The 115,343-nt window shown below is 35.4% G+C and carries 87 protein-coding genes (2 of these 87 only partly in view); 62 read left to right on the top strand and 25 right to left on the bottom strand.

Translation table 11 applies throughout. From position 1 onward, the window contains the following. Positions 1–1,237, top strand: partial view of a lipopolysaccharide biosynthesis protein gene (locus QWY91_RS06420; protein WP_290232771.1) — the 3' portion only. Its footprint begins 224 nt before the window's first position; only the last 1,237 of its 1,461 coding nucleotides appear in the window; the start codon falls outside the window, past its left edge; its stop codon occupies positions 1,235–1,237. A 99-nt stretch (positions 1,238–1,336) separates the two neighbouring features. Here QWY91_RS06420 and QWY91_RS06415 read toward each other — a convergent pair whose 3' ends face one another. After that, positions 1,337–2,572, bottom strand: a complete 1,236-nt coding sequence (locus tag QWY91_RS06415; protein WP_290232770.1) for a hypothetical protein — start codon at positions 2,570–2,572, stop codon at positions 1,337–1,339. Between the two features lie 170 nt (positions 2,573–2,742). Next, complete coding sequence (gene uvrA / locus QWY91_RS06410) at positions 2,743–5,532, bottom strand: excinuclease ABC subunit UvrA (protein WP_290232765.1); 2,790 nt, start codon at positions 5,530–5,532, stop codon at positions 2,743–2,745. A 227-nt stretch (positions 5,533–5,759) separates the two neighbouring features. Between uvrA and QWY91_RS06405 the strand changes: the two genes are divergently transcribed. The 3 genes from QWY91_RS06405 (at position 5,760) to wrbA (ending at position 7,280) form a co-directional block, all read left to right on the top strand. Beyond that, the gene (locus QWY91_RS06405) at positions 5,760–6,344 is read left to right on the top strand and encodes an RNA polymerase sigma factor (protein WP_270063993.1); all 585 of its coding nucleotides are present in this window, start codon (positions 5,760–5,762) and stop codon (positions 6,342–6,344) included. 62 nt (positions 6,345–6,406) lie between these two features. Continuing rightward, entirely contained in the window at positions 6,407–6,559 is a 153-nt protein-coding gene (locus tag QWY91_RS06400; RefSeq protein WP_290232763.1) for a hypothetical protein, read from the top strand. A 121-nt stretch (positions 6,560–6,680) separates the two neighbouring features. Further along, positions 6,681–7,280 carry an NAD(P)H:quinone oxidoreductase gene (gene wrbA / locus QWY91_RS06395; protein ID WP_290232762.1) on the top strand — a complete coding sequence of 200 codons (600 nt, stop codon included), beginning with the start codon at positions 6,681–6,683 and terminating at the stop codon, positions 7,278–7,280. A gap of 46 nt (positions 7,281–7,326) precedes the next feature. Here wrbA and QWY91_RS06390 read toward each other — a convergent pair whose 3' ends face one another. Next, on the bottom strand, positions 7,327–7,995 hold the full coding sequence (locus tag QWY91_RS06390; RefSeq protein WP_290232760.1) for an endonuclease III domain-containing protein: 669 nt from the start codon (positions 7,993–7,995) through the stop codon (positions 7,327–7,329). A gap of 31 nt (positions 7,996–8,026) precedes the next feature. Between QWY91_RS06390 and bcp the strand changes: the two genes are divergently transcribed. Next, positions 8,027–8,476: a thioredoxin-dependent thiol peroxidase gene (bcp, locus tag QWY91_RS06385; protein ID WP_290232757.1), complete on the top strand. Its 450-nt coding sequence runs from the start codon at positions 8,027–8,029 to the stop codon at positions 8,474–8,476. A gap of 58 nt (positions 8,477–8,534) precedes the next feature. Here bcp and QWY91_RS06380 read toward each other — a convergent pair whose 3' ends face one another. The 6 genes from QWY91_RS06380 to porX form a co-directional block, all read right to left on the bottom strand. Next, positions 8,535–8,915, bottom strand: a complete 381-nt coding sequence (locus tag QWY91_RS06380) for a hypothetical protein (RefSeq protein WP_290232755.1) — start codon at positions 8,913–8,915, stop codon at positions 8,535–8,537. Positions 8,916–8,943: 28 nt separating this feature from the next. Continuing rightward, entirely contained in the window at positions 8,944–10,143 is a 1,200-nt protein-coding gene (locus QWY91_RS06375) for an alanine dehydrogenase (RefSeq protein ID WP_290232753.1), read from the bottom strand. Between the two features lie 68 nt (positions 10,144–10,211). Then, a complete protein-coding gene (locus QWY91_RS06370; RefSeq protein WP_290232750.1) occupies positions 10,212–10,769 on the bottom strand; it encodes a hypothetical protein in 558 nt (185 codons plus the stop codon). Next, the gene (locus tag QWY91_RS06365; protein WP_270064001.1) at positions 10,732–10,878 is read right to left on the bottom strand and encodes a hypothetical protein; all 147 of its coding nucleotides are present in this window, start codon (positions 10,876–10,878) and stop codon (positions 10,732–10,734) included. The genes QWY91_RS06370 and QWY91_RS06365 overlap by 38 nt, the downstream gene beginning before the upstream one ends. 294 nt (positions 10,879–11,172) lie before the next feature. Then, entirely contained in the window at positions 11,173–11,577 is a 405-nt protein-coding gene (tsaE, locus tag QWY91_RS06360) for a tRNA (adenosine(37)-N6)-threonylcarbamoyltransferase complex ATPase subunit type 1 TsaE (protein ID WP_290232743.1), read from the bottom strand. Positions 11,578–11,684: 107 nt separating this feature from the next. Next, entirely contained in the window at positions 11,685–13,235 is a 1,551-nt protein-coding gene (porX, locus tag QWY91_RS06355; protein WP_290232741.1) for a T9SS response regulator signal transducer PorX, read from the bottom strand. A 124-nt stretch (positions 13,236–13,359) separates the two neighbouring features. On the opposite strand from porX, the gene QWY91_RS06350 reads away from it, so the two are divergent. From QWY91_RS06350 to QWY91_RS06235, 24 genes are all read left to right on the top strand, one after another. Next, positions 13,360–14,589 carry an HD domain-containing protein gene (locus QWY91_RS06350; protein WP_290232738.1) on the top strand — a complete coding sequence of 410 codons (1,230 nt, stop codon included), beginning with the start codon at positions 13,360–13,362 and terminating at the stop codon, positions 14,587–14,589. A gap of 24 nt (positions 14,590–14,613) precedes the next feature. Continuing rightward, complete coding sequence (gene lpxD, locus QWY91_RS06345; RefSeq protein WP_290232735.1) at positions 14,614–15,636, top strand: UDP-3-O-(3-hydroxymyristoyl)glucosamine N-acyltransferase; 1,023 nt, start codon at positions 14,614–14,616, stop codon at positions 15,634–15,636. Further along, positions 15,636–17,039, top strand: coding sequence for a bifunctional UDP-3-O-[3-hydroxymyristoyl] N-acetylglucosamine deacetylase/3-hydroxyacyl-ACP dehydratase (locus QWY91_RS06340; RefSeq protein WP_290232733.1), 1,404 nt, complete (start codon positions 15,636–15,638; stop codon positions 17,037–17,039). The genes lpxD and QWY91_RS06340 overlap by 1 nt, the downstream gene beginning before the upstream one ends. Before the next feature lie 3 nt (positions 17,040–17,042). Beyond that, positions 17,043–17,828 carry an acyl-ACP--UDP-N-acetylglucosamine O-acyltransferase gene (lpxA, locus tag QWY91_RS06335; RefSeq protein WP_290232731.1) on the top strand — a complete coding sequence of 262 codons (786 nt, stop codon included), beginning with the start codon at positions 17,043–17,045 and terminating at the stop codon, positions 17,826–17,828. A gap of 12 nt (positions 17,829–17,840) precedes the next feature. Then, positions 17,841–18,407, top strand: a complete 567-nt coding sequence (gene efp, locus QWY91_RS06330; protein ID WP_290232729.1) for an elongation factor P — start codon at positions 17,841–17,843, stop codon at positions 18,405–18,407. A 68-nt stretch (positions 18,408–18,475) separates the two neighbouring features. Next, positions 18,476–19,411, top strand: a complete 936-nt coding sequence (locus tag QWY91_RS06325) for a UDP-3-O-(3-hydroxymyristoyl)glucosamine N-acyltransferase (protein ID WP_290232727.1) — start codon at positions 18,476–18,478, stop codon at positions 19,409–19,411. Between the two features lie 4 nt (positions 19,412–19,415). After that, positions 19,416–19,787, top strand: coding sequence for a nuclear transport factor 2 family protein (locus tag QWY91_RS06320; protein WP_290232725.1), 372 nt, complete (start codon positions 19,416–19,418; stop codon positions 19,785–19,787). 110 nt (positions 19,788–19,897) lie between these two features. Next, positions 19,898–20,263 (top strand): BlaI/MecI/CopY family transcriptional regulator, encoded by a 366-nt coding sequence (locus tag QWY91_RS06315; protein ID WP_290232723.1) that lies wholly within the window; start codon positions 19,898–19,900, stop codon positions 20,261–20,263. Positions 20,264–20,266: 3 nt separating this feature from the next. Next, on the top strand, positions 20,267–22,387 hold the full coding sequence (locus tag QWY91_RS06310; protein WP_290232720.1) for a M56 family metallopeptidase: 2,121 nt from the start codon (positions 20,267–20,269) through the stop codon (positions 22,385–22,387). 184 nt (positions 22,388–22,571) lie between these two features. Continuing rightward, positions 22,572–23,447, top strand: coding sequence for a succinate--CoA ligase subunit alpha (gene sucD, locus QWY91_RS06305; protein ID WP_290232717.1), 876 nt, complete (start codon positions 22,572–22,574; stop codon positions 23,445–23,447). A 99-nt stretch (positions 23,448–23,546) separates the two neighbouring features. Next, positions 23,547–26,510: a M16 family metallopeptidase gene (locus QWY91_RS06300; RefSeq protein ID WP_290232713.1), complete on the top strand. Its 2,964-nt coding sequence runs from the start codon at positions 23,547–23,549 to the stop codon at positions 26,508–26,510. Between the two features lie 201 nt (positions 26,511–26,711). Then, entirely contained in the window at positions 26,712–27,458 is a 747-nt protein-coding gene (fabG, locus tag QWY91_RS06295; protein WP_290232711.1) for a 3-oxoacyl-[acyl-carrier-protein] reductase, read from the top strand. A gap of 88 nt (positions 27,459–27,546) precedes the next feature. Then, positions 27,547–29,580, top strand: coding sequence for a VWA domain-containing protein (locus QWY91_RS06290; protein WP_290232709.1), 2,034 nt, complete (start codon positions 27,547–27,549; stop codon positions 29,578–29,580). Positions 29,581–29,590: 10 nt separating this feature from the next. Further along, on the top strand, positions 29,591–30,406 hold the full coding sequence (locus tag QWY91_RS06285) for a prohibitin family protein (protein WP_290232707.1): 816 nt from the start codon (positions 29,591–29,593) through the stop codon (positions 30,404–30,406). Between the two features lie 235 nt (positions 30,407–30,641). Continuing rightward, the gene (hisG, locus tag QWY91_RS06280) at positions 30,642–31,505 is read left to right on the top strand and encodes an ATP phosphoribosyltransferase (RefSeq protein ID WP_290232704.1); all 864 of its coding nucleotides are present in this window, start codon (positions 30,642–30,644) and stop codon (positions 31,503–31,505) included. Between the two features lie 472 nt (positions 31,506–31,977). Then, complete coding sequence (hisD, locus tag QWY91_RS06275) at positions 31,978–33,261, top strand: histidinol dehydrogenase (RefSeq protein ID WP_290232701.1); 1,284 nt, start codon at positions 31,978–31,980, stop codon at positions 33,259–33,261. Positions 33,262–33,561: 300 nt separating this feature from the next. Next, on the top strand, positions 33,562–33,840 hold the full coding sequence (locus QWY91_RS06270; protein ID WP_290232699.1) for a GIY-YIG nuclease family protein: 279 nt from the start codon (positions 33,562–33,564) through the stop codon (positions 33,838–33,840). Positions 33,841–34,072: 232 nt separating this feature from the next. Then, complete coding sequence (gene hisC / locus QWY91_RS06265) at positions 34,073–35,122, top strand: histidinol-phosphate transaminase (protein WP_290232696.1); 1,050 nt, start codon at positions 34,073–34,075, stop codon at positions 35,120–35,122. A 5-nt stretch (positions 35,123–35,127) separates the two neighbouring features. Beyond that, entirely contained in the window at positions 35,128–36,267 is a 1,140-nt protein-coding gene (hisB, locus tag QWY91_RS06260) for a bifunctional histidinol-phosphatase/imidazoleglycerol-phosphate dehydratase HisB (RefSeq protein WP_290232693.1), read from the top strand. Positions 36,268–36,341: 74 nt separating this feature from the next. Then, positions 36,342–36,929: an imidazole glycerol phosphate synthase subunit HisH gene (gene hisH, locus QWY91_RS06255; RefSeq protein WP_290232690.1), complete on the top strand. Its 588-nt coding sequence runs from the start codon at positions 36,342–36,344 to the stop codon at positions 36,927–36,929. 150 nt (positions 36,930–37,079) lie between these two features. Continuing rightward, entirely contained in the window at positions 37,080–37,811 is a 732-nt protein-coding gene (gene hisA, locus QWY91_RS06250; RefSeq protein ID WP_290232689.1) for a 1-(5-phosphoribosyl)-5-[(5-phosphoribosylamino)methylideneamino]imidazole-4-carboxamide isomerase, read from the top strand. A gap of 380 nt (positions 37,812–38,191) precedes the next feature. After that, entirely contained in the window at positions 38,192–38,947 is a 756-nt protein-coding gene (gene hisF, locus QWY91_RS06245; RefSeq protein WP_290232686.1) for an imidazole glycerol phosphate synthase subunit HisF, read from the top strand. Between the two features lie 10 nt (positions 38,948–38,957). After that, positions 38,958–39,575, top strand: a complete 618-nt coding sequence (hisIE, locus tag QWY91_RS06240) for a bifunctional phosphoribosyl-AMP cyclohydrolase/phosphoribosyl-ATP diphosphatase HisIE (RefSeq protein WP_290232683.1) — start codon at positions 38,958–38,960, stop codon at positions 39,573–39,575. Beyond that, positions 39,576–40,220: a thiamine diphosphokinase gene (locus tag QWY91_RS06235; protein ID WP_290232680.1), complete on the top strand. Its 645-nt coding sequence runs from the start codon at positions 39,576–39,578 to the stop codon at positions 40,218–40,220. Between the two features lie 84 nt (positions 40,221–40,304). Here QWY91_RS06235 and QWY91_RS06230 read toward each other — a convergent pair whose 3' ends face one another. The 4 genes from QWY91_RS06230 to QWY91_RS06215 all read right to left on the bottom strand — a co-directional run bounded on the left by QWY91_RS06230 (position 40,305) and on the right by QWY91_RS06215 (position 43,927). Further along, positions 40,305–41,159 (bottom strand): pirin family protein, encoded by an 855-nt coding sequence (locus tag QWY91_RS06230; protein WP_290232678.1) that lies wholly within the window; start codon positions 41,157–41,159, stop codon positions 40,305–40,307. A gap of 204 nt (positions 41,160–41,363) precedes the next feature. Next, complete coding sequence (locus QWY91_RS06225; RefSeq protein WP_290232675.1) at positions 41,364–42,107, bottom strand: NYN domain-containing protein; 744 nt, start codon at positions 42,105–42,107, stop codon at positions 41,364–41,366. Between the two features lie 107 nt (positions 42,108–42,214). Then, a complete protein-coding gene (locus tag QWY91_RS06220) occupies positions 42,215–43,087 on the bottom strand; it encodes a cation diffusion facilitator family transporter (protein WP_290232673.1) in 873 nt (290 codons plus the stop codon). A gap of 63 nt (positions 43,088–43,150) precedes the next feature. Next, on the bottom strand, positions 43,151–43,927 hold the full coding sequence (locus tag QWY91_RS06215) for a DUF1853 family protein (RefSeq protein WP_386270305.1): 777 nt from the start codon (positions 43,925–43,927) through the stop codon (positions 43,151–43,153). Positions 43,928–44,372: 445 nt separating this feature from the next. Here QWY91_RS06215 and QWY91_RS06210 point away from each other — a divergent pair, with 445 nt between their 5' ends. Together QWY91_RS06210 and truA are read left to right on the top strand one after the other, a co-directional pair. After that, entirely contained in the window at positions 44,373–45,092 is a 720-nt protein-coding gene (locus QWY91_RS06210; protein WP_290232671.1) for a hypothetical protein, read from the top strand. Positions 45,093–45,168: 76 nt separating this feature from the next. After that, positions 45,169–45,954, top strand: coding sequence for a tRNA pseudouridine(38-40) synthase TruA (truA, locus tag QWY91_RS06205; protein WP_290232669.1), 786 nt, complete (start codon positions 45,169–45,171; stop codon positions 45,952–45,954). Positions 45,955–46,037: 83 nt separating this feature from the next. On the opposite strand, the gene QWY91_RS06200 is transcribed toward truA, so the two are convergent. Then, complete coding sequence (locus QWY91_RS06200; RefSeq protein WP_290232666.1) at positions 46,038–46,583, bottom strand: cysteine hydrolase family protein; 546 nt, start codon at positions 46,581–46,583, stop codon at positions 46,038–46,040. A gap of 88 nt (positions 46,584–46,671) precedes the next feature. After that, a complete protein-coding gene (recQ, locus tag QWY91_RS06195) occupies positions 46,672–48,780 on the bottom strand; it encodes a DNA helicase RecQ (protein WP_290232663.1) in 2,109 nt (702 codons plus the stop codon). A gap of 98 nt (positions 48,781–48,878) precedes the next feature. On the opposite strand from recQ, the gene corA reads away from it, so the two are divergent. From corA to QWY91_RS06180, 3 genes are read left to right on the top strand one after another with little or no spacing between them, the layout of a single operon-like run. Continuing rightward, on the top strand, positions 48,879–49,967 hold the full coding sequence (corA, locus tag QWY91_RS06190; RefSeq protein WP_290232661.1) for a magnesium/cobalt transporter CorA: 1,089 nt from the start codon (positions 48,879–48,881) through the stop codon (positions 49,965–49,967). Positions 49,968–50,007: 40 nt separating this feature from the next. After that, positions 50,008–51,180: a lactonase family protein gene (locus tag QWY91_RS06185; protein WP_290232658.1), complete on the top strand. Its 1,173-nt coding sequence runs from the start codon at positions 50,008–50,010 to the stop codon at positions 51,178–51,180. A 7-nt stretch (positions 51,181–51,187) separates the two neighbouring features. After that, positions 51,188–51,352 carry a hypothetical protein gene (locus tag QWY91_RS06180; RefSeq protein ID WP_290232655.1) on the top strand — a complete coding sequence of 55 codons (165 nt, stop codon included), beginning with the start codon at positions 51,188–51,190 and terminating at the stop codon, positions 51,350–51,352. 45 nt (positions 51,353–51,397) lie between these two features. On the opposite strand, the gene QWY91_RS06175 is transcribed toward QWY91_RS06180, so the two are convergent. Genes QWY91_RS06175 through QWY91_RS06165 form a run of 3 tightly spaced genes read right to left on the bottom strand, consistent with a single transcriptional unit; the run spans position 51,398 to position 55,215 of the window. Then, the gene (locus tag QWY91_RS06175; RefSeq protein WP_290232652.1) at positions 51,398–52,309 is read right to left on the bottom strand and encodes a M14 family metallopeptidase; all 912 of its coding nucleotides are present in this window, start codon (positions 52,307–52,309) and stop codon (positions 51,398–51,400) included. 12 nt (positions 52,310–52,321) lie between these two features. Continuing rightward, positions 52,322–53,371, bottom strand: a complete 1,050-nt coding sequence (locus QWY91_RS06170) for a glutathione synthetase (protein ID WP_290232649.1) — start codon at positions 53,369–53,371, stop codon at positions 52,322–52,324. Then, positions 53,368–55,215 carry a peptidase MATCAP family protein gene (locus QWY91_RS06165; RefSeq protein ID WP_290232647.1) on the bottom strand — a complete coding sequence of 616 codons (1,848 nt, stop codon included), beginning with the start codon at positions 55,213–55,215 and terminating at the stop codon, positions 53,368–53,370. The genes QWY91_RS06170 and QWY91_RS06165 overlap by 4 nt, the downstream gene beginning before the upstream one ends. Before the next feature lie 945 nt (positions 55,216–56,160). On the opposite strand from QWY91_RS06165, the gene QWY91_RS06160 reads away from it, so the two are divergent. The 3 genes from QWY91_RS06160 (at position 56,161) to QWY91_RS06150 (ending at position 59,762) form a co-directional block, all read left to right on the top strand. Beyond that, positions 56,161–56,598 carry a cold-shock protein gene (locus QWY91_RS06160; protein ID WP_290232644.1) on the top strand — a complete coding sequence of 146 codons (438 nt, stop codon included), beginning with the start codon at positions 56,161–56,163 and terminating at the stop codon, positions 56,596–56,598. Positions 56,599–56,712: 114 nt separating this feature from the next. Then, positions 56,713–57,576 (top strand): sigma-70 family RNA polymerase sigma factor, encoded by an 864-nt coding sequence (locus QWY91_RS06155; protein ID WP_290232643.1) that lies wholly within the window; start codon positions 56,713–56,715, stop codon positions 57,574–57,576. Positions 57,577–58,430: 854 nt separating this feature from the next. Then, entirely contained in the window at positions 58,431–59,762 is a 1,332-nt protein-coding gene (locus tag QWY91_RS06150) for a phage integrase SAM-like domain-containing protein (RefSeq protein ID WP_290232641.1), read from the top strand. A 90-nt stretch (positions 59,763–59,852) separates the two neighbouring features. Here the strand turns inward: QWY91_RS06150 and QWY91_RS06145 are convergent, their stop codons facing one another. Continuing rightward, positions 59,853–60,014, bottom strand: coding sequence for a hypothetical protein (locus tag QWY91_RS06145; RefSeq protein ID WP_290232639.1), 162 nt, complete (start codon positions 60,012–60,014; stop codon positions 59,853–59,855). Positions 60,015–61,179: 1,165 nt separating this feature from the next. Here QWY91_RS06145 and QWY91_RS06140 point away from each other — a divergent pair. Both QWY91_RS06140 and QWY91_RS06135 read left to right on the top strand, forming a co-directional pair. After that, positions 61,180–64,320, top strand: a complete 3,141-nt coding sequence (locus tag QWY91_RS06140) for a SusC/RagA family TonB-linked outer membrane protein (protein WP_290232637.1) — start codon at positions 61,180–61,182, stop codon at positions 64,318–64,320. Between the two features lie 9 nt (positions 64,321–64,329). Further along, positions 64,330–66,249 carry a RagB/SusD family nutrient uptake outer membrane protein gene (locus tag QWY91_RS06135; protein ID WP_290232634.1) on the top strand — a complete coding sequence of 640 codons (1,920 nt, stop codon included), beginning with the start codon at positions 64,330–64,332 and terminating at the stop codon, positions 66,247–66,249. A gap of 819 nt (positions 66,250–67,068) precedes the next feature. Here the strand turns inward: QWY91_RS06135 and QWY91_RS06130 are convergent. From QWY91_RS06130 to QWY91_RS06110, 5 genes are read right to left on the bottom strand one after another with little or no spacing between them, the layout of a single operon-like run. Continuing rightward, on the bottom strand, positions 67,069–69,858 hold the full coding sequence (locus tag QWY91_RS06130) for a glycosyl hydrolase 115 family protein (protein ID WP_290232632.1): 2,790 nt from the start codon (positions 69,856–69,858) through the stop codon (positions 67,069–67,071). Beyond that, positions 69,827–70,951 carry an endo-1,4-beta-xylanase gene (locus QWY91_RS06125; RefSeq protein ID WP_290232631.1) on the bottom strand — a complete coding sequence of 375 codons (1,125 nt, stop codon included), beginning with the start codon at positions 70,949–70,951 and terminating at the stop codon, positions 69,827–69,829. The genes QWY91_RS06130 and QWY91_RS06125 overlap by 32 nt, the downstream gene beginning before the upstream one ends. Position 70,952: 1 nt before the next feature. Further along, positions 70,953–72,119 (bottom strand): mannonate dehydratase, encoded by a 1,167-nt coding sequence (gene uxuA, locus QWY91_RS06120; protein WP_290232628.1) that lies wholly within the window; start codon positions 72,117–72,119, stop codon positions 70,953–70,955. A 2-nt stretch (positions 72,120–72,121) separates the two neighbouring features. Further along, positions 72,122–72,865: an SDR family NAD(P)-dependent oxidoreductase gene (locus tag QWY91_RS06115; RefSeq protein ID WP_290232625.1), complete on the bottom strand. Its 744-nt coding sequence runs from the start codon at positions 72,863–72,865 to the stop codon at positions 72,122–72,124. Positions 72,866–72,873: 8 nt separating this feature from the next. Beyond that, positions 72,874–75,027, bottom strand: coding sequence for an alpha-glucuronidase family glycosyl hydrolase (locus tag QWY91_RS06110; protein ID WP_290232622.1), 2,154 nt, complete (start codon positions 75,025–75,027; stop codon positions 72,874–72,876). A gap of 218 nt (positions 75,028–75,245) precedes the next feature. Here QWY91_RS06110 and QWY91_RS06105 point away from each other — a divergent pair, with 218 nt between their 5' ends. The 5 genes from QWY91_RS06105 to QWY91_RS06085 all read left to right on the top strand — a co-directional run bounded on the left by QWY91_RS06105 (position 75,246) and on the right by QWY91_RS06085 (position 81,596). After that, positions 75,246–77,408, top strand: a complete 2,163-nt coding sequence (locus QWY91_RS06105; protein ID WP_290232621.1) for a glycoside hydrolase family 3 N-terminal domain-containing protein — start codon at positions 75,246–75,248, stop codon at positions 77,406–77,408. 4 nt (positions 77,409–77,412) lie between these two features. Beyond that, complete coding sequence (gene uxaC, locus QWY91_RS06100) at positions 77,413–78,810, top strand: glucuronate isomerase (protein ID WP_290232619.1); 1,398 nt, start codon at positions 77,413–77,415, stop codon at positions 78,808–78,810. A 64-nt stretch (positions 78,811–78,874) separates the two neighbouring features. Then, complete coding sequence (locus QWY91_RS06095) at positions 78,875–79,852, top strand: TRAP transporter substrate-binding protein (protein ID WP_290232618.1); 978 nt, start codon at positions 78,875–78,877, stop codon at positions 79,850–79,852. Next, the gene (locus tag QWY91_RS06090; RefSeq protein ID WP_290232616.1) at positions 79,849–80,307 is read left to right on the top strand and encodes a TRAP transporter small permease; all 459 of its coding nucleotides are present in this window, start codon (positions 79,849–79,851) and stop codon (positions 80,305–80,307) included. The genes QWY91_RS06095 and QWY91_RS06090 overlap by 4 nt, the downstream gene beginning before the upstream one ends. 2 nt (positions 80,308–80,309) lie before the next feature. Beyond that, positions 80,310–81,596, top strand: coding sequence for a TRAP transporter large permease (locus QWY91_RS06085; protein ID WP_290232613.1), 1,287 nt, complete (start codon positions 80,310–80,312; stop codon positions 81,594–81,596). Positions 81,597–81,635: 39 nt separating this feature from the next. On the opposite strand, the gene QWY91_RS06080 is transcribed toward QWY91_RS06085, so the two are convergent. After that, positions 81,636–82,673 (bottom strand): LacI family DNA-binding transcriptional regulator, encoded by a 1,038-nt coding sequence (locus tag QWY91_RS06080; RefSeq protein ID WP_290232612.1) that lies wholly within the window; start codon positions 82,671–82,673, stop codon positions 81,636–81,638. Positions 82,674–82,968: 295 nt separating this feature from the next. Between QWY91_RS06080 and QWY91_RS06075 the strand changes: the two genes are divergently transcribed. The 18 genes from QWY91_RS06075 to QWY91_RS05990 form a co-directional block, all read left to right on the top strand. After that, complete coding sequence (locus tag QWY91_RS06075) at positions 82,969–84,084, top strand: glycoside hydrolase family 43 protein (protein ID WP_290232611.1); 1,116 nt, start codon at positions 82,969–82,971, stop codon at positions 84,082–84,084. A gap of 3 nt (positions 84,085–84,087) precedes the next feature. Continuing rightward, complete coding sequence (locus QWY91_RS06070) at positions 84,088–85,998, top strand: sialate O-acetylesterase (RefSeq protein WP_290232608.1); 1,911 nt, start codon at positions 84,088–84,090, stop codon at positions 85,996–85,998. Between the two features lie 85 nt (positions 85,999–86,083). Then, entirely contained in the window at positions 86,084–87,118 is a 1,035-nt protein-coding gene (locus tag QWY91_RS06065) for an aldose epimerase family protein (protein WP_290232606.1), read from the top strand. Between the two features lie 37 nt (positions 87,119–87,155). Continuing rightward, positions 87,156–88,421: an SGNH/GDSL hydrolase family protein gene (locus tag QWY91_RS06060; protein ID WP_290232605.1), complete on the top strand. Its 1,266-nt coding sequence runs from the start codon at positions 87,156–87,158 to the stop codon at positions 88,419–88,421. A gap of 480 nt (positions 88,422–88,901) precedes the next feature. Next, positions 88,902–91,934: a SusC/RagA family TonB-linked outer membrane protein gene (locus tag QWY91_RS06055; protein ID WP_290232603.1), complete on the top strand. Its 3,033-nt coding sequence runs from the start codon at positions 88,902–88,904 to the stop codon at positions 91,932–91,934. 10 nt (positions 91,935–91,944) lie between these two features. Then, positions 91,945–93,411, top strand: coding sequence for a RagB/SusD family nutrient uptake outer membrane protein (locus QWY91_RS06050; RefSeq protein ID WP_290232600.1), 1,467 nt, complete (start codon positions 91,945–91,947; stop codon positions 93,409–93,411). A 369-nt stretch (positions 93,412–93,780) separates the two neighbouring features. Then, positions 93,781–96,243: a glycoside hydrolase family 95 protein gene (locus tag QWY91_RS06045; RefSeq protein ID WP_290232598.1), complete on the top strand. Its 2,463-nt coding sequence runs from the start codon at positions 93,781–93,783 to the stop codon at positions 96,241–96,243. Beyond that, the gene (gene xyl3A / locus QWY91_RS06040) at positions 96,233–98,848 is read left to right on the top strand and encodes a xylan 1,4-beta-xylosidase (protein WP_290232596.1); all 2,616 of its coding nucleotides are present in this window, start codon (positions 96,233–96,235) and stop codon (positions 98,846–98,848) included. Before QWY91_RS06045 ends, xyl3A begins: the two co-directional genes overlap by 11 nt. A 1-nt stretch (position 98,849) precedes the next feature. Then, positions 98,850–101,540 carry an alpha/beta hydrolase-fold protein gene (locus QWY91_RS06035; RefSeq protein ID WP_290232594.1) on the top strand — a complete coding sequence of 897 codons (2,691 nt, stop codon included), beginning with the start codon at positions 98,850–98,852 and terminating at the stop codon, positions 101,538–101,540. Between the two features lie 7 nt (positions 101,541–101,547). Then, the gene (locus QWY91_RS06030) at positions 101,548–102,660 is read left to right on the top strand and encodes an alpha/beta hydrolase-fold protein (protein WP_290232592.1); all 1,113 of its coding nucleotides are present in this window, start codon (positions 101,548–101,550) and stop codon (positions 102,658–102,660) included. A 5-nt stretch (positions 102,661–102,665) separates the two neighbouring features. Continuing rightward, positions 102,666–103,832 (top strand): alpha/beta hydrolase-fold protein, encoded by a 1,167-nt coding sequence (locus QWY91_RS06025; protein WP_290232591.1) that lies wholly within the window; start codon positions 102,666–102,668, stop codon positions 103,830–103,832. A gap of 54 nt (positions 103,833–103,886) precedes the next feature. After that, a complete protein-coding gene (locus tag QWY91_RS06020) occupies positions 103,887–105,635 on the top strand; it encodes a glycoside hydrolase family 43 protein (RefSeq protein ID WP_290232589.1) in 1,749 nt (582 codons plus the stop codon). 20 nt (positions 105,636–105,655) lie between these two features. Continuing rightward, the gene (locus tag QWY91_RS06015) at positions 105,656–106,969 is read left to right on the top strand and encodes a glycoside hydrolase family 43 protein (protein WP_290232588.1); all 1,314 of its coding nucleotides are present in this window, start codon (positions 105,656–105,658) and stop codon (positions 106,967–106,969) included. A gap of 5 nt (positions 106,970–106,974) precedes the next feature. Then, positions 106,975–108,909 carry a glycoside hydrolase family 97 protein gene (locus QWY91_RS06010; RefSeq protein ID WP_290232586.1) on the top strand — a complete coding sequence of 645 codons (1,935 nt, stop codon included), beginning with the start codon at positions 106,975–106,977 and terminating at the stop codon, positions 108,907–108,909. Between the two features lie 7 nt (positions 108,910–108,916). Next, complete coding sequence (locus tag QWY91_RS06005; protein ID WP_290232585.1) at positions 108,917–110,278, top strand: glycoside hydrolase family 43 protein; 1,362 nt, start codon at positions 108,917–108,919, stop codon at positions 110,276–110,278. Positions 110,279–110,293: 15 nt separating this feature from the next. Continuing rightward, positions 110,294–112,228: a glycoside hydrolase family 97 protein gene (locus tag QWY91_RS06000; protein ID WP_290232583.1), complete on the top strand. Its 1,935-nt coding sequence runs from the start codon at positions 110,294–110,296 to the stop codon at positions 112,226–112,228. A gap of 167 nt (positions 112,229–112,395) precedes the next feature. Beyond that, on the top strand, positions 112,396–114,789 hold the full coding sequence (locus tag QWY91_RS05995; RefSeq protein ID WP_290232581.1) for a glycoside hydrolase family 127 protein: 2,394 nt from the start codon (positions 112,396–112,398) through the stop codon (positions 114,787–114,789). Between the two features lie 123 nt (positions 114,790–114,912). Continuing rightward, positions 114,913–115,343, top strand: the 5' end (the start) of a protein-coding gene (locus tag QWY91_RS05990) for a glycoside hydrolase family 43 protein (protein WP_290232579.1). The gene runs 1,126 nt beyond the window's last position; 431 of the gene's 1,557 nt are visible here — the first part of the coding sequence; the start codon lies at positions 114,913–114,915; its stop codon lies beyond the right edge, outside the window.

Raw genomic sequence — 115,343 nt, 5'->3', positions numbered from 1 at the left:
AGAGAAGGATAAATTGTTGAATTTGGCACTTTATCTTCCTTTAGGAATTTCTCTAATCTTAGGACTTATTGGGCATTTTACTTATGAATTTTTACTGAATTATTTTTCTGATGGTAATGAGTTGGTAAAACCTTACGTTTGGCTGATCTACCTTTTGGCGGTCGCAACGGCTTATTTTGAAGTATTTTTTGCCTGGGCTAAGATTTATTACAAGAGTGTTTTTGGTAATTTTATGAAAGAAGTGGTTCATAGACTGGGAACCACAATACTATTATTTTCAGTGTATTTTGATTTGCTGCAGGCCGATCATTTTATGTACGGAGTAGGAATAGTTTTCCTAATTCGGTTAATAATTATGGGAAGTTATGCTTTTAAACTGCATCGGCCTTCGTTGAAATTTAGTTTTCCGGCTAACCTATCACGAGTTTTAAAATATACCGCGTTAATTCTCATTGCAGCTTCTGTAGCGACTGCGTTGTTGGATTTAGATAAAGTAATGATCGAATCTTATTTGCCTATAGAAAACGTGGCAATTTATGGAATTGGTATTTATATCGCTACCGTGATTTCTGTACCGCAAAAAGCGATGCATCAAATCACAAATCCTATTACTGCGGAATACTTAAACACTAGAAATTTTAAAAAATTAGAAGATCTTTACAAACGAAGTTCGATAAGCTTGTCGATCGTAAGTGCGCTAATTTTTGTTTTGATTTTAACCAATGTGCACACGCTTTATCGCCTAATTCCTGAAGAATATTCGTTAAGTATTCTAATCGTGCTTTTAATCTCTTTGGTGAAACTGTACGACAATGTTTTGGCAATTAATAACAGTATTCTTTTCAATTCAGATTATTATCGTCTTGTATTAGGGATCGGGGTATTATTGGTCGTATTGGCCTTTGTTCTAAACTTATTTTTTATACCAAGATTTGGTATTGAGGGGGCTGCCGTAGCTTCTTTTATCGCTTTCTTTATTTATAATTCGTCAAAAATCTATTTAGTTTTTCAGAAATTTAAAATGCATCCTTTCACTAAAAAAAGTGTACTACTTTTTGGACTGACTTCAATTTTTACTTTAGCTTTTTATTTCTGGGAATTTCCGTTTCATCCTATTTTTAGCATTGCACTAAAGGGTGGCATTACTGTTCTGCTTTATATTTCAGTAATATATTCTTTAAGACTTTCAGAAGATATAAATGGGATGATTCAAGGTATTTTGTCGAAGCTTAAATAACTTGAGCCAATTCATCTAAAATAGAGTAAAAAGAAAACCCCCGGGCTTGCGCCACAGGGGGTTTTCCAACTAACCAACCAAAAAATTAAATTATGAACTCTAATCTCTAGTTCTCACATTTCGTGCCGAACTTTGAGAACGTGAGGTTTTTCTTGCGTTACTTCTATTGCTAGATCTTGAGCTTCTGGCACTTGTATTTCTACTTCTATTTGTAGCTGCTCTTCTTACTTCTTTTTGCTGCGTTGGACGTTGCGCTTTTACCGTTCTTTGCGATCTGGTATTCGCACTTCTGGTGCTTGCATTACGCTCTCTTTTCACTACAGCTGCTTTTCTTTGATTTGCAGAAGAATTTGAACTTCTGGGAGCGGTTCTTACCGATCGTGAATTTGTACTTCTTCTAGAATTATTATTATTTTCTGAAGCTCGCTTATTGGTGATTCTCGCATTATTTCTAGACCTGCTAGAACTATTATTTACCGTGCCTCTGGAAGTTGAACTTCTTTCATTTCTAGATCCAATAATCGTTTTGTTTCGATTTCTAGAAGAAGTGCTTCTAGTCGATCTATTATTATCCTTTCTTGAAATTTGAGACCTAGTTGCTACCCGATCACTTCTTCTAGAACTAGATCTATTAGATCGCACATCTCTACGCTCAGCAACTCTTCTTCCCCGGTTATAACTTCTTACCTTTTCTCCCGGTCTATGGAAATTTTTATAAGATCTCCTATTGTGATGAGTATTATAATAATTCACATGTTTTACATATGTGATTCTAGAAGGCTGATAATATGCTCTGTATGGGCGATTAAATACCACGCTAAAATTGGCTCTTGGTCTTCTATAGTATCGATGCCAAGGACGATACACATAACCTCTATTATAAGCATTAATATAACCTCTATATCCAGCGATTCTATGGTATGGATCGTATTGAACAAATAGATTTCCTACATTCATTACATATCCATAACGATCGTAATCAATTACAATATCTCCAGCCTGAACAATTCTACCATAATAGTCATAATACACAGGTACTTGCTCTATCTGAATTACCGCACCATAATCATCATATTGTATGTAAGGATCATAATTATAACCGGAGTTAAAACTGATGTTTACATGCGGAACTGATATATTTACAACGCTAGATCTTCTAAATGCAGGATTATAATAAAAGTCGAACTCACCATTCGGATAAATTGAAAATTCAACGCCTCCTTCAATAAAAATGAAGGAATCATTATAGCCATTTCTGAAGTTCGTTTCGTCAGCTTTGGCGATATTCACCAAACCTAGAAACAATATGGAAAATATTAAGGTAAATTTTTTCATGGCGTAAGTTTTTAATTAATACTGAAGTAGTAGCTGGCTACAGCTTAGTAATTACAAAGCGCATGCCAAAAACTAAGAAAGAGCCTTTTAAAGGCTCTTTAGAGAAATTATATATCTTTGGTGAAATGATTTAAAGTATTGAATTATAGATATTTGTGTGTTAATTTTATTTATTTCAGTTTTGATTTTAAATAACCTGCTGTGTAGGAATCTTTATGTTTTGCAACTTGCTCTGGAGTTCCTTGCGTTACAAGATAACCACCATTTTCGCCACCCTCAGCACCTAAATCGATAACAAAATCTGCGCATTTTACTAAATCCATATTATGTTCTATCACAATTACGGTATGGCCTTTATCAATCAGCGCATTAAATGATTTTAATAATTTCTGAATATCATGAAAATGAAGTCCGGTAGTCGGCTCATCAAAAATAAACAGTGCTTTATCTTTTGTGTTTCCCTTTATCAAGAAAGAAGCTAATTTAATACGCTGTGCTTCCCCTCCAGATAGCGTAGAAGAACTTTGTCCTAGTTGAACATATCCTAATCCTACATCTTGTAAAGGTTGCAATTTATTAGCTATTTTATTTTCGTTGTGCATGTCGAAAAAGTCAATAGCATCATCGATGGTCATATTTAAAATATCATCAATGTTTTTTTCATTGAATTTTACTTCAAGAATTTCCTTTTTAAAGCGTTTTCCATCGCAAGCTTCGCATTGCAAATGAACATCAGCCATAAACTGCATTTCGATAGTTACTTCACCTTCACCTTTACAGGTTTCACAGCGGCCGCCATCAACATTAAAAGAAAAATGCTTTGGTTTATAACCTCTAATTTTTGAGATTTTTTGAGATGAAAAAAGATTTCTTACATCATCGTAAGCTTTAATATAAGTTACCGGGTTTGATCTTGAAGATCTACCAATTGGGTTTTGATCTACAAATTCAACTGATTTTAGATTTTTAAAATCTCCTTTAATTCCGCTAAACTGGCCTACCTTTTCACCATAACCGCCAAGTTGTTTCTGTACTGCGGGATAAAGTAATTTTTTTACCAGCGTACTTTTACCACTTCCTGAAACTCCCGTAATCGCGGTAAATATTCCTAATGGAAAAGTAACATCAATATTTTTAAGATTGTTTTCTCTTGCGCCAAGAATATTGATTTCTCGAGTCCATTTTTTTCTTTCTTTAGGAACTTCGATACGTTTTTTATCTGTGAGATATTGCGCGGTAAGTGAATCTGATTTCAGAATTTCTTTCAAGGTTCCTGTTGCTACCACATGACCACCATGCGTACCAGCTTCAGGACCTATATCGATAATTTCGTCGGCTTCTTTCATGATTTCTTCATCATGCTCTACAACAATTACGGTATTCCCTAAATCGCGCAGGTTTTTAAGAACACCTATCAAGCGCTCGCTATCTCTCGGGTGCAAACCAATCGAAGGTTCATCCAAAATATACATGGAGCCTACAAGGCTACTACCTAAAGAAGTTGCCAGATTAATACGTTGAGATTCTCCACCAGAAAGGGTATTCGATTTCCGGTTTAGTGTAAGATAATCTAAGCCTACTTCAGATAAGAATTTAAGTCGGTTATTGATTTCAGTAAGCAGGCGTTTTGCAATTACCTCTTCATATTCGTCCAATTTCAACTCGGCAAAAAAGGCTCTTACTTTATCAAGAGGTTTTACAACCAGTTCAGTAATACTGGTTCCGTTGATCTTTACATATTCTGCTTCTTGTCGCAATCGCTTTCCGTTGCAGGTGGAACATTTTGTTTTTCCGCGGTAACGCGATAACATTACACGATTTTGAATCTTGTAAGCTTTTCGTTCTAAAAAGTCAAAAAACTGATTTAATCCTTCAAAATATTGATTACCGTTCCATACCAAATCTTGTTGCTCCTGAGTTAGTTCGAAATAAGGTTTATGTATCGGAAAATCGAACTTATGAGAATTATTAATCAATTGATCCCGATACCAACTCATACTATCACCACGCCATGGATAAATAGCATTTTCGTAAATAGATAAACCGGTGTTAGGGATTACTAAATCTGCATCAATACCGATTACATCGCCATAACCTTCACATTTTGGACATGCACCGTAAGGATTATTAAAACTGAATAAATGGACGTTGGGTTCCAAGAAATTCATTCCATCAAGCTCAAATTTATTACTGAAGTGATGTAATTTATTATCTGCAAGTGTTTCTACAAATAATTCCCCTTTACCTTCAAAAAACGCTGCTTCGATAGCATCGGCTAATCGATTATAGAAGTCTTCATCATCCTTTTTAATAACACGATCTACGACGAGAGAAGTATTTTCAGGCTTAGCTTTACTTAAATCGGCTTCATCAATTCTAAGAACTTCATCTGCAATTTTAATTCGGCTGTAACCTTGTTGTGCAAGAATTTTAATTTTTTCATCCAAATCTCTTCCTTCTTCCACAAAAATAGGAGCAAGGAGGAGGAGTTTCGTACGATCGGGAAATGCTTTGACGAACTTAATCACATCGGTAACCGAATCTTTTTTTACTTCTCTACCTGATACCGGAGAAAATGTTCTACCGATACGTGCGTAAAGTAATTTTAGATAGTCGTAAATTTCAGTAGAAGTTCCTACGGTAGATCGCGGGTTGGTAGAATTTACCTTCTGTTCGATAGCTATTGCAGGTGCAATTCCTTTAATATAATCGACTTTTGGCTTATTCAGTCTTCCCAGGAATTGGCGCGCATACGAAGATAAACTTTCAACATAACGCCGTTGTCCTTCGGCATATAAAGTATCGAATGCTAAACTGGATTTACCCGAGCCAGAAAGGCCGGTAATCACTACCAGTTTATTACGCGGTATAACAACGTTTATATTTTTAAGATTGTGCAGTTTTGCACCCTTAATAATAATATTTTCTTTGGGGTTTATTTTCTCTAAATCAATATTCATGGTCTCTTTCTAGCAATAAGTATGCAAAGGTACTTAATCTATACCAGTGCGAAAAGCCATTAAAATCCTATAGTATTGTTAAAATTTTAAGCTTTCGTTTGCATTTCTTAAATTTTGTTTATTATATTTGAAGCCAATCTAAAAAACAACGTTGCCTATTAAACACAGTTACTTTTTATCTAAATAACCTATTCTAAGACAGGGTAAATCCCTTTAAAAGTAACTGTATGGAAAAAACTAAGGTAACAGATGCCATTCTTGTTAAAGACTACATTAACGGAAACGAATTGGCCCTCTCAGAACTTATTCATCGTCATCAACAAAGAATTTACAGTTTCATTTATTCTAAGGTATTTGACAAAGATATATCTGAAGATATTTTTCAGGACACATTCATCAAAGTCATCAACACTTTAAAAAAAGGAAAATATAATGAAGAAGGTAAATTTTTACCTTGGGTGATGCGTATTGCACATAATTTAGTGATTGACCACTTTAGAAGAAATAAAAGAATGCCGAAATTTGATAATAGCGGTGATTTCAATATTTTTTCAGTTTTAAGTGATTCAGGATTAAATGCCGAAAAACAAATTATTAAAGATCAGATCGAAACCGATTTGCGCGAAGTAATTAGAGAACTTCCTGAAGACCAATTGGAGGTGCTTACCATGCGTATTTATAAAGAGATGAGTTTTAAAGAAATCTCTGAAAGAACCGGAGTAAGCATTAATACGGCTTTAGGTAGAATGCGATATGCTTTGATAAATCTTAGAAAAATTATAGAAAAGCATAATATGGTTTTAACAAATTAATGATGCAATATTACGTTATGAGTGTCGTTATATAATTGTATAACCATCTTAATAACGTTTTAATGGAGAACATTTACTTTGAAAAACCTTCGAGAGAAGAAAAATCACAACATTTGAAGCCTAAAGAAGAAACCATCAAGTTTCTATTAAACTATTCGAAAGCATTAAAAGTTTTGCCTGGTAAGACTGAAGATTATGAAATGCTTTTAAATTAAAACCTACAGCCTGCTAAGTGCAGGCTTTATTATTGATCAGATTCTAAGAGAATTATCAAAACTTTAAAACTTGTTTTTTCCTAAGCTAGCATATTCGTTTTAAATTAGAAAAAAATAAATTATGAAAGATATAAAACTTGCTATCATTTATTACAGCGCAACCGGTACCAATTATCAAATGTCTAAAGTAGCTGAAGAAGCTGCTAAAGATTTAGGAGTAAAAGAGATTAAATTTTTAAGAGTAGAAGAGACGGTTCCTGAAGAAATTATGAAAGGAAACGAAGATTGGGTGAAGCATTATAATGCGACTAAAGACATTCCAGTAGCTTCTGCCGATGATTTTGATTGGGCCGATGCAATTATATTTTCAGCGCCTACAAGATATGGTAACCTGCCATCACAGTTTAGTAGTTTGATGGATACAACAGGACCATTATGGCAAGAAGGAAAATTAGTCGATAAAGTAGTAAGTGGAATGACAAGTGCTGCAAATCCTCATGGAGGACAAGAAGCTACTCTAATTTCTTTATATAAAGCGATGATGCACTGGGGCGCGGTAATCGCAAATCCTGGATATACAGATCCTGTTATTTTTGAAACCGGTGGTAACCCTTATGGTTTTAGTATGGTAGGCGGAAGTGACCTATCAGAGAAAGATAAGAAAGCAATTGCAGCTCAGGTGAAAAGAGCCGTAAGCTTAGCGTCAAAAATAAAGGCATAGTTTTTAAACTAGATACAAAAAAAACTCCGGAATTTCCGGAGTTTTTTTATTTCTTTTTTTTAGCTAGTTTCTTTTCATAATCTGCCAGAACTGTTTTTCTACCGATAGTTTGAGTAATAATGTCTTTTTCTAGATCCCAACCTCTTGCCGGTGAATATTGGCGGCCATACCAGATTATTTGCAAATGAAGATCATTCCATAAATCTTTTGGAAATAATCGTTTAGCATCTTTTTCAGTTTGGGCAACACTCTTTCCGTTTGATAAATTCCATCGATACATTAGTCGCTGAATATGAGTATCGACGGGAAACGCAGGTACATTAAATGCCTGCGCCATTACTACACTAGCTGTTTTGTGACCAACAGCAGGAAGACTTTCCAAAGCTTCAATATCTGCCGGTACCTGCCCATTATATTTATCTAGTAATATTTCAGAAAGACCATGAATACCTTTTGACTTCCTAGGTGATAATCCACAAGGTTTTATGATCTCTCTAATTTCTTCAACGCTTAATTTCACCATTTTTTGCGGTGTATCGGCAACTTCAAATAAAAGCGGTGTAATTTGATTTACCTTCACATCTGTACTTTGTGCAGAAAGTAAAACAGCAATTAATAAGGTATAAGGATCTTTATGATCTAAAGGAATAGGAATTTCAGGATAAATATTTTGTAAAGTGTCAATTACAAATTGCACTTTTTGCTGTTTGTTCATAAAGCTTTAATTTTATGCAAAAATAAGAATTATGACGAGATTAAAAGCCGGAGATAAAGCACCAGATTTTGCAGTAGAAGATCAAGATGGAAACTTAGTTAAGCTTTCTGATTTTAAAGGAAAGAAACTAGTATTATTTTTCTATCCAAAAGCAAGTACACCAGGATGTACTGCAGAGGCATGCAACCTGAGGGACAATTGGGAAGTATTTGAAAAAGAAGGTTATTCAATCTTAGGGGTTAGTGCAGATTCTAAACGTAGACAAACCAATTTTAAAGCGAAAAATGAACTTCCGTTTCCGTTACTAGCAGACGAGGAGAAAGAAGTTATTAATGCCTACGGAGTTTGGGGACCTAAAAAGTTTATGGGGAAAGAATACGACGGTATTCATAGAACTACTTTCGTTATCGATGAAGAAGGTAATATAGAAGAAGTTATTGGAAAGGTGAAAACCAAAGATCACGCTGCCCAAATTCTATAATTTCTGAATAACATAAATAGCTAAGCCTGCTAATATTGTAAAATTTTAGCGGGCTTTTTTAATCTTCAGAATAGAAATCTACATCGTAAATTTTCGCAATACTATCGCAATTTTCCACTTTAAATTGAATCGGTTTTTTGGTCGTTTCTCCTGAAATTAGATAAATATTACACGAATCTTTATCTGTAATACTTTCTTTAAAGTGTACGTCACCATCTTCTAATATCGCTGAAACATTACTAGTGTCAATACTATTTTTAGAAAAGAAGCTTATTGCTTTTTTATCAAATTGGCGTTCTTTGGTTCTAATATTTTTAAGCGTTCGGGCATTCGGAAAGTAGGAACAACTGGTTTTTTTTCCGCTTAAAAAGAAAATGAGAATAACAATTCCCATAAAAAGTCCGACAGAAAAATATCCTAGACGCTGAAATAGATTCATATAAATTAACTAAAATAAACGTTGATTGCTAGAAAATCAGGAGGTTAATATCCCGATACGTAAGATCAAACCAATCTGCAATAGATTTATTGGTTAAAACTCCGTGGTAAAAGTACAAACCATTTCGCAATCCGCGGTCAAAACGTAGCGTGTTTTCTAATCCGCCTTCTTCTCCAATGTGCAATAGGTATGGTGTAAAAATGTTGCTTAAAGAAAGCGAACTTGATCTAGCATAGCGAGAAGGAATATTTGGTACGCAATAATGAATTACTTCATGCTTGGTGAAAATTGGTTTTTCGTGACTGGTAATCTCGCTAGTCTCAATACAACCACCAACATCGATACTTACATCGATAGCCACTGCACCTCGTTTCATAGAAGCGACCATTTCATCGGTTACTAACACCGGTGAGCGATTATTACCGCGTACAGCTCCAATAAGTACATCACAACGTTTTAGCGCTTTACTTAGATTTTTTGGCTGAATCGTACTTGTATAAAAAGTACATCCTAATGAAGATTGTAGATTTCTTAACTTGGTAATGGAACTATCGAACACTTTAATATTCGCACCTAGACCAATAGCCGATCTGGCTGCGAATTGTCCCACTGTACCAGCACCTAAAATAACCACTTCAACAGGAGGTACGCCACTTATATTCCCAAATAGAAGTCCGTTACCATCTCCGTTATTACTCATAATTTCTGAAGCGATAAGAACAGATGCTGTCCCAGTAATTTCACTTAAAGCTCTAACGATTGGATAGCTGCCATCACTATCTTTAATAAATTCGAAGCCAAGAGCTGTTATTCTTTTGGAAGCTAATTTTTGAAAGTATTCTTTACTCTGAGTTTTTATCTGAAGCGCAGAAATTAGAATAGTTTGCGGATTCATCATCTCCAGTTCTGAGATGGATGGTGGTTCTACTTTAAGAATAGTAGGACAAGAGAATACTTTTTGGGTGTCTTTTGTGATTTCGGCACCCGCGTCAGAGTAGTCTTTGTCGCTGAAGTTGGCATAGTTCCCAGCTCCAGATTCTATCATTACCCGGTGCCCATGAGCAGTAATTGCTTGAACGGCATCCGGACTCAGGCAAATTCGTTTTTCTTGATAAGAGGTTTCCTTAGGAATTCCTATAAATAGTTCTCCTTTATTTTTATAAATTTCAAGTTTTTCTTCTTGAGGTATAAGCTCTTCTTTGGTAAAAGGAGAAACCTGTTCATTCATAATTTTCTTTTCAGCTGGTTAGGAAAATTTAAATTACAATTATTTTTGAAATAGCAAGAATGGATTATCTAAAGTTTAGCGTAATAATCTTCATCGGTGTCTGAAGAATTTTTCACATCATCCATTTCTTCCAGATCCTTTTCAGACGTAGCAGAAAAAACTGAAATATTGGTTTCTTCAATTTCGCTCAAATCTATGCCATAAATCTTATCGAATATCTTTATTCGAATTAAGTAGACAATGCAGATAATTATAATAAAGAATGGTGCTAAATAGATTAATTGATTAGTATCCATTGGTTTTACGTCCATATACATATCTTGGTATAACGCTGTAATTAATTGATATCCGTACATGATTGTTGGAACTAATATTACATGATACCACCAATGTTTACAAGTGAAAAACCAAATTAGTAATAAAAATAGTGGAGTTATCTTTCCCAGATAAGTCCACATTGCAGTCATTACGTTTAAATAGTATTTACTTTCATAACTAAATAAAAAATTTTCCCAAACAGGACCGTCTGGGAAAATTTCATATAAATAAAATAAATAAGGTGAAAATGCTATTAATAAAGCAATAATACTACCCGTTAACAGGAATCCTGATCGTTGTCCTATCAACCGCTTGCTTTTTGATTGGGTCATTTGCTTGGTCGTTATCAGTTGTTGAAGTTACGAAAATTGATGCTCCAAAAATAGCTGCTCCGAATAATAATGCTTTTAATTTCATAATAGTTGGTTTTGTTCTTAATAATATTTTTAAATCGTATTTCGTTTTGTTTCTGATACAAACGTACTACGAGATAACCTTCTATTAGTAAATACATTAATCGTACTTTTGCCGCTTTTTATCGGATTTATGGCTTTTCGTTAAATTCTTATAGATTTATATATTTTTAACTGTTATGCTTAAAATAAAAAAGAATGCACAATTTTATATTTTATAGTTTTTGACAAAAATACAAAAATTGCTAATCCAGATTGCACAAAAAAACTAATGGATTTAAACTCTTTTCACATTTCATTAACTCAACTTTAACAATCTGTACTCTATATCTAATTTCTCCAAGATCAAATTTTGATGATTTTCGGGCAAAAGATTTTTAATTTTCTGCGGCCATTCAATAAATTTCCACCCTTGTTGTTCTAAATAATCATCAAAACCGATATCATAAGCTTCATTTTCATCTTCTATTCGATAGAAATCGAAATGAAAAATAGTTTCTTTTTCAGATTTGTATTCGTTCACTAAAGAAAATGTAGGACTGGATACCCGATCTTCAATATTTAGCTTTTCTACGAGCTTTTTAATGAGTGTGGTCTTTCCTGCGCCCATTTCTCCGTAGAAGAGAATCGTTTTACTAGTTGTGTTTTTCAGAATGAATTCAATAGCTTTATCGATCTCCGATAAACTGTATTTAAACTCCATTTTAACAATTATTTAATTGTGTAAATATACCAAAAAACCCGATAGAGACTATCAGGTTTAATTTGGTGTATAAATTAGCATTATTTCTTTTAGAATTCCTTCACATTTTATTTTGGCGAAAGCACCGCAAAAGGTATGATCATTTCCTCTAAAGAGACCCCACCATGTTGATAGGTGTTTCTAAAATAACTTACGTAATGGTTGTAATTATTTGGGTATGCAAAGAATAAATCTCCTTTCGCAAAAATAAAGGAACTACTCATATTTAGTGTTGGCAGGTGCAAAGCTTTGGGTTCTTTGGCCGCAAGCACATCTTTTTTCTCGTAGGTAAGACTCTTACCCGTCTTATATCTCAGGTTTAAACTAGTGTTCTTATCACCGATCACCTTACTTGGATTTTTAACGTTGATCGTACCGTGATCTGTTGTGATAATTAATTTAAATCCTAATTGTTGCGCCTGTTGAATAATTTCTAATAAAGGAGAATTTTTAAACCAGCTTTCAGTTAATGAACGGTACGATTTATCATTAGAAGCTAACTCTTTTATTACTTCCATTTCAGTTTTAGAATGAGAAAGCATATCTACAAAATTGTAAACAACGACGGTTAAATCGTTATTTTTTTGAGTTTTGAAGTTTTCAACTAGTTTTCTACCCGCCTTCAGATTACTGATTTTGTGATATTCGTGTTTGAAATCTTTTCCTAAACGTTTTAATTGTTCGGTTAGAAATTCATTTTCAAAATTATTTTTTCCGCCTTCATCAGTATCGTTCTTCCAGTATTGTGGATAGAGTTTTTCCATTTCACTAGGCATCAATCCAGAGAAAATAGCATTACGAGCGTATTGCGTTGCAGTAGGTAAAATACTACAAAATGGCTGTTCTTTCTCTTTTTTATAATAATTCGCTATTATTGGCTCAAATGCTTTCCACTGGTCGTAACGTAAATTATCGATCACTACCAGTAAAGTAGGTTGTTCCTTATTAATTTCAGGAAGTATGTTTCTTTTAAATAATGTATGAGACATTGTAGGCGCCTCTGCATTGTCTTTAAACCATTCAGGATAATTTTTATCGATGAATTTGCAAAACTGATTGTTAGCTTCCTGTTTTTGTGTTTCAAGAATTTCGAACATGCTGCTATCTTCAATATTTTCTAATTGAAGTTCCCAGTAAATTAGACGTTGGTACATATCTGTCCAATCTTCATAGGTATTCACATTCATTAAATCCATTGCAATTTTTCTGAATTCCTGCTGATAGTTCGAAGTAGTTTTTTCAGAAATAAGTCTCGAATGATCTAAATTCTTCTTTATGGAAAGTAGAATCTGATTTGGATTTACTGGCTTGATAAGATAGTCTGCTATCTTAGAGCCTATAGCTTCTTCCATTATATATTCTTCCTCACTTTTCGTGATCATTACTATAGGAAGGTTTCCTTGTTTTTCTTTAATTTCAGATAAGGTTTCTAAACCGGTTAAACCTGGCATATTTTCATCTAGAAAAACGATATCAAAGCGATCTTCGTCGATTTTATCGATTGCTTCAGTACCACTTTGGCAAGTGGACACTTCGTAATTTTTAGATTCCAGGAATAAAATATGTGGTTTTAAAAGGTCGATCTCATCGTCAACCCATAGTATTTTGATATTATTCATGCTTGATTAATTTATAAGCCGGTTAAAAATTTATATTTTTAATTTATATTGCTCTTTTTGGATATAAATTGATCCAAAAGAGCTTCAATGTCTATTTTTGTTCTACCATATAATTAAATAAAGCTTGGCTTCACAAAACAAACTCAAGATTCTAAACGATCCAATTTACGGATTTATTACCATACCAAGTCAGCGGATCTTTAATATTATAGAGCATCCTTACTTTCAAAGGTTACGAAGAATATCTCAGATGGGCTTATCCTACTTGGTATATCCGGGAGCACACCATACAAGATTTCATCATGCTTTAGGATGTGTTCATTTAATGCAAAAAGCGGTGCGAATACTTCGCTTTAAGGGAGTTGAGATAAGCGACGAGGAAGAAGAAGCTTTACAAATTGCCATATTATTACATGATATTGGGCACGGTCCATTCTCTCATACTATGGAACATAGTATTGTTGAAGGCGTAGATCACGAGTCTATTTCGCTTCTTTTTATGAAAGAATTGAATGAAGTTTTTAACCAAAATTTAACGCTGGCAATCGAGATTTTCACCGGCAAGTACCCTAGAAAATTCATGTATCAGTTAATCACAAGTCAGTTAGACATGGATCGACTGGATTATCTGAAAAGGGACAGTTTTTATACGGGTACTACTGAAGGAAACATCAATAGTGATCGGTTAATTACGATGCTGAATGTGGTGAATAACGAATTGGTACTAGAGGAAAAAGCAATTTATTCCGTAGAAAAATTTCTGGTAGCGAGAAGATTGATGTATTGGCAGGTTTATTTGCATAAAACAAGTTTAGTAGCAGAACAGTTATTAATTAGAGTGCTGAAGAGAGCAAAAGAATTAACGGCCGCCGGCAGTTCACTAAACGCAAGTAAAGCACTTAGCTATTTTCTAGAAAACAAGGTTACCGCAGAAAGTTTTGATACTGAAACCTTAAAGATTTTCGCTTGCCTTGATGATTATGATATTATCCTTGCAATGAAAGAATGGATGAATCACGATGACTTTATATTAAGCAGTTTATGCAAAATGGTCATTAATCGAGATCTTTTAAAAGTTAAATTGAAGAAGAAAAAAACATCTTCAGCTAAAATTGAAAAACATACTAATCAATTAAAAGAGAAGTACAACTTATCTGATAAAGAAGCTTCTTATTTCGTTTTTACAGGAGAAATAGCGAATCTGGCGTATACTAGAGAAAAGAATAATATTAATATTCTTCATAAAAATGGAAAGATTAATGATGTAATTAAAGTTTCTGACCAACTTAATTTGAAAGCATTATCAAAAACGGTGACTAAATTTTATATATGTTATCCTAAGTCGAAACATTAACTCATTTTTTTTACTTTTGCCAGAATGAAATTTAAAGCATCACAAATAGCCGAAATTCTCGAAGGGACGATAGAAGGTAATCCCGATGCAGAGGTTTCAGAATTGGCTAAGATCGAAGAAGGAAAAGAAGGATCACTTACTTTTTTAAGTAATCCTAAATATACATCATACATTTATAGCACCCAAGCTTCAGTTACAATCGTAAACGATAGTTTCGAAGCAGATCAACCTGTTAGTACAACGCTTATAAAAGTGAATGACGCCTATAAAGCGTTTTCTACGTTGTTAGAGTATTATAATCAGGTGAAATTACGCAAGAGTGGTATAGAAAAACCTAGTTATATTTCTGAATCAGCAGAATACGGTGAAGACATATATCTTGGAGCATTTACCTATTTAGGAGATAATGTGAAAATTGGGAATAATGTGAAAATTTACCCTTATGCCTATGTTGGTGACAATACTGTAATTGGAGATAATTCAACACTATTTGCAGGAGTGAAAGTATATTCAGAAACTGTTATTGGTGAAAATGTAACCTTGCATGGCGGCTGTATAATAGGCGCCGATGGTTTCGGATTTAGTCCTAACGAAAAAGGAGAGTATTCTAAAGTTCCACAAATAGGAAATGTTATTATTGAAGATAATGTTGATATAGGTGCAGGAACTACAATAGATAGAGCAACCTTAGGATCTACAATTATAAGAAAAGGGGTGAAATTGGATAATCATATCCAAATAGCGCATAATGTTGAAATTGGAGAGCACACGGTGATTGCGGCGCAAACTGGTGTGGCTGGTTCTACTAAGATTGGCAAAAACTGTATTATTGGTGGTCAGGTTGGTATCGTTGGGCATATCACTATAGGAGATCGTGCAAAAATTCAGGCGCAAAGTGGTATTGGCAGAAATGTAAAAGACGATGAAGTATTACAGGGATCGCCAGCTATAGGATATTCAGATTTCAATAAATCCTTTATTCATTTTAAAAACTTACCTAAAACTGTTGATTTATTACATCAGTTAGATAAAAAAGTAAATAAATAATGGCTGAAAAAGTATTGAAGCAGCAAACTATTCAGAATGAAGTTTCTCTAGAAGGAGTAGGACTTCATACCGGACAACAAGTAAAACTTACCTTTAAACCAGCACCTGAAAACAGTGGTTATGTATTTAAACGAGTAGATCTTGAAGGAGAACCTACTATCGAGGCCGATGTAACCTACGTTGTTGATACTAGAAGAGGAACTAATCTTGAGAAAAACGGAGTAAAAATTCAAACTTCAGAGCATGTGCTTGCTGCATGTGTAGGATTAGAAATCGATAATATTATTATTGAATTAAATACTTCAGAACCTCCAATTATGGATGGTTCTTCTAAATATTTTGTAGAAGCTTTAGAAGAAGCTGGTATAAAAGAGCAGGAAGCAGATAAAGATGAGTACGTTATCAATCAGGTTATTTGCTATCGTGACGAGGAAACTGGTAGCGAGATCGTAGTAATGCCTGCAGATACTTACAAAGTTACCACAATGGTGGATTTTGGAACCAAAGTTTTAGGAACGCAAAATGCTTCTATAGAACATGTTTCAGAATTTAAAGACAATATATCTAATGCTCGTACTTTCAGCTTTCTACACGAAATAGAAGAATTATTGAAACATGGCTTAATTAAAGGCGGTGATTTAAATAATGCAATCGTTTATGTGGATAAAGAAATAGGGGAGGATACTTTAAAGAAATTGCGTGTAGCATTTAATCGCGATGAAATTTCAGTAAAACCAAATGGTATTCTAGATAATCTTACGCTACATTATCCAAACGAAGCAGCAAGACACAAATTACTGGATGTTTTAGGAGACTTAGCACTTATTGGAACTAGAATTCGAGGTAAAGTTATTGCAACCAAACCTGGACATTATGTAAATACCGAATTTGCTAAAAAACTGGCTAAATTTATCAAAGAAGAAAAGCGTAATAAAGTACCAAAAGTCGACTTAAATGCTAAGCCGATTATGGATGTTACTGATATTATGGAAACGCTTCCGCATCGTTCACCATTTCTACTTGTAGATAAAATTTACGAATTAACAGATTCTACTGTTGTAGGTGTTAAAAACGTAACCATGAACGAGCCTTTCTTCGTTGGTCATTTTCCAGGAAAGCCAGTAATGCCTGGCGTTCTTCAGGTAGAAGCTATGGCGCAGACAGGTGGTATTTTAGCCCTGAAATCTGTTCCAGATCCAGAAAATTATCTTACTTATTTTATGAAAATTGATAATGTAAGATTCAAGCAACAAGTAGTACCAGGAGATACTTTAATTTTTAAATTAGAACTTTTAGCGCCAATTAGAAGAGGAATTTGCCAAATGCAGGCTTATGCTTATGCAAATGGGAAACTGGCAACAGAGGCCATACTAATGGCACAAATTGTAAAAAATAAACAATAAGGAATGAATCAACCATTAGCATATGTGCATCCGGGAGCGAAAATCGCAAAAAATGTGGTGATTGAGCCATTTGCAACGATTCATAATAACGTGGTAATCGGCGAAGGAAGCTGGATAGGCTCTAACGTGACCATTATGGAAGGCGCACGCATTGGGAAAAACTGTAGTATTTTTCCGGGTGCGGTAATATCTGCAATTCCGCAGGATAAAAAATTTGACGACGAAGATACCACAACTATTATTGGTGATAATACAACCATTAGGGAATGTGTTACCATAAATAGGGGAACAACAGATCGAATGAAAACAGTAATTGGGAAAAATTGCTGGATAATGGCGTACTGTCACATTGCTCACGATTGTATTGTTGGTGATAATTGTATCTTTTCAAATAATAGTACATTAGCAGGACATATTAATGTAGGCGATCATGTTGTGCTTGCTGGTATGGCTGCCATTCAGCAGTTTTGTAGTATTGGTAGACACGCTTTCGTAACAGGTGGATCTTTAGTTAGAAAAGATGTGCCTCCTTTTGTAAAAGCTGGTCGTGAGCCATTATCGTATGTAGGGATTAACTCTATAGGATTAAGAAGAAGAGGTTTTACTACAGATAAGATTAGAGAGATTCAGGATATTTATAGAATCCTTTATCAAAGAAATTATAACAACTCGCAGGCTGTTGCAATTATTGAAGCTGAAATGCAGGCTACTGCAGAGCGAGACGAAATATTAGAATTTATTAAAAACTCACAGCGAGGTATCATGAAGGGATACTTTAGCTCAAATTAAACATTTATAAGAATGGCAAGTACAAGTGATATTAGAAACGGACTTTGTATAAAATATAATCATGATATCTTTAAAATCATTGAATTTCTTCATGTAAAGCCCGGTAAAGGTCCTGCATTTGTAAGAACTAAGCTAAAAAGTGTTACCACAGGAAAGGTAATTGATAATACATTTTCTGCTGGACACAAAATTGACGATGTACGTGTAGAAACGCACAAATATCAGTTCTTATACCAGGATGGTGAATTTTATCACTTTATGCATGTAGAAGATTATACCCAAATTCGTCTTTTAGAAAGCGCATTAGATATGCCGCAATTGCTGAAAGAAGGGGAAGTGCTTACGGTAATAATTAATTCTGAAGATAATTTACCGCTCTCAACAGAGATGCCGGCAAGTGTAGTGCTAGAAGTTACCCATACCGAACCTGGAGTAAAAGGAAACACAGCTACCAATGCCACTAAACCTGCTACTTTAGAAACAGGAGCTGAGGTAAATGTGCCATTATTTATAAATGAAGGAGATAAGGTTCGCGTTGAAACCGAAAAAGGAACTTATAAAGAAAGAATAAAAGAATAAGTTTTATAACGAATAATTGAAAAAGGAAAGGTAGATTTATCTTTCCTTTTTTTATATTTAATAATTAGATGAAGTTTCCACAAACACATACCATAGAGCAAATTGCAACCATAATTTCATGCGAATTTGTGGGCGATAAAAATTTTCCGGTAGAGGGAATTAACGAGATTCACGTTGTAACTCCCGGTGATATCGTCTTTGTAGATCATCCAAAATATTATGATAAAGCGTTAAACTCTGCGGCTACCATTATTCTAATTAATAAAGAAGTTGAATGCCCAGCGGGAAAAGCTCTACTAATTTCAGATGATCCTTTCAGAGATTTTAATAAACTTGCCAAATACTTTAAACCGTTTGAGAAAGCGACAGCAAAAATAGCTTCTTCAGCAAAAATTGGGCAGGGCACGCATATTCAGCCAACAGCTTTTATAGGTAATAACGTTACTATTGGTAAGAATTGTAGAATTGATGCTAACGTTAGTATCAACGATCATACGATAATAGGTGATAATGTGATTATCCAGGCTGGTACTGTGATTGGTGGTGATGCTTTTTATTATAAAACTCGTCCAGAAGGTTTTGATCGCTTGCTTTCTAGCGGTCGTGTAGTTTTGGAAAATGATGTAGAAATAGGTTGTAATTGCACGATCGATAGAGGAGTTACCGGAGAAACTTTAATAAAAAAAGGAACAAAAATTGATAATTTGGTTCAGATAGGGCACGACACCGTTATTGGTGAAAAATGTCTTATAGCTTCACAAGTTGGGATTGCTGGTTGTGTAATTGTAGAAGATCAGGTGACACTGTGGGGACAGGTTGGTGTAAGAAGTGATATTGTAATTGCAAAAGGAGGAACTATGATGGGACAAACCGGCGTTACTAAAAGTTCTAAACCCGGCGTAACGTACTGGGGAACACCATTACAAGAAGTACGATCGTATTTAGTAGAACAGGCTTATCTTAAAAAGCTGCCTGAATTTATGAAGAATTCTAATAAAAAATAAGCGCATGAGTTTAAGAGGAAAGAAATTAGTGGAACAGTTTTATAAATTATTTTCGAATGATCCAGAGAAAGCGCTAGAATTAATGCATGCTGAAATGATTTTAGATTGGCATAGCAGCACCGGGTATCGCCAGTTAGACAAAACAGGGATGCGTGAGCTTTTGGCAGAAATGACTTCTACTTATGAGGCACTTCGATTAGAAATCAATGAAACAATTAAGGAAGACCAGAAGGTGGTGATCTATTATACCTACCATGTTAGAACTATAGAAAATCCTGAAGAAGAACTTCCACTTGCACATTTTATGACGATCTGGCATTTAAAAGATAATTTACTGTACAAAGGCTCGCAAATAAGCCAGTTGCCAAACGATTAATATGGAAACCATCTGAAAACCAGATGGTTTTTTGTTAAATATCAGCTCTATGTTTGTAGAATTAAATTAATATTCTACATTTGTAGAGTTAATTCTAATAAAGTAGAAGAATGAAACTTTCCAATGCAGAAGAGCAATTAATGCAGATATTATGGAAGCTGAAAAAAGCTTTTATGAAAGATTTGATCGATGAATATCCCGAACCAAAACCGGCAACAACTACAGTAGCTACTTTATTGAAGCGTATGCGAGATAAGAAGTTTATTGATTTTGTACAATACGGCCGATCTAGAGAGTATTTTCCATTAGTGAAGAAGGAAGATTATTTCTCTAAACAAATGAACGGACTCATTAAAAATTTCTTTAATAATTCGGCTGCACAGTTTGCTTCTTTCTTTACAGAAGAAACCGATTTATCTGAATCAGAATTAATAGAATTACGAAAAATCATCGACGAAAGAATTAAAAATCAGTAAACCATGATCATCTATATTCTTAAATTCTCGGGCTGTCTCTTGGTTTTGTATACGTTTTACAGATTCTTTTTGGAAAGCGAAAAAAATCACAAGTTTAAACGATTTTATTTACTATTTGCATTAGTAGCTTCAGTAATAATTCCGCTAATTACTCTAACCTATCAGGTTGAAGCACAACCAATACAGGAAACGGGAATCTTAGTACCTGAAACAATAGCCAATGTAGAAAACGTAAAACCAAGCTCATGGAAAGATCAGATTCCAGCGATTTTATGGACGGTTTATAGTATCGGTGTGGTTATTTTTCTATTACGATTTTTAGGCAATATTAGTCGTTTAAGACGTGTAATTCAAAAGCACGAAAAAGTAGAGGAGTTTTGGAATATTAAGGTTTTACTGCCCTTTCAGCAAATTCCATATTCTTACTTTAAATATATTTTTGTTGAAAAAGATGCTTTTGAACGGAATAACATTCCGAAGGAAATTTTAAAGCATGAAGAAGCTCATGTACTTCAAAAACATACGCTAGATTTATTGATTTTGGAGATTTTACAGGTCATTTTTTGGTTTAATCCGCTGTTTTTCTTCATTAAAAAATCAATTCGCTTAAATCATGAGTTTCTTGCCGATGAGGCCGTTCTAAAACAAAATATTAGCGCATTATCTTATTCTAATTTATTACTCAACAGCTCGTTTGGCGCCCATCAAGCCGCAATGACGAGTTCATTTAAACATTCATTAATCAAAAAACGAATCGTTATGATTTCAAATTCATTTTCTAAAAAAAGAGTCAGTCTAAAATTGGGAATTTTAGTACCAGTTTTATGTTGTTGCATTTATTTCTTTAATAATGCTATCGTTGCAGAAACCATGCAGCAAGAACCGCCAATAGTTACTGAAGTACTGGAAGCTTTTACGCTGAAAATTCATGGTAAAAAGATCGAACTAAACGGAGAGCAAGTAAGTCTTGAAAATTTCGCTTCAAAATTGGATAAAATTACCGATCAATTTTCAGATGAAGATTTGCTTAAAAACAACATTCGTTTAAACTTCAAAAATATTCCTGAGGATTTCAAAAAGAAAGTAGGGCAGGAGTATCTTAAAACTCACTATTACCAATTAATGAAGAAAAATGCTAGAAATTCCTCATTATTTAATTCCAATTTACCACCTCCACCTCCACCGCCAATGCAATTTACCGGAAAATCAGGAACCTCATTCATCACAACAGATCGACCTTCGGAAGAACAAATTTCGGAATGGAAAAGCAAGAATGTCGAGTTCTTCTATGACGATCAGCCTGTTTCAAAAGTAAAGCTAAAAGATATCGATCTCAATACGGTAGCGCTATATTCAAAGCAGATTAAAGCTTCAGGAACTAAAATTTATCTGAATACCGTGTATACTCAATATTCTAAAAATCCACCTTCAAAATCTATATTATCAGATCAAAATTTAAAAGATTACAGTCATTTTTTTATTGATGGGAAAGAAGTTTCCAAAGATAAATTAAAAGCATATTCTCCAAATAATTTTATATCGTATCAGATAGTAAAGGATGGAAAGCTTCCTGTCAAGGAACAATTAATTTTAAAATTTTATACGGAAGAAATAATTGAGGTTATTGAAGAACCAGAAGTGATTGAAGTTATTGAGAATCATCCAAAATCACCACCAAGTCCGCAATCTCCTGAAGTGATCGAGGTGATAGAAAATGAACCGACGCCACCAACGCCACCAAACCCAGAAATAATAGAGGTTGTGGAAGATGTTCCGAATCCGCCAGCTCCACCAAAAAAGCCTGAAGTGATCGAGAATGTTTCTTTTTCCAAAAATGAAGAGATTATTGAGGTTGTAGAAGAAAATCTTGAAGAAAATGATGCATCACAGGAAAAATCAGTTAAAGAACTAATCAAAGAGTATAATGTTCAACTAAAAAAAGTGAATTTGCTTTTACCAGAAGGTTATCCAATGGCTTATCGTGAATTGAAAAAAGAAAAGCAGGATAAAATAGCTAGTAACTTTTCTCATCTTTATAAGTTACATGTACTGCTATCTAAAAAAGGAGCTCAGAATAAAGTTGATTTATTGCCGCCACCGCCACCACCAACTAGAAAAGAATAAGAGAATCAAAAGGTTGTGAAAATCTTATAAAATTCTAGAGTTAAAAATTCCACATTAAAAATGATAATTAATACAAGTATCGCTTTTTCATAATAATCCTTTAAAACCCACAATATTCTTTGAAAAAGCTTTATGTTTTATCTTTAAAAACATATTTTTGTGTACGTAATTACAAAAAATACTTATGAGCGTTTTAGTAAATAAAGATTCAAAAATAATCGTGCAGGGATTTACCGGTAGCGAAGGTACTTTCCATGCAGAGCAAATGATAGAATATGGTTCCAACGTAGTTGGAGGTGTTACTCCGGGAAAAGGAGGACAAACTCATTTGGATAAACCGGTGTTTAATACAGTTTCAGATGCTGTTAAAGAAACAGGAGCAGATGTAACAATCATCTTCGTTCCGCCAGCATTTGCTGCAGATGCCATTATGGAAGCTGCCGATGCCGGGATTAAAGTAATCATTACTATTACAGAAGGTATTCCTGTTGCAGATATGGTTAAGGCTTCAGATTATATTAAAGACAAAGATTGTCGTTTAATTGGTCCTAACTGTCCTGGAGTTATTACTCCTGGGGAAGCTAAAGTTGGTATTATGCCAGGTTTTGTATTCAAAAAAGGAACTGTTGGTATTGTATCTAAATCTGGTACGTTAACTTACGAAGCTGCCGATCAAGTTGTAAAACAAGGATTAGGAATTACTACAGCGATAGGTATTGGTGGAGATCCAATTATTGGAACCACTACTAAAGAAGCTGTAGAGCTTTTAATGAACGACGATGAAACTAAAGCAATCGTTATGATTGGTGAAATTGGTGGACAGCTAGAAGCTGATGCTGCTAAATGGATCAAAGAAAACGGTAATAAAAAGCCAGTTATTGGTTTTATCGCTGGAGAAACTGCTCCTGCTGGTAGAACTATGGGACATGCTGGTGCAATTGTAGGTGGTAGTGAAGATACTGCACAAGCTAAAAAAGCAATCTTAAAAGAAAACGGAGTTCACGTTGTGGATTCTCCTGCTGAGATCGGTAAAACAGTTGCCGAGGTTCTAGGGAAATAGTTAAAATTTAAGATAATTTTAAATAATTTTAGTCCGTAAGCGTTATATGCTTACGGACTTTTTTATTTTTATAAATAATTATCAATCAAAATTTTAACGATGAAGAAATTTTATCTGCCCTTTATGGCAATTCTTTTTCTTGCTTTCTCATCTTGCAAGAAAGAAGAAGATGCAAAATCGAAAAATCAAACCGATGCCAATGGTTTTTCCTATGAAACTTTCGAAAACGATCCTACTGGTTTACGCTTATACACTTTAGAGAATGGACTAAAGGTGTATCTGAGTCAGAATTCAGAAGAACCAAAAATTCAAACCTTAATTGCGGTTCGCGCGGGTTCTACTTACGATCCTGCCGATAATACAGGACTCGCTCACTATCTGGAACATATGGTTTTTAAAGGAACCAGTAAAATCGGAACTCAGGATTGGGAAACCGAAAAGGTACTTTTAGATTCTATTTCAGATCTGTATGAAAAGCACAAAGCTAGTACCGATCCAGAAGAGAAAAAATCGCTATATCGCCAGATTGATTCCGTTTCTCAAGAAGCTTCTAAATATTCCATTGCCAACGAATATGATAAAATGGTAAGTTCTCTTGGAGCTGAAGGTACAAATGCTTTCACTTCAAATGAGCAAACAGTCTATGTAAATAAAATACCATCTAACGAACTGGATAAATGGCTAACGATAGAGAGCGAAAGGTTCAATGAGCTCGTACTGCGTTTATTTCATACCGAATTAGAGGCGGTTTACGAAGAGTTTAATCGCGGCCAGGATAGCGATCAAAGAAAACAGTATTTTGCCGTTTTAGAAGGTCTTTATCCTACGCATCCTTATGGTACGCAAACCACCATAGGAAAATCAGAACATTTAAAGAATCCTTCAATGGAAGCGATTCATAATTATTATGAAAAGTATTACGTGCCCAATAATATGGCTGTAATTCTTTCAGGAGATTTAGATTTTGATAGTACTATTCAAAAGGTAAGTGATGCGTTTGGTGATTACGAATCTAAAGAAGTAACTCATCCAAGTTTTCCAGAAGAGCAACCTATAACCGAACCAATAGAAAAAGAGGTTTTTGGACCAACATCAGAATCTGTTTACGTGGCTTTCCGTACCGATGGCGTAGGTAGTAAAGATCAAAAGATTGTTTATTTAATCGATTATCTTCTAGCCAATTCACAAGCCGGGTTAATTGATTTGGATCTCAATCAAAAGCAAAAAGTACAGAGAGCTTCTTCGTATACTAATTTTGACAATGATTATGGCTTTCATTTGTTATACGGAATGCCAAAAGCAGATCAATCCTTAGAAGAAGTGAAAGACCTGTTGCTTACAGAAGTTGAAAAAATTAAAAAGGGAGAATTTGAGGATTGGTTGATTGACGCTGTAATTAATGATTTAAAGTTATCTGAGATTCGCCAATTTGAGGATGCATCTTCAGTAGCTTATGCACATATGGATGCTTTTATTCATTTTCAGGATTGGCAGGAAGTAGTAGATTTTAATGAAGATTTAAAATCCATCACTAAAGAAGAACTTGTAAACTTCGCAAATGAACATTATAAAGACAACTACGTTGCAGTTTACAAGAGAGTAGGAGAAGATCCTAATATTGCCAAAGTAGAGAATCCTGGGATTACACCTGTACAGTTAAATCGTGATAAGCGATCTGCTTTTATTACTGAATTTAATAAAACAGAAGCTCCTGCTTTGACTCCACAATATGTAGATTACGAAAAAGCGATCAAAAAATCTGAAACCGAGAATGGATTGCCCGTTTCTTACATTGTAAACGAGACCAACGATCTATTTAATCTGTACTTTATTTTTGATATGGGGCAGGATAATGATAAAGAAATTTCTTTAGCTACCGGATATCTTGATTATTTAGGAACCGATAAATATACACCAGAAGAATTAAAACAGGAATTCTATAAACTAGGGATAAGTTCTTACGTAAGTTCTGGATCAGATCAGATTTATGTTGGACTTACCGGTCTAAAAGAGAATATGCCAAAAGGTTTAGAATTATTAGAACACCTGTGGGGAAATGCAGAACCAAATCAAGAAACTTACGAGAAGTATGTAGCTTCGATTATGAAAGGTCGCGAAGATGCTAAAACTCAGAAAAGCAATATTTTGTTTAACGGACTTTTAAACTACGGAAAGTTTGGCGAAGATTCTCGTTTACGAAATATTTATACTGAAGCCGAATTAAAAGCTATCGATCCGGCTGAATTGGTAGAAAAGGTAAAGGAGCTTCGTAATTACAAACAACGAATTCTTTACTACGGAAAAGATCCTGAAGCTGCAGTGGCAGCTGTAAGCGAAAAGCATAGCGTACCGTCTGAACTTAAGGATTATCCTGAAGCAAAAATTTATAAAGAACAGGATACTGGTGGTAATGTATACTTTGTAGATTACGATATGGTACAAAGCGAGATGGTTTTCCTTGCAAAAGGAGATAATTTTGATGCTGAAAAGATGGCGGCAACCCAATTATTCAATACTTATTTTGGGAGTGGATTATCCTCTATTGTGTTTCAGGAAATTAGAGAATCAAAATCTTTAGCGTATTCAGCATACTCTAGTTACCAAATGGCCTCTGAAGTTGATAAACCAAACTACACCATGGCTTATATTGGTACGCAGGCCAATAAAATGCCACAAGCAGTAGATGCGATGATGGATTTAATGACCAATATGCCTGAAGCGAAAGAGCAATTCGAAGCTGCTAAAGAAGCTACGTTGAAGAAAATAGCTGCAGATCGAATTACAAAAACAAATATTTTCTGGAGCTACGAGCGATTAAAAGACCGCGGTTTAGATCACGACACCAGACAAGAGATGTACGACGCTATTAAAGAGATGAGCTTTAAAGATTTGCAAACATTTTTTGATAGCAACATCAAAGATCAGGATTATAATGTCTTGGTAATTGGGAATAAAAAAGATGTAGATATGCAGGCACTTAACAAACTGGGTGAAGTGAAAGAACTGGATATCGATTATCTTTTTAATTACGAAAAGAAGGAAAGTAAAGAGCTGAAATTGTAATCCAATTCGAAGAGAAGTACCTTAGGTAAAGTCCTTAAAGTACCGGCGAAATTATTATTTAGTTTCGAGCCAGGCTTTGGAAAATTCAATATGCACTATTGAGAAAAATTGAAAACCTCCTTGAAAAAGGAGGTTTTTTTGTACCTAAACAATGCATATTCTTATCTTTGGAGCAGATAAATCTAACTTACTATAATACATATGAAATTACTAGAAGGTAAAAATGCTATCGTAACCGGTGGAAGCCGCGGTATCGGTAGCGGTATAGCAAAAGTATTTGCAGAGCAGGGTGCGAATGTAGCATTCACATATAATTCTTCTGAAGAAGCAGCAAAAGAACTAGAAAAGGAACTATCTGAAGCTGGTGTAAAAGCAAAAGGTTATAAATCTAATGCGGCAGATTTTGATCAGGCTCAAGAGTTAATTAAAAACGTAGCTGAAGATTTTGGCGCTATCGATATTCTGGTAAATAATGCAGGGATTACCAAAGATAACCTGCTTATGCGTATGAGTGAGGAAGATTTTGATCGTGTGATCGAAGTAAACCTTAAGTCAATTTTCAACATGACTAAAGCCGTGCAACGAACCATGCTTAAGCAACGCAAGGGAAGTATCATTAATATGAGTTCTGTAGTTGGAGTTAAAGGAAATGCAGGTCAGGCCAATTATGCGGCTTCTAAAGCTGGTATTATTGGTTTTAGTAAGTCAATGGCACTAGAGCTTGGTTCTCGTAATATTCGTACGAATGTGATCGCTCCTGGCTTTATCGAAACTGAAATGACAGAGAAATTAGATGAGAAAGTAGTACAGGGATGGAGAGATAATATTCCATTGAAACGTGGTGGATCTCCAGAGGATATAGCAAATGCTTGTGTTTTCTTAGGTAGTGACCTTAGTGCTTATATTACCGGACAGGTAATTAATGTAGATGGCGGTATGCTAACCTAATTTCCTAATTAAAATTATTGATTTTGTTTTTTGATTTTAGGTTGGTAGAAGCTTAATATTCTCTTAAATTACAACCCAAAATCAATTAATGACTTTACTAAACATTATATATATAACCCTGGCTGTGATATTCGCGCTGGGGTTTTCTTATTTTCAATATTTTGTAAAGTCTAAACGTAGCGGTAAAGAGCGTTTAATACTTTTTATTTTACGCGCTTTAGGAGTTTTTGCATTACTTCTATTACTGATTGATCCTAAAATAACCACTACAAAAATAGAAAGAGAAAAGCCAAATTTGGTATTGGCTTTGGATAATTCTGAATCTATTTCCCATCTAAATCAGGAAAAAAATATTGCTGAAATCACCTCATTTTTAACTGAAGATGACGAAATAAATCAACAATTTGATGTTCAAAATATCTATTTTGGAAACAACATTTTAAGCTCAGATTCGGCTAATTTTAGCGAAAAACAAACTGATATTTTTAAGGCTTTAAATAGTCTAAAATCGATCTATAAAAACAAGCAAACGGCGACCATTTTAGTTACCGATGGTAATCAAACTTTAGGGCGAGATTTTCAATATTTTGATGCTTCTTCAAATCAAAAAATCTTTCCGATAGTAGTGGGGGATACAACAAAATTTCCCGATCTAAGCATTTCAAAACTGAATGTAAACCGCTATGCATTTCTAGAAAATAAATTTCCGGTTGAAATATTCTTAAATTATTCAGGTTCGAAAAGTGTCGCTTCAAGGTTTCAAATTACAACTGAAGGGAAAACGGTTTCTTCTGAAAATGTAGATTTTTCAGCTGAAAAAAAGTCTTTGAAATTAGAGGTAAACTTGCCGGCTTCAAAATTAGGAACGCAAGCTTATTCCGCAGAAATTCTTCCGCTAGATAAAGAAAAGAATACGGTAAATAATCAAAATAGTTTTGCAGTTGAAGTGATTGATGAGCGTACTTCGGTGTTAATTCTCAGCAGTATTTCTCATCCAGATTTAGGAGCATTAAAAAAGGCTATAGAACAAAATAAACAGCGAATTTCTAGTATAAAATACGCTAGCGAAAATAATATAGAATTAAATGAATATCAGTTAGTTATAATTTATCAACCAAATGATAACTTTAATAATTATCTTAAGTTGATTGAAGGTAATAATCTTCCTTATTTATTAGTTACTGGAACTAAAACAAATTGGAATATAGTAAATAATAGTTTTCCAAATTTAGATAAATCTGTAACAGAAGATGTACAAGATTTTTATCCAATAATGAATTCAAATTTTAACCAATTTCAGTTTGAAGATATTGGATTTTCAAATCTATCACCATTACAAGACAAGTTTGGCGACATAAAAATTACGGATGATTTCAGTAATATACTCTATCAAAAAATAGAAAGTGTGGAGACCAATCAGCCATTATTGATTACGAGGAAAAACAACGGAATACGTTCAGGTTTTTTGTTTGGTGAAAATATCTGGCGATGGAGAAATAAGGTTTATGTAGAAAATCAAAGCTTCGAGAAATTCGATAATTTTATTGGAGCGATAGTTCAAAACTTAGCATCAAAAAATAAAAAAGAGCGGTTAAATATCGATTATGAATCTTTCTATTATTCTAATGAAATTGTAAAATTTGACGCTCAATTTTTCGACGAAAATTATCAATTTGATCCGAATGCAAATCTTCAAATCTTAGTCGAAAACGATAGCCTAGATTTGAGTTTTGATTCGAGGTTTTTGTTGCAAGAAAATTTTTATCAGGTGAGCTTTAATAACCTTCAACCGGGAGATTATCATTTTACCGTTACCGAGAAAAATTCAGGCTTAAATAAATCAGGAGAATTTTCAATAATAGCATTCAATGTAGAACAGCAATTTTCTTCAGCGAATTTGTCCAAATTAGAAAATCTGGCTTCAAGAAATAATACTCGCGTTTATTTTAAAGAAAATTTAGACGAGCTAAAACGCGAACTTTTAAATGATACTCGATTTTCTATAATTAGGAAAGCGAATAAAAAAAGCCGACCTTTGATAGACTGGTATTATTTACTCTTTATTATAGTTGCAATTCTAGCAGCCGAATGGTTTTACCGAAAATATAAAGGTCTAATTTAATTATATATTTATGAATAGATTACCCAAGCTTGCCATCCCTATTTTTATCGGACTGGTAATTTTAATAATTTTTGTCTCAAAATCTACTGTAACCATAGGTTCTGGTGAAGCAGGAGTGCTTTACAAAACTTTTGGAAATGGTGTCGTTACCGATGGACCTCCTTTAAATGAAGGTTTTCATTTGGTTGCCCCATGGAATAGAGTTTTTGTGTATGAAGTAAGACAGCAATCGCTAGATGAGAAAATGACAGTACTCTCTTCAAATGGTTTGGAGATTAAACTGGATGCTTCCGTATGGTTTCAGCCAGCTTATAATGATTTAGGGAAATTGCATCAGGAAAAGAGTGAAGCTTATATCGAGCGTTTATTAAAACCTGCATTACGATCTGCTACCAGAGCGGTTGTTGGTCGTTATAATCCAGAGCAACTATATTCTAGTAAGCGAGAAGCTATTCAGGAAGAAATTTTAGAAGAAACTCAGATATTACTAAGAGAACAGTATGTTCAGGTAAATGAAGTTTTAGTACGTGATGTAGCTTTACCATCAACAATTAAAGATGCTATCGAGCGTAAATTAAGACAAGAGCAAGAATCTTTAGAATATGAGTATCGATTAACTAAAGCTGAGCAGGAAGCAGAGCGTCAACGAATCGATGCTGAAGGTAAAGCACGTGCAAACCGCATTTTAAGTGAATCTTTAACCGATAAGATTTTACAGGAAAAAGGTATCCAGGCAACGTTAGAACTTTCAAAATCAGGTAATGCAAAAACTGTGATTATTGGATCTGGAGAAAATGGATTACCGCTAATATTAGGAAATAATTAAAATAAATCTCAAAAAGTTTAATTTTTGATTTTGAATTTTAAAATTAATACTTAGATTTGCTTTAACAATGAGAACAATACAATTACATCATCATCATTTTTACTACTGCGCTCACGCGAGGTAAATTTGATATGTGGTAATGTTAAGCATATTTAGAAACCCGTTTGAGCTATTCAAACGGGTTTTTTTTTGCCCAAAATTAAAAACTGAAAGTAAAAAATAAATACTTTTTCTGATGAAAGAAGAAAAATTAAGAATTGCGATTCAAAAATCTGGCCGACTAAACGAAGATTCTCTTAAGATCTTAAAAGATGCCGGAATTTCTATTGATAATGGGAAGGAACAATTAAAAGCTTCTGCTCGAAATTTCCCTGTAGAAGTACTTTATTTAAGAAATGGTGATATCCCTCAATATCTTCGAGACGGTGTGGTAGATGTCGCTATTTTGGGTGAAAATGTACTTATTGAGAAAGGTAAAGATATTATTCGAGGAGAAAAACTAGGCTTTTCTAAATGCCGTGTTTCTTTAGCTGTTCCAAAATCAGTAAAATATAATGGGATTCAGGATTTAGAGGGTAAAAAAATTGCGACCAGTTATCCAAATACGGTTAAAGACTATTTAGCTGAAAAAGGAATTTCAGCAGATTTACATATAATCAATGGTTCGGTAGAAATCGCTCCTAATATTGGTTTAGCCGATGCTATTTGTGATATTGTTTCCAGCGGAAGTACGCTTTTCAAAAACAATTTGAAAGAAGCTGAAGTAATGTTGAAAAGTGAAGCGATATTAGCCATTTCTCCAAACATTTCTGAGGCTCGCCAGGCAATATTAGATAAATTACAGTTTCGATTGAAGTCGGTTTTAAATGCACGAACTTCAAAATATATATTGCTAAATGCGCCGAATGATAAGTTAGATGAGATCATCAATTTATTACCAGGAATGCGCTCTCCAACGGTTTTACCTTTAGCTGAAAAAGGATGGAGTTCAATTCACACCGTAATAAACGAAGAACGTTTTTGGGAAGTAATCGACGAGTTAAAGCAATTAGGTGCCGAAGGATTACTTGTGGTGCCGATTGAGAAAATGGTGTTGTAAATTTAGATGTTAGATCGCTTCGCTTTTAGAGCTTAGAATATAGACTAGAGAAATAAGAATCAGGATTTACTTTGCATGCTAAATATTGAATTAAAAACTGAACATTAATAGTTGATAATTGTTATTTGAAATTTGAAAACTGGCCTATCGAAAGTTGATCGTTAAATTCGAAGTGAAGTAAGCGTTGAAATTTTAGGCTGTTTGAGCGTAGCGAGTTCCTAAAATTTAGCTTCGGAATGAAGAATTTAGATCAAGTTTCGTAAGCCTAGACTTTTTTGTTTCTTTTTTCGGCAATGGAAAAAAGAAAGAGTCAGATATTGAAACATAATAGTAGATTTTAAATTTGAAACAAAGAATTATTTATGATTAGATTTCTCGACTTCGTTTCACTACGCAAGTAATAATATCATGAATTTAAAGCTAAAAGTTAAAAATCGTAAACCGTAAACAGTTAACTGTAAACTGAAAAAAAATGAACAAAATATATAAACCTTCAAAATCGGAATGGGAAGTGGTTTTAAAGCGACCAACCAAAACGGTAGATGATATTGAAGATACGGTAAATCAAATATTTGCTGAAGTAAAAGCCAAAGGAGATGCAGCGGTGGCTAAATACACAGATATGTTTGATGGTATTAAACTGGAAAACACCTTAGCAACTTCAGAAGAAATTGCAACTGCTGAATCTGAGATTTCAGAAGAATTGAAGTCGGCTATTCTATTGGCGAAAAAAAATATTGAAAAATTTCATACCGCTCAAAAAACCGAAAAGATTGAGGTTGAAACTACAAGTGGTGTGAAATGCTGGCAGGAAAAAAGACCGATTCAAAAAGTCGGATTATATATTCCCGGTGGAAGTGCGCCATTATTTTCAACAATATTGATGTTGGCGGTACCGGCAGCAATTGCAGGGTGTAAAGAAATTGTGCTCTGTACGCCTCCTAATAAAGAAGGAAAAGTACATCCCGCGATTTTATACACTGCTAATTTATGCGGAGTAACAAAAATCAATAAGATTGGCGGAATCCAAGCGATAGCAGCCTTAACTTTTGGAACAGAAACGATTCCTAAAGTATATAAAATATTTGGTCCCGGAAATCAGTTTGTAACCGTTGCTAAGCAGTTAGCAACTCGGCATAATGTTTCGATCGATATGCCGGCAGGTCCATCAGAATTGTTAGTTGTCGCAGACGATTCGGCAAATCCAGCTTATGTGGCTTCAGATCTGTTAAGTCAGGCTGAACATGGCACCGATAGTCAGGTAATTTTGGTTTCAACTTCAAAAGCACTTTTAGATGAAGTAGAAAATGAAGTGGAAATTCAACTTGAAAAATTACCAAGAAAAGCTATTGCAGCAAAGGCGATAGAAAATTCAAAATTAATTCAGGTTGAAAATGATGAAATTGCACTCGAATTAATAAATGAATATGGTCCTGAACATTTTATAATTTCAACAGGAAATAACAATTTTTATATAGATGGAATCTTAAATGCAGGATCTGTTTTTATTGGAAATTATACTCCTGAAAGTGCCGGAGATTATGCTTCAGGAACTAATCATACCTTACCAACAAACGGATATGCAAAACAATATAGTGGCGTAAATCTGGATAGTTTTATGAAAAGTATGACGTTTCAGCAAATTTCAGAAGAAGGAATAAAAGGTATTGGTCCCGCTATCGAGTTAATGGCCGAAGCTGAAGGATTACAAGCTCATAAAAATGCGGTTACGCTACGTTTGAAAGATCTTGATTAATGCAATGATGAGTTTTTAGAGCGATACGTTTTGAGAAGAGAGATTAAAGACTAAAGAAATAAGATACAAGAAGAATTATTTTTGATTCTAAATGTTGAATTTATCTGAGATTATGAAAATGAGAATGAGATCCCGCATCAAGTCCGGGATGACGAAGATCGTTTGTTATACTGAACTTTTAATAAGATTGATTCAAGTCCGGAATTAAAAAATAGGTTGCGTCATGCTGAACTTGATTCAGCATCTCACTCAGCTTTTAAGGGTGAATTGAAGATATTATAGAGCGAAATTTAAATTAAAATGAAAAGTTCATTTGTATACATTCTGACAAATAGATATCGTACTGTTTTCTACACGGGTGTTACAAATGATTTGAAGAAAAGAATAGCAGAACATCACAGCGGAAATGGAAGTAATTTTACTTCTAAATATCAAATAAAAGATTTAATCTATTTTGAAGAATTTTCGGAAATTGAACAGGCAATTGCTAGAGAAAAACAAATTAAGAATTGGAAGAAGGAATGGAAATTAGAGCTTATTAAAGGTTTAAATCCAAAAATTGAAACATTAGACTATTAATTTTGAAAACGAGACGACATGCTGAAACCGTTTCAGCATCTCATTTGAGTGAGAAAAAGACGATGAGATCCCGGATCAAGTCCGGGATGACGAAAAAAGGTTCTAGTAATGCTGAACTTAATTCAGTATCTCATCTAGAGTGAGTATGACGATCAGATTTGATTAAGTTTTGGACGATGAAAAGAAGATTCAAAAAATAAAACCAACAGCTAATCGCAAAAGCTAAACATAAATGCCCACTAAAATAAACATACAAGACCTTGTTCGCGAAAACGTAAAGAAATTAAAGCCTTATTCTTCGGCTCGCGATGAATATAAAGCTACGGGAACCGAGATGGTTTTTCTGGATGCGAATGAAAATCCTTATCAAACCGATGTAAATCGTTATCCCGATCCACATCAACGAAATCTGAAAGACGAACTGGCAAAAATCAAAGAAGTTCAGCCAGAACAAATTTTGTTGGGTAATGGGAGCGACGAGGTTTTAGATTTATTATTTAGGGCGTTTTGTGAACCGGGAAAAGATAATGTAATCTCACTTCCGCCAACTTACGGAATGTATAAAGTACTTGCTGAAATCAATAATATCGAAAATAGAGAGGTGTTACTTTCTCAGGATTTCGAACCAAACATTTCAGAGATTTTATCGAAAATAGATGAAAATTCGAAGCTTTTATTTCTTTGTTCACCTAATAATCCAACGGGTAATACCTTTTCCGAAGAAAAAGTAATAGAATTACTTCAAAAATTCAAAGGATTAGTCATTATCGACGAGGCTTATATCGATTTTTCAGGAAAAGAAAGTTGGTTAAGTCGGCTTCAGCAATATCCCAATTTGGTCATTACACAAACACTTTCTAAAGCTTATGGAATGGCCGGAATCCGCTTGGGAATCTGCTGGGCTTCAGAAGAGATTATCGAGATTTTAAAGAAAATTAAGCCACCTTATAATGTAAACGAATTAACACAACAACGTGCTTTAAATCGTATTTTAGATGTAGATGTTGTAAGCAGTGAAGTCGCCGATATTTTAAAAGGTCGTAAAGAACTCGTAGAGGTATTGCAAGAAGTAACATTTGTAGAAAAAATATACCCTACAGACGCTAATTTTGTCTTAGTGAAGGTAGACGATGCAACTTCAAGATACCACCAGCTTATCGAAAAGGGAATTGTAATTAGAAATAGAACTACACAACCACTTTGTGAAAATACCCTGCGTTTAACCGTAGGAACCACAGAGGAAAATCAAAAATTAATAGCTGCTTTAAAGAGTTTAAACTAACCAAAATGCAAAAAGTATTATTTATAGACCGTGATGGTACGATTATTCTAGAACCTGAAGATTATCAGGTAGATAAATTAGAGAAATTGGAGTTTTATCCGGAAGCTTTATTTTATTTATCCAAAATCGCGAAAGAGTTAGATTACGAATTGGTAATGGTTACAAATCAAGATGGTTTGGGGACCGAGGTTTATCCCGAAGAGCAATTTTGGCCAATTCAGAATTTTGTGGTGAAGACTTTCGAAAATGAGGGTGTGAAATTCAGTGATATTTTAATCGATCGTACGTTTGCTAAAGATAATCAGGCTACCAGAAAACCGAACACTGGTTTGTTAGAAAGAAAATATTTGAATTCCGAAGCTTACGATATGGCAAACTCCATGATGATTGGCGATCGGATGACGGATATTGAATTTGCTAATAATTTCGGCGGAAAAGGAATTTTTATAGATACGCATGAAGATTTAGCAACAGATGAATTGAAAAACGATGTTTCTAAACTTGATGATACGATTGCATTAAAAACGTCTAGTTGGAAAGCTATTTACGAATTTTTAAAACTGAAAGATCGTACGGCTGAAATTGCGAGAAAAACTAACGAAACTGATATTAAAATTAAGCTGAATCTAGATGGAACCGGAAAATCTGAAATAGCTACCGGAATTGCATTTTTTGATCATATGCTCGATCAAATTGCACGCCACGGCCAAATGGATCTAGAAGTTAAAGTAAATGGCGATTTAGAGGTCGATGAACATCACACCATTGAAGATACCGCGATTGCTTTAGGAGAAGTTTATGCAAAAGCACTGGGTAATAAATTAGGTATCGAACGATACGGATTTTGTTTGCCCATGGACGATTGTTTAGCTCAGGTAGCTATCGATTTTGGTGGAAGAAACTGGTTAGTTTGGGAAGCCGATTTTAAACGAGAAATGGTTGGTAAAATGCCAACGGAAATGTTTTATCATTTCTTTAAATCTTTTACCGATGGAGCAAAAGCAAACCTAAATGTAAAAGCAGAGGGAACTAATGAGCATCACAAAATAGAAGCTATCTTTAAAGCTTTTGCAAAAGCGATTAAAATGGCCGTAAAAAGAGATACCGAAAAAATGATCCTTCCTTCAACCAAAGGAATGCTTTAGAAGAATTAAGCAATGTATTGAGTAATCAGTATGCAAAGCTCAATAGTTAATTCTAATTACTAACGACTATAGACATGAAAATAGCGATTATAGATTACGGCGCAGGCAATATTCAAAGTATCAAGTTTGCAGTGAAACGTTTGGGATTTGATGCTGTTTTAACCGATAAGGCTGAAGAAATTAAAGCCGCAGATAAGGTGATTTTCCCTGGAGTAGGCGAGGCGAGTAGCGCTATGAAAATGCTGAAGTCTACCGGACTTGATAAAGTGATTCCGCAACTTACTCAACCGGTCCTAGGAATTTGTCTGGGAATGCAGTTAATGTGCGAGTACTGCGAAGAAGGAGATACGACTGGATTATCGATTTTCGATGCTAAAGTGGTTAAATTTAATACTTCAGTTAAAGTACCGCAAATTGGCTGGAATCAGATCTACGATCTGAAATCTGAATTATTTAAAGGTATTCAGGAAAAAGAATATGTGTATTTAGTGCACAGTTTTTATGTGAAAGAATGCGAAGAAACAATTTGTTCTACGGAATATGGAGTCGAATATACATCAGCTATAAAGAAGAATAATTTTTACGGCGTTCAATTTCATCCGGAAAAAAGCAGTAAAGCCGGAGAGCGAATTTTGGAAAACTTTTTAAAATTAGAGAGTTAGTATATAGAAAATAGATCGCTTCGCTTTAGAAGTTAGAATAGAGATAAAAGATAAGTGAGTAATGATTCAAAATTCTGAATGCTGAATTTTGAATTAAAAGCTAAACGCTGATTACTAAAAGCTGACAGCTAAAAAACAGAAACTAAGAAAATGCGTTTAATCCCAGCTATAGATATTATTGACGGAAAGTGTGTACGACTTTCTAAAGGTGATTATAACACCAAAAAAATATATAATGAGAATCCGCTTGAGGTTGCAAAATCCTTCGAAGATCATGGGATTCAGCACCTGCATTTAGTAGATCTCGATGGTGCAAAATCTAAACATATTGTAAACCATAAAATATTAGAAGCTATTGCCAGTAAAACCAATCTTAGTGTTGATTTTGGTGGCGGACTAAAAACTGATAAGGATTTAGAAATTGCTTTTGAATGTGGCGCAAAGCAAATTACAGGCGGAAGTATCGCTGTAAAAGATCCTGAGATTTTTAATAGCTGGCTTCAGAAATTTGGCTCAACAAAAATTATTTTAGGAGCAGATGCTAATAACGAAAAAGTAGCGGTAAGCGGCTGGCAGGAAGAATCTGATCTAGAATTACTTCCTTTTATTAAAGAATATCATAAAAACGGCGTTTCTTATGTAATCTGTACCGATATTTCAAAAGATGGAATGTTACAAGGTCCAGCTTTCGAATTGTATGAACGAATTTTAGAAGAAAATCCAGACTTGAAATTAATCGCTTCCGGAGGAATTTCTAAGTTCGATGAATTATTAGAATTAGCCGAACTAGGATGCGAAGGAACAATAATAGGAAAAGCCATTTACGAAGGCCGAATTCAACTAAAACAATTAGAGACTTATATTTTAAATGACGGACGGTAGATTAGATTTTGGATCGTTGCGCTATTATAAGTTAGAAAAATTTGAAAATGTGTCGATTTGATGATATGATATTTTGAAGAAATTCGTATTTATTTTGAATTTTAAATGAAAATGCTGAGAAATGATCCCTAATTTTAGGTGTTGTCATCTCGACCGAGGCGGAGAGATCTCTTCAAAAATCTAAAAATTTTTAGTTTGAGAATGTGCCAATTTGGTGATGTGGAAATCTGAAGGTGTTAATCTAGATTTATGTTGAATTGTAAATAGTTGCTCTAAGATTTCTCGACTTCATTTCATTACGTTCGAAATGACAAATTATTGAAAAATAGCTGAAGGCTAAAAGCTGACTGCTGTAAGCTAAAAAACCGTAAACTAAAACAATGCTAACAAAAAGAATTATACCCTGTTTAGATATAAAGGCAGGAAGAACCGTAAAAGGAGTCAATTTTGTTGATCTAAGGGATGCTGGAGATCCTGTAGAATTGGCGGCAAAATATGCTGAAACTGGTGCAGATGAATTGGTTTTTCTTGATATTTCAGCAACAGAAGAACGCCGAAAAACTTTAGCTAATCTGGTATTAAGAGTTGCTGAAAAAGTAAATATTCCGTTCACCGTAGGTGGCGGTATTTCTTCTATTGAAGATGTAGATATTTTACTGAAGAATGGAGCCGATAAGGTTTCAATTAATTCTTCCGCAGTAAAAAATCCAGACTTAATTAACGAGCTTTCTAGAAAATTTGGCGCCCAGTGTATTACTGTAGCCATAGATGCAAAGCAGGTAAGCGGGAAATGGATTGTCCATTTAGTTGGAGGCAAAGTACCTACTGAACTCGATTTATTTGAATGGGCTAAAGAAGTTGAAGAGCGAGGAGCAGGAGAAATTTTATTTACGTCTATGAATAACGACGGTACAAAGAATGGTTTTGCTAATATTGCATTGGCAAAATTGTCTGAAGATTTAAATATACCCATTATTGCTTCCGGAGGAGCAGGGAATATTCAGCATTTTGTAGATGCATTTCAAGAAGGAAAAGCAGATGCAGCACTTGCTGCTAGTGTTTTTCATTTTAAAGAAATAGAAATTCCAGATCTTAAAAAAGAATTGGCAGATCAGGGAATTCCAGTAAGAATTTAAAATTAAAAAGATGAATATCGATTTTGATAAGAATAACGATGGATTAGTGCCAGCAATTATTCAAGATGCAACAACAAGAAAAGTGTTGATGTTGGGGTATATGAATGAGGAAGCTTATTTAAAAACCAACGAAACAAAGAAAGTTACTTTTTATAGCCGTAGTAAAAAACGTTTATGGACTAAGGGTGAAGAAAGCGGAAATTTTTTAAGCCTTGTTTCTATTAAAAATGACTGCGATAATGATTCGCTATTAATAATGGTGCATCCGCAGGGACCAACTTGCCACAAAGGTACAGATACGTGTTGGGCAGAAGAAAATGAAGCATCATTTGGATTTTTATCAGAATTAGAAGGAATTATTGCTCACCGTAAAAAGATGAGCGAAGTTGAGCCTGAATTACGAGAAGATAAAAACTCGTATGTAGTTTCTCTTTTTGATAAAGGAATGAATAAAATCGCTCAGAAAGTAGGAGAAGAAGCTGTTGAAGTGGTTATTGAAGCAAAGGATAATGATGAAGATCTTTTCCTAAATGAAAGTGCCGATCTACTATTTCATTATTTAATTCTTCTGAAAGCAAAAGGTTACGGACTAAAGGATATTTCTAAAGTTTTAGAAGAACGTCACTAGATGAAGCTAGATAGGGCTACATATAAAACTGAAGCTGAAGTTGTTTTGTTTATAAACGGGCAGTTTCCAAAGGAAATTCCTGTTTTAGATCGTTTTAAAAAGATTTATTGTACCGATGGTGCGTATGCTAAGCTTTCAGACTTAAATATTCAGCCAGATGTAGTTTCCGGCGATTTTGATTCTGTGAAAAGAAATAGAATAGCGGCATCGGTCGATGTGATAGAAACTCCAGACCAAAACGCTACAGATTTCGAAAAAGCGTTACGAATTATAATCAACGAAGGATTTAAAAGTGTTGCCGTTTATGGTTGCAGTGGGCTAGAACAAGATCATTTTTTAGGGAATCTTAATTCGATGATCCACCATTATAATGAAATTAATATTCGATGTTTTGATGATTTTGGCTGTTATTTTTTTGCTGAAAAATCAACTGAAATATGCGGATTTAAAGATGAAATAATTTCTCTTTTTCCTTTTTCTGAAGCTAAGAATATTTATTCTGAAGGTGTAAAATATCCTTTAACTAACGAAGATTTAGCCATTACAGATAGAATAGGAACTCGTAATACCATTACTGAAGATGTTGCCAAAGTTTCATTTGTATCTGGTAATTTATTGTTGTTTGTGCAGTCCATAAATACTTAACCTAAAATATCATCATAATTTGAAATAAATAAAAAAACCGCCAATACAGCGGTTTTTCTATTTTAGTGAGAATGGCTGAATTTTTTATTCAGTCCACCTTCCCATTTTTCCTTCCTGGAAGTCCTGATAAGCTTCGTCGATTTCTTGCATGCTATTCATTACAAAAGGACCACGAGCAACTACCGGTTCTTCAAAAGGAGTGGCAAAGCCAAATAACAAAATACTTTTTTCTGAAGCTGAGATTTGAAGTTTTTCATCATCATTATTAAACTCCGCTAAATGTCTTTCCTGTATTGCTTTTTCGTTTACTTCTAGACTTCCTTTAATCACGTAAAAGAATATATTCTGAGAAGTAGGAATATCAATATCTAATTTAGAATTTGCTTCAAAAAATACAGTAGAAAGGTTTATATCGGTATAAGTATCAAAAGCGCCTTTAATTCCTAGAAATTCACCCGATACGACCTGAGCTTTTACTTTTTTATCATCGGTAATTGCAACAGGAATATCATCTTTCTGTAAACCTATATATTTAGGTTCTTCCATTTTATGTTTTGCGGGTAGATTTACCCAAAGTTGCAAAATTTCAAGATCACCACCTTTTTTCTTAAACTCTTCCGAAGAAACTTCCGCATGTATAAGTCCGCTACCAGCCGTCATCCACTGTACGCCGCCGCTTTCGATAACACTCTTATGTCCGCCAGAATCTTTGTGTGCAATATCGCCATCTAATATAAAAGTCACGGTTTCCATCCCACGATGTGGATGTGGGCCAAATGGCAAGCCGTTATTATTTTCAGGATAAACCTGTGAACCATGATGATTCAGGAAAATAAAAGGATCGATCATCTGTAGGCTTGCCGTTGGAATGGGAGAATAAGTAACTAGATTTCCTATAGGACGCCATTCTGCCTGATGAATTTTCTTTATACTTCGCATAGTTTTTTTATTAAAATTAAAAAAAGGAAACCGTAAGGCCTCCTTTTTTACTGTATATTTTAACTAACATATGAGTTAGTAGGTTGATTCAGTTTTAAATATACAATCTCAGGGCAATGCGATGAGGCATTGGTCGGAAACGAATTTTCAATTTATTATAGGCAAGCCTTGAAGGATTAAACCCTTTAGCGAAGCCAATAAAAATTACTCTTTATTTCTAACGAATATGAGCTTGAATTTACTGTTGTTATTATTCTCGCGAGATTCAATTTCAAACTTATCAATAGAAGCAATCATTGGCGTAAGCTTTTGATAGCCATAGTTACGAGAATCGAAATTAGGTTGTTTTTTCTGTAGCAAACTTCCTACGTCGCCCATAAATGCCCAACCATCATCATCTGCAACATCAGATATAGTATTGGCGATATATTTAATTACACGTGGTGTTAGACGATCTACATTCGATTTTTTGTTCTGCTTTCCTTTTACTGCTTCCGGTTGTTCTTCTTCCTTATCCTTATTTTTAAGAATCTCCAGATATATGAACCGATCGCAGGCCACTATAAAAGGATCTGGCGTCTTTTTTTCTCCAATACCTATAACTCGCTTACCGGCTTCTCTTAATCGGGTTGCAAGGCGCGTAAAATCACTATCACTACTTACTAAGCAAAAACCATCGACTTTGTTGGAATATAAAATATCCATGGCATCGATAATCATGGCAGAATCGGTTGCATTTTTACCTTGCGTATAGCCATATTGTTGTATTGGGCTAACTGCGTTTTCAAGAAGAACAGATTTCCATTTAGAAAGGTGCGGATTTGTCCAATCGCCATAAATACGTTTTATAGTAGGATTCCCATGTTTCGCAATTTCTTCCATCATTTCTTTGACGTACGCCGAGGGAATATTGTCACCATCTATAAGTACCGCAAGATTATTGTCCATTCATTTGATTTTATGCAAAGGTAAAGTTTTATAAGAAAAATAATCCCGGTTAGATCAGCTTTGTTTATGATTAAAAGGGAATTCGATTTTGAATAAAAGATTAAAATTTAATGTGATGGCTCTACATGAATAAGAACATCAGCAATTTCGGGAAGTTCGGCTACCAGGGTATCTTTTACTTCATGTGCTATATCATGGCCTTCTTTTACGCTTATTTGCGCGTCAACATTAATGTGAAGATCCACATGAAACGTCATTCCCGTTTTGCGGACAAAACACTTTTCAGTATCCAACACTCCGGTTACAGTTGTAGCTAATTTTCTAATATCTTCGATAAGATCATCATACATATGCTCGTCCATAATTTCGCCCAGAGCAGGACGTAGAATAAGGTAAGCGTTAAATAAAATAAATCCTGAAGCCAGAAGTGCAGCCCAATCGTCTGCGCTTTCGTAACCATCCCCCATAATTAACGCAACGGTTATCCCGATAAATGCGGTTAGCGAAGTAATAGCGTCACTACGGTGATGCCAAGCATCTGCTTTTAGGGAAGTACTTTTAGTTTCATCACTTTTTTTAGAAACAATTCTATAAAAGGTTTCTTTAATGATGATTATAATGGCTAAAATAATTAGGGTGTAAGGTTCTGGGACTTCATGCGGCGTTCTTATGTTTTCTATACTTTCGTAAGCGATAACTGTTGCCGACACGATTAGAAATCCAACAACACCAAAAGTTACAAGTGGTTCTACACGCCCGTGGCCATAAGGATGATTATCATCGGCAGGTCTTGCGGCATATCTAAGACCTAAAAGGACTAAGAAAGAAGAGAAAACATCTGCAGTCGATTCTATAGCATCTGCAATAAGTGCGTAGGAGTTTCCAAAGAAGCCTGCTAAAAATTTGACAACGGCGAGTACTCCATTTCCTGCTATACTTAGATAGGATGTCTTAATCGCTTCTTTAAGCTTGTCACTCATTTCGGAAAATTAGGACGCAAAGGTACAAGCAAAAGCTGTACTGCGTAAGTAATTCCTGAAAATTTACCACCAGACCACAAAAAACTGCTCTATTCCTTTATTTGTCTTCATCCAGACTAAAGGAGCTTTTTTATTTTCTATAAATTTAATTATCTGCGAAAGAATTTCCTGATACGAAAACCATGTTTCATTTTTAATAGGATCTACCGGCCAAAACTGTTTTTGTGGGCTATAAAAATAATTTGTTTCGTATTCATTTGAAGCAAATTCATTAAACGTAATATAATATCCTTTGATGCAATCGTTGTTGATTTTAGTGAAAGTGCTGCCTAGTAGTTTCTTTGGAACAAATAAACTCGCTTTATAACACACTTTCTGAACGATATTTTTAGTAGCTATATTCTTCCCACTAAGTATATCCTGTGTTTTTTTCTTATAAAGCAGCGGAAGTTGCTTAGATTTCAGTTTATCGATTTTCTCGAGTAGAGAATCCTTGCGATTGGGGCCAATCCATCTGGAAAGTTCATTCTTAAAAGAAGGATCATACACATAGAATTTATATACTAGTTCTACATGGATATGTTGATTAGTATTTTTTTCCTTCAGAATAAAATCTAGTTCGCCTAAGGTTTTTTTATCTTCTATAATCTGAATATTGCTCAATAAAACTTCAAATTTTGCTGAGTTGGAAATCTGAAATTCGAAGAAACGCTCAACACGTTTGCCTAGAACAAATATCTTCTCAATCTCGTTTTTGAGCTTTACTGAATCTTTCCGCTGAAAAGTCCTTTTAGGCAGTTCGAAAGCTTCTAAATCATAGTCATGAGAATGTCTTTCCAACAGGTTTGGTGTAGCGCTAAATCCCTGTATTTCGTCGTTTAATTCGATAATTTCAGTTATGAGGGTTGGTCGAAGTTTTGTACTGAAAGAAACGAAAAATTATCATTTAATAATATTTAAAAGGTTTCTATTACTAGATATAGTCTAACTATTTGATTTTTAGATGACAAATTTCTCTGTTTCATTGATGGGTTAACATAATATTATAACAGTTTAACTTTATTTTATAACATATCTCGTAGAGACCGTGATTAGTATTAACTTAATAATGAAGCATTGCAAATTTATTCTAAAATCGGCTATTTTGATGCTATTTATTCTGTTTTATATCCCTTTTAAGGCTTTTCATTTTAAAAATACTAAAAAAATCGTTAAATTGTTATATCAGAAATTTGACCAAATCTTAAAAATGATGCAGGTATTTATTAATTTAATCTGAATCACTATGCGTCACTTTTATTTTATTATTTTGCTATTAGTAAATCTTCCCTTACTTGCTCAGGTAGGTATAGGAACTGAAGATCCAGTAGCTACACTCGACATTAATGGAAATTTAATTATTCGCTCGGTAGATACAATTTCTAGCGGTAAAAGCAATATATCAATACTTGTGATTGATAATTCTTTAAAAGGAAATTCTGAAGTTAAACAAATCCCAATTACAGAATTTCGCGAAGAATCTACATCATCGGCATATTCAGCCGTAAATGATGGTAATTGGTCGTTACTTCAGCTAAATATTTTAAATAGAAAATGGTCTAAGATCGATTTAACCGGCGAAGATGACACTAAATTAGGAAATCAATCACTTCTTAAGAATGGAGTTTATACCGCACCAAAATCTGGTATTTATAGAATTCACTTTGTAATTCACTTAGAATCTGGTATAGAGTTAAGCGTTTTAGGAGGAAAGAGGCTTGCGGTTTTAAAAAACAATAGTGTATGGGAAGAAAAATATTTCGATGCTATTAACGTTGGAATAGGATCTGATTTATTAGGTTTAAATTCCATAGCTCAAGTACCACTTACTTCAACCAGCATTGATACATTAATAGAACTGGAGAAGGGAGATAAAGTTCAGTTTGTAATGAGCTCTGCTCTATTAAATATTGGGTTATTATCAGATTCTAAAATTGCTTTGCAAGCTTATAAAATTGCTCATTAATTAAGAATTTCAAATAAGCTTGACTTCGGTTTAGGGAATTCAGCTTAACTCTGTTATTTTTGAGCAAAATTCAGAAATGCAGAGAGTCCGATTTTATTACCTAATCAAAGTTCAATACTTAGGCTATCGTTTACATGGTTGGCAAAAACAGCCCAATCTTAAAACAGTAGAGGGTTTAATCACTAAAACCCTGCGTTATGTAATGCCCGATGGGAAATATAAGATTTTGGGTTGTAGTCGTACCGACGCTATGGTTTCTTCAAACGGATCTGCTTTCGAACTTTTTTTGGATGAAGAACCTTTAGATGATCTAAAGGAGTTTTTGGATCTTTTTAATCTAAATCTTCCGCAGGATATACGAGTGACGGATATAGAACAAGTCGACTCAAAATTCAATATTATTCAGCATTCTAAAGTAAAGGAGTACGCGTATTTATTTTCCTTCGGAAGTAAAAATCATCCTTTTTGTGCGCCGTTTATGGCCAATTTTCAGTTTGATATGGATATTGAATTGATGAAAAAAGGTGCGCATCTTTTTAATGGCATGCACAACTTCAGAAATTATTGCGTGCGGGTTTCAGAGAAAAGCACATTTGAGCGTGAAATAATTAAAGCTGAAATTGTAGAAAATACCTTGTATACGGCAAATTTCTTTCCGGAGAAATCATATATTTTTCATGTACACGGTAAAGGCTTTTTACGCCATCAGGTTCGTTTAATGATGGGCGCTATGATTCAACTTGGTCGCGGCGAATTTACATTACAACATATTGAAGAAAGCCTAAAAGAGGGAAGTGCACTGCAAATGAATTACAGCGCACCCGCAAGCGGACTTATCCTTAACGATTTGCATTTCGAATAAATAGTTATTTTTAAAGCCTATTATAATTAGGCAGAAAAGATATTTGTCCTAATTAATTTTGTAGCCTGTTAGCAGAAAATTTTTCAAATTTTAAGAAATTTTTCAGTTGTTAAAACGTCTGAATAAAAGTAGTCTAATGCGGCAAGAAAAGATTTTTGAACTTCGTTAGCTTTTACATGTTCTCCATGTATTTCCAAATCTTTGGTAGCACAAGCATCCGCAATAACGGTGCAATCAAATCCGAAGTCTTTTGCAGCTCTGGTGGTTGCGTCTACGCACATATGCGTCATCATTCCGCAGATCACCAATTTATTTATTCCTTTATCTTTTAAGGTTTTTAGCAATTCAGTTTCTATAAAACTGTTAGGAAAATGTTTTATTATGATTTTTTCCCCGTCTATAGGTTTTACATTTTCGTGAATTTCTACTCCTTCAGTTTTTGGAACAAAGAAAGAAGCATCAGAACGCAAAGATTCGTGTTGAATATGAATAATAGGAAGTTTTTCTTTTCTAAATTCCTCTAAAATTTTCTTAACATTCAAACTCGCTTCTTCGGGCTGTGAAAGTTCCATTTTCCCATTCTCGAAGTAATCGTTCTGAATATCAATTAATATCAAGGCTGTATCCATATTTACATTTTTTGGTCTAGAAGCGTAAAAGTATAAACTTTAATAGTGCTAAAATAAGAATTCTTTTGTTTTGATTATTGCGAAAAAATTAATCTTCTTTATCGATAATTTTGAGTGCAATTTTAATACTGTTGTAAGGAATAGCTTCTTCAAAATGTTCGAAATAAGGTTTTAGCTTCTCGGGATTTTCTAGTTCTTTCTTGGCTTTTCGAACAGCTTCCATATCAGATTTTGATACAAATTGGTTTAGATCGATATCTTCGCCTTCATCATAGAGTTTTAGAAGATGCGACATGATGGTAATTTCAGAAAGTTCTCTTTCTTTGGCAATTTCTTCCGGCGTTTTTCCTTCAGCATATAATTCACCCGTAATTTTATAAGTTTTGCCTTTTTTCTGTTTTTTTCTAGTTCGTTTTTGTTTTGAAAAACCGATGATCTCTTTTATAAATCGGAAACCATATTCCTGCATTTTCTTACGTCCAACTCCATTAATCAGCATAAATTCCTCATCGGTCATTGGCCGGGAGCGCTCCATTTCTTTCAACGTTGCATCATTGAAAATAAGATAGGCCGGAATTTCTTCTTCTCTGGCAATCTCTAGACGAAGTTGTCTTAGTTTTTCGAAAAGTGAATTTTCCGAAGTAACCTGATCTGAAGTTTGTGAAGATGCTGAGGTTTGTACCTTGCGATCTGGTATTTTAGCTAAATGAACCTTTTTACCTTCAAAAAGCACCTCTTTAGCATGTTTGGTCAATTTGAGCGCATTTCCTTGGTGAAAAGCAATTTCAGCATAGCCTAAATTAATGAGCTGAAGAATATATTGCTGCCAGTTATTCCAAGAAATATCTTGCCCAACACCATAGGTCGTTAGCGTATTATAGTTTTTAGATAGCGTTTGTTCGTTTTGGCTACCACGTAAAACATCTACCACTGTAGTTAGCGGTTCTTTACCTTTCAATCTATAGATACAGGATAGTGCTTTTTGTGAAGCGACGGTTGCATCAAAAAATTGTGGCGGATTTTTACAAATATCACAATTACCACAATCTTCCTGCTTAATTTCGCCAAAATAGCTAAGCAATATTTTTCGGCGGCAGGTAAGCGCTTCCGCATATTGCTTCATTCGGTCTAACTTAGCAATCTGGATATCTTTATTCTTAGTGTTTTCAGCAAAACGTTGTAGTTGTACAACATCAGCATAACTATGAAACAATAAAGTAGCAGAAGGTAATCCATCACGACCGGCACGCCCTATCTCCTGATAGTAACCTTCCAGGTTTTTAGGCATGTTATAATGAATTACCCAGCGTATGTTCGATTTGTCGATTCCCATCCCAAAAGCGATGGTCGCACAGATAATTTCAGTTTTATCGTTAATAAAATCATCCTGAATGCTTTCGCGCTGTTCATGTTTTAATCCTGCGTGATACGCTTTAGCGTCTAATCCTTTCTTCTGAAGTTTTTCGGAAAGTTCTTCTGTGTTTTTTCGGCTAAGGCAATATATAATTCCGCTTTCATTCGGCCTGCTTTTAATGAACTTGGCGATTTGCTCAAAACGTTTTATTCCCTGCCGAACTTCGAGGCTTAAATTTTTACGGTCGAAAGAAGAAATATGCTTTTCAGCATTAGGAATATTAAGCTGTTGGCAAATGTCATGTCGCGTTGCTTTATCGGCGGTGGCGGTTAACGCTACAATTGGTGTTTTAGAAAATTTGTTCTTTAAATAACCAAGCTGAGTATAAGCAGGTCTAAAATCGTGCCCCCAGCTAGAAATACAATGCGCCTCGTCGATTGCGATTAAACTGATGGTTTCTTCAGTTAAAAATCGATCTAGAACTTGCAAACTTTCTGGAGCGATATAAAGTAATTTCAGCTCGTTTTTATCGATTTTCTGAAATATGACTTCTTGATCTGCTGCATCCTGGCTACTATTTAGAAATTCGGCTTCAATGCCATTTGCTTTTAGACCATCGACCTGATCTTTCATTAAAGCAATGAGGGGAGAAATAACAATGGTAAGTTTAGGTAAAAGAATTGCTGGTAACTGGTAACAAATAGATTTACCACCACCGGTAGGCATAATCACCAGATTGTCGTTACCCTCAAATATCGATTGGATAATATTTTCCTGTAATGGTCTAAATTTATCGTAACCAAAATATTCTTTAAGCGTGTTATGCAACTGCTGTTTCTCCATATTGCAAAGTTAAAAAAGAAAGCAGGCCGTAAAAGCCAAAAATAAAAATCAAGTTCAAATTAAGTAATATTATTACATTTAGCTTCTAAATTAGTCTTATGTCGAAAACGAAAAGGAAACGACTATCGCTTCGCAGGCCCAAGTCTAGCAAAGCCTTAAATCAAATTCCAGGAACGGTCACCTATGTTGGTAATAAAGAACATACAGAAACTTTATTAGACGTAATTGATTATAATCCTGAAGAATATGAGCGTTTTAGATCGAAAAATCCTCAGGATGCTTTAAAATTTGTCGATGAATCCAAGATCACATGGATAAATATCGATGGATTAAATAATACCGAGGAAATAGAAAAACTCGGGAAATACTACGAGCTGCATCCGCTAATTTTAGAAGATATTGCCAACACCAATCAGCGTCCCAAAATTGACGAATATCAGGACTATCTTTTTATAGTCGCTAAAATGCTCTATTATAATGCTGGCGGAACTTTGGAGATCGAACATATAAGTTTGGTTGTAGGTAAGGATTATGTACTCACCTTTCAGGAAGCCGGCGGAGACGTTTTTGATGGCGTTCGTGAACGTATTGAGCAGAAGAAAGGTCGAATTAGAAACCGAAAAGCAGATTATCTGCTTTTTGCTTTGCTGGATGCTATAATCGATAATTATTTTATAGTTATAGAAGATATTAGTGAAAAGATCGAAGGTTTTGAAGATCAGATTTTTCTTGACGATCAGGACGAAGATTTAGTAAGGGAAATTCAGGAATTAAAACGAGCAATTGTTAGGATTAGAAGAGCGGTTTTTCCTTTGCGTGAAGTCTTAGGGAGGTTAGAAAAGATCGATCATCCAATAATAGAAGAAAAGACCGGTAATTATTTGCGTGATCTTGTAGATCATATTGTGCAAATTTCAGAGAATATTGATATTTATCGAGAGATGATATGGAGTTTGATGGATATGTATATGACCACGATTAGTAACAAGATGAACGAGGTAATGAAGGTGCTTACCATCATGGCCTCGATTTTTATTCCGCTAACATTTATCGCGGGGATCTACGGAATGAATTTCGAATATATGCCCGAATTACAATGGAAATATAGTTACTTTGTGCTTTTGGGAGTAATGGTGATCGTGTTTTTATTGATGCTCTATTATTTTAAACGGAAAAAATGGCTCTAAGCCAGAATGCTAAAATTTTATTGAAAACAAATTGAAGATTATGATAAATCGTAAACTGGCTGTTGCAGTGGTAATAGCCGGCCTGTCACTTAGTAGTTGTAAAAACGAAAAAAAGGAAAGTGAAGAAAATATTTCTGAAATGAATGAAAAAAGCGCAAATTTAAATACGGCATTCATAGGAACGTATACCAAAAAAGAAGGTCATGTAGATGGCAAAGCTGATGGTATTTTAACAATAAAACAAGACCCCGAAACAGGCAATATTAGCTTAGACAAAACAATGGCTGAAGTTATAAACCCATCTTTTGTAAAGCTTACCAGCGATAATAAATATCTGTATGCTGTAAGTGAATTAGGAGATAAGGATGGCGCATCTGGATTTATACACAGTTTTCAGGTAAGAGAAAATGATAGTTTGTACGAGGTTGATAAAGTTTCTACGGAAGCTTACGCACCATGCCATATTGAGATAGATAAAACAAATAAGTTTGCTTTTGTTTCTAATTACATGGGTGGAGTAGTGGTAATGTATCGCATTCAGCAGGACGGAAGTCTAGAGAAGCATCAGCAACTAAATATGCCAAATTCAGAAAAATCACATACGCATTCCGTATCTATTTCCGAAGATAACAAGCACGTGTACATTTGCGATCTTGGTTTAGATAAAATATGGATTTACGATCTTGATGCTAAAGACAAAACGATTAAAAAGAATGAAATGGAATCGGTTAGTCTAACTAAAGGCGCTGGTCCAAGACATTTTACATTTAGTAAAGATCAAAAATTCGCTTATAGTATGAACGAATTAAATAGCACTATAAGCGTTTTTAAGGTTGAAAAAAATGGAGGCTTAAATTTAATAAATTCAGTTTCCAGTATTCCTGAAGATTTTACTGAAGATAATAGCGGAGCCGATATTCATATTTCTCCTTCTGGCGATTATTTATATGCATCAAATCGCGGTCATAACAGTATCGCTATTTTTAAGATCAATAAAGAAAATGGGAAAATAGAGCATATAGGTTTTGAAAGTACGAATGGAAAAACACCACGTAATTTTGCTATTTCTGAAGATGGAAGTTATTTGTATGCCGCCAATCAGGATTCTGGTGACATCCAATCTTATAAGATAGACGAAACAACGGGTAAATTAGATGCTCTTGGAGATCCAACGGCAGTTCCTACGCCTGTTTGTATTGAATTTTTAAATTAAGGTAAAAATGAACAAGGTTAGAATAGTAGGGATAATCTTTGTTATTTTGGGATTGTTATTAGCCTATTATTGGAGAAATACTGAAGTTTATTTTTTTGTTGGTATTCTATTGGGAATTGGTCTTTTATGGTCAATCACCGGCAGAACTAAACGTAAAAAGAAAACTGATTAAAATAAAAAACCGGCAATTTGCCGGTTTTTTTGATTTTAGATCTATTTAAACTTCTTCTACAACAAAGAAACCATCATTTCCCTGTGCCTGGTATAATGGCATAAAAATTCTAGCGTTCCACTCACTTTTAACTTCTTCGCCGTTCTTAATAGCAAGTAATTCACCTTTTTCAATTTTCTGAAAATTTTCATAGCCTGGTTGCATTTTAAAAACATCATCATCCTTCAATCCATATCTATGATTGATCTCGAAGGTTTTTTGTTCAGGTGCGTTTTTCTCTGAGAATCTTGTAACACATTCTGGATAAGAGGGTATCTTTTCTAAGTCGAGATCGCAAGCTTCTTTTAATGCCAACCAAATCATTCCTTCATGATTTTCTACAGATTCTTTTGCAGTATGTTGTCCTGCCTCAAAAACAAATCCGGTAACCCCAATTCTGGTTAAATAATGATCGACACAGCCATAAACTAAATCACTAAAACCGCGAATAATGTATGTAGGGAAACGATGCGCCCAGGCATCATTATCATTCTTTACCTGCACAGAAATATAAGGTACACTTGCAGCTGAGGTTGTATGGCAATCTAAAAAATATCGCTTCGTAAAATCTGATTCTGGGTACTGTTCTAACACCTCAATAATTTCCCACATTTCTTTTTGTTCGTGAGTTTCAGTATTGTGATTTTCGATATTCTCTTCAGTCCAGGCACGATTAAGATCTTCGTCGATATATCGCTTGTTCTCATTTAGTGCGACTTTATTACCGGAGACACCAACAATAGTTCCGTTGATTTCAGGTTTAGCTTTTTTTAGTTCTTCAAAAACTTTCAGTAAGGCTTTAACTCCGCTAGGCTCATTTCCATGAATTCCGGCAGAAACAAAAAGCAAAGCACCTTTATTTCCGCTGCTATATGTTCCCAATATTCGAGGGATTTCTTTATCTAAGGTATCATTCATAGTCAATCTTTTTTATACCATTGTCGCTAATACGCGATTAGAAAGCTTACCATCATACATTGTTTTGTATTCTAATTTTCGCTCGATGGCTTCGATAATTTCATCTGTAAAATCGGGCATTCCTATTTCGCTCATGTGATCTAATCCACCGGGACTTAAGACATTAATTTCGATCAATTTATCTTTTACCACATCCAGGCCTACGAAAAACAAGCCGTCTCTAATTAATTTTGGCGCAGTTAAACTAACAATTCTTTTCATGGCATCGGTAAGATCGCTACTATCGGCTGTGGCACCTTGTCTAAAATTACTACGGAATTCTCCCTCACCACTAACTCTTCTAATAATAGCCTTTTTACCATCACGATCGATCACTCGACCATTCATAAGTAAAATTCGCACATCGCCCTCTTTAACGGCAGGTAGAAATTCTTGTGCGATGATGTATCCACTTTTACTAAGATGTTCTATGATCTGATTGATGTTTTTCTCGTTCTCATCGATAAGATATACATCTTCACCACCAGAACCTTCTAAGGGTTTTAAAACCATTTTACGATCATGATCTTCCCAAAATTTTAGAATGTCTTCTTTATTTCTTGTAATTAGTGAATCGGGTTTTATATCTGCCGGTAATTCTTCAAAATAAAGCTTATCGATAAACGCATGAGAAAGAGCATAGGCATCATTTAAAACGAGTACGCCTTCTTGCTGAATCATTCGTCCAAAAGCAACACCTGCTTGCTCTGCCCAAGCGCGTGCAGCGTTTTCTTCGGTAGGATTGTTTCTAATAAAAAGCACATCAATATCTTTGGCGCTTATTTTCTTTGTTTTCGCTTTAGAGCTCTGGAGGATTTCCAGATATTTCTTAGGTGATTTGGTATTTGTAGATTTTGGCGCGTAAGTGGCCAATATCGTTATTGGTTTGTCGTGATGAAAATTAAAATCTCCTACACCCATTACAAAAACATCATGGCCTCTCTGATGCGCTTTTGTAATTAAAAACATAGACGTGCCACAAGTTTCTGTAGCAACATCGTTTAATACAAAACAAATTTTCATAGTGTTGTCATTTGTGAGATGGGTAAACCATCTCTGATTAGGTTGAGTCTATTGGTTAAATTTTCGTCACTTAAATAACTAGGCCGTAAAGCACCAGATTTCAAGACACGACGTTCAGTTAATTCTTCGATAATTTCGGTATGCTTCAGAGAGAATTTTCCCGCAAGTAGCGGTTCATATAATCCGCCGTTTTGCAGGTATTCCCTTAATTCGACTAATCCCTTCAGATAAATAATATCTTTTAAGAATCCGCCGCCCTGCATAATTCGAGAAACAATATTAAAGGCTCTTTCAGCAGAAAAACCATATTCTGAATTCAGTAATTTGAATATGCTGTGAAAATCACCGCCTTGTACAAGTGCATGCCCGGCAATTACGCGACCTGCAAGTGTGCGTAGTCGGTTACCCGTTAATCCACCTACTAAATATTCTGCCATCACTGCCAGTCCTTCTTGTAAAGGATCGTAATCTGCCAGTCCTATGCTTAGTTGTTCTAAAGGTTGTTGGCTCCCATTAAAATAGGTAAGTACATGTGTTCCTACTTCATGCTGAATAAGTGCTTTTGCCTCGGTTTCATTCATTTTATAATCATGCGGAATATAAAGCTCCCCATGGGAAACCATCATTACGTTTACATCTTTACGGATATGCACTTTACATTTAAAATGAGGATCCTGGCTCCTGAAGTAATCAAATTCTCGCCTTGCTAAACTACTAAAGCCTTTAGAGTCGATTATATTCCCTTCTTCTGAATGTTTTTCTTGAAGGTGATCTAAAATTTCCCTGGCAGCCTCGTATAAATCATTATCAACTCCTCTATGTAGACGTATGCTACTGAAGAAGAAGTTTCGGGAACCACGTTCAGTTAACATGGTAATTTGCTTATCCAGCTCTTCCCTTTTTTCGCGGAAGATAAATGACATAGCAGGATCGTCGATATCCTCGATCTTTAAATTATAAAGTTTACGTTTTAAAACGTCGGGATCGATAGGAAGTAAACGATAGTGATAATCTAAAACTTTGTCGAAATTAGATTCGAAAAAAGTATTTTTAATTTCCTGAATATTAGAAGGAGAAACAAGCCATAAAAATTGATAAGCTCGCTCTACACTGGCTAGCTTTTTATCGATTTCAAAAACTTTTTGTTTAAGATACTTTCTTCCTAGTGCATTATAACTGGCAACCCCACCAGAAGTCTGAATTCTTATATACTCAAAAATAGATTTATGTATTGCTTTTATAATAAAATCCTTAAAATTTCTGAAAAACACCGGATACAATTCTCCGTTATCATTGCGATAAATAGGAGGTACCTCTAAACCTGTAATTAACGCACCACATTTTTTTAATTCGGTAACACTTAAAAGGTCAGGTTCTCCCTCTGGTTGTCGATGAGGTGTATTTTGAATTTCAGCTTTTAGATAAATACCGCTATATTCTTTATTGATGGCATTAAGCTCATCGTTAAGTTTTTGCAGCGTATTAGGTAGCTTGTCCTCTGGTCCTTTGATATAGAATGTAGTACTGTCTACTTTTCCAGAGAAAACCTCAAAAAGCATATAAGATTTAAAGGTTGCAGAAAGTTTATCTGAAATTGCAAAAAGTAAATTTTGATAATTTTCAAATTCTCTATTGCCAATAATTAGGTAGGAGGATTCGCTAATTACTAATCTGGCAGTACCCGGATCGTTCTCCTTATGCCGATAGATAATAAGATATGGCAGCTCTTTTTCAATATGTAATAAGCCGCCACCAGGCAATGAGCAATTAATTTCCTGTTCTTTCTCAATATTTTCTAAAACAGTTTCAATAGAATCTTTATTTATTTCTGAGATTTCCAACATTTACCGTAGGATTTAAAGCTTTGAAGTTTATTGGTTGATTCGAAAATGTATCCAAATTATTACCAATATGATTTCAATTTTTAAATGAATTTAGGTATTTGTTGAAGTATGGAGATATTAATTTCAGTATTTGACTTTTATTTAAGAGCTTATATGCATAATGTGAAAAAATTTAAATATTGAGTTTGGAAATATTTTATTCTGCTAATTTTCTTTTATTCAGTAGAAGATAACAGGAATAATTTGCGGCAGCGATTAATCAAATTTTAAAGCTAGCTAGGAAAATTGAAAAAGAGAAAGCGCTAGTGAACGGCTAAAGGCTGTTTGATGTATTTGATCATTCAATATTAACAAATTAATAATTTAGAAATAAATAATTATTAATTTGTTAATATTGAATGATTTAGAATCATATTCTTTAAATTTATATTTGTCGTAAATAGTTGATATGAAAAAGAGGGGGCAATTCTGAAATGATGGTCACACCCCCTTTTTAATTTCAATTTTTAGAAAGAATTAGCCAGAGGATGAAGTTTAGCACTGCATCCTTTTCTTTTTTTAGGTAAATCTTCAAAATTTTTCAATAAAATGAATTGGCGGTAATCATCTGATTTAGATTAGGTTGGTAGAAACAGGAATTTTAAACGGCTATCCTCGATATTATATTGTATCTTTGTACAATATTTCAACTGTTTTCTGTTGGCTTTCTTTGAATATTTTAATTCACTAAAACCCTCAGTTTTCGCTTTTTAAGTAACATTTGATTCGTTACTTACGATAAATTTGACCTTCATTCTTTTCATTATTCTCTGAAGTCAATTTAATAAGAAGTACACAAATAGTCGTGCTTTTTGTAAAAGCTTTAATTCTAACGAAATATCGACTTTTTTCAGTAAATACATTACTGAAAACTAAAATAATAAATTATAAATCAAATTATATTGTATGGGAGACTCCTTTTCGAAAAAACAAAATGCCAAGAAAAAGTTATTAAAGAAAAAGCTGAAAGCACAGCGAAGAGAAGAACGCAAAACGGACAATGATAAGGGTAAAAGCTTTGAAGATATGATTGCGTATGTAGATGAAAATGGAAATTTAAGTGATACTCCGCCGGATGAGCGTAAAAAAACCAAAATCAATGCGGAAGATATCAATCTTGATCACGACCGAGAAGAACGTGTAGAAACACGTAAAACTGGAGTTGTAATCTCTTACTTTGATGATAAAGGCTTTGGTTTTATAAAGGAGGATGAATCTGGTGACAACGTTTTTGTGCATAATAAAGACGTTCTAAAACCATTATCTGAACGTGTAAAAGTAAGCTTCAAAAAAGAAATGTCTCCTAAAGGTTTTAAAGCAACCTCTGTAGACGTATTAGATTAAGCAATTTATAAGACGGAAATTGGATCTTCCAACTTCCGTCTTAATTATTTATAAAAATGCATGTTTCCTGTACGTTTTAAGTCTTGATCATGATATTAAATTTTAAAAATTATCATGAGGCAGCTAAAGATTATAAAACAGATTACCGATAGGAGTGATGCAAGTATTGATAAATATCTACAGGATATTAATAAGCTGGATCTCATTTCAGCAGAAGAAGAGGTTGAGCTTAGCCTAAAAATTAAGTCCGGAGATCAAATTGCTCTGGATAAGCTAGTAACTTCCAATTTACGTTTTGTTGTCTCTGTAGCAAAACAATATCAAAATCAGGGATTAAACCTTTCAGATCTTATTAATGAAGGCAACTTAGGATTGATTAAAGCAGCAAAACGCTTTGATGAAACTAGAGGTTTTAAATTCATTTCTTATGCAGTTTGGTGGATACGACAAGGAATTGTACAAGCGATTGCTGAAAATTCTAGAGTTGTTCGACTTCCGTTAAATAAAATTGGTTCTATAAATAAAATTAATAGAGCCCAAGCTGAATTAGAACAGGGTTTACAAAGACCCGCTACTTCCGCAGAAATTGCGAAGCATCTAGATACTTCTATTAAAGATGTAGAAACTGGTATTAAAAGTAAAGGTAGATATCTTTCTATGGATTCTCCTCTAAAAGATGGTGAAAACTTTAATATGTATAGCACCATGGCTTCTAATGATGAGCCAAATCCAGACCATGAACTTATAAAATCTTCACTCGAAAAGGATATAGATACAATTTTGAGTATTCTTACTCCCAGAGAAAAAAATGTGCTCGTTCTTACTTATGGTTTAGGAGGTATTCCATCAAAAAGTTTAAAAGAGCTGAGTGATTATCTTAAAATTACCCCAGAACGTGTGAGACAAATAAGAGAGTATGCTTTAAGGCGTTTAAGAGATTCTTGTAATTTGAGCGTTTTAAAAACGTATATGGGATAATTAATAACACTATCCGCATATTAATGGTGATCTTTCGACTTAAATAATTTCCGCTCTGTTTAATTATATATATTCGCGCCATCAAACTCTAATGTTTGGCTATTTATGTCTTTAATTACTATTAAGATTATCGTTTCTATTGTAGCTTTAATCTCTTTATTTTTAATATTACTACTATTCTTTGAGGGAGGCTTTCCTTTTATCAAAAAGAAGGATAGGAATTAGTTTGTTATTCTATCAAGTCGGCTCTTTTTGACTAAAATTTAAAATCACTTATTTTTTTTCGTTAGTATTTTTCATTGTGTCATTGCGAAACAATGTTGTTTTATACTTTGTTGATTTTCCCATTTGGGAAGTTTTCTTTTTAAGTATTTAAATATCCATAAAATCGCAAAGGTGTAGCCTGCGATCGTTTTAACGTGCTTAACTGAGATTGTTTAATAATTACATCATCAATCATTCAATAAGGACTTATATGTTCAGATATCACTTATAGATTGATCTGATAATAAATGGCAAGGATTTTATAGAAATGAAGAATTTAGAGTGGCAAAGCAAGGCGGGGCGAGCAGATATTAGACAAATTAAAAAAGGCTTTTCGAAAATTCGAAAAGCCTTTTTTTCTTGTAGCGAGACCGAGATTTGAACTCGGGACCTCCGGGTTATGAACCTATACATATAGCTATATAAAACCACCTAAAATATATTAAATACTATGATTATAAGTTGATTACATATTTTATAGTTTCATTCAAATAGTGTTAAAATCAAATTATTCTGTACCTATTCTGTACCCATTCTGTACCCTTTTTTAAACTAATTAATTATATTTATATAGTTCTAATTAATTGAGTATGTATAATATAAAAATTGTTTTACGGAAAAATAAGATAAGAAAAGATGGCAGAATTCCTCTTGCATTGAGAATTACTGAAAATTACAAAACTAATTATAAGTGGATTGGCCAATATGTTTTCGAAAAAGATTGGGATGAAAAAGCAGGAAAAGCGAAAAGAAGCCATCCAAATTCACAAAAGCTAAACAATTTCTTAATGAAGAAATTGAGCGAAGTGAATGACATATTTTTTGAATCTAAAGATCAGGTTAGCGCGAAACAGGTAAAGCAAAAACTAAAGGGAACCTACGGACTGAAATCTTTTTTTGAACTTGCTGCAGAGCGTATAATGGAAAAATATGAAAGAGGAACATTTTCCGTCGCTAAGGCTGAATTATCTATTCTTTATAACCTCGAGGAATTTTTAAATTTAAAAAGAAATAAAAATAAATCAGCCGTTATTAAGTCAATAAATGAGCGCCGCTTGCACCGAATTAGTGAGGCTAGACTTAACAAATATAACTGGTTAGATGGTGTAGCTTATTTTAGAAATAGTAAGGCTCTAGCGTTTCGGGATATTGATGAAGTTTTCATTAATAAATATAAAACATTTTGTCATTCTTATTTAGGACAAAAAACCAGAACTATTACCAATCAACTTATTTTAATTAGAACTCTTTTCAATTTAGCTATTAAGGAAGGAATTATTGAGCGAAAGTTTTATCCCTTTGCTGGTGATAAGGAGAAAATTAGAATTGGTTCTGGTAATAAGATAGGACTAAGCACAGAAGAGATTGAAAAAATAGAAAGATTGAAATTGGAGGAAAATAGTTCTATTTGGCACACTCATAATGTATGGCTGTTTTCTTTCTATTTTGCTGGGATTCGTATTTCTGATGTTGTAAAAATAAAATGGTCGGATTTTAAGGATAATCGACTTTATTATATAATGAATAAAAATGAAAAAGCACTCAGCCTTAAAATTCCCGCGAAGGCAAAAAAAATTTTAGAACATTATAAAAAAGAGAAAAAACTTAATAAAGGATATATCTTTCCGTTCCTTAGAGATACTGATAATAATGATGATGAACAAATCTATATAAGAACAAAAAGTGTTACCAAGGTCTTTAATAGATGCTTAAAACAAATTGCCAAGGAATGTGGAATTGAAAAAAACTTATCTAACCACATCGCTAGACATAGCTTCGGTAATATAGCGGGTGATCGTATTCATCCATTAATGTTACAAAAGCTCTATCGTCATAGTGATTTAAAAACTACTTTGAATTATCAAGCCAATTTTATTCACCGAGATGCGGATGATGCACTCGATGAAGTTATCAATTTTTAAATTTGGCGGATTCAATGATATTGAGAAGCTGAAGTTCACACCGCATTATACTTCTAGATATATAAAAGATTTACTAAATACCAGCGAGGACTATTTTGCTTTTCTTTTAAGTAATTCATAAAATGATTGAGGATGCGTATATCCTAGCTGATAAGCTATCTCACCTATCGTTTCTTGCGTGGTGGATAATCTCACTTTTGCTATTTCAATTAACTTTTCATGAATACCTTGTGGAGGGATTTGTCCTGGCATATTAAAAAACCTGAACAAATATTTTGATGTACTTTACCATTTACTTATATAGTTTGTTTTAAATATGCTACTATACAAATTGATGGCATTAAAAATTCATGAGCAGTACATAAAGAATGGCGGCTGTTATCGTCGATAATGTTCAATAGCCTTAACCTACGTCCTGAAGTTAAACTATCAGGCATAATCCATATTCCTCACGTCCTAGGCAGGAAAGATCTAATGGTGTTTTTATGCGAGTTGGAAGCCTCCGACGGCTCTTGCTTCATGCTCACCTCTAATAAACCACAAATTCTAAACACCCGTTTTCTGTTTCAAATCAAGCTCTTTATAAGTAAGCAGTGATAGTAATAGTCTAAAGGGATGATTCCGCTCATCTCTAGGAGCTTGTCAGTTACCACGTTACCATTCCTTTAGACTTGTATTGCCATTGACCGCCTCAAACTGAATAATACAGGCTTTTTGAATACATGTAGTCTTATGAATCACTTCAGCCTGAACTAGCTATTTTGCTATTAGTCCTTAAAGATTTTCTTAACAATATCTATTCCAGACTCCAGTCTGCATACAACTGCCTAAACTTGAGGTTCTCTTTCTGGAATAAATTAGCATTATTAAGATGATGTGCATCCATTTCACTATACCTTAAGTTTCCAATTGTAAAAGGTTACTGTGATAATGCCCTTTTCTCTAGATATCAGTGATTTTCATTCCTGAATCGTACTGTTCAACTATTGAAATTATCTGTGTCTAGGTAAATCTTCCATTTTTAAACTATATAAAAAATAGGGAAGCCTTCGTTGAACTTTTTATTAGCATCCGATTAATCAAAATATTAGGTTAATTAGTATTGAGGTAAAGTATTAAAAATTCTAATTTATTTTTCAAAAGTGATTTTTTTAGAAGAAAAGTAAAAAATACTTTCGTATTGTTTGATTATATATTCCCACCACTAAAAAGCACATCTTTTGATTTTAGTACATCAACATTAAATTTGAAAGCTTCAAAGCTATGAGCACAGAACTAATAGTTATTTTGACTACAAATTAACGCAACCGATTGCGTAGTTCAATTTTTTACAATATATTTATCATATAGAAAAATTAACCTATTAAATTTTATCATTCTAATATGATTTAAATCTTTTAATTTAAAATTTATTAATATGGAGGAAAAGATTACTAACTATGTAAGAAGTTTGGGTAGGAATCCCAGATTTTCACTTCTACTTTTCTTGATGATATTTTCTGGTGCCTATGCCCAAAATATTACAGTAAGTGGAGAAATTTCAGATGCAAATGGTGTGCCTTTACCAGGAGTGAATGTTTTTATTTTGGGGACCAGTCAGGGAACCACAACAGATTTTGATGGAAATTATACACTGAATGATGTTCCTCCAGAAGCAACTCTTAGTTACAGTTTTATGGGATATCAATCTCAGGATATTACAGTTAACGGGAGAACTCGAATTAATGTAACCATGCAGGACGATACCGAGGCTTTAAGCGAAGTGGTTGTAGTTGGATATGGAACGCAAAGTAGAGAGTCTGTTACTGGATCGGTGGTTTCATTGAAAAGCGAAGAATTGACTGAGGTAAAGACTGCAAACTTTCAAGAGGCACTTATAGGGCGTGCTGCTGGTGTTAATATATCTACCAACAGTACAAGGCCTGGAGCTTCACCACAGGTGCGTATTCGTGGTACACGTTCACTTTCAGGTAATAATGATCCTTTAATTGTGCTTAATGGTATTCCTTTTTCTGGAGGTTTAAGTGATATTAGCTCAAACGATATCGAAAGTCTTGATATACTTAAAGATGCTTCTGCAACAGCAATATACGGATCAAGAGGAGCAAATGGGGTTATTCTTATAACCACAAAATCAGGAAGACAGGGGCAAAAGGCAACTTTTTCATACAATACCTATTATGCGGTAAAAGATGTGTTTGCTAAGTATCCAATGATGAATGCAGCACAACTTACACAATTGCGCGCAGATGTTGCAGCGCATCCCAATAGAGATGGCAACCCTATTTATGGGTTGGGAGGGGATGAAGATTTAGCTAATGATACCGATTGGCAGGATCTTATATACGGAACAGGCCTTCAGACAACTCACGATATTAGTGTTAAGGGGGGATCTAAAAAAGGCTCCTATAGTGTCGGGATGGGTTATTTTAAAGAAACATCGGTTGTACCAGAAGATTCTTTCGAAAGATATTCATTAAGAGCGCAGGTTGATCAGGAAGTAGGTTCTTTATTTAAATTTGGTTTGAATTCAGTTATGAATTTCAATAAGAGTAGTAGTATAGTAGGGGTATTTGGTGCATTGGCTGCTTCACCTTTATTAAGTCCTTACGATGAAAATGGAAATTTCATGGAATCTATAAGACTTCAAACAGAAGCTGATAATCTTTGGATTCCTACGGAGAATGAAGTGAACCGAATAGGAGATAGAAGAAAAAACCAACAGTTAGATTATGGATCTTATAATAACCTCTATGCTGAAGTTAAAATACCTTGGATTGAAGGATTAAAGTATCGACTTAATCTTGGTCTAAATTTCAGAACTGACAGAGATGGTAACTTTACAGGACAGGGTGTTTTTAACTATAATGAACAAAACCCTTCATCTGCAAGTTATAATAGTTCGATTACAAGAGACTATGTTATTGAAAATCAAATAAGATATGATCGCACATTTGCCGAAAAGCACAAAGTAAATTTTGTAGGATTATTTTCTTCTCAAAATACAGAGTATGATAACATTGGGTTAACTGCAAGAAATATCCCTGATGAGTCTTCTTTATGGTATAATTTAGATTCAGCAGTTTCTGAAGATATAACAAATTATGGAACCGGATATTCTGCTACCGGATTATTATCTTATATGGGTAGAGTAATGTATCAATACGATAATCGCTATTTGATGACGGCGACTTTACGTGCAGATGGTTCCTCTAGGTTGGCACCAGGTAATAAATGGGTAACTTATCCGGCAGTGTCAGTTGGGTGGAATTTAGCTAATGAGAGCTTTATGTACGATGTAACTTGGTTAAATCAATTAAAATTACGTGCAGGTTATGGTGAGACATCAAACCAAGCAATAGCTCCTTATTCCGTTCAGGGTAGACTAGGTACTGTTAATTATAACTTTGGTAATTCATTTGCTACTGGTTACTATTTTGATCAAGTACCTAATGCCAATCTAGGATGGGAATTTTCTCAGACCTATAACTATGGTCTGGATTTCGGCCTGTTTAATAATCGCTTATCTGGTACTGTTGAATATTATGTAACTAAAACCAATGATATTTTATACGCACAAGGACTTCCTTCGTCAACAGGTGTAGGTAGTATAACTGGTAATATAGGTGAAACAGAGAACAGAGGATTTGAAATTTCATTAAACGGAACTATAATAGATAACCCGGATGGTTTTACATGGGACGCCGGAATTAACCTTTACAGCAATCAAAACGAAATTACTTCATTGGCCTCCGGACAACAGCGTGATGAAGGAAACCTTTGGTTTGTTGGCTCTCCTGTTAATGTAATTTATGATTATGAATATGCAGGACTTTGGAATGAGTCTGATCCAGATTTTCAGTACTTACAGCAATATGAGCCAGGGGATAGTGCTCCTGGAATGATTAAGGTAAGATATACCGGGGAATATAATGACGATGGATCTCCAGTAAGACCTATAGGAGCTGACGATAGGGTAATTATTGATCCTACGCCAGATTTTCAAGGTGGTTTTAACACACGCCTAGCTTTTAACAATATCGATCTAAGTGTGGTGGGGACTTTCCAGCACGGAGGTACTTTGGTTAGTACACTATATTCATCTAATAGTTATCTTAACTTACTTACTGGAAGGCAAAATAATGTTGATGTGGATTACTGGACACCAACAAATACTGACGCAAGATATCCTGCTCCGGGAGGTCTTCAAAGCGGTGATAATCAAAAATATGCTAGTACTTTAGGTTATTTTGATGGTTCTTATATGAAAGTTCGATCAATTACTTTGGGATATAATTTCGAACAAGATTTTATTACCAATATTGGACTACAAAGATTACGCGTCTATGCCTCTGCACAAAATCCATTTGTATTCTTTTCCCCTTTTCATGATGAGTCTGGTTTAGATCCAGAAATTACAAATTCGGGTGTAGATGGTAATGGTAATCGTCAAAATGCAGCTGTGAATACAAGTAATATTTCTAGGGGTATTCCTACAATCGGAACTAACACTCCTTCTACAAGGAATTATTTGATAGGTTTAAACATTTCATTTTAAATAGAAAATATGAGAAAATTTAGAATTATACCTATAGCCATATTTTCAATGGTGACGGTATTCGGTTTAAAATCTTGTACAGAAGATATACTGAAAGAAGAGACAAGAGGAGTTTTTACTCCAGATTTTTTTACTACAGAAACAGGTGTTCAGGGAGGGCTAACATACCTGTACCAGAATATGCGAAACGTTTTTGGATTTGCATATTATTTAAATCTTACAGAAACGGGTACAGATGAATATGTTCCCGCTCAAAGTGCTAATAATAACTTTTACGATTTAGATCTTGCAGGGCAGGGTAATCTAAGTTCAGAAAGTGGATTTTCCGTTGGTGTAGTATGGAACAATGCTTTTCCTGCAATAAATACAGCTAGTGGAATCATAGAAAATGCTGAAGCTGTTGGCCTTGATAATTCACTGATTGCAGAAGCAAGATTTTTTAGAGCATTTAATTATTTTTTATTGGTTCAAAATTATGGTGGTGTCCCATTAGATTTAGGTTCTGGTGAATTAGCATTTAATAACACTGCCATCAGGGTTTCTACGCGTAATACAGTACCAGAAGTTTATACCAAAGCTATTTTGGCAGATTTGCAAACAGCCGTAGACAATTTACCTGAGAATCCTCGTTTAACTGGAGCAGTAACCAAGAATGTTGCGCGTCTGTTTTTGTCAAAAGCATACTTAACTTATGCGTGGTGGTTGGAAAATCCTAATAATATTCCTACTTATCCTGAAACAGCGAGAACAGATCCTGATGGACAGGATGCCTCTTACTATTTTCAAAAAGCCTACGATTTAGCTGTAGAAGGAATTGAGAATCCAGGTCCTTACAAATTATTAGATTGTTTTTATCAGGTACACGTTGGGACAAATGACCGTAATGAAGAAATGATGCTATACGCAGATCGTACTGAAGATAGCCAATTGTACAATGGTGCAGATTTAGGATATAGTGGTACAGATGGAAGTGCGAATACTGCGGTTTGGATGGTAACTCCTAATTACACAAGTATAAGTGTAGATGGCGTTTCTGCAGTACAAAGAGAGGCTGCTCAAAGTTATGGAAGACCTTGGACACGAATGGCTCCACCTATTGGAGTATTAACAGAAACTTTCGAAGAAAAAGAATTGGATTCTCGTTACGATGCTACATTTGTAACTAGTTATAGAGGCAACTGGGATAAAGGTGGCGCAACTGAGCCAACTTTAACGGCAGCTAATGGTATTGAAATAGCCCCTGGAGATGCGGTGGTATCATTTTTAGATGAGCACAATTCTAGCGTTGTCTATGTGAATGGCGCTGAAATTGGAGGTGGAGAACTTTCCGGTAGATCAGATTATGTTATAAATCCTGATGAAATTAATAGAAGATTTTACCCTGGATTATGGAAATTAGGGACGTACCGTACTGATAACGGTGGCGGTTTAGGTTCCCCTAATGGTGCAATCACGCGTCCTTTTCCAATTGCTAAATATTCTGAATTTTATTTCTTGGCTGCAGAGGCGGCTGTAAAAGGTGCAAATGGAAGTTATAGTGCTTACGATCTAATTAATGTAATCCGTGAACGTGCTGGAAAATGGTGTTATGATAATGGCGAACAGGAAGAGCGCATAGAGGATAATAGCGAAGCTATGTTAGCGGCAACTCCTAATGTTATAGATATCGATTTTATCTTGGCAGAACGTTCCCGAGAATACTTTGGTGAAGGCTATCGTTGGTATGACCTTGTGCGTACACAAAAATGGAACGAAATTGCCGGATCTTACGAAATTGGAGGAGATGCTGCAACAGATCATACTCCAACTGTAACAACTAGAAATATTGAACCCTATCATTATTTGCGACCAATACCTCGTGGTCAATTGGATAATCTTGATTTTACACAAGCTGAAAAAGATGCTTATCAGAACCCTGGTTATCAATAGGACGGAGTTTAGTTGAATGAATATAAAAGAGAGCCAAAGCTCTCTTTTTTTTTATTTGATTATCCGTAATCTTTAATTCTTGTTTGTTTTCTTCATTCCTGACTTGATCCGGAATCTCACATGATATTTAAGACATTAACTTTTGAGTGAGGCCCTTAATCAAGTTAAGGGTAACCAAGGCTTTTATGAATTAGGCTGGATATTTAATTTTTATTATAAAGAGAATAATTATCTTAATGCTGGTATTGATCTCCCACCTTCATTTTAGGTTTAAGAGGTTATTTCTATAAGGTATGACGGATCTTTTTCTGAAGAAATAAATCATATATAAGCCGTGATGAATCCCTGTGTTCTGTAAATTTAAATCTTTCACGGAGTTCATAATTTCTTGCCGCGTACTCATCGAGATATTTCAGAGGTATAAAGAATATTTATCGATCATAACATGGAGATCTGCATCTGGAAAATCAATTTGATTATCTATGATAGTAGTGATTGAAATTTTTATCATTTCAAACATTTGATACTTGGGTTCTTAACTCTTTAATCGGTAACGAAGATTAAATGTTCGGAGGCTTATCTTGGGGAAGTTTATTATAATGTTTTTTCTATACGTTAAATTTGGAATCCTTATCAATAGTCATTTAATTATCAATTGTTGTTTTCACTTAAACAAGGACTAATTTAATTGCTTATCGCTGGATTTCCTTTTTGATATTCAATGGTTTTAAGCAGAATTATTTTAGATAGAAATAGGATTAACAAAAAGCCGGGCAATACCCCGGCCTTTTGCTCTAATCAAATTAAATAATTGTATAATTATTCTTTCGGCGCTAAATATGTTCCTAGCGGATTCGATGTATTGGTTTCAATAATAATTTGCTGTAAAACAACTCCTGGATCTACTGCATAAACCTTTAGTTGATGCACTCCTTTTTCTAAGCTCAGGTCCTGAATAACTTTAGTGATATTATTACTTACTGAAATTCCCCAATGATCTTTAGTATTCTTAACTAAATTCAGAGTTTTTATCGCACCACCATCTATGGAGTATGCAAATTTGAGTCCGCCATTATCAAGGAAATCTAAGCTTGGTGAGATTAAAAAACTCATTTTTGCTTTAGTGTTTTCTTTAATCGAAAATTGATAAGTTAGGCTTGCATTTTCAGAAGCTTCTTGAGTAAAACTGCTCTCTGGCCTTAATGCAATGTCTCTTCGCCCTAAATCAGGAATTATTTCCCAGCCCTTGTTTTGTACAAATTTATTTGCAGGAATGCTTATAATTCCGTTTTTAGCCACAAAACCTTCAGGAATAAATGTAAAGGGCTTATAGGAAACTTCTATTTCTACTTTTTCGTCATCAGATTTTATAATAAACCTATCTTTTGTACCTCTTTTCGGTAATTTTTCAGGAACTAATGCTAAAACGATACCCTCCTGTTCACCAATTTTAGCTTTAGTTTTAGAAGCCTTTAGCCATTTAGGCAATTTCTTTAGTTTGACTTCTAATTTTTCCTTTCCGCGGTTAAAAATTTCAACATAAGATTCAGTATTGTTTTTATCGAATATTGGTAAGCTAAGATTCATGTTTTTTGGATAATAATTTTTGCTATTCGGTATAGCAATACCTAAACTAGCAGCTTCGGGAATCTTTATTTTAATAGTTTCCGGTTTAATGTTTTGCTTGGGATCACTCCAGGATGAGTAACCAATATGAGGCTGAAAAATCATATTGTTCCATTTGCCATCTTCAATTTTATTATATTCCGAAGTTAATTCTTCATCTTTATCAAAATACGTTGAAACATTTTCTGCAAAGGTGTTGGTGGTGTTTCGCTCTTGTTCCGCATAAAGCTTGTTTTTAGCCAGTGCGATATACATCCTGTTTAGATTTGCTGAAGCTTTTACCGGATGTAACACCAGTTGAAAATAAGCTGATTGATATTTTGGAGCTAATTTTTCAGCAATTTCATCTGCTTTTTCTTCTAGCTCATTAAATTTATTTAGGATTTCTTCAGCTTCATTAAACTGCGTTAGACTATATGTTCTTTCAGATAGTAATTCGGGTTTTCTACGGCTGTTATACGTGGTATATTTTTGTAGCAATTCACCAATTTCAGATGCATATTTTTCTCCAAACTGAGCGGCTGCCCATTGTTTAGGATAAACCTTGAGCTCTTCAGTTTTAATAGCTTCCGGGTTCCAGGCATAATCTAAAAAGAAACTAATGGGATATTCCATAGGCTTCAAATCACCAACATTAACAATCCAAACCTTCCGTGCATGATAGGCGTAAGCAAGCGACATTTGCTCGTAAACTCTTGAAATTTGAGAGGTATTTATCCATTTATAACTTCTGGGACCGCCAACATAATCAAAGTGATAATAGATCCCATAACCACCGCTTCTGGTGCTATCTTTAAGCTTAGGTAGCTTTCTAATATTTCCCCAGTTATCATCGGCAAGTAACAAGGTTACATCATCTGGTACACGCATTCCCTGATCGTAATAATCCTGAACTTCTTTGTAAAGCGCCCATACTTGCGGTGTTTCTTCAGCAGGTTTTTGGGTAACATCGCTTATAATCTCTCGTTGATCTTTAACAATATGTTCTAGTAAGCTAATCGCAGTACCTTCAGTCATTGGTTCGTCGCCATCGCCACGCATGCCTATAGTAACGAGACTTTCACGATCGCCCATTCTTTCAATCCCTTTGCGCCAAAAGGTTTTTAAAGTATCGGCATTGGTTTCGTAATTCCAATCTCCGCTGCCATAGCGTCCCCATTCTGCTTGGGCGCGCATCAATGGTTCGTGGTGAGAGGTTCCCATTACGATGCCATATTTATGGGCTAAAACACCATTTTCAGGATCATCGTCATAAAAAGCTTTACCCCACATTGCAGGCCACATGTAATTTCCTTTTAAGCGGAGAATAAGTTCAAAAACTGGCTCATAGAACTCATGATTAAACTTGCCATAATTTTCGGTAACCCAACTGGATAGGGCAGGAGCTTCATCGTTAATAAAAATACCGCGATACTGAACTTTAGGGCCGGTGCTGGTCAACCCATTTTTGTCAATATATAATTCATCTGCTTTTTTTACCGGCACATCTGCCCACCAGTACCAAGGAGAAACACCAATTTGCTTTGATAGTTCGTAAATACCGAAAATAGTTCCGCGTTTATCACTACCAATAATCAATAAATTTTCGCCTATTTTTTTAATGGTATAAGCTTCCCATTTTCCTTGGATTTTAGAAACGTCTATGTTTTGATGCTGAATTAAACTATCGATTATTTTATTTTTACCAATAGTACCGATGATCACATTTCCGTTTCCTTTTACTTCGGAAAGGAATTCCGGTAGTTCTCCGGTAACCCGCTCAATATCTTTTTGAAGGTTTTTTGCGGCAATGCTTACTCCTTCAAAATCTGAAGTATCTAATACTAATTTTGAAGTCTTTTTGCTGGTTACTAAACCGAAACTACTCTCGCCAGATGTATGTGAGACAATGTTTTTTTGTCCATACATCAAGCCACTTAGCAGAATACAAAGCAATGAAAATAATTGCTTGCTACTTTTTACTGAATTTGATAACTGAATCATAAACTTGTTTTCTCTGGTAATTTTCATCAAATAATAATGGATAATTTTTTCGGCCTTCTACAGGATAGTGATCCAACCAGGAATAGCGATCTGCAATATTCCAAAATGTGATTCCGGTAAGCTTATTTCGATATTCTCTAAACACTTTAAAGAATTTTTGATAAGCTTCTATTTGTACAAGTTTACGTTCTTCGGTAAACTCATCAGATTCGTCCGGATGTCTTTCACGTTGTTCTTTTTCCCATTTATAAAGCGAAACATCGAGTTCGGTAATCTGCACATCTAAACCGGTTTCTGTATACATTTTTAAAGCCTGTTGTAATTCTTCTTCACTTGGGCTAAAAACAGACCAGTGCCCTTGTATACCAATTCCGTGTATTGGCGCTCCTTCAGCTTTTAACTTATTAATAAGTTTTAAAGTACGATCTCTTTTCTCTGGAATAATAATATTATAATCGTTATAAAATAACTTGGCATCTGGATCGGCTTCATGGGCAAATTCAAATGCTTTGGTTAGAAAATCATCTCCAATAATTTCAAGCCATTTTGAATTTCTTAGAAAGTTATCAGGATTATCGTCAATTGCTTCGTTTACTACATCCCAAGCATAAATTTTTCCTTTGTATCGGCCAACAACCGAATCAATATGAGCTTTCATTCGATCTAATAAAACCTCTCTACTAACATCATTACCATTATCGTCTTTAAAAATCCAGTTGCCGGTTTGTTGATGCCAAACTAGGGCGTGACCACGTACTTTAAGACCATTTTCCTGAGCAAATGCTACAATTTTATCTGCAGGTGCCCAGTTGAATTCATCTTTTTTTGGATGAATAACACCCATTTTCATCACATTTTCAGGTGTTAGACTGTTGTATTCAGCTAAAATTAATTCTTTTGATTCTCCTTGAAGTGAAGCCGGAGAAACGGCAACTCCCATAGGGAAATCTTCAGCAAAATAATCCTTAAGTCCTTTTTCCTGTTTGGGTTCTTCTTTAGAAGTAACATCCTTTGATTTTTGCTGATCTTTACAAGAAATAATGCCAAAAAGCAGCAATATTAAAAGATAGTGTAATTTTTTTATTTGTTTCATTCTATTCTTTGTTTAAACCAAGTTCGAGTCCGGTTAATTCTGCCAATCCCTTTAATCTTCCTATAAAAGAATAGCCAGCGTAGTATGGCTTTTCTTTTTCTAAAGAATGTAGGTAGCCATGATCTGGTCGCATCGGAATCGATCTTTTACAGCTATTAGTATGTTCTAAGATAAGTTGCATAATTTTTTTCATAGGAACATCCCCCGTTAGGTGGTCAGATTCCATAAAAACACCATCTTCTTTTTTACTCACATTTCTAAGATGAAGAAAATAAACTCGCTCTTTATGAGTTTTAAAAATTTCGATTAAATCGTTATCGGGTTGAGCACCAAGCGAGCCTGTACAATAGGATAAACCATTTGCTTTTGAAGCTACATTCTTAAAAATATACTCTAAATCACTAGCTTTACTTACCACTCTTGGAAGACCAAGAACCGAAAACGGAGGATCATCGGGATGAATAGCCATTTTAATTCCTAAATCTTCTACTGCTGGGCAAATTTCACTAAGAAAATAAATCAGGTTCTCTCGTAAATCATCATCGGTAATCTCACTATAGCCTTCAAGTTGATGTAGTAAATCCTGTTCGGTAAAATCTACAGTGCTGCCAGGAAGTCCCAGCATCACACTTTTAGATAATATTTTTAATTCTTCTTTAGAAGAGGAGTTATACTTTTCTTCAGCTTCTAAAAATTGAGCTTCAGAATAATCATTTTTAGCATTTGGTCTTTTCAGTAAAAATAAGTCAAAAACCCTGAATTTTATAGGGTCATATTTTAGCACTTCAGCACCTTCAGTATTTTTAAAGTGATGATCTGTTCTTACCCAATCTAAAATGGGCATAAAATTATAGGTGATTACCTTTATATAAAGGCTGGCAAGATTTTTAAGACTTTCAATGTAATTTGTGATGAGTTGTTTGTAATTTCCTGCTTTTTTTTTAATGTTTTCGTGAACAGGTAAACTCTCAACAACTTCCCACTTCATACCAAGATTCTCTATTTTTTGCTGTGTTTTTCGAATCTCTTCTATGCTCCAAACTTCACCGACGGGTATATGGTGCAAGGCGGTTACGATACCGCTTACGCCCGCTTGTTTAAGGTCTGTAAGGCTTAATACATCTGTATCGCCATACCAACGCATGGTTTTTATGATTTTACTTTCCATATCTAAAATCCAATTGAATTACCACCATCTATAGGTAGCACTGTTCCTGTGGTGAATTTTGAAAGATCTGTGGCATAGTAAAAAACAGCGTCGCCAATATCTGCCGGTTCGCCTAATGTACCCATAGGAGTTCTTCCTAGTACTTTATTTTTACGCTCTGGATCACTGTCTAAAGCTTTGCTAGACATATTTGTTTTAATAAATCCGGGAGCCACACAGTTTACTCGTATACCAAACTTAGCCAAATCTACGGCCATAGCTCTGGTCATTCCTTCAACAGCAGTTTTACTGGCAGAATAAGCAATTACATGTGGAATCCCATATTGCGCAGCCATTGAGCTGATGTTGATAATACTTCCTTTGCCATTTTCCTTCATCACTTTCGCAACTTCCCGACTTATGGCAAAAACACTGGTAACATTAGTATGCAGGATTTTCTGAAACTCTTCATTTTCGACTTCCAGAAATTCTTTTTTCATGTTAATTCCGGCATTATTAACCAGAATGTCGATTTTACCTGCTTCTTTAGCAATTTCAGTAATTGCTGCAGGGATTTTATCCAATTCGGTTAAATCTAAAATGAATGGTTTTGCATTTTTACCAATTTCTTCGCAGGCTTTTAAAGTTTTTTCTTTGTTTCGGCCAATCACATAAGTGGTAATCCCCTCATCACAAAGTTTTTTTGCCGTTGCAAATCCTAGTCCGGCATTCCCGCCGGTTACTATAGCTGTTAAATTCGAGTTCATATATTTTTTTAATTCCATGAAGGGCTTATACCTGGAGCATAAGGAAGCTTCAATGATTTATAATAGTTTAGGTCTTTTGTCATTTTAGGAATAAAATCCGGAAAATCCATTTTCGAGAATTGCTGAAAATAAAGCAGGCAAGCATTTCGCCATTTTTTAGCTTCTTTTAACTGGATATTTAAGAGCATATTTGTTTTTTCGAAAACCTGTGGATTTACATATTCCTGCATTTTTTGCCAGGTTTTCTGCATGCCCTCAACCTGTTCAACTCCTTTTTGATAATGCGCTGCAATTTCGTAACAAAGTGTTTTTCCACTTTTCATTTTATAGTCCCAAGGTAAATGATGAAACCAAAGCAGATATTTGTCTGGAGTTGTTGTGGGATCACTATATTTTTTCTGAATTTCTGGTGAGTATTGTTCTAAGGCATTGCTTCCGCTTGAAGTTCTGTCGAAACCAATTCCGTCTGCAGCTGCTTTATGATAATATACTGATGTCCAATCTGGTCTTGGCATATCTTTAACCCATGGTCCTGGACCCTGATGGTGATTTGCTGCCATTATATGATGTAATCCAAGCGGAGTCATATAATTAACCACAGCTTCTCTAGATTCGAGTAATAATTTGGTCATAGGATCTACAAAATCGCTTTTATCTGTAAAGGTCATTTTAAGCCAATCTTGTGCTATGGTTTTAGCACTGGTTTCTGGATTCCAAGCCAGTCTACCAAAGCCATACCAGTTTGCCTGACCAAAAGGGTGACCAGTCCAGTTTTTTGCCGTTCCTATATTAGCAACACCGGCCATTCCGGTAAGCTTTTTGTTGCTTAGCTGTCCATCAATTATTTTGGCTACTGTGCTTCCCTTGCCTTGTGTATAGGTGTCTTCTTCCAGAACTTCCTCGAAAAGTTTAGGTAGGAAAACTAAATGAGACATTCCGCCAAGATATTCTTGTGTGATCTGAAATTCCATCATTAAAGGAGTATTTGGCATGGCACCAAATAAAGGATGGAAAGGTTCTCGTGGCTGAAAATCGATAGCACCATTTTTTACCTGAACCAATACGTTATCTTTAAATTTCCCGTCAAAAGGTTTGAATTCTGAATAGGCCTGTTTTGCGCGGTCCTCAGGTTTTTCTTCAGAATATACAAAAGCACGCCACATGATAATTCCGTTGTGAGGAGCAACAGCTTCTGCAAGCATATTAGCACCATCTACGTGAGATCTTCCGTAGTTATTTGGACCTGGCTGTCCTTCAGAATTAGCCTTTACTAAAAAGCCTCCAAAATCGGGAATTTCAGCATAAATCTCGTCTGCTTTATTTTTCCACCATTGCTTAACTTCCGCATTAAGCGGATCTGCTGTTTCCAAATCACCGGTTTCTATAGGTGCAGAAAATCTTGCGGTTAGATAAACCTGAATTCCATAAGGTCTAAAAACTTCGGCCAGCGCCTTTAATTTTTGGATATACCTTGGGCTTAGTACTAAAGCATTAGAGTTTACGTTGGTGAGTACGGTACCATTGATCCCTATAGATGCATTAGCTCTGGCATAATCAATATATTCCTGCTTTATCAATTCAGGTAGTAAATACCAATCCCAAATAGAGAATCCAGAATATCCGCGTTCTACACTTCTATCGAGATTATCCCAATGGTTTAAAAGTCTTTTTTGAATTTTAGGCGAATCCGATATTGATAATTTTGATAAATCATTACGCAATTGCATTTGCTTAATGAAATTGAAAACACCGTATAATAAGCCTTTCTCGGTCTTAGATGAGATGATAAGTTTGTTCTCTTCTTTTTCTGAAATATATTGAAGAAAATAACCTTCATCGTTTATTTTAGAGCTGTCCGGTAGTTCTTCTCTAATTGAGGCGTCAAGTTTATCTAGTGTAGCAATAATAAGGTTTGGTGTTTTAGCATCAAATTTTGGTTCAATTTCTAGCAAACCTTTAAATGCTTTTTCGATTTCTTCTTTTATGACAATCCCGGTAGGAGAATTTGTACCTAAATAAATATTGGAAACCTGACTTTTATAGGTGTCTCCAATAGCTTGATCTTCAATTTTATCATATTGTAACCATAAATCATAAGGTTTTTGGCTGAAAGAAAAGCTGCTAATCATGATTAAAAATACGCTGAGTATATATTTTTTCATTTTGTATGTTGATTTATCTAAACAAACGATTGCGGATTGAAAATTATGTAAAAAAAGAGTGTAAACAAAATAATTTACGCAATCGGTTGCTTTTAATTCTATTTTATGTTTTATTTGTTAACTAACGCTAATAATCGGTTTATATTAAAATTAACCTGTTAATATTATTAATAATGAAAAAATATAGCCAGCTCTTTGCTTTCATCTTAATCCTGTTTTTGTCAACTATAATAAATGCCCAAAAGACTAAAATCGATAAATCTGGACTTGATTTTTATAATACAGATTTATCTATGGATGAGCGAATAGACGATTTAATAAGTCGGCTTAGTTTAGAGGAGAAAGCACAGCAAATGCTAAATGCCAGTCCCGCCATTGAAAGATTGGGAATTCCTGCTTATGATTGGTGGAATGAAGCTTTACACGGTTTGGGAAGATCTGGGGTAGCTACTGTATTTCCTCAGGCTATCGGTATGGGTGCTACTTTTGATGACGATTTAATTTTAAAAGTATCAACAGCAATTTCAGATGAAGCACGGGCAAATTATAATAATGCGGTGAAACATGGTTATCATAGAAAATATAGCGGATTAACATTTTGGACGCCTAACGTAAATATATTTAGGGATCCTCGTTGGGGTAGAGGTCAGGAAACCTATGGTGAAGATCCATATTTAACTTCGAAATTAGGAGAAGCCTTTGTAAAAGGATTACAAGGTAATAACGATAACTATCTAAAAACCGCTGCTGCTGCAAAACATTATGCAGTACACAGTGGTCCAGAAAAGTTACGACATGAATTTAATGCAGATGTAAGCGAAAAAGATCTTTGGGAAACATATTTGCCGGCTTTTAAAACTTTAGTTGATGCCAATGTAGAAACCATAATGTGTGCTTACAATAGCACTAATGGAGAACCTTGTTGTGCAAATAATCGTTTAATAGATGATATTTTAAGAGATAAATGGGGTTTTAATGGTCATGTAGTTAGTGATTGCTGGGCATTGCAGGATTTTGTAAATGGTCATGATACCGTAGAATCACCAGAAGCTGCTGCTGCTTTAGCCTTAGAGGTGGGCGTAGAATTAAATTGTGGAGATACTTATAATTTTTTAGCTAAAGCGGTAGAAGATGGTTTAGTTTCAGAAAAATTGGTTGATAAGCGTTTGCATAAACTATTAGAAACTCGATTTAAATTAGGTTTGTTTGATCCTGAAGAAAGCAACCCATATAATAAAATTGGTGTTGGGGTGATGAATAGTAAAGAACATAGAGCTTTAGCAAGAGAAACGGCCAGAAAGTCTATCGTTCTTCTTAAAAATGACGGAGTTCTTCCATTAAAGAATAATCTTTCAAAATACTTTATAACAGGACCAAACGCTACGAATATCGAAGTTTTATTGGGTAATTATCACGGAGTAAGTACAGATATGGTTACTGTTTTAGAAGGTATTGCAAAGGCTATAAAGCCTGAAAGTCAATTGCAATACAGAATGGGAACAAGGCTTAATATTCCTAATGAAAACCCGCAAGATTGGGCTTCTCCAAATGCTGGTAATAGCGATGCTACGTTTGTAGTGATGGGAATTTCCGGACTACTGGAAGGTGAAGAAGGAGAGTCTATTGCTTCTCCAACTTTTGGTGATCGCATGGATTATAACTTACCGCAAAATCAGATCGATTATTTGCAAAAAGTTAGTGAGGCGGCAGAGGATCATCCGGTAATTGCAATTGTAACCGGTGGTAGCCCGATGAACTTAGTTGAAGTACATAAACTTGCCGATGCGGTATTACTTGTTTGGTATCCCGGTGAAGAAGGTGGTAACGCTGTTGCCGATATCATATTCGGTAAAAATTCACCTTCAGGTAGATTACCGATCACTTTCCCAATGAATATTGAAGATATTCCTGCCTACGAAGATTATACCATGGAAGGTAGGACTTATAAATATATGGATAAAGCACCAATGTATCCCTTTGGATACGGATTAAGTTATACCGATTTTGAGTATTCTGAAATAAAATTATCTAAGGATAAAATAAAGAAAAAAGAATCAGTAGAAGCTCGTGTTAGTGTAACAAATACTGGTGATTTTGAAGCCGATGAAGCGGTGCAGGTGTACTTAAAGGATGTAAAAGCTTCTTCTCGTGTGCCTAATTTTGAACTGGTAGCTTTTAAAAATATTTATCTTAAAAAAGGAGAATCAAAAGAACTGACTTTTGAGATTACTCCTGAAATGTTGCATTTTATTGATGACAACGGAAAGGAAAAACTAGAAAAAGGAGCCTTTGAAATTTATATAGGTGGCAGCAGTCCGTTGAAAAGAAATGAAGAATTAGGAAAAAAAGCGCTAAAAAAGATCCAATTTCAGCTAAAATAAGACTATGAAAACTTTTATCACCGATAATTTTTTGTTGAGTAATACGTATGCTGAGGAGTTATATCATGAGTATGCCAAAAACCAACCTATAATAGATTACCATAACCATTTATCTCCTTCGCAAATAGCAGCCGATACACAATTCGAGAATATCTCTCAAGTATGGCTTAGCGGCGATCATTACAAATGGCGAGCGATGCGAGCATTGGGAGTAAATGAAAAATATATTACCGGCGATGCCAGCGATCAGCAAAGGTTTGAAGCTTGGGGGAAAACCGTTCCGTATACGCTTCGGAATCCACTATATCACTGGACACATTTAGAATTAAAACGTTATTTCGGGATTGATGAATTGCTGAACGAAAACAATGCTTGTGCTATTTACGAGAATGTAAATGCACAATTGCAGCAAAAAGAAAATTCGTGTAGAGGACTGTTAAAGCAAATGAATGTGGAAACGCTTTGCACCACAGAAGATCCTACCGACGATTTAAAACATCATCAAAGTATCAAGCAACAAAATATTGGAATTAAAGTAAGTACCGCTTTTCGTCCTGATAAATCGGTTTTAATTGATGCCGAAGGTTATACTGATTATCTAGAAGAACTCAGCAAAACCGCCAAAATCGATATTCAGAACTTTCAGGATTTAAAAGATGCTTTACTAAAACGTATCGAGTATTTTGATGAAAACGGCTGCAAATTATGTGATCATGGCTTAAGCTCTTTGAGTTATAGCGCATTTACCGAATCCGAAATCAATGCGATCTTTAAAAGCAAGCTTTCCAGAAAAGAAATTTCCGCCACGGAAGCTGAAAAATTCAAAACCGCAATTTTACTGTTTTTATGCGAGACTTACCATGAATTTGGTTGGGTGCAACAGTTCCATTTAGGAGCGCTTCGTAACAATAATAAGCGGATGTTAGCGCAATTAGGCCACGATACCGGTTGGGATTCTATAGGCGATTACAGTCAAGCTGAAAAACTATCTCAGTTTTTAAATACTTTAGACGGAAAAGATAAATTAACCAAAACCATTTTATATAACCTAAATCCTGCCGATAATGAAGTATTCGCCACAATGATTGGTAACTTTAACGATGGTAGTGTAAAAGGAAAAGTACAGTGGGGCTCGGGTTGGTGGTTCTTAGACCAGAAGGACGGAATGGAAAAGCAAATGAATGCCCTTTCTAATATGGGCTTAATTAGCTGTTTTATTGGAATGTTAACCGATTCTAGAAGTTTCCTTTCGTTCCCACGACACGAATATTTTAGAAGGGGGTTATGTAACCTCTTTGGCAAAGAAATGGCTTCAGGAGAATTACCACAAGACAAGGAACTCGTAGGAACAACCATTGCCAATATTTGCTACGGAAATGCCAATGACTATTTTAAATTTTAAAGATGAAAATTATAAAATCATTTGATAGTCCTTTATTCAGTTATAAAACGAAGTCATTACAGTTATGATTAAACGATTGTTTTTTGTTTTCGGATTGTTATTCCTATTGGGATGTAATGTAAATTCTTCAGTAAAAGAATTAAAGCTCGCACATAGTCTAAGTAATAATCATCCGGTGCATAAAGCAATGCAATATTTTGCTGAAAGAGTGGCTTTTCATTCCGAAGGCAAAATGAAAATAAAGATTTATTCCAGTAGTCAGTTAGGATCAGAGCGTGAATGTTTAGAATTACTGCAATTGGGAAGTCTAGCCATGACAAAAGTTTCTTCAGCAGTCATGGAAAATTTTTCCCCAAAATTGAAGGTTTTTGGCTATCCTTATTTGTTTGAATCAAAAGAACAACGTTATGCTTTATACGATAGTGATTTAGGAAAAGAGCTTTTGGCTGATGGGGAAAAATACTGGTTGCATGGATTAACTTATTTTGATGCTGGTAGCCGTAGCTTTTATACCAAGGATACTCCAATTACAGTACCTTCAGACTTAAAAGGATTAAAAGTGAGGGTAATGCAAAGTCCAACAGCCATTAAGCTGGTTAGTGCTCTTGGAGGATCACCAACGCCGGTTTCTTGGGGAGAACTGTATACTTCTTTACAGCAGGGAGTTGTTGACGCAGCTGAAAATAATTTACCTAGTTTTTACTCTTCCAAGCATTACGAAATTTGTAAGAATTTATGTCTGGACGAACATAGTTCGTTGCCTGATATTGTGGTCATGAGCTCGATCATTTATTCAGAATTGTCTGAAGAAGAAAAGCAGGTACTTAGCATAAGCGCCCAGGAAGCAGCGCTTGAACAGCGCAAATTATGGGAAATAGCCGAAAAAGAATCTCTTGAAGCTGTCACCGAGGCAGGAGTGAAAGTTACTCGACCGGATATTAAAGTATTCAAAAAAGAAAGTAAGCAGATTATTACCGATCTGCAATCTGAAGATCCCGATTTGTATGAATTAATCCAGGAAATAAAAGAGATACAACCATGAAGAAACTTGATTTTTATCTGGGCTGGATCATTGTTGTATTATTAAGCGCAATGCTTATTACTGTTTTATGGGGAGTAGGCGCGCGTTATATAATGGATAGCCCAAGTTCATGGACTGAAGAACTTGCTAGGTTTCTTCTCATTTGGGTAAGCATGTTAGGCGCGGCTTATGTTTCAGGAAGAAAGGGACATATTATTATTGATTTATGGCCTGAGAAGATGATTAAGAAATACTGTAAGCTTATGGATGTAACCGTTAGTTTGCTGATTGTTTTATTTGTGTTCGCTATTTTTATAGTAGGTGGTCTGCGATATATCTATGTTTCTTTTAAACTTTGGCAAACCTCAGCAGCTTTAGAAATTCCTATGGGATATATCTATCTTATCTTGCCAATCACAGGCTTTTGCATACTTTTTTACCGGATAGGTTTTCTAATTAAAGATTTAAAACGATAAGAATGGAAATATTTATACTTGCTCTTAGTTTTATTATTCTCGTAGGCATAAGAGTTCCTGTTGCCTGGAGTATAGGTATTGCCTCTTTAATAACTCTGCTTTTTAGTATTGATTCTTTGCCCGCAGTGGCTACTATAGCCCAGCGTATGGTTACTGGTTTGGATAGTTTTTCATTATTAGCTATTCCGTTTTTTATTTTGGCAGGTCACTTAATGAATAGCGGTGGGATTGCTAAGCGTCTCATTGTTTTTGCAAAGTCATTAGTTGGTAGTTTACCTGGCGGTTTGGCTCATGTTAATATTGTAGCGGCCATGCTGTTTGGCGCTATTGCTGGTTCAGCCGGTGCAGCTGCGGCAGCAATTGGAAGTTTTATGAGTTCTAAAATGGAAGAAGAAGGATATACCAAAGAATATGGTGTGGCCGTAAATGTAACCTCAGCCACCACGGGATTATTGATTCCACCCAGTAATATTTTTATAATCTATTCTTTAGCCAGTGGAGGAGTGAGCATAGGAGCATTATTTTTAGCAGGTTATATTCCTGGGATTTTAACGGGTTTGATCTTGATGATCATTGCTTTAATTTGGGCAAAACGAAAAGGTTTTCCTACCGCTAAACGCGCTTCGGTTAGTGAGGTATTAAAAAGTTTTTTGGATGCCTTGCCAAGTTTGATGTTATTGTTAGTGATTATAGGCGGAATAGTTGGTGGGATTTTTACGGCAACGGAAGCCTCTTCTGTAGCGGTGGTTTATTGTTTAATTCTTGGTTTGATCTATAAGGAATTAAGTTTAGATAAATTAAAAGGAATATTAATAAAATCAGCCGAAACCATTGCATTGGTCATGATCCTTATTGCTTTGAGTATAGCCATGTCTTGGGTAATGTCTTATGCAGATATTCCAGAGCAGGTAACTTCAGCATTATTAGGATATAGTGATAATCCCATTGTAGTGATGATTATGATTAATTTGATTCTACTGGTGATAGGGATTTTTATGGACATGACACCCGCTGTTTTAATTTTTACACCTATTTTTTTACCGGTAGTGGCAGCGTTAGGAATAGATCCGGTTCATTTTGGGGTAATTATGGTATTAAATTTATGTATTGGCTTATGTACGCCACCGGTAGGATCGGTTTTATTTATAGGGGTAGGAGTGGCCAATACCAGTATCAAAAAAGTGATTAAGCCTTTGATGCCCTTGTTTGTAGGGATGTTAATCTCTTTAGCGCTAGTGATTTTATTCCCGAAGTTAAGCTTGTGGTTACCCGAGTTATTTGGTCTTTAAAATGTAGATTATTGGACTGTTTTTTATTTAGAAATCTGGCTATTTTAATCGCTTGCTAGAAGCTCTTACTATAACTTCGGTATCCAGTATTGTAATTTCAGAAACACCTTTTTCCATTTTTTTATCGGAATGTTCTAAAATACGTTTTATAGATAACTCTCCCATTTTCATAGCAGGATGGGAAACTGTTGAAAGTGAAGGTTCTACAATAGAGGCTAAAGGATCGTCGTTAAATCCTATAACAGCTAATTCTTCAGGGATTTTAATGCCCTTTTCTTTGGCCTGCATTATAGCACTTACTGCTGCGGTATCATTAGAAGAAAAAATACCGTCTGGAGGATTTTTCATATTAAGGAGTTTAGAAGTCGCGTCTTTACCTTCTTCAAAACTCAATGTATTCATATAAATCAGTAAGTCTTTATCAGGAGTTATATCGTGAGCTTTTAATGCATCGATATAACCATTTTTTCGTAATTTATAAACATTAACATGTTGCGATCCTGCAAAATGTGCGATTCTTTTACATCCCTGTCGAATCAAATGTTCAGTAGCTTTATAAGCAGCGGAATAATTATCGATAATTACCCGATAACTATTAAGATCTGAAGGTACACGATCTACAAAAACAACGGGAATATCCTGTTCTAAAAACTGTTTAAAATGATCAACATTTTTAGTCTCCATACTAAGTGAGGCTACAATTCCACAAACACGACTATCATAAAGAGCTTTAGCATTAGCTACTTCATTTTTATAATTGTCATCAGACTGGCTAATAAGAACATTATATCCTGCAGCTCGAGCTGAGTTTTCTATACCGCTAATTAACGAGGCAATAAAAGGTCGGTTAATTCTCGCGATTAATATTCCAATATTATTACTCCTGTTATTTCTAAGGCTTGCGGCTAAAGAATTGGGACGATACCCAAGTTGTTTAGCAGTCTCCTGTATTTTTTTCGTAGTATTTTTTCCTATACTTTTATGATTTTTAAGTGCTCTGGAAATTGTGCTAGGAGAATAGTTCAATTGATTGGCGATGTCGTAAATGGTAACAACTTTATTTTTCTTTTTGCTCATTATTTTAGTTCTTTCAGCAGGTATTTCAAATATACCTTTGCTTAATTTTACTTTCTTTAAAAGAAAAATGTAAGATCGCCGCAAAATACAATTTTTGCTCAATTTGGGCTTAATCGATTTAACAAATTTGTGTTTTCTTTATATTACACAATCGATTGTCATTTAATTGTATGTTTTATATTCTTTGCACTTACTTAAATGCCAAATAATCAGTATCTTATTAAGATTTATTTTAACGCATACGATTGAGTAAATTTTTATATATTTATATTCATAATTTAAAACCTAACTAAATATGAAAAACCTCTCTTTGTATTCTACAATTTTAGCCACTTTAATTTTGACATCCTGTAAAAATAATGCTGAAAACGAGAAAGTAGATGAAAAGTCTGAAGTTTCCCAAACAGAACAAACCAATGAAGTTAGAAAAATTAAAACCGAACCCCTTGTAACTAAAGATTTCACTGCAGATCCTTCTGCCCATATATTTAATGATAAAATTTATATTTATCCAAGTCACGATTTTGATTCTGGAGTACCTGAAGATGATCTTGGAAACCATTTTAATATGAGAGACTATCATGTGTATTCTATGGATAGTGCAGGAGGAAAAGTTACAGATCATGGAGTAGTGTTAGATGTAGACGATGTAAAATGGGCAGCACGCCAAATGTGGGCGCCAGATGCTGCAGAGAAGGATGGTAAATATTATCTCTATTTTCCAGCAAAAGACAAAGACGATATTTTTAGAATAGGTGTAGCAGTTGCTGATAAGCCCGAAGGCCCTTTTGAAGCAATGCCTAATTATATTGAAGGTTCTTTTAGCATAGACCCTGCAGTTTTCGAGGATACCGATGGTGAATATTATATGTATTTTGGAGGAATTTGGGGTGGCCAGCTGCAGCGTTGGGAAACCGGAAGTTTTGCTAATGAAGACTTATATCCTGCAGATAGTCTTAAGGCTATTGAGCCAAGAATTGCAAAATTAGCTGATGACATGGCTTCATTTAGTGAAGAGCCAAAAAGAATACAAATTTTAGACAAAGAGGGAAATAATCTTCTTACCGGTGATAACGATCGTCGATTTTTTGAAGCAGCCTGGGTACATAAGATGGATGACACTTATTATTTATCTTATTCAACGGGTGATACACATAAAATTGTTTATGCAACTTCAGATAATCCTTACGGACCATTTACTTATCAGGGAGTGATATTAGAACCGGTTTTAGGTTGGACTAACCACCATTCTATTGTTAAGTTTAATGGGAAATTGTATTTATTTTTCCACGACAGTTCCCTTTCAAAAGGAAAAACATTTTTAAGAAGTGTGAAAATGACAGAGCTTACTTTTAATGATGACGGTTCAATCCAAACCATAAACGCTGCTGTTCAAGATTCAATAAACTAAACAATGCGTTTTTTTTATATTTTCATTTTTTTATTTGCCAATACGCTGTTTGCCCAAGTTCGTTTGCCAAAACTGGTAAGCGACGGGATGGTATTACAGCGTAATAGCAATGTTCGTATTTGGGGATGGGCTTCAGAAGGAGAACAGATTAATGTCAATTTTCACCAAAAAAGCTATAGAACCATTGCAGAAAATGGGAAATGGGAAGTTTTTCTTGAAAATCCTGCGGTTGGTGGACCATATACCATGGAAGTTTCAGGCGATAATAGCATTAAATTGGATTCGATCTATGTAGGAGACGTTTGGTTGTGTTCTGGCCAGTCTAATATGGAGTTACCAATGTCTCGCGTAGCACCTAAATATCCTGAAGAAATAAAAACGGCTGATAATGCTGAAATTCGATATTTTCAGGTGCAAAAAGAATACAATCTTAATGAACAGTTAGATGATCTTTCTGGCGGAAATTGGGTTTCGGTAAACCAAAACACCATTGAGAATTTTGCAGCCATTCCTTATTTTTTTGCTAAAAACCTGAATAAAGAATACCAAATTCCCATTGGGTTAATAGATGCCAGTCTTGGTGGTTCTCCGGTCGAGGCATGGATGAGCGAAAAAGCACTTAAAAATTTTCCTGATGCAATTGCTGAAGTAAAAAGGCTAAAACCTGAAGGGGTTATTGATAGTCTGGAGGGGCTGGATCAAGACCAAATTCGTAATTGGTACACCACAATAACAACAGAAGATCTTGGGATAAAATCAAATTGGAAAAGCCCTGATTTTGATGATAGCGAATGGAAAGAAATCGAATTACCCGGTTTATTGAAAAAACCGGTAAACGGAGTGATATGGTTTCGTAAAGAATTTGATTTACCAACTGAATTTTCTGCAAATCCAGCTGGACTTTTGATGGGGAGACTCGTGGATGCCGATTCTGTTTTTGTAAATGGTACTTTTGTGGGGAACACTACCTATCAATATCCACCAAGAAGATACCATATTCCTGAAAATGTTCTTCAAGAAGGTGAAAATAGTATCACTGTAAAATTGATTAGCGAAAGGGGATTAGGCGGATTTGTAAAAGATAAACCTTATCAGATTAATTTTTCTGAAAAAAGCATTGATCTTACAGGAACCTGGAAATATAAAGTAGGAAAAGCAACAGCGGCATTGCAACCACAAACCTTTTATCGTTGGAAACCTACAGGTCTTTACAATGCGATGATTCATCCTTTGCTTAATTATTCTATTAAAGGAGCGATTTGGTATCAGGGAGAATCGAACACCAGTGAACCTGAAAAATACAGTGAATTATTTCCAAAGATGATTGAGAGCTGGCGAGAAAACTGGCATCAGGAGGCATCTAACTTTCCTTTTCTCTTTGTTCAACTAGCGAACTTTATGGAAAGTAAAGAAAAACCAATAGATACCAATTGGGCGAGACTTCGTGAAGCTCAAAAAGAGGCCTTAAATTTACCCAATACCGGTATGGCTGTAGCTATTGATGTTGGGGAATGGAATGATATACATCCTTTAGATAAAAAAACAGTTAGTGATCGCCTGGCCGCTTCAGCAAAAAATGTGGCTTATGGAGATGCTTCAGTAGTACCTTCCGGGCCAATTTATAGTTCTTCAGAAATAAAAAATGATATGATTATTCTGCATTTTGACTACGTAGGCAGCGGCTTAAAAATAAAAAATAACGAAGATTTAAAAGGTTTTGCAATTGCTGGGAGCGATAAACAATTTGTTTGGGCAAAGGCTAAAATCGATGGCGATAAAGTGATTGTTTATAGTCCAGATGTGAAAAAGCCCGTTGCGGTAAGATATGCCTGGGCCGATAATCCAGAGCACGCAAATTTATACAATAAGGAAGATTTACCCGCTTCACCATTTAGAACAGATCAATGGAAATAAAACCAGTAAAATTTCACAATAGATTTATTAACCTCTGCCTTATCTTAGAAAAAATAAAGTAGGGGTTATTTTTTAAAAAATAGCAATGAGTATTAAAACCGAAAAAAAGATTGAGTCCTATCTCCCTAAAAATACTAATGGATTGAAGCTTAATTTAATTAATTATGGTGGACGCATTACCAATCTTGAAGTTCCAGATAAAAACGGAAACTTAGGTAATGTTGTTTTAAACCTTAGCGAAGAAGATTATTTCGAACCCAATCCCTTTATCGGTGCATTAATAGGGAGATATGCCAACCGAATAGCGAATGCAAGTTTTACCCTAAATGAAGAGTTATTCGAGATTGATAAGAACGAAGGTAGAAATTGCCTGCATGCCGGTATTGGTGGTTTTGATGCTGTTTTTTGGACAGTAGAAAAGCTAAGTGATTCTAAAGTCCTTTTAACCTATGATAGTCCGCATTTAGAAATGGGATTTCCAGGAAATTTAAAAGTGAACGTTTATTATGAACTTACCAATACCAATGAATTAAAAATAGCATATCATTCAGTTTCAGATCAGGAAACGGTGATTAATTTAACTCAACATGCTTATTTTAATCTAACGGCAGATTTTAACAAGAAAATCACCGATCATGAAGTTTTTATCAATGTCGATGCTTTTTTGCCAACTTCAGGAAATATATCAACAGGTGAAATTAGAGCGGTAAAAGACAGCGTATTTGATTTTAGAAAACCGAAAAATACAGATAGTACTATAGACGATAATAATGAACAACTTCAAATAGCTGGTGGTTACGATCATTGTTTTGTTTTGAATAACAAACAGGGTTTGAGTTTAGCAGCAAGTGCTTATGATCGTAAGAGTGGCCGTTTTTTAGAAGTTTTTACCACAGAGCCGGGAGTGCAATTTTACACCGGTAATTCTTTGGATGGTAGTCTAAAAATTCCAAATCAATCAGGGAATTACGAAAAGTGTTCCGGTTTTTGTTTTAAGACACAGCATTTTCCCGATTCTTCAAATCAACCCGATTTTTCTTCAGTGGTTATACAGGCAGGAGAGGAATTCTTTTCAGAAACAGTATATAAATTTTCGGTAAAAACTGAAGAAGATAATTAGGAGTAATAGCTGCAATTTAAATAAATAAGATTTTAGAATGTTACAACATTTAAAATATAGATTCGGAAAAAGTTTTAGAGCAAAGCGTAAGCTGCTCGTAGCATTATCTTTAATGTCTTTAATAGCTTGTGGAACCTTTAATTCTATTTCAAAAAATAGTAGTGAAAATCAAGAAAAATGGGTTGGCAGTTGGAGTACCGCTCCGCAATTGGTGGAATCAAGAAACGTTCCGCCGGCACCGGGATTAACAGGCAACACCTTACGCCAAATTATTAGTCCGTCTTTGGGAGGAAAAACCATTCGTTTAAAATTTTCTAATGAGTTTAGTGATCTGCCGGTTGAAATGAAATCTGTAGAGATTGCAATAGTAAAGGAGCAACCCCTTGTTGAAATTTCAACGGTGAAAACATTGGAATTTAATGGAAGCCCTGAAATTATAATGCCTGCCGGAGAAGCAGTATTCTCTGATGCACTTGCCTTTGAATTTGAGCCAAGGGACAGATTAGCGATTACTATAAAATTTGGTGAAACTTCAGAAAAAATTACCGGACATCCTGGTTCTAGGACAACTTCTTATTTAGTCGAAGGAAACCAGAATATTAAAGAAAATGATTTTGAGAATGCGATAACTACAGATCATTGGTATGTGATAAATACTCTTGATGTTATGGCAGGAAAAGATGCTTCAGCCATTGCGATTTTGGGAAATTCGATCACCGATGGCCGTGGATCTGGGACTAATAAACAAAATCGTTGGCCAGATATTTTAGCCAAGAGGTTAATTCAGCATTCAGAAACAAAAAATATAGGAGTGCTTAATATGGGGATTGGTGGAAATTGTGTTTTAAAAGGTGGATTAGGTCCCACAGGTTTAAGCCGATTTGATCGCGATATTTTAAATCAAAACGCAGTGAAATATTTGATCATTCTGGAAGGGGTAAATGATCTTGGAGGAACACCAGATAGTACAGCCGCTTTTAAGGTGGCTAATAATCTGATTGAAGCATACAAAACCATGATCAAGAAAGCGCATACTAAAAACATTAAGGTGTATGGCGCGACGATAACCCCTATTAAAAAATCTTTCTATTATAAGGAATTTAGAGAACAGGCACGACAAAAAGTGAATAATTGGATTAGAACTAGTGGAGAATTTGATGCTGTGATCGATTTTGCTAAAGTTTTGGAGAATCCCGAAGAACCGAATGTGATCGCTAACGGTTTACATTCTGGGGACTATTTACATCCAAATGAAAAAGGTTATGAAGTGATGGGGGAGGCTATAGAACTGTCATTGTTTTAATCATAAAAGAGGGAATCAATTTAAAATTTTTAAGCATTCTCTAGATGTGGTCGGCACATTGCTTACAAGGTGTTATTATAAGACGGAAAAATAATGTATTTCTATAATACTTAATATTCTACTGTTTTCAACATCAATAATAGCATTCTTTCTTACTAAGAACTTTTCTAAGATGATATTGTTGTAGTTTCTATAATTTTATTTGTAATAATAAAAAGCTTGTTAATGCAATCGGTTGCATTTAGATCTTTCCGTGATTAATGCAATTAATATTGTAGTTATTATTTAATTAATAAAAATAAATGTATAGAATGAAGTATTATTAAAATAAAATGATATTTTCTTGACGATTTGATTTTTAATAATTAAACTTGTAGTCAATTAAACTATTAGACAGTGAAAATATTAATTAGTTTGTCATAAATGAATTAAAAAATAAGAAATCGATTGCGTTGATTTAAATAATTAAAAGTTTTTATTATGAGGAAATATTTATTCAGGTTTATTTTTTTGATGCTGCTACTTTTCTGCAAAGCGATTACCGCTCAACAGGGTAATATTACTGTATCAGGATTAGTTCAGGATAATGCCGGGCCATTACCTGGTGTAAATGTTATTGTTCAAGGAACATCAAGGGGTGTTACCACAGATTTTGATGGTAGATATGAACTCCAAGATGTACCAACCGGATCAATACTTGTATTTAGTTACTTAAGTTATCAAACTCAGGAGATCCCGTTAAATTCCAGAACAGAGATTAATATTACTATGGAGCCTGATACGCAATCGTTAGAGGACGTTGTAGTGGTAGGATATGGTACTCAAAACCGTTCAGAAGTTACCGGCGCTATTTCATCTATTGATTCCGAAGAAATTGCCAGTGTGCCAGTAACTACTGCGGATCAGGCTTTGCAGGGTAGAGCGCCGGGAGTAAACGTTGTAAACAGTGGAGCTCCTGGAAATTCACCAGTGATTAGTATTAGAGGTCTGGGAACTCCAAATAACAATTCACCTTTATATGTAATTGACGGTATTATCTCTTCTGGTATGGGAGATTTAAATCCTAATGATATAGAGAATATTCAGGTTTTAAAAGATGCTGCCACAACAGCGGTTTATGGTTCTAAAGGATCTAATGGTGTAGTCTTGATTACTACCAAAAAAGGTAAAGGGAGTCAAAAGGCATCCTTGAACTTTGATGCATATTCGGGGGTTAATTTTATAACTCCTCGTTATGATTTATTAAATACTCAACAGTATATACAGTATTTGGGAGAATTAGATGCTACGCCTACAAGAGTATCAGATTCTCAATATGTAGATTTTATTGATAATGATACCGACTGGCAAGATGAAATTTTTAGAGCCGGACTAATGCAAAGTTACAATTTAGCGCTTTCTGGCGGGAATGAAAATAGTAATTATCGATTTTCTGGAGGTTATCTTGGGCAGGAAGGAGCTATTATTGAAACAGGATATGAAAGATTTAATTTTAGAGCTAACAGTAATTTCCATTTTGGAAACTTAACTATTGGAGAAACTTTAGGTGTTTCTTTTGATGAACAGAATCCAGAAAGGGATAGTGGAGGACGATCTATCATAGAACATGCTATTAAAATTGCACCTTATTTACCTGTATATAATCCAGATAATTTAGGAGGCTTTCAGGGACCTAGTAGTTCTATTGATGGTCAGGATGCTGAAAATCCAGTAAGAGTTCAAACTTTAGGTGATGCAAGTAATAGTTCTGTAAATATAATAGGAAGTATTTTTTTAGAATATTTGTTTTTCGATAAAATTACGTTTAAATCTCAGGTAGGATTAGATTATAGCAACTTTAAGAATACAAACTTTATACCTTCCTATAGTGATGATGAAACTTCTACAAATAGTACTCCGTATGCACAGATAACTAAAAACACAGGGATATACCAATCCTTAACTTATACCAATAGTTTAACTTATAAAGACTCTTTTTTAGAAAATCATAATGTTGAATTTTTATTACTATCAGAGCAACAAACTATAAAAAACGAATCTATTAATGCGAGTAGTAGAAATGAAATTTCAGATAATGTAGAACAACTATCTTTAGAGGGCGCTGATCTCGGCTCGAGCTCTTCAGAATATGTACGTATAGGTTACTTAGGAAGATTAAACTATAATTACGATAAAAAATATCTCTTTGCCTTATCGCTTAGAAGAGATGCATCTTCAAGATTTGGTGAAAGTAACAGATGGGGATGGTTTACCTCTGTATCTGCTGGATGGAACTTAGGTAGAGAAAGTTTTATGGATGGCTCTATATTTAATAACTTAAAACTTCGTGGTAGCTGGGGAACTACCGGGAACGATAATATAGGTGATTATCGATATAGCTCTACTTTATTAACCAATTTTATATATCCCATAGGAGGTTCTCCAGTTCAGGGAACTACTGCAAATGGTTTGGGAAATGCTGATTTAAAATGGGAAGAAACTGAGATGCGAAATATAGGTTTGGATGTGGGAATCAACAATAACCAATTCACACTTTCTTTAGAATATTATAATAATAAAAGTGACGACCTTTTAATCGACCGCCCGTTAGCCTATTCCTTAGGTTATAATGATCCGGTTATTACAGAGAATGTTGGCTCTGTCAAAACTAGTGGTGTAGAAGCTAATTTAGGATATAGTGATTATGAAGGGGATTTTACATGGTCTGCTAATCTTAATTTCGGAACTACTAAAAATGAAGTAATATCTCTTGGTGGTGTTCCTTCAATACCCGGTGCTAATTTTGAAGGAGAATTTGTGTCAAGGATATCTGTAGGAGATCCTCTATTTTATTTTTATGGGTATAAAACTGACGGAATATATCAGACACAAGCGGAAATTGATGAAGTATTAACGGCTAATCCAAATCAGGAAAGTATCCAACCTGGAGATATAAGATACGTTGATTTAAATAATGACGGTCAAATTAATTCAGATGATAAAACTAAAATAGGAAATCCTTACCCAGATTTTACTTACGGATTTAATTTTAATGCAAATTATAAAAACTTTGACTTGAATTTATTTCTAAATGGTTCGATAGGTAATGATGTATTTAATACCAATATTTATGATTTAGAAGGAATGACAAGACCATTTAATGCCAGTACCCGGGTATTAGAAAGGTGGACGGGGCCGGGAACGTCCAATTCTATACCTAGAGCATTGGGAGCTACACAAAATACTAATGCTTCCGATCGATTTGTAGAAGATGGTTCGTACACGAGATTAAGAAATTTGGTGTTAGGATATTCTATTCCGTCCGAATTTTTTAATGATACCTTTTCGAAATTTAGAGTGTATTTAAGTGGGCAAAATTTATTAACCTTAACAAATTACTCTGGTCTTGATCCAGAAATTGGAAGGGTTTCACTAAACAATGGTGCAGGCAGAGACAATTTTGAGCTTGGAATAGATCGAGGAAATTATCCACAACCAAAATCTGTTCAAATAGGTCTTCAAGTTGCATTTTAAAAATAAAGTTATGATGAAAATATATAAAATTACAATAATTTTTATTTCTGTTTTATTTTGGGTTTCCTGTGATACAGACCAATTAGAGCAGAATAATCCGACTCAACTTTCTCCTGAAACGTTTTTTCAGAATGAAGCACAGGTTAGAGCATCGGTAAATGCGGTATATGCCAGTTTACAAACGATAGGTTCATATAGTAGAAATTATTACTATATGATGGATAATATGGCACATGATAATACTGCCAATATACAGCAGGAAGCTAATAAAATTATATTCTTAAATTTTTCCTTTGACGCCAGTTCAGAATTGGTTAGGGCATTTTGGGATAGTGAATTTAGAGGAGTTAATAAAGCCAACTTTGTAATAGAAAATGCAGATAGGATCAATGCAATCCCAAATTCTCTTTTAAGTCAGGAACTGAAAGATAAATACATAGGTGAAGCAAAATTTCTTCGTGCTTTATATTATTTTAATTTGGTGTCAAGGTTTGGAGATGTACCATTAATTACAACTATTCCAGAAGGTGGACAAGGGCTTCCAAGAACTGCTTCTGAAGAGGTTTATGCGCAGATTATTACCGATTTAAAAGATGCGTCTCAGATGTTATTACCTAAAGCTGAAGAAGAAAATGGAAGAGCAACCCGAGGTGCGGCCTACGCATTTTTGGGGAAAGTTTATCTATATCGTGAAAATTATACAGAGGCAATGAATGCTTTTGAAAATTTATATGGAAAGTATGCATTGGCTGAAAATTATTTTGACAATTTTAAGGAAGAAACAGAACATGGTCCTGAAGCTATCTTTGCGGTAGAATATGACGAGTCTATGCCTAACGGGGCTTTTTGGAATTCCGATGTGAATGGAGAAGGAGGAAATGAATCTAGCTTAAGAGGTCAGTCTTATGGAATGTTTGATTGGTTCAATGCATACCCATCAGATGAATTAAGAGCTGAATTTGAAGAGAATGATCCACGTTTTGATGAAAGTTTCTATACTGTGGGTGATACTTATGCTGGAGGTGTTATTACTGAAATTAGCTTAGACCGACCTGCAGGTTGGAGAAAATATCAAAACTATTATAAAAGAACTAATGAAAATCTGCAATCTGGCATAAATATGAATGTAATTCGCTATGCCGATGTACTTCTTATGATGGCAGAAGCGAGTAATGAGTTAGGAAATCAAGCTGAAGCAATCGGATATATTAATGAGGTACGAGATCGTGTCGATATGCCATTATTACAAGATGGACTTAATCAACAGGAAGTTTTTCAGGCAATTGTACACGAAAGGAGAGTTGAATTGGCAGGAGAGCAAGTACGTTTTCCCGATTTAGTAAGATGGGGGCTTGCAGAACAGGAGTTAGGACAGTTTGGCTATCAAGAAGGTATTCATAACCTTTTTCCCATTCCAGAGGTTGAATTAAATACAAATGATAATATTAATAGTGAGGATCAAAATCCTGGATATTAGTGAAAATAGAACATAACTATTTTGTGACATTGATATACTTAGACTAGAAATAGGCAGTTTCTTTAAATTAAATCAAAGAGGCTGCTTATTTTAATAGGTGCTGTTTTGTTCAATTAGGGAGAGAAGGGAAGAATAATTGCAAAACATATTCAGGACTCGCTTTTTTAGTTACAGTTATCATATTACACCTTCTTAGCAAGTTAATTCTAAATTGATCTTATAACAGATCTGAAATGTAACATAGTTGAAAGTATTTGTAACACCCGGAGAAAGATATCTAGTATATATTCGAGTAAATTGCTTTCTATATAGGCACTAAAGTTTATCTCATTCTACCTCGAAGTTATACACGGTTTGCAATATAAAATCATGAAGAGATTTGGGCAATTTTTAAGTATTTTATTTCTATTGGGAATCTCCAAGGCATATGGTTTTCAGGATACTTTAATGACTTTAAATTATGATGAACCTGCTGAAATTTGGGAAGAGGCTTTGCCAGTTGGGAATGGTCGTTTAGGAGCAATGATTTATGGCAGAATAGCAACTGAAACCATTCAATTAAATGAAGAAACTGTCTGGGCTGGAGAACCCGGAAATAACGTGGTGGATCTAAGTGAAGATCATTTACAGGAGATTAGGCGAGCTATTTTTAAAGAAGAATATCAAAAAGCCCAACAACTAGCAGATAAATATCTCTCACAAAAAGATAACAATAACGGAATGAGCTACCAGACGGTAGGTGATTTAATTCTAAATTTTCCTAATTCTGATGATTTTCAAGAATATCATCGGGAATTAGATATTAGTAAAGCTCTTAGTACAGTTACTTATAAAATAAGTGGTATTGAATATAAACGCCGTATCATTTCTTCTTTTACAGATGATGTGATTATGGTAGAGCTTACTGCAAGTAAACCAGGAAAAATTTCTTTTGAAATGGGCTTAAAAAGCCCACAAGAAAATCATGCTATTCAGATTAAAAATGATGAAGTGTGGCTTTCAGGTACTTCATCAGATCAAGAAAGTAAAACAGGGAAAGTGAAATTTCTTGCAATTGCAAAGCCGAAAATCGAAGGTGGAAAGATTGTAGCTACAGATAGCAGTTTAAAAATAAGTGAAGCCAACCGTGTGGTAATTTACATCTCTATAGCCACCAATTTTAAAAACTATAAGGATCTTTCTGAAAATGAAGAAAACAAGGCCGTTAGGTTATTGAACTCGGCGTATAAAGATGAATTTGATAAGTCTCTAAACACCCACATTGCCAAGTATCAGAACTATTTTAACAGGGTACAACTCGATTTAGGAACTTCAGAAGCTATAAAGAAACCAACCAACATTCGGCTTCAGGAATTTAATGAAAATCACGATCCGCAGCTTATCGCGCTATATTTTCAGTTTGGGCGCTATCTTTTAATTTCTAGCTCGATACCGGGAACGCAACCTGCCAACCTTCAGGGGATTTGGAATAAGGAAATTAATGCTCCCTGGGACGGTAAATACACCGTGAACATAAATACGGAAATGAATTACTGGCCTGCAGAAGTCACTAATCTTTCCGAAATGCATGAACCTCTTTTCGGGTTAATTAAAGATGTTTCTGAAACTGGAAAAGAATCAGCACAAAAAACCTATCATGCTCGAGGTTGGAATATGCATCATAATACGGATATATGGAGAGTTACCGGAGTGGTGGATGGCCCTTTTTTTGGTCTTTGGCCACATGGAGGTGGATGGCTTAGTCAGCATCTATGGCAACATTATTTGTTTACAGGGGATCGGGAATTTTTAAGAGAAGTATATCCAATACTAAAAGGCGCGGCGCTATTTTACAAAGATATCCTACAACAGGAGCCCGTTAATAAATGGATGGTAGTAAATCCTTCTAATTCTCCTGAAAATGGACACCCTGGCGGCTCAAGTCTGGCAGCGGGTACTACTATGGGAAACCAGATTGTGAACGACGTTTTTTTAAATGTAATCGAGGCTTCTTCAATTTTACAAAAGGATACTAAACTTGCAGATACTTTAAAAAATATCATTCCTAAACTAGCACCAATGCAAATTGGTAGTTGGGGGCAATTGCAGGAATGGATGAAAGACTGGGATCGACAAGATGACAAGCATCGGCACGTTTCGCATTTATACGGACTTTTTCCTTCTAATCTTATTTCTCCTTATCGCAATCCAAAATTATTTGCTGCCGCTAAAAATTCTTTGCTGGCTCGTGGTGATGAATCTACCGGATGGTCAATGGGCTGGAAGGTGAATTTATGGGCGCGACTTTTAGATGGTGATCATGCGTTGGTACTTATTTATGATCAGTTAACACCAAGTCGACAGGCTGAACATGGTGAAAAAGGTGGAACTTACCCTAACCTTTTTGATGCTCATCCACCATTTCAGATCGATGGAAATTTTGGTTGTACCGCAGGTATTGCTGAAATGCTGTTGCAAAGTCAGGATGGCGCGATTCATATTCTACCTGCACTTCCTTCTTCATGGAATAAAGGAAGAGTAAAGGGCTTAAAAACCAGAGGGGATTTTGAAGTAGATATCACTTGGGAAGACAATAAACCGATTAGGATTAATATTGTCTCAGCAATTGGCGGAAATTGTAGATTACGCTCCTATTATCCGCTTTCAGGTGATGGATTAAAAAAAGCTACCGGTGTAAATCCTAATTCACTTTTTAAACTTCCACAGACTAAAGAGCCACTCATCTCTTCTGCTGCAACTATAATAGCACCTGAATTAAAACCGGTTTATGAATATGATCTGGCAACAGAAGCAGGAAAAGAATATCTCATAAAACTTGCAGATGATGAATAATATTAGACTAAAAAGTTCCTTTGTTTTTGTAGTTTTTATGCTATTTGGGATGCTGGGTTTTTCGCAGCAAAAACCCTATCAGAATCCTAATTTAAGTCCCGAAGAACGTGCTGAGGATTTAGTGAACAGATTAACATTAGAAGAGAAAGCCTCGCTGATGTTTGATGTTTCTGAAGCAATTCCCCGTCTTGGCATTAAAAAATTTAACTGGTGGAGTGAAGCCTTACACGGTTTTGCAAATAATGATGATGTAACTGTCTTTCCAGAGCCAGTAGGAATGGCAGCTTCTTTTGATGATGAATTAGTGTATCAGGTTTTTGATGCAACCTCAGATGAAGTACGTGCGAAATATCACGAGGCTCTTCGGAACGGAGAAGAAAATAAGCGTTTCCTGAGTCTTTCCGTATGGACACCCAATGTCAACATTTTTAGAGACCCGCGTTGGGGACGCGGGCAGGAAACTTATGGCGAAGATCCATACCTGACTTCAAGAATGGGAGTTCAGGTCGTGAAAGGATTACAGGGGCCAGAAGATGCGAAATACAAGAAATTACTGGCTTGTGCCAAACATTATGCGGTCCATTCGGGGCCAGAGTGGAGCCGTCATGAACTTAACCTAAATAACGTATCCCAACGAGATCTCTGGGAGACCTATTTGCCTGCTTTTAAAGTACTGGTACAGGATGCCAATGTACGCCAGGTAATGTGCGCTTACCAGCGTTTAGACGATGAGCCCTGTTGTGGCAGTGATCAGCTACTTCAGCAAATATTACGGGAAAAATGGGGTTTTGAGCATCTTGTGGTTTCAGATTGTGGTGCCATACAGGATTTTTATACCTCACACAATGTATCATCAGATGCGGTGCATGCCGCAGCAAAAGCTGTTCTGGCCGGTACAGATGTAGAGTGCCAGTGGGATAATCATAATTATAAATTATTGCCAGAAGCTGTAGAGAAAGGACTGGTTAAAGAAGAAGATATCGACAGGAGTGTAAAGAGAGTTTTAATTGGCCGTTTTGAACTTGGTGAAATGGATCCCGATGAGATTGTTCCTTATGCCCAGATTCCAGCATCGGTTATTAATAATGAAGAACATCGGCAGCTGGCTTTAAAAATGGCCCGGGAGTCAATGACCTTACTTCAGAATAAAAATAATATTCTGCCACTCAGCAAAGGTCAGGATAAAATTGCAGTTATAGGGCCTAACTCAGATGATGAACCGATGCTTTGGGGAAATTATAATGGTACGCCAGTAAGAACAATAAGCATTCTGGATGGAATTGCTTCTAAAATTGGTAAAAATAGTATTGTATATGATAAAGCCTGTGATCTGGTTGAAGATAAGGTGACACAAAGTTATTTCTCTAAAATTACGGCTGATGGGAAACCTGGATTTAAGGCGACCTATTGGAATACTCCTGATTATACCGGGGAAGTAGTAGCTACCCAACAAATTGTAAATCCTATAAAACTTACCACAGCGGGGCAGCACGAATTTGCTTCCGGAGTAAAACTTGAAGGTTTTTCTGGGAAATTTGAGACTGAATATGTTCCTGAAAAAGATCAGGAAATTACTTTTAACTTTGGAGCTACAGGCCATTTCGAACTTTTTGTAAATGGTGAATCACTACGTAGCTATAATAACTGGCGCACATTACCTTCTAAAATCCCATATAAGGTTGAAAAAGGCAAAAAGTATAAAATCGAAATTCATTATGCCCAGCTTAATAACTGGCAGGCCAATTTAGAATTCAATTTTGGAAAAGAAATTCCTGTAAACTATGAGGATCTTCTTAAAAAACTGGAGGGGATAGAGACCGTAATTTTTGTTGGCGGTCTTTCTACAAAATTGGAAGGTGAAGAAATGCCTGTTTCTTATCCTGGATTTAAAGGAGGTGACCGTACAGATATTGCGCTTCCTTCGGTACAAAGAAAGTGTCTAAAGGCGCTGAAGGATGCAGGGAAAAATGTCATTTTCGTAAATAATTCAGGTTCAGCGATTGGTCTGGTACCAGAAACAATGTCCTGTGATGCTATTTTACAGGCATGGTACGGAGGTGAATCTGGTGGGCAGGCAGTAGCAGATGTATTATTTGGCGATTATAATCCTTCTGGAAAATTACCAATAACATTTTATAAAGACACCACTCAACTTCCAGACTTTGAAGATTATTCCATGGACGGCCGAACTTACAGGTTCATGAAAGATAAACCTCTTTTCCCTTTTGGACACGGTCTTAGTTATACCAGTTTCAAAATTGGTAAAGCTCATCTAGAAAAAAATGAAATTGATACTTCTGCATCGGTTAGTATTACCATTCCTGTTAGTAATGAAGGAGAAAAAGAAGGTGTAGAAATTCTACAGGTGTATGTTCATAAAAAAGTACTTGAAGAAGGACCTATTAAAACTTTAAAAGGATTTAAGAGGGTAAATCTTAAGCCAAATGAAACGAAAAATGTAACGATTAATCTGGCTTCAAATTCTTTTGAATTTTATGATAAGAAAGCACGAGCCATGAAAATAATGCCGGGCGTTTATGAGATTTTCTATGGAAATTCTTCAGACGCCAACCAACTTAAAAAAATGGAATTAAAAATCAACTAATATGAAAACCAGAATATTTTTACTTTTTTCTATGCTGCTTTTGGCATTCAATGCCAAAGCACAGGATCCTAATTTTCATATTTATCTGGCTTTTGGTCAGTCTAATATGGAAGGACATGCAAAAGTAGAACCTCAAGACACGATAGCTATCAGTGAACGTTTCAAGGTGTTATCTGCAGTAGACTGTCCAGATCTAGATCGTAAAAAAGGGAAATGGTATACCGCCAAACCACCGCTGTGCCGGTGTAACAGTGGATTGACTCCCACAGATTATTTTGGTAGGAAGATGGTAGAAAATCTGCCAGATAGTATTAAAGTTGGAGTGATAAATGTTGCTGTTGGCGGTTGTAAGATCGAGCTTTTTGATAAGGAAAATTACCAGTCATATGTAGATTCGGCGCCGGGCTGGCTAAAGAATATGGTTAAGGAATACGATGGAAACCCTTACAAGAGACTTGTTGAAATGGGGAAAATTGCCCAAGAGAGTGGTGTAATTAAGGGAATCTTGCTTCATCAAGGTGAATCAAATACCGGGGATGAAGAATGGCCTTCCAAAGTGAAGGATGTGTATAATAATCTTATTAAAGATTTGAAGCTTGATCCTAAAAAAACTCCTTTACTGGCCGGTGAGATGGTTACTAAAGAAGAAGGAGGTTCTTGTGCCAGCATGAATACTATTATTGCTAAGCTTCCAGAAGTTCTCTCTAATGTTTATGTGGTTTCTTCTGAAGGCTGCACTGCCGTAAACGACCATCTACATTTTACAGCTGAAGGTTATCGAAAGCTCGGTAGACGTTATGCTGAAAAGATGCTGAAGGTAACAGGCTTTGAACGGCTGGAAAGAGAAGCTCCTGAAGGTTTTGACCAGAAAAGAGAAAATATTGCTCATGGAAGCATAGACAGCATAAGCTATAAATCGAAAACGGTAGGAACAAATCGAGAAGCTTTAATTTATACACCACCAAATTATTCGAAAAACAAGAAATACCCTGTGCTTTATCTGTTGCATGGGATCGGAGGCGATAAAAAGGAATGGCTACGTGGTGGAAATCCACAGGTTATTCTAGATAATTTATATGCTGACGGAAAGGCTGAACCTATGATAGTCGTGATGCCTAATGGAAGGGCTATGAAAGATGATCGTGCTGTAGGAAATATTTTTGATAGTATTAAAGTAGCGGCATTTGCCAATTTTGAAAAGGATCTTCTAAAAGATCTAATTCCTTATATAGAAAAGAATTTCCCTGTTAAGAAAAATAGGGAAAATCGAGCAATAGCTGGTCTTTCAATGGGTGGAGGACAAACCTTGAATTTTGGTCTTGGCAATCTTGATACTTTTTCTTGGGTAGGCGCTTTTTCATCTGCGCCAAATACTAAAGCACCAAAGGAACTGGTTCCAGATCCCGAAAAAGCCCGAGAGAAATTAAATCTGTTGTGGATTTCCTGTGGAGAAGCCGATAATTTATTGCCATTCAGCGAGCGAACTCATGAGTATTTGGTGAAAAATGATGTCCCTCATATTTATTATATAGAACCAGGGGTACACGATTTTAAAGTTTGGAAAAACGGACTTTATATGTTTGCTAAAATGATATTTAAGTCGGTAGACAAATCAAAATTTAATGATTACAGTCTGTTGGGGAAACCAGCATCTACCAATGTGGGAAGTGCTAAGTATCCTCAGATTTTACCTAATGGCCGGGCAGTTTTGCGGCTGAAGGCTCCTGAAGCAAGAGACGTAAAAGTAGATTTGGGACGAAAGTATGATATGGATAAGAATAAAGATGGAATCTGGGAAGTTACTACAGATTCCCTTAGTGAAGGCTTTCATTATTATTCTATTCTTATAGATGATGTTCCTGTGGCCGATCCCAATAGCGAAAGCTTTTATGGAATGGGAAGAATGGCCAGTGGCATCGAAATTCCTTTTAAGGGCGATGATTATTACGCATTAAAAGATGTTCCTCATGGAGATATAAGAAAGGAACAGTATTTCTCTCCGGTGCTGAATAGCTGGAGAACATTTTATGTTTATACCCCACCTGGATATGAAGAAAATATGAATAAAGAATATCCTGCTCTTTATTTATATCATGGTGGAGGAGAGGATGAACGTGGATGGGCTCAACAGGGAAAAGCGAATCTTATCCTCGATAATCTAATTGTGGAAGGTAAAGCAAAACCTATGCTGATTATAATGCCAGATGGGAACATGCCAGTTGCTGCATTTGATGAGAACGGATTAAAAATTTTTGAAAATGAATTGCTTAAAGGGGTGATTCCTTATGTTCAAAACAAGTATCGTGCTGCCGATGGCTCAGCAAGCAGAGCACTTGCCGGTTTGTCAATGGGTGGTATACAAACTCTTTACGCGGGTATTCCCAACACCGATCATTTTTCCTCTCTTGGTGTTTTTAGTTCGGGCTGGATTGGAAAAGATAATAAGATCGCCGAGGTGCAATATAAATTTATGAAAGAGAATACAGATGAAATCAATCAGAATCTCGATCACTTCTATATTTCTCAGGGAGGTAAAGAAGATATTGCCTATGATAATGGAAAAAGAATGATGTCAAAATTCGATGAAATGAATATAGATTTTACCTATAGCGAATATCCTGGCGGGCATGCCTGGCCAGTATGGAGGCACGATTTATATACGTTTGCTCCTTTATTATTTAGCAACAAATAAAAACATTATGAAACATCAAATTTTAGTTTTTGTAATTACGCTGCTTTGTTATTCTGGGTTCTCTCAAAATCAGTACCAAGAAATTAAAGAAGATTTTAAACCTTCTACCAAAAATCAGCCGGGGCAAGAATATCCTCAGGTAAATTCACAGGGTTATGCCCGTTTCAGAATTGTAGCTCCCGCAGCCGATAGTGTTCGGGTTAGCTTAGGACTAGGCGGTCAGGGTGGTACTAAACTTGAAAAAAATAAACATGGAGTTTGGATGGGAACTACTGCGGGACCTATGGACGAAGGTTTCCATTATTATCACGTAGATGTAGATGGTGGTACTTTTAACGATCCGGGAGCAAAGAATTACTATGGCTCGGTTCGTTGGGAAAGTGGTATCGAAATTCCGGCACACGACCAAGAATTTTACGCTTTAAAGAATGTTCCTCATGGAAGTGTTAATCAAATTCTTTTTCCATCGCCAAGTACAAAAACTTCTCGTCGTGCTTTTGTATACACCCCTCCGGGATATTATGAAAATTCAGATAAGAACTATCCTGTTTTATACTTACAGCATGGTTGGGGTGAAGATGAGACAGCATGGAGCAATCAGGGACATGCTAATCTTATAATGGACAATCTTATTGCTGAAGGGAAAATAGAACCTTTCCTAATCGTAATGACATATGGAATGACCAATGAAATTAAATGGGGCGGGTTAAAAGACTTTGATATCAAAAATTTTCAAACCGTTTTGGTAGATGAACTTATTCCTTATGTAGATCAAAATTTCAGGACCATAGCCGATGAAGAACATCGCGCAATGGCAGGTCTATCTATGGGTGGTATGGAAACCAAAATGATTACTTTAAATAAACCTGATGTATTTTCTTATTATGCCCTTTTAAGCGGGGGAACGTATACTCCTGAAGATTTACAAAATTATAAAGATGTAAAACTTGTTTTTATAAGCTGTGGAAGTAAAGAACGTCCCGAGGCGGTTAAAAAATCAGTAGAGGATTTGAAAGCCTCTGGTTTTAATGCGGTTAGTTATATTTCAGAAGGTACTGCACATGAATTTCAAACCTGGAGACGAAGCCTTCATGAACTAGCTCCTTTAGTATTCAATTAAAAGATATGAAACCAATTCAGCTCCTAATATTTATTTTCTTTGTTAGTTTCTCTTTGCCGTTTTCAGCGCAAACCGATGATAAGGTAAAGCAAGATTTTCAGGCTTCATCGGTGAATCAGCCGGGAAAAGAATTTCCGAAGGTGAATTCTGAAGGTCGTGTAAGAGTACGCATAGAAGCTCCACAGGCTAACAATGTACAACTTGATATTGGCGGAGTAAAATATGACCTCGAAAAGAATGATGAAGGAATTTGGATTGGAGAATCGGCTCCCCGGGATGAAGGTTTTCATTATTACCAGATAAATATAGATGGAGCGTCTGTTCCAGATCCTGGTTCAAAGTATTATTATGGTGCTGGTAGATGGGGAAGCGCTATTGAAATTCCGGCTCACGATAAGGAGTTTTATGTGATGAAAGATGTTCCACATGGCAGTATTACAGAGAATATTTATTTTTCTGAAATCACTCAGAGTTGGCGCCGCAATTTTGTTTATCTACCACCAGGATATTTCGGAAATTCTGAAGAGCGCTACCCGGTACTTTATCTACAGCACGGGAGTTTTGAAGATGAAACCGGATGGGCTTCCCAGGGACATGCCAATTTGATTCTGGACAATCTTATAGCTTCCGGAAAAGCTAAAAGGATGATAGTGGTTATGGATAATGGATATGCCTACAAATCGGGCGCAAAACAAAATGCTCAGGAAGGACGTTCAAAATCTGCCTTTGAAGAAGTGCTTATCGATGAGGTTATTCCTAATATTGATAAAAAATTTAGAACAAAAGCCAGTAGAGCATATCGTGCCATTGCCGGATTATCCATGGGTGCCAATCAGACGATGAGAATCATAATGAACAATTTAAACCTGTTTTCTTACTACGGTGGATTTAGCGGAACGTCTAATTATCCTGGGAATAAAAAAATTGATACTAGCATATTTCTGAATGGAGCTTTTGAAGATGCCGATGAGGTAAATGAAAAGCTGAAAGTACTTTGGCTTGGTCTCGGAACTAAAGAGCCTGAAGTGTTCTTTAAAACCGTGGGTGATTTTAGAGAAATGCTAGAAAATAAAGGGATACAGTATACTTTTTACGAATCGCCGAAAACTGCTCATGAGTGGCTCACTTGGCGCAGATGTTTGCATCAGTATGCACAATTATTATTCAAATAAAGGAAAAAGAAATTGAAAATTATATAATTAAAATTAATACAACAATTAGATAGAATGAAAAAACCACTTAAATCAACAATTTACAAGCATAGCCCAGTGTTTCTTTTAATGACACTATTGCTGTTTTCATTTTCAGGTCATAAAAATGATAATGAACCAAAACCAAAAAGAGCAACGAACGAGCCCGTTTTTCTAAGTGCTACTTACAAAGGTGATGACGAAGTTTATAAGAAATATCCCTTGAAAGAAGGCGAATTTTATAACCCTATACTCCAGGGAACCTATCCTGATCCTGCAATTACCCGTAAAGGAGATGACTATTATATGGTATGTTCTTCTTTCGCCATGTTTCCGGGTGTACCGATTTTTCATTCTAATGATCTTGTAAACTGGACGCAGATAGGACATGTACTCGATAGAACTTCGCAGCTAGACGTCCACAATACTAGTATAAGTCAGGGAGTTTATGCACCGGGTATCACTTATAATGAGAATAATGATACTTTTTACATGATTACTACTGCATTTGCTGGAGGTTTGGGAAATATTGTTGTAAAAACTAAAGATCCCATGCAAGGTTGGAGCGAACCTTATAAATTAAAGTTTGATGGAATCGATCCTTCTATATTTTTTGATGATGATGGAAAAGCCTTTGTGGTGCATAATGATGCTCCGGAAGAAGCACTTTACCAAGGACACCGGGTGATTAAAATCTGGGAGTATGATGTAGAAAAGGATCAAATTATTGAGGGAACCGATAAAGTGATCGTTAACGGTGGAGTGGATTTAGAGGATCAACCAATCTGGATTGAAGCGCCGCACGTTTATAAAAAAGACGGACTGTATTATCTAATGTGTGCTGAAGGTGGTACAGGTGGATGGCACAGTGAAGTAGTTTTTGTAAGTGACAATCCAAAAGGGCCTTATGAACCTGCACCAAGCAATCCTATATTAACTCAGCGTTATTTTCCTAAAGACAGAGAAAATATGGTAGACTGGGCAGGACATGCTGATTTAGTAAAAGGTCCTAATGATAAATATTATGGTGTTTTCTTAGCCATTCGTCCAAACGAGGCCGGGCAAGTAACTACCGGAAGAGAAACCTTTATTTTACCTGTTGACTGGTCTGGTAAATTCCCTGTTTTTGAAAACGGACTTGTACCTATGGAGCCAAAACTTCAAATGCCAGAAGGAGTAGAGAACCACACTGGTAAAGATGGATTTTTCCCTAACGGAAACTTCACTTTTACAGACGATTTCCAGGCAGATATTTTGGATTACCGATGGATTGGACTTAGAGGTCCAAGAGAGGATTTTATAAAAAAGACTAAAAATGGACTCCGAATTGAGCCTTTCGAAACCGATATTAATGAACTGGCACCAACTTCTACATTATTTTATCGCCAGATGCATAAGGATTTTACCTTTATGACTGAGATGAAATACAAGCCTAAATCTTCTGAAGATATGGCGGGAATCACCTGTTACCAGAATGAGCGTTTTAATTATGCTTTTGGAATTATCCGAAAAGATAAGGACTATTATGTGCTTTTGGAAAGAACCGAAAAAGGACAATCTAAAATCGTAGCAAGTAAGAAAATTGATTTGGAAAACCCTATTTCATTGAAAGTACAGGCTCACGGAGATCAATATGAATTTAGCTATTCGCTTGATGGAGAAAATTATGAAAATCTTGGAGGTAAAGTTTCAGGAGACATTCTCTCTACAAATGTAGCTGGAGGTTTTACCGGTGCAATGGTTGGTCTATATGCAACCTCGGCTAATGATGCGGCTCCTAATTAATCATATTAAAATTTAAGATTTTGAGAAATTTAAATAAAGTTGTAGCTGTATTAACCCTAATTATGGGTTTTACAGCTACAGCTCAAAAGCCAATTATTCAAACCAAGTATACTGCAGATCCTGCACCAATGGTATATAATGATACTATTTTTCTATACAATTCACATGATGAAGATGATGCGGAAGGTTTTAAAATGTTGGACTGGCTGCTGTATACATCGACCGATATGGTAAACTGGACAGAGCATGGTGCGGTGGCTTCGCTGAAGGATTTTAGCTGGGCTCCCCAAGATAATGGTGCCTGGGCTGTGCAGTGTATTGAAAGAAACGGTAAATTTTATTTGTATTGCCCGATGCACGGAAGTGGTATCGGAGTTTTAGTTTCAGATAGTCCTTATGGTCCATTCAAGGATCCATTGGGAAAACGCTTGATTGATACAGATCATATTTGGAACGATATAGATCCTTCTCCATTTATCGATGACGATGGGCAAGCCTATCTATATTGGGGAAATCCTGATGTGTATTATGTTAAGCTGAATGAAGATATGACTTCTATTGAAGGAGAAGTTGTAAAAATTGATTCGAAACCTGATAACTATCAAGAAGGTCCTTGGGTGTGGAAGCATGATGATCATTATTATCTAGCTTATGCTTCGACCTGTTGTCCTGAAGGTTTAGGATATGCAATGAGCGACTCGCCTGAAGGTCCTTGGGAGTATAAAGGAATGATCATGGATGCTACTGAAAAAACTAGAGGGAATCATCCTGGAATAGTTGAATATAAAGGGAAGTCGTATGCTTTTGGTCACAGTTATGATATTCTAAAAAGTAAAACTTCAACCTTTTACGAAAGACGTTCAGTTGATGCAGATGAAATGAAATATAATGAGGATGGAACCATTCAAACTATCCCTTACTGGAATGATAAAGGCCCAGAGCAAATTGAAAGCCTAAATCCATTCCGTAGAACAGAAGCTGAAACCATTGCTTGGAGCGAAGGTGTAAAAACCAAAAAAACTCAGGATATGATCTATTTAAAAGCTATTGAAGATGGTGATTATACGATGGTACAGGGCGCAGATTTTAAAAATGGAGCCAAGAAATTCAAAGTTTTTGCTCAGCCAGTTTCAGGAGGAACTATTGAGATTCGGCTAGATGGAAAGGACGGGCAGCTTATCGGTAGCTTCAAAATTGAGAAAGAAGCCGGGAATGCCTATAATTTATATACTACTGAAGTAGAAAAAGTATCTGGAGTTCACGATATCTACTTTGTTTTTAAAGGAGCTGATGGTGAGCTATTCAATCTAGATTATTGGGAATTTCAAAAATAAAAAATATGAAAATATTCAGCCTTATATGCTTTATGCTTTTAACGGCTTCAATTATTGCTCAGGAAGAAGCCTCCATTAGCAGTCCAGACGGCAAGTTGGAAGTTTCGGTCACGGTCGAAACTGGAAAACCTTTTTACAGTGTTGCTTATAATAATAAAAGCATGTTAGAAAATTCTCAGTTGGGACTCGTGACTAATGAGGCAGATTTCACTTCAAAAATGACATTGCTGAAGTCCTCAAAAGGTACTACCAGTTCAGAATATAGCATGGAAAAAATTAAGCAATCTCATGTTTCTTATATGGCCAATACGCTTACAGTTACTTTTGCTAATGCTGAAGAAAAAGAGATGTCTGTGGTTTTTCAGGTAAGCGATAACGATATCGCCTTTAGGTACGAATTACCTAAATGGGGAGATACGCGGGCTTGCGTGGTTGAAAAAGAACTAACCGGATATAATTTTCCTTCCGCTAGTACTTCATTTTTGTCTCCTATGATGCAACCTATGGGAGGTTTTGCCAGAACTGCACCTAGCTATGAGAGTGGTTATTCCGCAGATGAGCAGCTTGAAAGCAATACTTCAGAAACAGGTTATGTTTTTCCAAGCCTTTTTAAAATTGGAGAAAACGGATGGGTTTTACTTTCAGAAACTGGAGTCGGTAGCTCTTATAATGCTGCACATTTAAGCAGTTTTGAAGATGGAATTTTTACAGTAGCATATCCAGATTCGGCACAAAACAATGGTTTTGGTAGTGTTGGCGCTCAGATTGGATTACCGGGACATACGCCTTGGAGAACTATTACGCTTGGAGAAAATCTTAAGCCTATTGTGGAAACTACCATTCCTTATGATGTGGTAGATCAGCTTTATGAGCCTTCCCAAGATTATAAATATGGAAAAGGAACCTGGAGTTGGATCGTTTGGCAAGATAACAGTATGAATTATGAAGACCAGGTTAAATACATAGATCTTGCTGCGGCAATGGATTTTGAGTATATCCTTATCGATGCCTGGTGGGATGAAAGAATAGGTTATGAAAAGATGGAAGAACTTATCGGTTATGCCGAATCTAAAGGGGTAGATGTTTTCCTCTGGTATAATTCAAACGGAGTAGCTAACGATGCATTTATGACTCCGCTTAATAAAATGAATACTTCTATAGCCCGAAAAAAAGAAATGAAATGGCTAAAAGAAGTTGGTGTTAAAGGATTGAAAGTTGACTTTTTTGGAGGTGACAAACAGGAAACTATGAAGCTCTATGAAAATATGCTTTCTGATGCCAATGATTATGGGTTAATGGTTATTTTTCACGGCGCAACACTTCCAAGAGGATGGGAAAAAATGTATCCCAATTTTGTAGGAAGTGAAGCAGTTCTAGCTTCAGAAATGCTCATTTTTTCTCAAGATACAAGAAATAAGGAGGCTTTTTATGCTTCCATGCATCCGTTTAGCAGGAATGCTGTTGCTAGTATGGAATTTGGCGGAATACTACTGAATAAGTATCTAAATAAAGGTAACAAGGAAGGTCAGGAGCGGTTAACCTCTGATGCCTTCCAGCTAGCTACGGGAGTTTTATTCCAGAATCCTGTACAAATGTTTGCGTTAACTCCAAATAATCTGGAAGATGTGCCTGAATTTGAACTTGATTTCCTAAGGGAGTTACCCACTACATGGGATGAAACGGTATTTATTGATGGATACCCGGGAAAATTTTCGGTTTTGGCAAGGCGGCATGATCAAAATTGGTATGTGGCCGGGGTTAATGCTGAAAAAAGCTTGAAGAAATTAAAACTAGAGCTTCCTATGCTCTCCGGAAAAACAGTGACTTTATTTTCTGACGATAAGAAAAAAGAAACCCATTCCAAAGAAATTAAAATCCCTTCTAGCGGAAAGATTTCTGTAGATATTCAGCCAAATGGCGGATTTGTAATTAAAAACTAAGCAATTTATGAGACGGTCATTTAATATATTGATGCTGTGTAGTGTTTTGGGAACTTCATTCCTAAATGCACAAAATCCTATTATTCAAACTTCTTATACGGCAGATCCTGCACCTATGGTGCACAATGATAAAATGTACCTCTATACCAGTCATGATGAAGATAATTCAACATGGTTTACTATGGACGATTGGCGGTTGTATACCACAGATGATATGGTAAACTGGACCGATCACGGAGCGGTTTTAGAATATACAGATTTTGATTGGGGTTTGAAAAATGCTTGGGCGCCAGCTGCTATAGAACGAGATGGTAAATTTTACCTGTATGTACCTATAACCGATCGCAGCAATCAGAATGGGATTGGAGTGGCAGTGAGCGATAGTCCTTATGGACCATTTATTGATCCTTTGGGGAAGCCTTTGGTTTCTGAAAGTAACGCAGATATCGATCCCGCAGTTTTTATCGATGATGACCGCCAAGCTTATATGTTTTGGGGGAATCCGGTTTGTTATTTTGTAAAGCTTAGTGAAGACATGATTTCTATGGAAGGGAATATTCAACAAATACCGAATACTATTGAAGCTTTTGGCAAAAGGGAAGGTGAAAAGAACGAGCGTAGACCCACGACATATGAAGAAGGTCCCTGGGTTTACAAACGTAATGATATTTATTATCTGTTCTTTGCAGCTGGTCCTTTACCCGAGCATATTGGATATTCTACGAGTAAAAGTATCAATGGGCCCTGGAAATATCAGGGTAAATTGATGCCTACGGAAGGAGGTAGTTTTACGAATCATCCCGGGATTGTAGATTATAAAGGTAAAACCTATTTTTTCTATCATAATGCTGGACTGCCAGGCGGTAGCGGTTTTACACGTTCAGTGTCTGTGCAGGAATTAAAATTTAAGGAAGATGGCAGCATTGAACAGATGAATATGACTAGCGGAATACAGGAAGCTTTAGAAAACCTTAATCCGTATCGCAAAACAGAAGCTGAAACCATTGCCTGGTCTGAAGGTTTTAAAGCAAAATCAAATGATGTAGTCGGTAATTTTGTGACTGCGATGAAAGACGGAGCTTATATTCAGGTGAAGGCAGTAGATTTTGGGGAGACTTCTCCAAAATCTATTACCGCCAGAATAGGAAGTGTTCATAACAACAATGTTTCGATGGAAATTCGAACAGATTCCAAAAATGGTAAACTTTTAGCCACTTTAGGTGTTCCTTTAACTGGTGGAGATGATCGCTGGAAATTGGTTAATGCTGAAGTAGAAGAAATTACCGGCGTACATGACTTATTCTTTGTAGTTAAGGAGAAAGCTCCAACACAGCTTATGTATTTCGATTACTGGATGTTTTCAAAATAAGTATAATTTATTGTTATGAAAGGACTGTTCTATATTCCGGTTTTTCTAATACTTTTTACTCGACTTTCTGCACAAGAGATGGTACTTTTTTCACCAAATGAACTTATTAGGGTAGAATTAAATCAACCTGATGAGGTTGATGAGAACTGGTATTTTAAAGTCTTTTATAATGAATCTTCTTCGGAAGAAGCCATAATCCCTAAAATTGAACTGGGGCTTGCAAGAAGCGATGGAAATTTCTCTTCTAATCTTAAACTTCAGAAAACCGGCAAGATAAAAAGTGTTGCTGAAACCTATAATCTTGTTCATGGCAAGAAATCCTCACCAAGTAATACTGGCAGAGAAGTTACATTTTACTTCCGCAATGATAGCGGTAAAAAAATGAATACAGTACTTAGAGTTTATAATGATGGAGTAGCTTTTCGTTATGAATTTCCGGATAAAGAAGGGGATTTCAGTATAGATAATGAGTTTACAGCCTATTCGATACCTGTAGAGGCAACGCGGTGGCTGGAGAAATGGAATCCTGCTAACGAGGGATTATATCAGCAAATGCAGGGAGATAGTTTACAGGGGGAATGGGGATATCCAGCGCTTTTTCATGATCGTGATACCATAGGCTGGTATCTTATCCATGAAGCTAATCTGAATCGCACTTACGCGGGTACAAAACTCAGCAATAAAGAAGATATCAATACCTATAATCTGGTATTTCCAAATCCAGGTGATGGTCGCGGTACAGGAATATCAAACCCCGATATCAGTACGCCATGGCAATCACCCTGGCGCGTTATAATGATTGGTAATTTGGCAACAGTTACTGAATCAACGCTGGTTACCGATGTGTCTGATCCTGTTAAACTAAAAGATACCGACTGGATTGAACCCGGGCTGGTTTCTTGGAATTACTGGTCTAGCAATCATGGGACTAAGGATTATCAAATCGTGAAAAAATTTGCTGATCTGGCTGAAAAAATGGATTGGAAATATACACTTTTGGATTGGGAATGGGACGCTATGGGGAATGGCGGAAATCTGGAGGATGCCACAGCTTATATCAACAAATTAGGGGTTAAACCGCTTATTTGGTATAATTCGGGTGGCGATCATACTTGGGTTCCCGCTACACCAAAAGATCGAATGCTTACACACGAAAACCGCGTGGAAGAATTTACTAAACTTAACGAACTTGGAATTTCCGGTGTTAAAGTTGACTTTTTTGAAAGTGAAAAGCAAAATATGATCAATTACTACCTTGATATTGTAGAAGATGCCGCCGATTTTAATTTATTGGTTTATTTTCATGGTAGTCTGGTACCACGGGGATGGAGCAGAACATATCCAAATTTGATGACTTATGAAGCTGTTCGTGGTGCGGAATGGTACAATAATGTTCCCACGTTTACCATGAATGCTCCGCAGCACAATACTATTTTACCATTTACTAGGAATGTGGTGGGACCCATGGATTATACTCCGGTAACTTTTACCAATTCGCAATATCCGCATGTTACTTCTTATGGACATGAACTGGCTCTGGGGATATTGTTCGAATCTGGTTTGCAGCATTTAGCCGATAGGCCAGAGGGCTATTATTCCCTTCCAGAAGAGGTAATTACCATTCTGAAGAAATTACCCGCAGCTTGGGATGACACTAAATTTATCTATGGTTATCCGGGGAAAAATGCAGCGCTTGCAAGGCGTAAAGATGAAACATGGTATATGGCAGGCATTAGTTCAGAGCTTCGGGAAACCAAAAAGGAGATCACTTTGGAGTTTTTAAAACCTGGAATTAAATATCAGCTGAAGCTGATTCAGGATGGGGAGCATGACAAAGCGTTTAATATTAGTGACGAAAAAGTGACTTCGGAGGATACATTAAAAGTAAAACTTTTAAGAAGGGGAGGATTTATCGCCGTATTCGAACCAATAAAGGCACTTACAAAATGATATTAAAAGGACTAATTATACTTTACGACCCTAGGTGTATTTGATAATCTAGGTTAAATGCTCTGGGGGCTTCTCTTGAGGTAGTTTACAGTTAGGAGTTTTAAATGAGAAGGATATTTGCTCTTTGATAATGATAGGGTGGATTGCGAATAATTAAAAATTTAAATATGATTGTCATAAAAAAAATACAGGCAGTAATTCTTTTCGGTGTATTTGCTATCAGTTTTTTAGAAGTAAGTGCACAGGAAAAACTATACACCAATGAATTTCCACTGGAGAATGTCACACTGCTCGATGGCAAATTCAAGAATGCCCGTGATCTTAATATGTCGGTTTTGCTAGAATACGATGTAGACCGTTTACTTGCACCTTACCGAAAAGAAGCCGGTCTGGAACCAAGAAAACCCTCTTATCCCAACTGGGAAGGACTAGATGGTCATATTGGTGGTCATTATCTTTCAGCTCTTGCTATGAATTATGCGGCTACCGATAGTCAGGAATTTTTAGCGCGAATGAATTATATGCTGAAAGAACTACAGGAATGCCAACTCACTAATGCAAAAAAGCATGCGGAATGGGGTGTAGGCTATGTAGGTGGTTTTCCTAATAGTGCGGCATTATGGTCTTCCTTTAAAAAAGGAAATTTTGCGAAGTATAATTCTGCCTGGGCTCCTTTCTATAATTTACATAAAATGTATGCTGGTTTAAGAGATGCCTGGCTTTATGCCGATAGTGAGCAGGCTAAAGAAATGTTTCTTGATTTTTGTGATTGGGGTATAGTGCTTATTGAAGATCTTTCCCACGAGCAAATGCAATCAGTGCTGAACATGGAACATGGTGGTATGCCTGAGGTTTATGCCGATGCCTATCAAATAACCGGGGAGAAGAAATATCTGGAAGCAGCTAAAAGGTATTCTCATGAGCAGGTACTTAATCCTTTGTCGAAGGGCATTGATAATCTGGATAACAAACATGCCAATACACAAATTCCAAAATTTGTAGGATTTGAGCGTATTGCTGAGATGGATGGAGATGAAAAATTTGCTAAAGCCGGAAGCTATTTCTGGGAAACAGTTACTAAAAACCGTAGCATAGCATTTGGAGGCAATAGCAGAAAAGAACATTTTCCCAGTAAATCGGCCAGTATTGATTACATAAACGAAGACGATGGTCCTGAGTCTTGTAATTCATATAATATGCTGAAGTTAGCCGAAGACCTCTTTCGAGTGAATCCTGAGGCGAAATATGCTGATTATTACGAAAGAACATTATACAACCATATACTTTCAACTCAGCATCCGCAGCATGGAGGCTATGTTTATTTTACTCCAGCCCGGCCACGCCATTATCGAATTTATTCTGCGCCGGAAGAGGCGATGTGGTGTTGTGTTGGAACCGGAATGGAAAACCATGGAAAATACAATCAGTTTATCTACACCCATCAGGGAGATTCCTTATATGTAAATTTATTTATTCCTTCAGAATTGAACTGGGAAAAACAGGGAGTAAAAATAAAACAGGAAACCAATTTTCCTTCTGAAGAGGGTACAAAGCTTAAAATTACTAAAGGTACCGCTGAATTCCCTTTATTTGTTCGCTATCCGGGATGGGTTAAAGAGGGCGAGATGAAAATCAAGGTCAATTCAGAAGAAATTAAAATAATGGGTAAGCCTTCTTCTTACGTTAAAATAGATAGAAACTGGCAAAAAGGGGATATTGTTGAAGTTAACCTTCCTATGCATAATCGCATAGAAAAGCTGCCGAATGTTCCTCAATATGTGGCATTTTTTCATGGACCGGTATTATTAGGAGCTCCATCGGGAACTGAAGATCTAAGAGGACTTATCGCAGATGATAGTCGTTTTGGACAATATCCTTCTGGAAGACGCTTACCCATTAATGAAGCGCCTATTCTACTTGTAGATCATATTGAAGAACTTCCTGAAAGTCTGGAATCCATAGAAAATGAGCCTCTTCATTTCAGAATTAATGCTGAAATGAAAAATCAAATCGATGCTGATTTACAGCCTTTTTATACGATCCACGATTCCCGGTATATTATGTACTGGCTGGCGCTGACTCCCGAAGAATACGGAAGCTATACCGATTCTCTAGCGAATATCGAAGCTAAGAAGCTGGCGCTAGAACAACGTACCATAGATTATGTGGCTACAGGCGAACAACAGCCCGAGAGTGATCATTTTATGGAAAAAGAGAATTCAGGAACCGGTAATAACAGGGATGAATTTTGGAGAAGCGCTCATGTTGATGGTTATTTCAGCTATAAAATGAAAACCAAAAAGGAAACTGGTCTTAGCCTGATGCTAAGATATTTCGGATTTGAATGGGGTGATAAGCGTTTTGATATTTATATTGATGATGAGAAACTTAATTCCGTAAATACTAAAGAACATACCAGAATAAGTCAGTTTCAGGAAATGAGCTATGAAATTCCTGATTCTATGCTTGAAGGTAAAAATAGTATAAGAGTAAAGTTTCAACCAAGAGAAGGAAGTGCAACCAGTGAAATCTATTTTGTGCGATTAGTCAGGAATCAATAAAAAAAGATAGAGATTTAAAGGTTTTCAGGTAATTAGTATTGCCCTTGTTGTGATAGAATTATAGAAGGTTCTTAAGAAGAATTCTCTCAAAAAAACCTTTGTTTAAAAGATAAAAAATAACCAATGATGATAGTAAGAAAATTTAGTGTTCTAATTAGCTGTTTGCTTTTTTCTATTCAGGGTTTTACGCAGCAAAAAGCGATTAATCCGATAATTCATGCTGATGTGCCAGACGTTTCCATGATTCGAGTTGGAGACAATTATTATATGAGTAGTACCACGATGCATATGAGTCCCGGAGTACCAATCATGAAATCAAAAGACCTCACGAACTGGGAAATTGTAAACTATGCCTATGATATTCTAGATGATACCGATGCTCTAAATATGGAAAATGGTGAGAATGCTTACGGAAAGGGTTCTTGGGCTAGTAGTTTACGCTACCATAATAACACATACTACGTTTCCACTTTTTCTAGTACTACTGGAAAAACTTATATCTATACTACCAAGGATATTGATCATGGAGCCTGGGAAAAGCATTCTTTCAAACC

Origin of the sequence: Zunongwangia endophytica (genome assembly GCF_030409505.1) — a bacterium.
Lineage (GTDB): Bacteria > Bacteroidota > Bacteroidia > Flavobacteriales > Flavobacteriaceae > Zunongwangia > Zunongwangia endophytica.
This window is presented reverse-complemented; position numbering and strand designations above follow the sequence as displayed.

Coding starts and splice junctions, on each gene's coding strand:
- QWY91_RS06155 (WP_290232643.1), top strand. CDS start 56,713: ATGAGGCAGCTAAAGATTATAAAACAGATTACCGATAGGAGTGATGCA.
- QWY91_RS06210 (WP_290232671.1), top strand. CDS start 44,373: ATGCGTCACTTTTATTTTATTATTTTGCTATTAGTAAATCTTCCCTTA.
- QWY91_RS06140 (WP_290232637.1), top strand. CDS start 61,180: ATGGAGGAAAAGATTACTAACTATGTAAGAAGTTTGGGTAGGAATCCC.
- QWY91_RS06175 (WP_290232652.1), bottom strand. CDS start 52,309: ATGAATGATACCTTAGATAAAGAAATCCCTCGAATATTGGGAACATAT.
- QWY91_RS06095 (WP_290232618.1), top strand. CDS start 78,875: ATGATTAAACGATTGTTTTTTGTTTTCGGATTGTTATTCCTATTGGGA.
- corA (WP_290232661.1), top strand. CDS start 48,879: ATGTCGAAAACGAAAAGGAAACGACTATCGCTTCGCAGGCCCAAGTCT.
- QWY91_RS06285 (WP_290232707.1), top strand. CDS start 29,591: ATGAATAGATTACCCAAGCTTGCCATCCCTATTTTTATCGGACTGGTA.
- QWY91_RS06020 (WP_290232589.1), top strand. CDS start 103,887: ATGAAAAAACCACTTAAATCAACAATTTACAAGCATAGCCCAGTGTTT.
- uxuA (WP_290232628.1), bottom strand. CDS start 72,119: ATGGAAAGTAAAATCATAAAAACCATGCGTTGGTATGGCGATACAGAT.
- QWY91_RS06225 (WP_290232675.1), bottom strand. CDS start 42,107: ATGGACAATAATCTTGCGGTACTTATAGATGGTGACAATATTCCCTCG.
- truA (WP_290232669.1), top strand. CDS start 45,169: ATGCAGAGAGTCCGATTTTATTACCTAATCAAAGTTCAATACTTAGGC.
- hisC (WP_290232696.1), top strand. CDS start 34,073: ATGCCCACTAAAATAAACATACAAGACCTTGTTCGCGAAAACGTAAAG.
- QWY91_RS06340 (WP_290232733.1), top strand. CDS start 15,636: ATGGCTGAAAAAGTATTGAAGCAGCAAACTATTCAGAATGAAGTTTCT.
- efp (WP_290232729.1), top strand. CDS start 17,841: ATGGCAAGTACAAGTGATATTAGAAACGGACTTTGTATAAAATATAAT.
- QWY91_RS06115 (WP_290232625.1), bottom strand. CDS start 72,865: ATGAACTCGAATTTAACAGCTATAGTAACCGGCGGGAATGCCGGACTA.
- wrbA (WP_290232762.1), top strand. CDS start 6,681: ATGAAAGATATAAAACTTGCTATCATTTATTACAGCGCAACCGGTACC.
- sucD (WP_290232717.1), top strand. CDS start 22,572: ATGAGCGTTTTAGTAAATAAAGATTCAAAAATAATCGTGCAGGGATTT.
- QWY91_RS06035 (WP_290232594.1), top strand. CDS start 98,850: ATGAAAACCAGAATATTTTTACTTTTTTCTATGCTGCTTTTGGCATTC.
- QWY91_RS06320 (WP_290232725.1), top strand. CDS start 19,416: ATGAGTTTAAGAGGAAAGAAATTAGTGGAACAGTTTTATAAATTATTT.
- QWY91_RS06235 (WP_290232680.1), top strand. CDS start 39,576: ATGAAGCTAGATAGGGCTACATATAAAACTGAAGCTGAAGTTGTTTTG.
- porX (WP_290232741.1), bottom strand. CDS start 13,235: ATGAATAATATCAAAATACTATGGGTTGACGATGAGATCGACCTTTTA.
- hisG (WP_290232704.1), top strand. CDS start 30,642: ATGAAAGAAGAAAAATTAAGAATTGCGATTCAAAAATCTGGCCGACTA.
- QWY91_RS06010 (WP_290232586.1), top strand. CDS start 106,975: ATGAAAATATTCAGCCTTATATGCTTTATGCTTTTAACGGCTTCAATT.
- QWY91_RS06050 (WP_290232600.1), top strand. CDS start 91,945: ATGATGAAAATATATAAAATTACAATAATTTTTATTTCTGTTTTATTT.
- bcp (WP_290232757.1), top strand. CDS start 8,027: ATGACGAGATTAAAAGCCGGAGATAAAGCACCAGATTTTGCAGTAGAA.
- hisA (WP_290232689.1), top strand. CDS start 37,080: ATGCGTTTAATCCCAGCTATAGATATTATTGACGGAAAGTGTGTACGA.
- QWY91_RS06125 (WP_290232631.1), bottom strand. CDS start 70,951: ATGAAACAAATAAAAAAATTACACTATCTTTTAATATTGCTGCTTTTT.
- QWY91_RS06300 (WP_290232713.1), top strand. CDS start 23,547: ATGAAGAAATTTTATCTGCCCTTTATGGCAATTCTTTTTCTTGCTTTC.
- QWY91_RS06310 (WP_290232720.1), top strand. CDS start 20,267: ATGATCATCTATATTCTTAAATTCTCGGGCTGTCTCTTGGTTTTGTAT.
- tsaE (WP_290232743.1), bottom strand. CDS start 11,577: ATGGAGTTTAAATACAGTTTATCGGAGATCGATAAAGCTATTGAATTC.
- QWY91_RS06180 (WP_290232655.1), top strand. CDS start 51,188: ATGAACAAGGTTAGAATAGTAGGGATAATCTTTGTTATTTTGGGATTG.
- hisIE (WP_290232683.1), top strand. CDS start 38,958: ATGAATATCGATTTTGATAAGAATAACGATGGATTAGTGCCAGCAATT.
- QWY91_RS06090 (WP_290232616.1), top strand. CDS start 79,849: ATGAAGAAACTTGATTTTTATCTGGGCTGGATCATTGTTGTATTATTA.
- QWY91_RS06025 (WP_290232591.1), top strand. CDS start 102,666: ATGAAACCAATTCAGCTCCTAATATTTATTTTCTTTGTTAGTTTCTCT.
- fabG (WP_290232711.1), top strand. CDS start 26,712: ATGAAATTACTAGAAGGTAAAAATGCTATCGTAACCGGTGGAAGCCGC.
- hisB (WP_290232693.1), top strand. CDS start 35,128: ATGCAAAAAGTATTATTTATAGACCGTGATGGTACGATTATTCTAGAA.
- QWY91_RS06005 (WP_290232585.1), top strand. CDS start 108,917: ATGAGACGGTCATTTAATATATTGATGCTGTGTAGTGTTTTGGGAACT.
- QWY91_RS06130 (WP_290232632.1), bottom strand. CDS start 69,858: ATGATTCAGTTATCAAATTCAGTAAAAAGTAGCAAGCAATTATTTTCA.
- uvrA (WP_290232765.1), bottom strand. CDS start 5,532: ATGAATATTGATTTAGAGAAAATAAACCCCAAAGAAAATATTATTATT.
- QWY91_RS06165 (WP_290232647.1), bottom strand. CDS start 55,215: ATGTTGGAAATCTCAGAAATAAATAAAGATTCTATTGAAACTGTTTTA.
- QWY91_RS06415 (WP_290232770.1), bottom strand. CDS start 2,572: ATGAAAAAATTTACCTTAATATTTTCCATATTGTTTCTAGGTTTGGTG.
- QWY91_RS06110 (WP_290232622.1), bottom strand. CDS start 75,027: ATGAAAAAATATATACTCAGCGTATTTTTAATCATGATTAGCAGCTTT.
- QWY91_RS06045 (WP_290232598.1), top strand. CDS start 93,781: ATGAAGAGATTTGGGCAATTTTTAAGTATTTTATTTCTATTGGGAATC.
- QWY91_RS06055 (WP_290232603.1), top strand. CDS start 88,902: ATGAGGAAATATTTATTCAGGTTTATTTTTTTGATGCTGCTACTTTTC.
- QWY91_RS06200 (WP_290232666.1), bottom strand. CDS start 46,583: ATGGATACAGCCTTGATATTAATTGATATTCAGAACGATTACTTCGAG.
- recQ (WP_290232663.1), bottom strand. CDS start 48,780: ATGGAGAAACAGCAGTTGCATAACACGCTTAAAGAATATTTTGGTTAC.
- uxaC (WP_290232619.1), top strand. CDS start 77,413: ATGAAAACTTTTATCACCGATAATTTTTTGTTGAGTAATACGTATGCT.
- QWY91_RS06185 (WP_290232658.1), top strand. CDS start 50,008: ATGATAAATCGTAAACTGGCTGTTGCAGTGGTAATAGCCGGCCTGTCA.
- QWY91_RS06170 (WP_290232649.1), bottom strand. CDS start 53,371: ATGAAAATTTGTTTTGTATTAAACGATGTTGCTACAGAAACTTGTGGC.
- hisH (WP_290232690.1), top strand. CDS start 36,342: ATGAAAATAGCGATTATAGATTACGGCGCAGGCAATATTCAAAGTATC.
- xyl3A (WP_290232596.1), top strand. CDS start 96,233: ATGATGAATAATATTAGACTAAAAAGTTCCTTTGTTTTTGTAGTTTTT.
- QWY91_RS06220 (WP_290232673.1), bottom strand. CDS start 43,087: ATGAGTGACAAGCTTAAAGAAGCGATTAAGACATCCTATCTAAGTATA.
- QWY91_RS06070 (WP_290232608.1), top strand. CDS start 84,088: ATGCGTTTTTTTTATATTTTCATTTTTTTATTTGCCAATACGCTGTTT.
- QWY91_RS06230 (WP_290232678.1), bottom strand. CDS start 41,159: ATGCGAAGTATAAAGAAAATTCATCAGGCAGAATGGCGTCCTATAGGA.
- hisD (WP_290232701.1), top strand. CDS start 31,978: ATGAACAAAATATATAAACCTTCAAAATCGGAATGGGAAGTGGTTTTA.
- QWY91_RS06145 (WP_290232639.1), bottom strand. CDS start 60,014: ATGCCAGGACAAATCCCTCCACAAGGTATTCATGAAAAGTTAATTGAA.
- QWY91_RS06325 (WP_290232727.1), top strand. CDS start 18,476: ATGAAGTTTCCACAAACACATACCATAGAGCAAATTGCAACCATAATT.
- QWY91_RS06390 (WP_290232760.1), bottom strand. CDS start 7,995: ATGAACAAACAGCAAAAAGTGCAATTTGTAATTGACACTTTACAAAAT.
- QWY91_RS05995 (WP_290232581.1), top strand. CDS start 112,396: ATGATTGTCATAAAAAAAATACAGGCAGTAATTCTTTTCGGTGTATTT.
- QWY91_RS06315 (WP_290232723.1), top strand. CDS start 19,898: ATGAAACTTTCCAATGCAGAAGAGCAATTAATGCAGATATTATGGAAG.
- QWY91_RS06150 (WP_290232641.1), top strand. CDS start 58,431: ATGTATAATATAAAAATTGTTTTACGGAAAAATAAGATAAGAAAAGAT.
- QWY91_RS06080 (WP_290232612.1), bottom strand. CDS start 82,673: ATGAGCAAAAAGAAAAATAAAGTTGTTACCATTTACGACATCGCCAAT.
- hisF (WP_290232686.1), top strand. CDS start 38,192: ATGCTAACAAAAAGAATTATACCCTGTTTAGATATAAAGGCAGGAAGA.
- QWY91_RS06160 (WP_290232644.1), top strand. CDS start 56,161: ATGGGAGACTCCTTTTCGAAAAAACAAAATGCCAAGAAAAAGTTATTA.
- QWY91_RS06270 (WP_290232699.1), top strand. CDS start 33,562: ATGAAAAGTTCATTTGTATACATTCTGACAAATAGATATCGTACTGTT.
- QWY91_RS06400 (WP_290232763.1), top strand. CDS start 6,407: ATGGAGAACATTTACTTTGAAAAACCTTCGAGAGAAGAAAAATCACAA.
- QWY91_RS06135 (WP_290232634.1), top strand. CDS start 64,330: ATGAGAAAATTTAGAATTATACCTATAGCCATATTTTCAATGGTGACG.
- QWY91_RS06000 (WP_290232583.1), top strand. CDS start 110,294: ATGAAAGGACTGTTCTATATTCCGGTTTTTCTAATACTTTTTACTCGA.
- QWY91_RS06290 (WP_290232709.1), top strand. CDS start 27,547: ATGACTTTACTAAACATTATATATATAACCCTGGCTGTGATATTCGCG.
- lpxA (WP_290232731.1), top strand. CDS start 17,043: ATGAATCAACCATTAGCATATGTGCATCCGGGAGCGAAAATCGCAAAA.
- QWY91_RS06375 (WP_290232753.1), bottom strand. CDS start 10,143: ATGAATGAACAGGTTTCTCCTTTTACCAAAGAAGAGCTTATACCTCAA.
- QWY91_RS06030 (WP_290232592.1), top strand. CDS start 101,548: ATGAAACATCAAATTTTAGTTTTTGTAATTACGCTGCTTTGTTATTCT.
- lpxD (WP_290232735.1), top strand. CDS start 14,614: ATGAAATTTAAAGCATCACAAATAGCCGAAATTCTCGAAGGGACGATA.
- QWY91_RS06405 (WP_270063993.1), top strand. CDS start 5,760: ATGGAAAAAACTAAGGTAACAGATGCCATTCTTGTTAAAGACTACATT.
- QWY91_RS06365 (WP_270064001.1), bottom strand. CDS start 10,878: ATGAAATTAAAAGCATTATTATTCGGAGCAGCTATTTTTGGAGCATCA.
- QWY91_RS06380 (WP_290232755.1), bottom strand. CDS start 8,915: ATGAATCTATTTCAGCGTCTAGGATATTTTTCTGTCGGACTTTTTATG.
- QWY91_RS06065 (WP_290232606.1), top strand. CDS start 86,084: ATGAGTATTAAAACCGAAAAAAAGATTGAGTCCTATCTCCCTAAAAAT.
- QWY91_RS06075 (WP_290232611.1), top strand. CDS start 82,969: ATGAAAAACCTCTCTTTGTATTCTACAATTTTAGCCACTTTAATTTTG.
- QWY91_RS06060 (WP_290232605.1), top strand. CDS start 87,156: ATGTTACAACATTTAAAATATAGATTCGGAAAAAGTTTTAGAGCAAAG.
- QWY91_RS06085 (WP_290232613.1), top strand. CDS start 80,310: ATGGAAATATTTATACTTGCTCTTAGTTTTATTATTCTCGTAGGCATA.